Source organism: Arenimonas donghaensis DSM 18148 = HO3-R19 (assembly GCF_000743535.1).
GTDB lineage: Bacteria > Pseudomonadota > Gammaproteobacteria > Xanthomonadales > Xanthomonadaceae > Arenimonas > Arenimonas donghaensis.
The window spans coordinates 1-115343 of sequence record NZ_AVCJ01000023.1; the positions used below are offsets into that span (position 1 = coordinate 1).

99 protein-coding genes and 1 pseudogene (1 of these 100 running past the window's edge) are annotated in these 115343 nt (G+C 69.1%); 62 read left to right on the forward strand and 38 right to left on the reverse strand.

Annotated features, from left to right (window positions below; all coding sequences use genetic code 11):
• From N788_RS09105 to rpmH, 5 genes and pseudogenes are all read right to left on the reverse strand, one after another.
• Positions 1-674 (reverse strand): annotated as a pseudogene (locus N788_RS09105) (energy transducer TonB); the annotation flags it as partial.
• Positions 675-805: 131 nt separating this feature from the next.
• On the reverse strand, positions 806-2137 hold the full coding sequence (gene mnmE, locus N788_RS09110) for a tRNA uridine-5-carboxymethylaminomethyl(34) synthesis GTPase MnmE (RefSeq protein WP_034224072.1): 1332 nt from the start codon (positions 2135-2137) through the stop codon (positions 806-808).
• A gap of 62 nt (positions 2138-2199) precedes the next feature.
• Complete coding sequence (gene yidC, locus N788_RS09115; RefSeq protein WP_034224074.1) at positions 2200-3939, reverse strand: membrane protein insertase YidC; 1740 nt, start codon at positions 3937-3939, stop codon at positions 2200-2202.
• A gap of 52 nt (positions 3940-3991) precedes the next feature.
• Positions 3992-4378, reverse strand: a complete 387-nt coding sequence (rnpA, locus tag N788_RS09120; protein WP_244444115.1) for a ribonuclease P protein component — start codon at positions 4376-4378, stop codon at positions 3992-3994.
• Positions 4379-4468: 90 nt separating this feature from the next.
• Positions 4469-4609 carry a 50S ribosomal protein L34 gene (rpmH, locus tag N788_RS09125; protein WP_034224078.1) on the reverse strand — a complete coding sequence of 47 codons (141 nt, stop codon included), beginning with the start codon at positions 4607-4609 and terminating at the stop codon, positions 4469-4471.
• Between the two features lie 178 nt (positions 4610-4787).
• Between rpmH and dnaA the strand changes: the two genes are divergently transcribed.
• The 14 genes from dnaA to N788_RS09190 all read left to right on the forward strand — a co-directional run bounded on the left by dnaA (position 4788) and on the right by N788_RS09190 (position 19261).
• Positions 4788-6113, forward strand: a complete 1326-nt coding sequence (dnaA, locus tag N788_RS09130; RefSeq protein WP_034224081.1) for a chromosomal replication initiator protein DnaA — start codon at positions 4788-4790, stop codon at positions 6111-6113.
• Positions 6114-6130: 17 nt separating this feature from the next.
• Positions 6131-6319: a hypothetical protein gene (locus N788_RS14705; protein WP_152560442.1), complete on the forward strand. Its 189-nt coding sequence runs from the start codon at positions 6131-6133 to the stop codon at positions 6317-6319.
• Between the two features lie 31 nt (positions 6320-6350).
• Positions 6351-7451 carry a DNA polymerase III subunit beta gene (gene dnaN, locus N788_RS09135; RefSeq protein WP_034224084.1) on the forward strand — a complete coding sequence of 367 codons (1101 nt, stop codon included), beginning with the start codon at positions 6351-6353 and terminating at the stop codon, positions 7449-7451.
• A 103-nt stretch (positions 7452-7554) separates the two neighbouring features.
• The gene (gene recF / locus N788_RS09140; protein ID WP_034224086.1) at positions 7555-8637 is read left to right on the forward strand and encodes a DNA replication/repair protein RecF; all 1083 of its coding nucleotides are present in this window, start codon (positions 7555-7557) and stop codon (positions 8635-8637) included.
• Between the two features lie 249 nt (positions 8638-8886).
• Entirely contained in the window at positions 8887-11340 is a 2454-nt protein-coding gene (gene gyrB, locus N788_RS09145; protein WP_034224467.1) for a DNA topoisomerase (ATP-hydrolyzing) subunit B, read from the forward strand.
• Positions 11318-12127 carry a CPBP family intramembrane glutamic endopeptidase gene (locus N788_RS13970; protein ID WP_152560443.1) on the forward strand — a complete coding sequence of 270 codons (810 nt, stop codon included), beginning with the start codon at positions 11318-11320 and terminating at the stop codon, positions 12125-12127. Before gyrB ends, N788_RS13970 begins: the two co-directional genes overlap by 23 nt.
• Positions 12128-12200: 73 nt before the next feature.
• Complete coding sequence (locus tag N788_RS09155) at positions 12201-13799, forward strand: UUP1 family membrane protein (RefSeq protein WP_051924523.1); 1599 nt, start codon at positions 12201-12203, stop codon at positions 13797-13799.
• A 3-nt stretch (positions 13800-13802) separates the two neighbouring features.
• A complete protein-coding gene (locus N788_RS09160; RefSeq protein WP_034224089.1) occupies positions 13803-14774 on the forward strand; it encodes an alpha-L-glutamate ligase-like protein in 972 nt (323 codons plus the stop codon).
• A 189-nt stretch (positions 14775-14963) separates the two neighbouring features.
• The gene (locus tag N788_RS09165) at positions 14964-16232 is read left to right on the forward strand and encodes a tetratricopeptide repeat protein (RefSeq protein WP_051924524.1); all 1269 of its coding nucleotides are present in this window, start codon (positions 14964-14966) and stop codon (positions 16230-16232) included.
• Between the two features lie 108 nt (positions 16233-16340).
• A complete protein-coding gene (locus N788_RS09170) occupies positions 16341-17000 on the forward strand; it encodes an energy transducer TonB (RefSeq protein WP_034224091.1) in 660 nt (219 codons plus the stop codon).
• Positions 17001-17052: 52 nt separating this feature from the next.
• Complete coding sequence (locus tag N788_RS09175; protein ID WP_034224094.1) at positions 17053-17835, forward strand: MotA/TolQ/ExbB proton channel family protein; 783 nt, start codon at positions 17053-17055, stop codon at positions 17833-17835.
• A gap of 28 nt (positions 17836-17863) precedes the next feature.
• A complete protein-coding gene (locus N788_RS09180) occupies positions 17864-18277 on the forward strand; it encodes an ExbD/TolR family protein (protein WP_034224096.1) in 414 nt (137 codons plus the stop codon).
• A gap of 12 nt (positions 18278-18289) precedes the next feature.
• On the forward strand, positions 18290-18718 hold the full coding sequence (locus N788_RS09185; protein WP_034224098.1) for an ExbD/TolR family protein: 429 nt from the start codon (positions 18290-18292) through the stop codon (positions 18716-18718).
• A gap of 150 nt (positions 18719-18868) precedes the next feature.
• A complete protein-coding gene (locus N788_RS09190; RefSeq protein WP_034224101.1) occupies positions 18869-19261 on the forward strand; it encodes an ExbD/TolR family protein in 393 nt (130 codons plus the stop codon).
• A gap of 7 nt (positions 19262-19268) precedes the next feature.
• Here the strand turns inward: N788_RS09190 and N788_RS09195 are convergent, their stop codons facing one another.
• Positions 19269-20021 (reverse strand): pyridoxine 5'-phosphate synthase, encoded by a 753-nt coding sequence (locus N788_RS09195; protein WP_034224104.1) that lies wholly within the window; start codon positions 20019-20021, stop codon positions 19269-19271.
• A gap of 94 nt (positions 20022-20115) precedes the next feature.
• Here N788_RS09195 and N788_RS09200 point away from each other — a divergent pair, with 94 nt between their 5' ends.
• Complete coding sequence (locus N788_RS09200; protein ID WP_034224106.1) at positions 20116-22998, forward strand: ligand-binding sensor domain-containing diguanylate cyclase; 2883 nt, start codon at positions 20116-20118, stop codon at positions 22996-22998.
• Positions 22999-23014: 16 nt separating this feature from the next.
• Here N788_RS09200 and N788_RS09205 read toward each other — a convergent pair whose 3' ends face one another.
• The 5 genes from N788_RS09205 to N788_RS09225 all read right to left on the reverse strand — a co-directional run bounded on the left by N788_RS09205 (position 23015) and on the right by N788_RS09225 (position 26770).
• Positions 23015-23257 carry a GlsB/YeaQ/YmgE family stress response membrane protein gene (locus N788_RS09205; protein ID WP_034224108.1) on the reverse strand — a complete coding sequence of 81 codons (243 nt, stop codon included), beginning with the start codon at positions 23255-23257 and terminating at the stop codon, positions 23015-23017.
• A 14-nt stretch (positions 23258-23271) separates the two neighbouring features.
• Positions 23272-23535 (reverse strand): hypothetical protein, encoded by a 264-nt coding sequence (locus N788_RS09210; protein WP_034224110.1) that lies wholly within the window; start codon positions 23533-23535, stop codon positions 23272-23274.
• A 61-nt stretch (positions 23536-23596) separates the two neighbouring features.
• On the reverse strand, positions 23597-25012 hold the full coding sequence (gene cls / locus N788_RS09215) for a cardiolipin synthase (RefSeq protein ID WP_034224113.1): 1416 nt from the start codon (positions 25010-25012) through the stop codon (positions 23597-23599).
• 36 nt (positions 25013-25048) lie between these two features.
• Positions 25049-25750, reverse strand: coding sequence for a 2OG-Fe(II) oxygenase (locus tag N788_RS09220; protein ID WP_034224116.1), 702 nt, complete (start codon positions 25748-25750; stop codon positions 25049-25051).
• 6 nt (positions 25751-25756) lie between these two features.
• Complete coding sequence (locus tag N788_RS09225) at positions 25757-26770, reverse strand: class 1 fructose-bisphosphatase (RefSeq protein WP_034224118.1); 1014 nt, start codon at positions 26768-26770, stop codon at positions 25757-25759.
• A 90-nt stretch (positions 26771-26860) separates the two neighbouring features.
• Between N788_RS09225 and N788_RS09230 the strand changes: the two genes are divergently transcribed.
• A complete protein-coding gene (locus tag N788_RS09230; RefSeq protein ID WP_051924525.1) occupies positions 26861-28099 on the forward strand; it encodes an MgtC/SapB family protein in 1239 nt (412 codons plus the stop codon).
• Positions 28100-28103: 4 nt separating this feature from the next.
• On the opposite strand, the gene N788_RS09235 is transcribed toward N788_RS09230, so the two are convergent.
• Together N788_RS09235 and N788_RS09240 are read right to left on the reverse strand one after the other, a co-directional pair.
• Positions 28104-28745 carry a response regulator gene (locus N788_RS09235; RefSeq protein WP_034224120.1) on the reverse strand — a complete coding sequence of 214 codons (642 nt, stop codon included), beginning with the start codon at positions 28743-28745 and terminating at the stop codon, positions 28104-28106.
• Positions 28742-29881 (reverse strand): sensor histidine kinase, encoded by a 1140-nt coding sequence (locus N788_RS09240; protein ID WP_034224123.1) that lies wholly within the window; start codon positions 29879-29881, stop codon positions 28742-28744. The genes N788_RS09235 and N788_RS09240 overlap by 4 nt, the downstream gene beginning before the upstream one ends.
• A 142-nt stretch (positions 29882-30023) precedes the next feature.
• Between N788_RS09240 and N788_RS09245 the strand changes: the two genes are divergently transcribed.
• Positions 30024-30752: a hypothetical protein gene (locus N788_RS09245; protein ID WP_034224125.1), complete on the forward strand. Its 729-nt coding sequence runs from the start codon at positions 30024-30026 to the stop codon at positions 30750-30752.
• On the opposite strand, the gene phhA is transcribed toward N788_RS09245, so the two are convergent.
• Positions 30698-31585 carry a phenylalanine 4-monooxygenase gene (phhA, locus tag N788_RS09250; RefSeq protein WP_034224476.1) on the reverse strand — a complete coding sequence of 296 codons (888 nt, stop codon included), beginning with the start codon at positions 31583-31585 and terminating at the stop codon, positions 30698-30700. The genes N788_RS09245 and phhA overlap by 55 nt on opposite strands.
• Before the next feature lie 122 nt (positions 31586-31707).
• On the opposite strand from phhA, the gene N788_RS09255 reads away from it, so the two are divergent.
• Positions 31708-32187: an Lrp/AsnC family transcriptional regulator gene (locus N788_RS09255; protein WP_034224127.1), complete on the forward strand. Its 480-nt coding sequence runs from the start codon at positions 31708-31710 to the stop codon at positions 32185-32187.
• 3 nt (positions 32188-32190) lie between these two features.
• On the opposite strand, the gene N788_RS09260 is transcribed toward N788_RS09255, so the two are convergent.
• From N788_RS09260 to N788_RS09275, 4 genes are all read right to left on the reverse strand, one after another.
• Positions 32191-33840: a M28 family metallopeptidase gene (locus N788_RS09260; protein ID WP_051924526.1), complete on the reverse strand. Its 1650-nt coding sequence runs from the start codon at positions 33838-33840 to the stop codon at positions 32191-32193.
• A gap of 66 nt (positions 33841-33906) precedes the next feature.
• A complete protein-coding gene (locus N788_RS13975) occupies positions 33907-35103 on the reverse strand; it encodes a GGDEF domain-containing protein (protein ID WP_051924527.1) in 1197 nt (398 codons plus the stop codon).
• An 81-nt stretch (positions 35104-35184) separates the two neighbouring features.
• Positions 35185-35958: a rhomboid family intramembrane serine protease gene (locus N788_RS09270; protein ID WP_051924528.1), complete on the reverse strand. Its 774-nt coding sequence runs from the start codon at positions 35956-35958 to the stop codon at positions 35185-35187.
• 42 nt (positions 35959-36000) lie between these two features.
• Complete coding sequence (locus tag N788_RS09275; RefSeq protein ID WP_034224130.1) at positions 36001-36972, reverse strand: TerC family protein; 972 nt, start codon at positions 36970-36972, stop codon at positions 36001-36003.
• Positions 36973-37262: 290 nt separating this feature from the next.
• Between N788_RS09275 and N788_RS13980 the strand changes: the two genes are divergently transcribed.
• The 8 genes from N788_RS13980 (at position 37263) to N788_RS09315 (ending at position 45800) form a co-directional block, all read left to right on the forward strand.
• Positions 37263-38429 (forward strand): GGDEF domain-containing protein, encoded by a 1167-nt coding sequence (locus N788_RS13980; RefSeq protein WP_051924529.1) that lies wholly within the window; start codon positions 37263-37265, stop codon positions 38427-38429.
• Positions 38430-38468: 39 nt separating this feature from the next.
• Positions 38469-39641: a class I SAM-dependent rRNA methyltransferase gene (locus tag N788_RS09285; RefSeq protein ID WP_034224132.1), complete on the forward strand. Its 1173-nt coding sequence runs from the start codon at positions 38469-38471 to the stop codon at positions 39639-39641.
• 8 nt (positions 39642-39649) lie between these two features.
• The gene (locus N788_RS09290; protein ID WP_211250703.1) at positions 39650-40882 is read left to right on the forward strand and encodes a TCR/Tet family MFS transporter; all 1233 of its coding nucleotides are present in this window, start codon (positions 39650-39652) and stop codon (positions 40880-40882) included.
• A gap of 44 nt (positions 40883-40926) precedes the next feature.
• Positions 40927-41511: a GTP cyclohydrolase I FolE gene (gene folE, locus N788_RS09295; protein WP_034224134.1), complete on the forward strand. Its 585-nt coding sequence runs from the start codon at positions 40927-40929 to the stop codon at positions 41509-41511.
• 42 nt (positions 41512-41553) lie between these two features.
• On the forward strand, positions 41554-42117 hold the full coding sequence (locus N788_RS09300; RefSeq protein WP_034224137.1) for a hypothetical protein: 564 nt from the start codon (positions 41554-41556) through the stop codon (positions 42115-42117).
• Between the two features lie 95 nt (positions 42118-42212).
• The gene (locus N788_RS09305; protein WP_244444116.1) at positions 42213-42635 is read left to right on the forward strand and encodes a BlaI/MecI/CopY family transcriptional regulator; all 423 of its coding nucleotides are present in this window, start codon (positions 42213-42215) and stop codon (positions 42633-42635) included.
• Positions 42632-44986, forward strand: a complete 2355-nt coding sequence (locus N788_RS14970; protein ID WP_034224139.1) for a M56 family metallopeptidase — start codon at positions 42632-42634, stop codon at positions 44984-44986. The genes N788_RS09305 and N788_RS14970 overlap by 4 nt, the downstream gene beginning before the upstream one ends.
• A 97-nt stretch (positions 44987-45083) precedes the next feature.
• On the forward strand, positions 45084-45800 hold the full coding sequence (locus N788_RS09315; RefSeq protein ID WP_051924530.1) for a YiaD family glycine zipper/OmpA-like lipoprotein: 717 nt from the start codon (positions 45084-45086) through the stop codon (positions 45798-45800).
• 77 nt (positions 45801-45877) lie between these two features.
• Here N788_RS09315 and N788_RS09320 read toward each other — a convergent pair whose 3' ends face one another.
• The 3 genes from N788_RS09320 to N788_RS09330 form a co-directional block, all read right to left on the reverse strand.
• Positions 45878-51454 carry an alpha-2-macroglobulin family protein gene (locus N788_RS09320; protein ID WP_034224142.1) on the reverse strand — a complete coding sequence of 1859 codons (5577 nt, stop codon included), beginning with the start codon at positions 51452-51454 and terminating at the stop codon, positions 45878-45880.
• A 129-nt stretch (positions 51455-51583) separates the two neighbouring features.
• Positions 51584-55108 (reverse strand): indolepyruvate ferredoxin oxidoreductase family protein, encoded by a 3525-nt coding sequence (locus tag N788_RS09325; RefSeq protein WP_034224497.1) that lies wholly within the window; start codon positions 55106-55108, stop codon positions 51584-51586.
• A gap of 83 nt (positions 55109-55191) precedes the next feature.
• Entirely contained in the window at positions 55192-56313 is a 1122-nt protein-coding gene (locus N788_RS09330; RefSeq protein ID WP_051924531.1) for a GGDEF domain-containing protein, read from the reverse strand.
• 95 nt (positions 56314-56408) lie between these two features.
• Between N788_RS09330 and N788_RS09335 the strand changes: the two genes are divergently transcribed.
• From N788_RS09335 to N788_RS09350, 4 genes are all read left to right on the forward strand, one after another.
• Positions 56409-57605, forward strand: coding sequence for an EAL domain-containing response regulator (locus tag N788_RS09335; RefSeq protein WP_034224144.1), 1197 nt, complete (start codon positions 56409-56411; stop codon positions 57603-57605).
• A 7-nt stretch (positions 57606-57612) separates the two neighbouring features.
• Positions 57613-60462 (forward strand): ATP-binding protein, encoded by a 2850-nt coding sequence (locus N788_RS13985; protein WP_051924532.1) that lies wholly within the window; start codon positions 57613-57615, stop codon positions 60460-60462.
• A 142-nt stretch (positions 60463-60604) separates the two neighbouring features.
• On the forward strand, positions 60605-62458 hold the full coding sequence (locus tag N788_RS09345; protein ID WP_034224147.1) for a hypothetical protein: 1854 nt from the start codon (positions 60605-60607) through the stop codon (positions 62456-62458).
• Between the two features lie 239 nt (positions 62459-62697).
• Positions 62698-64671 carry a hypothetical protein gene (locus N788_RS09350; RefSeq protein ID WP_034224149.1) on the forward strand — a complete coding sequence of 658 codons (1974 nt, stop codon included), beginning with the start codon at positions 62698-62700 and terminating at the stop codon, positions 64669-64671.
• Positions 64672-64833: 162 nt separating this feature from the next.
• Here N788_RS09350 and ggt read toward each other — a convergent pair whose 3' ends face one another.
• Positions 64834-66564, reverse strand: coding sequence for a gamma-glutamyltransferase (gene ggt, locus N788_RS09355; protein ID WP_051924533.1), 1731 nt, complete (start codon positions 66562-66564; stop codon positions 64834-64836).
• Positions 66565-66684: 120 nt separating this feature from the next.
• On the opposite strand from ggt, the gene N788_RS09360 reads away from it, so the two are divergent.
• From N788_RS09360 to N788_RS09370, 3 genes are all read left to right on the forward strand, one after another.
• On the forward strand, positions 66685-67599 hold the full coding sequence (locus N788_RS09360) for an AEC family transporter (protein WP_034224152.1): 915 nt from the start codon (positions 66685-66687) through the stop codon (positions 67597-67599).
• An 81-nt stretch (positions 67600-67680) separates the two neighbouring features.
• A complete protein-coding gene (locus N788_RS09365; RefSeq protein WP_034224154.1) occupies positions 67681-68700 on the forward strand; it encodes a hypothetical protein in 1020 nt (339 codons plus the stop codon).
• A gap of 71 nt (positions 68701-68771) precedes the next feature.
• Positions 68772-69740 (forward strand): hypothetical protein, encoded by a 969-nt coding sequence (locus N788_RS09370; protein WP_152560445.1) that lies wholly within the window; start codon positions 68772-68774, stop codon positions 69738-69740.
• On the opposite strand, the gene N788_RS09375 is transcribed toward N788_RS09370, so the two are convergent.
• The 3 genes from N788_RS09375 to gltB all read right to left on the reverse strand — a co-directional run bounded on the left by N788_RS09375 (position 69741) and on the right by gltB (position 77204).
• Positions 69741-71228 carry an AAA family ATPase gene (locus N788_RS09375; protein WP_034224160.1) on the reverse strand — a complete coding sequence of 496 codons (1488 nt, stop codon included), beginning with the start codon at positions 71226-71228 and terminating at the stop codon, positions 69741-69743. It lies immediately after the preceding gene.
• A 127-nt stretch (positions 71229-71355) separates the two neighbouring features.
• Positions 71356-72741, reverse strand: a complete 1386-nt coding sequence (locus N788_RS09380) for a glutamate synthase subunit beta (protein WP_034224163.1) — start codon at positions 72739-72741, stop codon at positions 71356-71358.
• Positions 72738-77204, reverse strand: coding sequence for a glutamate synthase large subunit (gltB, locus tag N788_RS09385; protein ID WP_034224165.1), 4467 nt, complete (start codon positions 77202-77204; stop codon positions 72738-72740). Before gltB ends, N788_RS09380 begins: the two co-directional genes overlap by 4 nt.
• 125 nt (positions 77205-77329) lie before the next feature.
• Here gltB and N788_RS09390 point away from each other — a divergent pair, with 125 nt between their 5' ends.
• The 9 genes from N788_RS09390 to N788_RS09430 all read left to right on the forward strand — a co-directional run bounded on the left by N788_RS09390 (position 77330) and on the right by N788_RS09430 (position 85991).
• Positions 77330-77962, forward strand: coding sequence for a ParA family protein (locus tag N788_RS09390; RefSeq protein WP_034224167.1), 633 nt, complete (start codon positions 77330-77332; stop codon positions 77960-77962).
• Positions 77963-77977: 15 nt separating this feature from the next.
• Positions 77978-78454, forward strand: coding sequence for a SixA phosphatase family protein (locus tag N788_RS09395; RefSeq protein ID WP_034224169.1), 477 nt, complete (start codon positions 77978-77980; stop codon positions 78452-78454).
• A 4-nt stretch (positions 78455-78458) separates the two neighbouring features.
• A complete protein-coding gene (locus N788_RS09400; protein WP_051924534.1) occupies positions 78459-79037 on the forward strand; it encodes a YceI family protein in 579 nt (192 codons plus the stop codon).
• 5 nt (positions 79038-79042) lie between these two features.
• Positions 79043-80884, forward strand: a complete 1842-nt coding sequence (locus tag N788_RS09405; RefSeq protein ID WP_034224172.1) for a phospholipase D-like domain-containing protein — start codon at positions 79043-79045, stop codon at positions 80882-80884.
• A gap of 107 nt (positions 80885-80991) precedes the next feature.
• A complete protein-coding gene (locus N788_RS09410; RefSeq protein WP_034224175.1) occupies positions 80992-81600 on the forward strand; it encodes a YkvA family protein in 609 nt (202 codons plus the stop codon).
• Positions 81601-81607: 7 nt separating this feature from the next.
• Positions 81608-82036 carry a hotdog fold thioesterase gene (locus N788_RS09415; protein WP_034224178.1) on the forward strand — a complete coding sequence of 143 codons (429 nt, stop codon included), beginning with the start codon at positions 81608-81610 and terminating at the stop codon, positions 82034-82036.
• 102 nt (positions 82037-82138) lie between these two features.
• Positions 82139-82930, forward strand: coding sequence for a lysophospholipid acyltransferase family protein (locus tag N788_RS09420; protein WP_034224181.1), 792 nt, complete (start codon positions 82139-82141; stop codon positions 82928-82930).
• A 5-nt stretch (positions 82931-82935) separates the two neighbouring features.
• Positions 82936-83964: a YheT family hydrolase gene (locus N788_RS09425; RefSeq protein WP_051924535.1), complete on the forward strand. Its 1029-nt coding sequence runs from the start codon at positions 82936-82938 to the stop codon at positions 83962-83964.
• Positions 83965-83972: 8 nt separating this feature from the next.
• Entirely contained in the window at positions 83973-85991 is a 2019-nt protein-coding gene (locus tag N788_RS09430) for a tetratricopeptide repeat protein (RefSeq protein WP_034224184.1), read from the forward strand.
• Between the two features lie 23 nt (positions 85992-86014).
• Here the strand turns inward: N788_RS09430 and N788_RS09435 are convergent, their stop codons facing one another.
• Positions 86015-86809 carry an undecaprenyl-diphosphate phosphatase gene (locus N788_RS09435; RefSeq protein ID WP_034224187.1) on the reverse strand — a complete coding sequence of 265 codons (795 nt, stop codon included), beginning with the start codon at positions 86807-86809 and terminating at the stop codon, positions 86015-86017.
• Positions 86810-87135: 326 nt separating this feature from the next.
• On the opposite strand from N788_RS09435, the gene glnA reads away from it, so the two are divergent.
• The 9 genes from glnA to N788_RS09480 all read left to right on the forward strand — a co-directional run bounded on the left by glnA (position 87136) and on the right by N788_RS09480 (position 95147).
• On the forward strand, positions 87136-88545 hold the full coding sequence (gene glnA, locus N788_RS09440; RefSeq protein ID WP_034224190.1) for a type I glutamate--ammonia ligase: 1410 nt from the start codon (positions 87136-87138) through the stop codon (positions 88543-88545).
• Between the two features lie 74 nt (positions 88546-88619).
• Positions 88620-89078, forward strand: coding sequence for a GNAT family N-acetyltransferase (locus tag N788_RS09445; protein WP_338022633.1), 459 nt, complete (start codon positions 88620-88622; stop codon positions 89076-89078).
• Between the two features lie 57 nt (positions 89079-89135).
• On the forward strand, positions 89136-90341 hold the full coding sequence (locus N788_RS09450; protein WP_034224193.1) for a hypothetical protein: 1206 nt from the start codon (positions 89136-89138) through the stop codon (positions 90339-90341).
• A 78-nt stretch (positions 90342-90419) separates the two neighbouring features.
• Entirely contained in the window at positions 90420-90827 is a 408-nt protein-coding gene (locus N788_RS09455; RefSeq protein ID WP_034224196.1) for a GntR family transcriptional regulator, read from the forward strand.
• Entirely contained in the window at positions 90824-91708 is an 885-nt protein-coding gene (locus tag N788_RS09460; RefSeq protein WP_034224199.1) for an ATP-binding cassette domain-containing protein, read from the forward strand. The genes N788_RS09455 and N788_RS09460 overlap by 4 nt, the downstream gene beginning before the upstream one ends.
• Positions 91705-92382 carry an ABC-2 transporter permease gene (locus N788_RS09465; RefSeq protein ID WP_034224202.1) on the forward strand — a complete coding sequence of 226 codons (678 nt, stop codon included), beginning with the start codon at positions 91705-91707 and terminating at the stop codon, positions 92380-92382. Before N788_RS09460 ends, N788_RS09465 begins: the two co-directional genes overlap by 4 nt.
• A gap of 4 nt (positions 92383-92386) precedes the next feature.
• A complete protein-coding gene (locus N788_RS09470) occupies positions 92387-93511 on the forward strand; it encodes an acyltransferase family protein (RefSeq protein ID WP_034224205.1) in 1125 nt (374 codons plus the stop codon).
• Positions 93512-93552: 41 nt separating this feature from the next.
• Complete coding sequence (locus N788_RS09475; protein WP_034224207.1) at positions 93553-94593, forward strand: two-component system sensor histidine kinase NtrB; 1041 nt, start codon at positions 93553-93555, stop codon at positions 94591-94593.
• Positions 94590-95147, forward strand: a complete 558-nt coding sequence (locus N788_RS09480) for a hypothetical protein (protein WP_034224210.1) — start codon at positions 94590-94592, stop codon at positions 95145-95147. Before N788_RS09475 ends, N788_RS09480 begins: the two co-directional genes overlap by 4 nt.
• Before the next feature lie 64 nt (positions 95148-95211).
• Here the strand turns inward: N788_RS09480 and N788_RS09485 are convergent, their stop codons facing one another.
• Complete coding sequence (locus N788_RS09485; RefSeq protein ID WP_084695981.1) at positions 95212-96273, reverse strand: NosD domain-containing protein; 1062 nt, start codon at positions 96271-96273, stop codon at positions 95212-95214.
• 174 nt (positions 96274-96447) lie between these two features.
• On the opposite strand from N788_RS09485, the gene ntrC reads away from it, so the two are divergent.
• Genes ntrC through N788_RS09500 form a run of 3 tightly spaced genes read left to right on the forward strand, consistent with a single transcriptional unit; the run spans position 96448 to position 99035 of the window.
• Positions 96448-97863: a nitrogen regulation protein NR(I) gene (ntrC, locus tag N788_RS09490; protein ID WP_034224215.1), complete on the forward strand. Its 1416-nt coding sequence runs from the start codon at positions 96448-96450 to the stop codon at positions 97861-97863.
• 60 nt (positions 97864-97923) lie between these two features.
• On the forward strand, positions 97924-98574 hold the full coding sequence (locus tag N788_RS09495) for a superoxide dismutase family protein (protein ID WP_034224218.1): 651 nt from the start codon (positions 97924-97926) through the stop codon (positions 98572-98574).
• Positions 98571-99035: a GNAT family N-acetyltransferase gene (locus N788_RS09500; RefSeq protein WP_034224220.1), complete on the forward strand. Its 465-nt coding sequence runs from the start codon at positions 98571-98573 to the stop codon at positions 99033-99035. Before N788_RS09495 ends, N788_RS09500 begins: the two co-directional genes overlap by 4 nt.
• 7 nt (positions 99036-99042) lie before the next feature.
• Here the strand turns inward: N788_RS09500 and asnB are convergent, their stop codons facing one another.
• Both asnB and N788_RS09510 read right to left on the reverse strand, forming a co-directional pair.
• Entirely contained in the window at positions 99043-100947 is a 1905-nt protein-coding gene (gene asnB, locus N788_RS09505) for an asparagine synthase (glutamine-hydrolyzing) (RefSeq protein ID WP_034224223.1), read from the reverse strand.
• Positions 100948-100950: 3 nt separating this feature from the next.
• On the reverse strand, positions 100951-101739 hold the full coding sequence (locus N788_RS09510) for a glycosyltransferase family 2 protein (RefSeq protein ID WP_034224226.1): 789 nt from the start codon (positions 101737-101739) through the stop codon (positions 100951-100953).
• 13 nt (positions 101740-101752) lie between these two features.
• Between N788_RS09510 and N788_RS09515 the strand changes: the two genes are divergently transcribed.
• Positions 101753-102805 carry a CDP-glycerol glycerophosphotransferase family protein gene (locus N788_RS09515; protein ID WP_211250708.1) on the forward strand — a complete coding sequence of 351 codons (1053 nt, stop codon included), beginning with the start codon at positions 101753-101755 and terminating at the stop codon, positions 102803-102805.
• A gap of 6 nt (positions 102806-102811) precedes the next feature.
• Here the strand turns inward: N788_RS09515 and N788_RS09520 are convergent, their stop codons facing one another.
• Positions 102812-103687: a hypothetical protein gene (locus N788_RS09520; protein ID WP_034224228.1), complete on the reverse strand. Its 876-nt coding sequence runs from the start codon at positions 103685-103687 to the stop codon at positions 102812-102814.
• Between the two features lie 80 nt (positions 103688-103767).
• Here N788_RS09520 and N788_RS13990 point away from each other — a divergent pair, with 80 nt between their 5' ends.
• Both N788_RS13990 and N788_RS09530 read left to right on the forward strand, forming a co-directional pair.
• Positions 103768-104712 (forward strand): class I SAM-dependent methyltransferase, encoded by a 945-nt coding sequence (locus tag N788_RS13990; protein WP_051924536.1) that lies wholly within the window; start codon positions 103768-103770, stop codon positions 104710-104712.
• Positions 104713-104746: 34 nt separating this feature from the next.
• Positions 104747-106024, forward strand: a complete 1278-nt coding sequence (locus tag N788_RS09530; RefSeq protein WP_034224231.1) for an acetyl-CoA C-acetyltransferase — start codon at positions 104747-104749, stop codon at positions 106022-106024.
• Between the two features lie 68 nt (positions 106025-106092).
• On the opposite strand, the gene N788_RS09535 is transcribed toward N788_RS09530, so the two are convergent.
• From N788_RS09535 to N788_RS09545, 3 genes are read right to left on the reverse strand one after another with little or no spacing between them, the layout of a single operon-like run.
• The gene (locus tag N788_RS09535; protein ID WP_034224233.1) at positions 106093-107340 is read right to left on the reverse strand and encodes a heme biosynthesis HemY N-terminal domain-containing protein; all 1248 of its coding nucleotides are present in this window, start codon (positions 107338-107340) and stop codon (positions 106093-106095) included.
• On the reverse strand, positions 107337-108350 hold the full coding sequence (locus tag N788_RS09540) for a uroporphyrinogen-III C-methyltransferase (protein WP_034224236.1): 1014 nt from the start codon (positions 108348-108350) through the stop codon (positions 107337-107339). Before N788_RS09540 ends, N788_RS09535 begins: the two co-directional genes overlap by 4 nt.
• Positions 108351-108380: 30 nt before the next feature.
• A complete protein-coding gene (locus N788_RS09545; RefSeq protein ID WP_034224238.1) occupies positions 108381-109157 on the reverse strand; it encodes a uroporphyrinogen-III synthase in 777 nt (258 codons plus the stop codon).
• A gap of 39 nt (positions 109158-109196) precedes the next feature.
• On the opposite strand from N788_RS09545, the gene N788_RS09550 reads away from it, so the two are divergent.
• The 5 genes from N788_RS09550 to N788_RS09570 all read left to right on the forward strand — a co-directional run bounded on the left by N788_RS09550 (position 109197) and on the right by N788_RS09570 (position 112233).
• Positions 109197-109646, forward strand: a complete 450-nt coding sequence (locus N788_RS09550) for a YiiD C-terminal domain-containing protein (protein WP_034224240.1) — start codon at positions 109197-109199, stop codon at positions 109644-109646.
• 32 nt (positions 109647-109678) lie between these two features.
• Positions 109679-110104: a hypothetical protein gene (locus tag N788_RS09555; RefSeq protein WP_034224242.1), complete on the forward strand. Its 426-nt coding sequence runs from the start codon at positions 109679-109681 to the stop codon at positions 110102-110104.
• A 66-nt stretch (positions 110105-110170) separates the two neighbouring features.
• Positions 110171-110602: a rhodanese-like domain-containing protein gene (locus N788_RS09560; RefSeq protein WP_034224244.1), complete on the forward strand. Its 432-nt coding sequence runs from the start codon at positions 110171-110173 to the stop codon at positions 110600-110602.
• An 87-nt stretch (positions 110603-110689) separates the two neighbouring features.
• On the forward strand, positions 110690-111196 hold the full coding sequence (gene secB / locus N788_RS09565; protein ID WP_034224246.1) for a protein-export chaperone SecB: 507 nt from the start codon (positions 110690-110692) through the stop codon (positions 111194-111196).
• A gap of 14 nt (positions 111197-111210) precedes the next feature.
• On the forward strand, positions 111211-112233 hold the full coding sequence (locus tag N788_RS09570; protein ID WP_034224248.1) for an NAD(P)H-dependent glycerol-3-phosphate dehydrogenase: 1023 nt from the start codon (positions 111211-111213) through the stop codon (positions 112231-112233).
• 106 nt (positions 112234-112339) lie between these two features.
• Here N788_RS09570 and N788_RS13995 read toward each other — a convergent pair whose 3' ends face one another.
• The 5 genes from N788_RS13995 to N788_RS09595 form a co-directional block, all read right to left on the reverse strand.
• Positions 112340-112903, reverse strand: coding sequence for a hypothetical protein (locus tag N788_RS13995; RefSeq protein ID WP_051924537.1), 564 nt, complete (start codon positions 112901-112903; stop codon positions 112340-112342).
• Positions 112904-113132: 229 nt separating this feature from the next.
• A complete protein-coding gene (locus N788_RS09580) occupies positions 113133-113681 on the reverse strand; it encodes a diffusible signal factor-reguated Ax21 faimly protein (RefSeq protein WP_034224251.1) in 549 nt (182 codons plus the stop codon).
• Between the two features lie 146 nt (positions 113682-113827).
• Complete coding sequence (locus N788_RS09585) at positions 113828-114316, reverse strand: tRNA (cytidine(34)-2'-O)-methyltransferase (RefSeq protein WP_034224254.1); 489 nt, start codon at positions 114314-114316, stop codon at positions 113828-113830.
• A gap of 42 nt (positions 114317-114358) precedes the next feature.
• On the reverse strand, positions 114359-114586 hold the full coding sequence (locus tag N788_RS09590; protein WP_034224264.1) for a hypothetical protein: 228 nt from the start codon (positions 114584-114586) through the stop codon (positions 114359-114361).
• 113 nt (positions 114587-114699) lie between these two features.
• Positions 114700-115343 carry the 3' portion of a hypothetical protein gene (locus N788_RS09595; RefSeq protein ID WP_152560446.1) on the reverse strand. Its footprint extends 133 nt past the window's final position, so 644 of the gene's 777 nt are visible here — the last part of the coding sequence; its start codon lies off the right edge, out of view; it ends in the stop codon at positions 114700-114702.

Below are 115343 nucleotides of genomic sequence, written 5' to 3' on the forward strand. Positions count from 1 at the left end.
GGGGTGGCCGGCTCTGGTGCCGGCGTCGGCTGGGCGGCCGCAGCGGCAGCGGCAGCGGCGGCAGCGGCGGCTTCGTCAGCGGCCCGCTGGGCGGCCAGCTGGGCGTCGCGTTCGCGCTGGGCTTCGCGCTCGGCTTCCTGTTCGGCACGCTCGGCGACGCCGGCGCGACCCTTGGCGATGGAGTCCTTGATGCGCGGCAGCGCCGGGGTCTGGGCGTCGGTGCGCTCGATCAGGGCGCGCAGGCGCTCGGCTTCCACGAAGTCCTCGCGGCCGATGGCCTGCTCGGCGGCGATGATCGCGTAGGGCATCAGGTCGATCAGGGCGCTCTCCGCGGACGCGTCGGGCGTTCCGGTCTTCTCGCGCAGGGTCAGGTAGTACTCCATCGCGTTGTCGCCGGCCGGCGCGTAGAGGCGCTGTTCGCGAAGGGCCTGGGAGCCGCGGCTGCGCAGTTCTTCTTCGCTGAGGCTGGCCAGGGCGGCTTCGGCGGCCTGCTGGGCTTCCTGGGCGGCCACTTCCTCGGCGCTGGGGCCGGCGGGCTGGGCCGCGGCGGGCGCCTTGCCCTTGGCGGCATCCGGCTCGGCCTCGTCCTTGGAACAGGCGGCGAGGCTCAGGCCAAGGGCCAGGGCAATACCCCAGCGCAGGGCGCGGGAGGAGGTGAGCGTGGACGCGGTCATTAGGTTTTCCCCTGAAAAGTTAACAAACCATGACGTTCAGCACATAAGAGTTTGGCCGGTTTGTCAAGGCGAAATCGTTATGGGCTGGGATTCGCGTCACGGTTCGGGTTCCGGGGCGTGGCCCCGGCGTCTCATTTGCCGATGCAGAAGCTCGAGAATATCCGCCCCAGCAGGGCGTCCGCGTCCACCTGCCCGGTGATTTCACCCAGCGCCGCCTGGGCGCCGCGCAGTTCCTCGGCAGCCAGTTCGCCGGCGCCCCCTTGCAGCTGCCGGGCCGCCTGGGCCAGCAAGCCGGCGGCCCGGTCCATGGCCTCGAGGTGCCGGGCGCGGGCGCTGAAGGCGCCTTCGCTGCCCTCGCCCAGGCCGGCGGCCTCGCGCAGCCGCTCGCGCAGCGGCGCCAGCCCTTCCCCGGTGCGGGCCGACAGCCACAGGTGCTCGCCATCCGGGCGGGTCTCGGCGTGCACCGGGGCGCCGCTGAGGTCGGCCTTGTTGTGCAGCCACAGCACCGGCACCTGCCCGGGCAGCGCCAGCGGCGCCGGCGCGGCGACCTGGTCGTCGAGCACGGCCAGCACCAGGTCGGCGCGCTCGAGTTCGGCCCGGGCCCGGCGGATGCCTTCGCGCTCGATGCGGTCGGGCGCGTCGCGCAGGCCGGCGGTGTCGACCAGGGTCAGCTCGATGCCGTCGACCTGGATACGCTCGCGCAGCAGGTCGCGGGTGGTGCCGGCGATGTCGGTGACGATGGCGCGCTCTTCGCCGGCCAGGGCATTGAGCAGGGAGGACTTGCCGGCATTGGGCGCGCCGACGATCACCACGTGCAGGCCATCGAGCAGGCGCTTGCCGCGGCCGGCATCGGCACGCAGGCGTTCGAGGTCGCCGGCGACGCCGCGCAGGCGCTGCTGCAATTCCGGGGCGGCCAGGAAGTCGACCTCTTCCTCGGGGAAGTCCAGCGCGGCCTCGATCCATACGCGCAGCGCCACGAGGCCTTCGACGACGGCATCGACCCGGCGCGAGAACTCGCCGTCGAGGGAGCGGCGGGCGGCGCGCAGCGCGGCCTCGCTGCCGGCACTGATGAGGTCGGCCACCGCCTCGGCCTGGGCCAGGTCGAGCCGGCCTTCGAGGAAGGCGCGTTCGGTGAACTCACCCGGCCGGGCATGGCGCGCGCCCAGGTCCAGGCAGCGTCGCAGCAAGCGGGCCAGCAGCAGCGGACTGCCATGGCCCTGCAGTTCCAGGACGTCTTCGCCGGTGTAGGACTGCGGCCCGGGGAAATACAGCATCAGGCCGTCGTCGATCACTTCGCCCTGGTCGTCGCGAAAGCGCAGGTAAGCCGCATGCCGCGGCGCCGGCGGCCGCCCCAGCAGCGTCGCACCGATCGCCCGGCAGCCGGGTCCGCTGAGCCGCACGATGCCGACGCCGGCCGCGCCGGCCGCCGTCGCTATGGCTGCAATCGTGTCGCGCTGGGTCATGGAGTGGGGTGTTGTCGCCCTATCCGTGTCTTCCGGCGTTCATGGCTGGCGGGAACCGGCCCTTATTTGCCCACGGTGGCCGGCGCCGGCTTGGTGCCGTGGCGCTTGGTGATCACCCACTGCTGGGCCAGGCCCAGGATGCCGTTGGTGCACCAGTACAGCACCAGGCCCGACGGGAAGAAGGCCATCATGACGCCGAAGACCAGCGGCATCGCCGTCATCATCTTCTTCTGCATCGGGTCCATGCCCGGGGTCGGCGTCATCTTCTGGGTGAGGTACATCACCACCAGGTTGATCGCCGGCAGGATGAAGTACGGGTCGGGCGAGGTCAGGTTCTGGATCCAGCCCAGCCAGGGCGCCTGGCGCATTTCCACCGACTCGAGCAGCATCCAGTACAAGGCGATGAAGACGGGGATGGTCACCAGGATCGGCAGGCAGCCGCCGATCGGATTGATCTTCTCTTTCTTGTACAGCTCCATCATCGCCATCTGGAACTTCTGCTTGTCGTCGCCGTAGCGTTCCTTGAGCGACTCGATGCGCGGCTGGATCGCACGCATCTTGGCGAAGCTCTGGTACTGCTTGGCCGACAGCGGGTAAAGCACCAGCTTGATGATCAGCACCGTCAGGATGATCGCCCAGCCCCAGTTGCCGGTCAGGTCGTGCAGGGGTTCGAGCACGTAGTCGAACATCGGCTGGGCAAGGAAAGTGAAGATGCCGTAGTCCAGGGTCAGCTTCAGGCCCGGGGCGACGTCCTGCAGCTGTTCCTGCAGCTTCGGGCCGACCCACAGGGTGGCCTCGCGGGTGGTGGTGGTGCCCGGCGCGACCTCGAAGGGCGCGCCGACGCTGCGCACCAGGTAGCGCGGCTGGCCATTGCCCAGGGTCGCCAGCGAGAAGCGCTGCGGCTCGGCTTCGGACGGCACCCAGGCGACCAGGAAGTGGTGTTGCAGGAGCGCGATCCAGCCACCGGTGACGTCGAGGTTGAGCGGGCCGTCGTCGGCGAAATCGTCGTACTTGCGCTTCTCGAATTTCTCGGCCGGGCTATACCAGGCGGCGCCGGTGAAGCTGTAGGCCTCGGGGTTGGTGAGCGCGAAGCCCTTGGACTGCGCCACCGGCGGCACGCGCTGCAGCTGCTGGTAGCCGTAGCCACGCCAGGCGGCCGCGCCGTCGTTGCGGACGTCCTCGCGCTGGGTCACGGCATAACTGCCGCGCTCGAGCACCCAGGTCTTGCGCACGCTCAGCCCGGTCGCCGGATCCGTCCACAGCAACGGAACCTCGAGCCGGTCCTGGCCGTCGGCGAGCTGGAAATCGGTGCGGCCGCCTTCGGGACGGAACACGGCTTCGTGGTTGGGGGCGTTGCCCACGGTGGCGACCAGGCCCGACTGCGCCACCGAAAAGCGCGACGGGTCGCCGTCGAACAGCCGCACCTTGCGGGCGGGCTCGTCCTTGTCCACCGGGTACTGCAGCAGCTCGGCGCCGACCAGGTTGCCGCCGCGCAGGTCCACGCGCAGGTCCAGTACGTCGGTGCGGACGCGCACCAGGCCGGCGCTGGCAGCCGCCTGGCCGGTGGCCGCGGGCACGGCGTCGCCGCTGGCCGGGGTGCTGGGCAGGGCGGTCGTGGCCGGCACGGCGGCCGCGTCGGGGATCGCGCCCGCGTCCGGCACGGCGGCCGTCGGCTCGGGCAGCGCGGCGGCCGGCGCGTTTTCGGCGGGAGTCTGGGCGACCGGCCCCTTGTTCCATTCCAGGAACAAAAGGAAAGCGACGGCAAGCCAGGCGATCAGCAGGAAAGTACGGGTCTGGTTCATGGGCAGGCAGCGGGCGCCGGGCGCAAGGGCCGGGGCCGGCGGGAAGTCTCGGTCAGGAGTCGGTGGCGGGGCGCTCGCGCGCGTCCGGGGAGGCAGGCATTGTGCCGGCAGGGGCGGTGGGCTTCAACGACCGCGCCTTTTCCAGCAGCTGCAGCCACTGCGTCCTCAGCGCCGGATTGTCGAGCGCGGCCGCGCCAGGCTGGGCGATCAGCACGTAATCACCGGGCGGCAGGCGGTGGCGTTCGCGGCGAAAAACGTCGCGGGCGATGCGTTTGATGCGATTGCGGCCGACGGCCCGCTTGTCCACTTTCTTGGACACGGCAACGCCGAGCCGCGGCTCTTTGGCCTCGGCCCGGACGTGGGCGAACAAACGCAACTGTGGGCTGCTTAGCCGGCGACCCGCCTTGAACACCGCCTGGTACTGGGCGGAGACGCGCACGCGTGCGCTGGGGGGGAAATCACTCGGCGGAACGGGCGGCTGGGAATTCACGGCCCGTCAGGCGGCCGCCGGGAAACCGGCGGCGACGCGTCAGACTGCGAGGCGCGAACGACCCTTGGCACGACGACGGGCGAGGATCTTGCGACCATCGGCGGTCTTCATGCGGGCACGGAAACCGTGGTCGCGCTTGCGCTTGAGGTTGCTGGGCTGGTACGTGCGCTTGGTGGCCATGGGGCACCCCGGTTAAAGTTTTGGGCGGAAAAGACCGCGGACTATAGCGGTTTCCGGGACCCGCCGTCAACTGTTGCCTGCGTGGCGGATCAGGCGGTGCGGCGCTAGACTGCACGACCCCGAACACTTATCCACAGCCCCTCCCCGAGGGAGCTGTCGCCCGGAATTTCGCTTGAACATGGATGCTGCCTGGCCCCGCTGCCTGGAACGACTGGAAGCCGAACTGCCGGCCGAAGAGGTACACACCTGGCTTCGGCCCCTGCAGGTGGAAACCAACGCGGACGGCCTGACGCTGTACGCCCCCAATGAATTCGTGGTCGACCAGGTGCGCGAGCACTACCTGGCGCGCATCCGCGAGCTGGTGGCTCATTTCGCCGGTGCGCCGGCCGCCGTCGCCCTGGCCGTGGGCTCGCTCAAGCGGGCGGTCGCCAGCCCCGTGCCGGCCCCCCTGGCCTCGCCGGGTCGCGCCGCGGGCCCGGAGTTCGCCGGCAACGTCGACGCCCACTACACCTTCGAGAACTTCGTCGAGGGCCGCAGCAACCAGCTCGGTCGCGCCGCGGCCCTGCAGGTGGCCCAGAACCCGGGCAAGGCCTACAACCCGCTGCTGCTGTACGGGGGCTCGGGCCTGGGCAAAACCCACCTGATGTACGCCGCCGGCAACTTCATGCGCCGGAACAACCCGGGCATGCGGGTGCTGTACCTGCGCTCGGAGCAGTTCTTCAGCGCGATGATGAAGTCGCTGCAGGACAAGTCGATGGACCAGTTCAAGCGCCAGTTCCAGCAGGTGGACGCGCTGCTGATCGACGACATCCAGTTTTTCGCCGGCAAGAACACCACCCAGGAAGAGTTCTTCCACACCTTCAATGCGCTGTTCGACGGCAAGCAGCAGATCATCCTCACCTGCGACCGTTACCCGCGCGAGGTGGAGAACCTCGAAACCCGGCTCAAGACGCGCCTCACCTGGGGCCTGAGCGTGGCGATCGAACCGCCGGACTTCGAGACCCGCGCCGCCATCCTCACCGCCAAGGCCGCCGAACGTTCGGTGCCCCTGCCCGAGGACGTGGCCTACCTGATCGCCAAGCGCATGCGCTCGAACGTGCGCGACCTCGAGGGGGCACTGAACACCCTGGCGGCCCGCTCGAACTTCATGGCCAGGCCGATCACGGTGGAATTCGCCCAGGAAACCCTGCGCGACCTGCTGCGGGCCCAGCAGCAGGCGGTGTCGATAAGCAACATCCAGAAGACCGTGGCAGACTACTACCAGCTGCGCATGGCGGACCTGTTGTCGAAGCGGCGGACGCGCTCCCTGGCGCGACCGCGGCAGATGGCGATGGCGCTTAGCAAGGAACTGACCGAGCACAGCCTGCCGGAAATCGGCGATGCCTTCGGTGGCCGCGACCACACCACCGTGATGCACGCCTGCAAGGTCATGCGCGAACTGCGCGAGATCGACGGCAAGCTGCGCGAGGATTGGGACAAGCTGCTGCGGAAACTCAGCGAGTAAACGTGGAACTTCCGCCCGTGGAACTCACCCCCGGGCGGACTGTGGATAAGCTGGGGACTCTTCCAGGCCCCGAATTTAATCCACAGGTTTCCACAGGGGTTGCAGGTCGCGACGCACAGGGTTTGATTCAGATTTTTACGTTTAAAAACAAGCGGTTGGATGTGTTATCCGGCGTTTTTGGCGACACTACCACCACCAGTTTTTGATTTATCCACTCATTGGAGCTTGGGGAATCGCATGCGTTTCAGCCTGACGCGAGAAGTTCTGCTCAAACCCCTGCAGCAGGTCGTGAACGTGGTCGAGCGACGGCAGACCCTGCCGGTGCTGGCCAACCTGCTGGTGACGGTCGAGGGTAGCAAGCTGTCGATGACCGGTACCGACCTGGAAGTCGAGATGATCGCCCGGACCGACGTCGATGACGCCCAGTCCGGCGAGACCACGATCCCGGCGCGCAAACTTTTCGAGATCGTCCGGGCCCTGCCCGACGGCAGCAAGGTGACCATCAGCCAGTCGGCCGAGAAGGTCACCGTGCAGGCCGGGCGCAGCCGCTTCACCCTGGCCACCCTGCCCGCCAACGACTTCCCGGCGGTCGAGGACCTGGACCTGGTCGAACGCATCCGGGTGCCGGAAGCGGCGCTGAAGGAACTGATCGAACGCACGGCGTTCGCGATGGCCCAGCAGGACGTGCGTTATTACCTCAACGGCCTGCTGCTGGACCTGCGCGAAGACAGCCTGCGCTGCGTGGCCACCGACGGCCATCGCCTGGCGCTGTGCGAAGCACCGCTGCCGGCCGGTGCCCAGACCCGCAAGCAGATCATCCTGCCCCGCAAGGGCGTGCTGGAGCTGCAGCGCCTGCTGGAAGGCGGTGAGCGCGAGGTCGAGCTGGAAGTGGGCCGCAACCACCTGCGCATGCGCCGGGAGGATGTCACCTTCACCTCCAAGCTGATCGACGGCCGTTTCCCCGACTACGACGCGGTCATCCCGATCGGCGCCGACAAGGAAGTGAAGCTCGACCGCGAGCTGCTGCGGGCTGCCCTGCAGCGTGCCGCCATCCTGTCGAACGAGAAGTACCGCGGCGTGAAGCTGGAGATCAGCCCGGGCCAGGTGCGCATCGTCGCCCACAACCCCGAGCAGGAAGAGGCCCAGGAAGAAATCGAGGCCGAAACCAAGATCGACGGCCTGGGCATCGGCTTCAACGTGACCTACCTGCTGGACGCCCTGAGCGCCCTGCGCGAGGACATGGTCATCCTGAACCTGCGTGATGCCAACTCGTCGGCCCTGGTCCGCGAGGCCAGCCACGATCGCAGTCGCCACGTGGTGATGCCGCTTCGGCTGTGACACACCGGTTGTCCGCTCCTGATCGCCGCCCGGCCCGTGCCGGGCGGTGTCGTTTCCAGCCCCCGGCCAGCGTGCCGGATGGCCCCGTTCCCGGAACCCCCCGATGCGCCTGAGCCGCCTGGATGTGCAGAACCTGCGCTGCCTGGTGGACGTGCGCTTCGAACCGTCCCCGGGCCTGAACCTGGTGACCGGCGGCAATGGCGCCGGCAAGACCAGCCTGGTCGAGGCAGTGCACCTGCTGGGGTATGGCCGCTCCTTCCGCGGCCGGGTCCGGGATGGCCTGGTGCGCAGCGGCCAGCCTGCACTGTCGGTCTATGCCGAGTGGATGGATGGCCAGGGCCGTTCCCGCCGCGCCGGGCTGCGCCATACCGGCAGCGAGTGGGAAGCCCGGCTCGACGGCAGCCAGGCGCCCAGCCTGACCGAACTCTGTGCGGAGCTGGCGGTCGTGAGCTTCGAGCCCGGCAGCCACGAACTCATTGCCGGAGGCGCCGAGCACCGCCGCCGCTTCCTGGATTGGGCCTTGTTCCACGTGGAACCGGGTTTCCTGCCGGTCTGGCGCCGCTACGCCCGGGCCCTGAAGCAGCGCAATGCCCTGCTCAAGCGGGGGCCGGCCGCGAATGCACTGGATCCCTGGGACCAGGAGCTGGTGGACTCGGGCCAGCGCCTGAGCAGCCTGCGCGCGGACTACCTGGCCCGGCTTGAGCCCGTGCTGGCCACCACGGCCGGCGAGTTCCTGCCAGAACTTGGCCAGGCCGGCCTGGGTTTCCTGCCCGGGTGGCGCCAATCGGACTACCCGCTCGCCGACGCCCTGCTGCTGGCCAGGGATCGCGACCTCGCCCTGGGCTACACCAGTGTCGGCCCCCACCGGGCGGACTGGCGGGTCGACTACCCGGCCCTCCCCGGCAAGGAAGCCCTGTCCCGGGGCCAGGAAAAGCTGACGGCCCTGGCCTGCATCCTCGCCCAGGCCCGGGCCTTTGCCGCTGATCGCGGCGAATGGCCCCTGGTCTGCCTGGACGACCTGGCGTCCGAGCTGGACCAGACCCATTTGCGCCACGCCCTGGCGGCCGTGCTCGATTCAGGCGCCCAGGTCATCCTGACGGCGACCGAGGCGCCCGCGGTGCTGACCGGAGACCTGGCGCCCGTTGCCAGGTTCCACGTGGAACGCGGGGTATTGCGCCAAGCCTGACCCATCCCCGCCGGGGAATGGCGGCCAGCGCTGGGGTTGATTGGCGGTGGGAACCACCAGTTTGGCCTGGGCGGGCGCTGGCGGCGCGATCGATCCAACCCGCTCCCTGACAGCGCCTTCCGCCGCAATGCCCATCCGTGCCATGCGAGGCCGCCACGCGCTATACTCGGACACCTTATTTATAGGCGCGCTGTGCCGCCCCGCGTGGGCCGCCGGCGGGCCGCCGTGGACCCCGAGAACACGCCTCCGATGACCGACACCCCGAATCCGCCGTCCCCCGCCAACAGCAACTACGACTCCAGCAAGATCACCGTCCTGCGCGGCCTCGAGGCCGTCCGCAAGCGGCCCGGCATGTACATCGGCGATGTGCACGACGGCACCGGCCTGCACCACATGGTCTTCGAGGTGGTCGACAACGCCATCGACGAAGCCCTGGCCGGCCACTGCGACCAGGTACGGGTGACCCTGCACACGGACGGCTCCTGCTCGGTGTCAGACAACGGTCGCGGCATTCCCGTGGACATCCACAAGGAAGAGGGCGTTTCCGCCGCCGAAGTCATCATGACCGTGCTGCATGCCGGCGGTAAGTTCGATGACAACAGCTACAAGGTTTCCGGCGGCCTGCACGGCGTCGGCGTCTCGGTCGTCAACGCCCTGTCGTCCAGCCTGTGGCTGAACATCTGGCGCGACGGCCAGCACTACCAGCAGGAATACGCACTGGGCGAACCGGTCTACCCGCTCAGGGAAGTGGGTCCCTCCGGCAACAAGAAGGGCACCGAGCTGCGCTTCCTGCCCAGCGCCGAGATCTTCACCGACGTCGAGTTCCACTACGACATCCTGGCCAAGCGGCTGCGCGAACTGAGCTTCCTCAACTCCGGCGTGCGCATCGAACTGATCGACGAGCGTGGCGACGGCAAGCACGACGTTTTCGAATACGAAGGCGGCATCCGCAGCTTCGTGGAGCACCTGGCGGCCCTAAAAACCCCGCTACATCAATCAGTTATCTCTGCTTCGGGCGAAAAGGACGGCATCGTCGTCGACATCGCCGTGCAGTGGACCGATTCCTACCAGGAAACGATGTTCTGCTTCACCAACAACATCCCGCAGAAGGATGGCGGCACCCACCTGATCGGTTTCCGCGCCGCGCTCACCCGCACCCTGAGCAACTACATCGAGCAGAACGGCATCGCCAAGCAGGCCAAGATTTCCCTGTCCGGCGACGACATGCGCGAAGGCATGATCGCGGTGCTGTCGGTGAAGGTGCCCGACCCGAGCTTCAGTTCGCAGACCAAGGAAAAGCTGGTCAGCTCCGAAGTGCGCCCGGCGGTGGAATCGGTGATCGGCCAGAAGCTCGAGGAGTTCCTGCAGGAACGTCCGAACGAAGCCAAGGCCATCGCCGGCAAGATCGTCGACGCCGCGCGTGCCCGCGAAGCGGCGCGAAAAGCCCGCGACCTCACACGGCGCAAGGGCGCGCTCGACATCGCCGGCCTGCCCGGCAAGCTTGCCGACTGCCAGGAAAAAGACCCGGCCCTGTCCGAGCTCTTCATCGTCGAGGGCGACTCCGCCGGCGGCTCGGCCAAGCAGGGCCGCAACCGCAAGAACCAGGCGGTGCTGCCGCTGCGCGGCAAGATCCTCAACGTCGAGCGCGCGCGTTTCGACCGCATGCTCGCGTCGGCCGAGGTCGGCACGCTGATCACCGCGCTGGGCACCGGCATCGGCAAGGACGAGTACAACCCGGACAAGCTGCGCTACCACCGCATCATCATCATGACCGACGCCGACGTCGACGGCTCGCATATCCGTACGCTGCTGCTTACGTTCTTCTACCGCCAGATGCCGGAGCTGATCGAGCGCGGCCACATCTACATCGGCCTGCCGCCGCTCTACAAGCTCAAGCAGGGCAAGAACGAGCTCTACCTCAAGGACGACGCCGCGCTCAACGCCTACCTGGCCAACAACGCCGTCGAAGGCGCGGAGCTGCGTCCCGCCAACGGCACGCCGCCGGTGTCGGGCACGGGCCTGGAAAAACTGCTGCTCGAGTTCACCGCCGCGCGTGATTCACTGCCGCGTTTCGCGCATCGCGTGGACACGCCGGTGCTCGAAGCCATGCTCGAAATGCCGCCGCTCTCGGCGGAGAAATTCGCAACGCCTGGCGCGCTCGACGGCTGGTGCACCGAACTCGAACGCCGCCTCAACGCCACCGGCCTGGGTCGTCCGCGTTACACCGTCACCGTCCAGACCGGCAGCGAAGAAGACGGCACGGTTGCCGGCCTGGTCATCAGCAAGCTGCACCATGGCTTGGCGTCGACGCAGACCCTGCCGGCCAGCCAGCTGCTGGGCGGCGAGCTGCGCCAGGTCACCGAAGTCGCGGCCGCGCTCGATGGCCTGCTGCACCCCGGGGCAAGCATCGCCCGCGGCAACCGCGAACAGCCGGTCAGCCGCTTCGCGCAGGTGCAGGAATGGCTGCTCGAGGAAGCCAAGAAGGGCCGCATGATCCAGCGCTTCAAGGGCCTGGGCGAAATGAACCCCGAACAGCTCTGGGAAACCACGGTCAACCCGGAAACCCGACGCCTGCTCAAGGTGCGCATCGAGGACGCCGTCGCCGCCGACCAGATCTTCTCGACCCTGATGGGCGACGTGGTGGAACCGCGCCGCGAGTTCATCGAAGACAACGCCCTGCGTGTCGCCAACCTCGACGTCTGAGGCCGGTCCGCCCGTCGGCGGATCGTCCGACAACCCGGGCAGCGCGAAACCGGCGAGGGTCGCCGGGCCCTGGCTTGGTTTCGGCATCGATGCCGTGCTCGGCATCGTGCTGCTGCTGGTTGCTTCGACGCTGCTGATCACGCCACTGGTGGTCAGTGCCACCCTGTCGCAGCCACCCGGCACGCCGGCCGACGACGTGATGCAGGCGATCCTGCCCGAGCTCACCGTCGCCGCGATCTTCGCCATGCTGGTGGCGGCCGCCGCCACCTGGGCCTTGCGCGGGCGCACGATGCGCGGCGAGTTGCCGCGCATGGCCCTGCGCCCGGCGATGACCTGGGCGGTGCTCGCCGCCGTTGGCATCCAGGCCTTTGCCCAGCTCATCGACGCCTTGCTGCGCAGCATCGATGCGCCCCTGGCGCCGAGCAACGTCGAACCCATCGTCGCCCTGATCCGGCAATGGCCGTTGCTGGCCTGGCTGATGATCGTCGTCGTCGGGCCCTTCGCGGAAGAACTGCTGTTCCGGCACGTGCTGCTGCGTCGCTTCGCCGTGGCGGGTCGGGCGTTCGCCGGCCTGGTTGCCACCTCGGCGCTGTTTGCCCTCGTGCACGAGTTGGGGCAGGGCGCCGAGCGCGGCCTGGCGGGCTGGCTGGCCATCCTGGCCGTTTACCTGGTGATGGGCATGGGTTTTGGCCTGGTGTACGTGCGCACGGGACGTTTCTGGGCGGCCTTCGTCGCCCACGCCGTCTGCAATGCCGTCGCCCTGAGCCTGATGGCATTCTCGACCTGACTGGCCCGGGGTTACACTGGCCCGCCGCGTGGCTGGGGATTGGTCGCCACGCTGGACTCGAACCGGGAACCCTATGAGCAAGCGACACCTTTACCTGCTGGCCCTGGCCATCGTCGTCGCCGCTTCCGCGGCGATCTACTACAAGTGGAAGGTGCTCGAATTCCCCTTGCAGCCCGATGCCCAGGTGCAGGTCTGGACACTGCAGGCGCACGTTGAATACCAGCCTCGCAAGCAGGCCAACACCGTGACCTTGCAGCTGCCGGAGACCACCCCGGGCTTCACGGTCATCGACGAACGCTTCGTCGCGCGCAACTACACCAACCTGGGCGAAACCTCCGACGGCGGTCGCGAAGTGCAGTGGGCGATCCGCCGCGCCGTCGGCGAGCAGGACCTCTACTACCGGGCGACCGTGGTGCGCGCCGACGAAGGCGCCGCCGTGGAACTGGATTTCGACCCGGAGCTGGCGCCACCGCCCGAACTCGAAGAACCCTACGCCTCCGCCGCCAACACCCTGCTCGACCAGGTCCGCGAACGGTCGTCGAACACCGTCACCTATGCCCGTGAACTACTGCGCCGGCTCAACGAGGCCAAGGCCAGCGAGGAAGTCGCGCTGATCTCGGAGCTCTATGGCAACGAAGATGCTGCCCGCAGCAAGTTCGTCGTGCAGCTGCTCGCCATCCGCAACATCCCCGCCCGCGTCGTGCACGGCCTGAAGCTGTCCCCCGCCGGCGACGGCATCGACCCGGGCGTCGAGGCCCGGATGCAGACCTGGCTGCTGGTGCACGACGGCCTGCGCTGGACCATGCTCGACCCCCGCACCACCGCCGAGGGGCGACCGTCGGACCTGTTCCTCTGGAACGCCACCGGCAAACCCCTGCTCACCATCGAAGGCGACCCGCCCTCGACGCTGGCCTTCACCGTGAAGGCCAACCTGGCCGACGCCATGGCCACCGCCGAGCGCCGGCTGGAAGTGCGCGACGCCAACCTGGTGCGCTATTCCCTGCTCAGCCTGCCCCTGCAGGCCCAGGAAACCTACCGGATCCTGCTGATGGTGCCGATCGGCGCCTTCATCATGCTGCTGCTGCGCAACCTGGTCGGCGTGAAGACCTACGGCACCTTCATGCCGGTGCTCATCGCGCTGGCCTTCCGGGAAACCGCGCTGGTCGCCGGCATCTCGCTGTTCGTGGTGGTCGTCGGCTTCGGCCTGCTGGTGCGCTTCTACCTAGAACGCCTGCGCCTGCTGCTGGTGCCACGCCTGACCGCCATCCTGATCCTGGTCGTGCTGCTCATGGCCGCCGTGAGCGTGCTTTCCAACCGCCTGGGCCTGGAAGTCGGCCTCAGCGTCGCGCTGTTCCCGATGGTCATCATGGCGATGACCATCGAGCGCATGTCGGTGGCCTGGGACGAACGCGGGGCCGGCACCGCCATCCGCGAAGGCATCGGCACCCTGGTCGTCGCCGCGCTGGCCTACGTGGTGATGAGCTGGAAGCCGCTCGAGCACCTGGTCTTCGTGTATCCCGAGGTGCTGCTGGTGCTGTTCGCGCTGGCCCTGGTGCTGGGGCGCTACTCCGGCTACCGGCTCAACGAACTGCTGCGCTTCCGGGCGCTGGTGCGCGACCCCGATCCGATCGCGCCGCCCCCGGCCAAGCCCGAACCGGAAACCAGGGCCTGAGCCGTGGCTTTCTTCAATCCCTTCAAGATCGCCAGGCGGCTGCGTGAAATCGGCCTGGTCGGCATCGGCCAGCGCAACGCCCACTACGTGCTGATGCACAACCCACGCAAGTTCTATCCGCGCGTGGACGACAAGCTGTTGACCAAGAAGCTGGCGATCAAGGCCGGCCTGCCCGTGCCCGACCTGTACGCGGTGGTGCGCGAGGAACACGAGATTGGCGAGCTGCACAAGAAGCTCGAAGGCCGCGACAGCTTCGTGGTCAAACCCGCACACGGTTCCGGTGGCGACGGCATATTGGTCATCAGCGGCCGGCGCGGCAACAAGTACCGTCGCGCCAGCGGCAGCCTGATGACCCGCGAGGAGTTCGAGCACCACCTGTCCAACGGCCTCTCGGGCCTGTTTTCCCTGGGCGGCCAGCCCGACCACCTGATCGTCGAATACTGCGTGCAGTTCGACCCGGTGTTCGACAACGTCAGCTTCAAGGGCGTGCCCGACATCCGCATCATCGTTTTCCTGGGCTACCCGGTGATGGCGATGATCCGCCTGCCCACGCGCATGTCCGACGGCAAGGCCAACCTGCACCAGGGCGCCATCGGCGTCGGCATCGACCTGCCCACTGGCCGGACCAAGCGTGGCGTCTGGGGCACCGAGATCATCCGCGAGCATCCCGACACCGAACACAGCATCGTCAACCTCGCCATCCCGCACTGGCGCCAGCTGCTGGAGATGGCCTCGCGGTGCTACGAGCTGTCCGGGCTGGGTTACGTCGGCGTCGACTTCGTGCTCGACCGCGACCTCGGCCCGCTGATCCTCGAGCTCAATGCCCGGCCCGGCCTGGCCATCCAGATGGCCAACGGCAACGGCCTGGAGTCGCGGCTGCGCAAGGTCGAGGCCCTGCGCGAACGCGGCGAACTTTCGCGCGATCCGGCCGAACGGGTGGATTTCACCCTCGCGAACTTTCCCACCACCGGCTGAACGTCATCGGCCGTTTAACAATGTTTTAAGCCCATGCCCCATGGACGCGGGCATGCTTGGGGCCAAAGGGGACTCTATACGGAGGCGAACGGTGAAACCGGACAGCCTGCCGCTTGAGTGATTACTCGGTTCCCCGTTACCCTTACTGGCCCACAGCCGCGGTAGACCGTGGCGGCAAGGAGTTCCCACATGACGTTTGCCAACACCCTCAAGCTCAAGGTCCTGGCCGCTGCGATCATCGCCGCGTCGCTCTCGATCGGTGACGCCCACGCGAAGCGTGGCAAGGAAAAGGCCGAGGAAGCCTATCCGGACGCCACCCGCGAATCGCCTGAAGCCAAGAACACGCCGCGCCTTGCCAAGGACATCCAGAAGATGTTCGACCTCTACAACGAGGGCGAGGACATGGAGGGTGCGATCACGATCGCCGAGAAGCTGCTGGCCAACGACAAGGCCAAGGCCTACGACCGCGGCATCGCCCTGATGATCGCCGGCAACGCCGCCCTGGGCCTGGACGACTACCCGCGCGCGATTCCCTACCTCGAGCGTGCGCTCGAAGAGAACGCGCTGCCCAACAACAACCACTTCGCCACCATGCACACCCTGGCCTCGGTCTACGCCCAGGAAGACATGCCGGAGAAGGCGGTCGCGATGATCGACCGCATGATCGCCGAAACCAAGTCCACCGACCCCGAGGTCTACGCGCTCAAGGCCGGCGTGCACTACAACGCGGGCCAGTTCGAGCAGACCATCGCGGCGGTCAACAAGGCGATCGAGCTCAACGACGGCAACGCCGAGAACAACTGGCAGCAGATGCTGATGTCGTCCTACAACGAACTGGGCCGCGACGGCGACGCCGTGACCCTGGCCGAACAGCTGCAGGCCAAGAACCCGGACGACAAGCGCACGTTGCTCAACCTCGCCTCGCTGTACGCCCAGACCGGCAATTCGGACAAGGCCGCGACCCTGCTCGACAGCGCGCGCCAGAAGGGCATGCTTACCGAACAGCGCGACTACGAGAACCTCTACGCCATCTACCTGAACATGGATGGCAAGGAAGCCGAGGCCGCCAAGGTCATCCAGGAAGGCCTGGACAAGTCGATCCTGCCGGCCGACGCCCGTACCTACACCTTCCTGGCGCAGTCGCTGTACTTCAGCGACCAGGTCGACGGCGCCATCGAGGCCTACAAGAAGGCCGCACCGCTGGACGAGCGCGGCGAAACCGCCCTGGCCCTGTCGCAGATCCTCACCAACGAAGACCGCAACGCCGAAGCCAAGGCGGCGGCGCGACAGGCCCTGGACAAGGGGCTCAAGAAGCCCGGCGAGGCCTGGATGGTCATTGCCCGCTCCGAGTACTACATGGACAATTTCGCGGCGGCCCGCCAGGCTTACGCGGAGGCCGCCAAGGACCCGGCGACCCGTGACCAGGCCCAAAAGGCCCTGGCCCAGATTTCCCGTTGAACGGTTGGTAAACCGATTCCCCGTGGTATAAGCTAACAAGTTCCCGCCAAACACCCGGCGGGCCACGGCATCACGCCGACCGAACGAAGAGCTCGAGCCGCCGAACGCATGACGGACCAGAACTACAAGTACAGCACCCCGCCCCAGCCTTTCAGCTGGGCTCGTATTGGCGGCAATGCCTTCGCCATCGCGCTGCATGCGATCGCGTTCATGCTGTTGATGGCGCCGGTCAACCCGCCCGGGGTCTCCAAGGCCGCGGAAGAAGTGACCGCCGTGTCCTTCATCGAGCCGCCGCCGCCGCCCCCGCCGCCGCCGCCGCCGCCGCCGGAGCCGCCCAAGGTGGTCCAGAAGATCATCCAGCAGCCCAAGCCGACGCCGGTTCCGCCGCCGCCGGAAGAGCCGCCGGTGGTGTTCGACGACCCGAGCCCGATCGATATCGAAGCCCCGCCGCCGGCCCCGCCTGCGCCGCCGGCTCCGCCCGCCGATTACGCCCCGTCCGAGGACATCTCGGGCCGTTCGCTCTACCAGCCGCGTTATCCGGCCAAGGAAGCGCGTGACGGCGTCGGTGGCACCGTCGTCCTGCGCGTCACCATCGACGCCGCCGGCAACGTGCTTGATGTCGCCATCGAGCGCTCCAGCCGCAATCGCAACCTCGACCGCTCGGCCATGGATGCCGCGCGTCGCTGGAAGTTCAACCCGGGTATGCGCAACGGCCAGAAGGTCGGCGGCGCAGTTCTCGTCCCGGTCAAGTTCACGCCACCGCGGTAACGCCAGCAATACCTTCGTAAACGGTCAAACCACTTAAAGAAAGGCACTCCTTATGCTGCAGGAAATCCTCCTCACGGTCGCAACCGCCGCTGGCGGCGCCGCCGACAACGCCTCCGCCCTGTCGAAGATGGGCTTCGGTCACATGATGGCGGAGCTGTTCCGCGATCCGGCCGAGTTCTTCGTCCAGTGGGTCGTCCTCATCATGCTGGTCGTGATGTCGTTTGGCTCGTGGTGGTACACCATCGTCAACGCCATCAAGAACGCGGTCATCTCCAAGCGCGCCGACACCGTCGTGCGTGCGTTCTGGGAGAACCCGAACGCGCAGGACGCGATCCGCTTCATGGAAGAGCAGCCGGCCAACGAGCCGTTCTCCAAGATCGCCCTCGACTGCGCCCAGGCCGCCGCCCACCACCAGCGCCATGAAGGCAGCCGCCTGGTCGACGCCCTGAACCGCTCGGAGTTCATCGACCGCGCCCTGCGCCAGGCCGTCACCCGCGAGAGCGCCAAGCTCGAAAACGGCATGACCTGGCTGGCCACCGTCGGCGCCACCGCGCCGTTCGTGGGTCTGCTCGGTACGGTCTGGGGCATCTACGGCGCCCTGATCCGCATCGGTGCCACCGGCCAGGCGTCCATCGACGCGGTCGCGGGCCCGGTCGGCGAGGCGCTGATCATGACCGCCATCGGTCTGTTCGTCGCGATCCCGGCGGTGCTGGCGTACAACGCCTTCAACCGCGCCAATCGCAACACCTACGCCAAGTTCGACACCTTCGCGCATGACCTGCACGACTTCTTCGCCACGGGCTCGCGCGTCGGCGAAGTCCCGGCCAAGCGCTAAGTCGAACGAATAACCAGGAGTCGCAGGCATGGCCTTTTCTTCCAACTCCGGCGGTGGCGGCCCGATGGCCGACATCAACGTCACGCCCCTGGTGGACGTGATGCTGGTGCTGCTGATCATCTTCATGATCACGGCCCCGCTGATGTCCCACAAAGTGAAGGTGGAGTTGCCCCAGGCCACCCTGGAAGAGAAGCCGGAAATCGACCAGCCGCCGATCACCCTCGCGGTGACGGCGGACGGCCAGGTCTACTGGAACGACGAGGCGGTTACCCGGGATCTTCTTGATGCCCGTCTCGCCGTGCTGGCCCAGCGGACCCCGCAGCCGCAGGTCGACATCCGGTCGGACAACATCACCCGCTATTCCGTCATCCACGAAGTGGTCACCAACGTTCGCCGTGCGGGTATCCGCAAGGTGGGCTTTGTTTCCACCCCCGAGCGCTGAGGGCAACCGATCATGGCTTTTACCTCGAGTTCCGGCGCTGGCCCGATGGCCGACATCAACGTCACGCCCCTGGTGGACGTGATGCTGGTGCTGCTGATCATCTTCATGGTGACGGCCCCGGCGCTGTCCTACCAGATCCAGGTCGACCTGCCGCAGCGTACGTCGAACCCGCCGCCGCCGCCGAAGGATCCGCCTGAGCCGATCCGCCTGCGCATCGAGGCGGGTGGCACGGTGACCTGGAACAACACGCCGATCCCGCTGTCCACGCTCCAGGCGGCCCTTGAGGTCGAGGCCGAGCGCGCCGGTGAAGACGTCACCCGTCAGCCCACCGTCGAGATCCAGACCGACATGGACGCCCAGTACGAAACCCTGGCCAAGGTGCTTTCGCGCACCAAGAACGCCGGGATGGCAAAGATTGCATTCGTGGAACCCGGCGCCTGACCGTCGCCGCGCTTCCCGCACCCTGCAGCAACGCCGCCTTCGGGCGGCGTTTTTTTTGCCTGAATGTTTCCCCACCCGGCGCCCGCCCCGGGATTGCGCAGCCGACCGGCCGAGCGTATCCAGTAAGTCAGTCCACCCGGGGAGAACACCATGGCCTTCGTCGCCAATCGTTCCGATCAGGGCACCATGGCTGACATCAACATCACGCCGCTGGTGGACGTGATGCTGGTACTGCTGGTCATTTTCATGGTCACTGCGCCGCTGCTCGACAACCGCATGGCGCTGACCCTTCCCGGCCACTCCCCGATCACCAGCAAGCCAGTTCCCAGGCTGACCCTGGAGGTCGCACCCGGTGACCTGTTCCGCCTGGCGGGGACTTCCGTGGCACCGTCCCAACTCCAGGGACTGCTGGAACGCCAACTGCGTGAGCAGCCCGGCTTCGTGCTCGAGGTCAGCGTCCACCCGGAGGCCGACTACCAGTCGGCCACCACGGCCCTGGCCGCCGCCGAACGCGCCGGCGTGAGCAACATCAGGTTGGATTGAGCCCGGCTCAGCGGGCGCTGGCGATGATCGCGAGGTAGGCGCGGACGGTCGGCTCTAGGCCCGCGTAGAGGGCCTCGCCGACCAGGGCGTGGCCGATGGAAACCTCCAGTACGCCGGGCACGCCGCGCAGGAAATCCGCCAGGTTGGCCTGGCTCAGGTCGTGGCCCGCATTGACGCCCAGGCCGGCGGCCTGGGCTTCGGTGGCCGTCTCTCGGCACAGCGCAACCGCAGCGGCCGAATCGCCGGCCGCGTGGGCCTGGGCGTAAGGCCCGGTGTAGAGCTCGATACGGTCGGCCCCTAATTCCGCGGCCCGGGCGATGCCTGGCGCCCCGGCATCCATGAACAGCGACACCCGGGTCCCGGTCGCCTTCAGCGCCGCCACCAGGGGCGCCAGGCGCCCGGCGTCCCGGTCCAGGTCGAAACCATGGTCGGACGTGATCTGGCCGTCGCCGTCCGGCACCAGCGTCACCTGCTGCGGCCGCGTCTCCCGCACCAGCGCCAGCAGGCCCGGGTAATCCCCGCGTGCCGGCGCGAACGGATTGCCTTCGATGTTGAACTCGGCCCGGCCCGCGACCAGGGCCGCCAGGTCCCTGACGTCCTGCGGCCGGATGTGGCGCTGGTCCGGGCGCGGATGCACGGTGATGCCGCCGGCGCCGGCCCGCAGGGCGGCCTCGGCCGCGGCCGTGACCCGGGGCTCGTCGCCGCCGCGGGAATTGCGCAGCACGGCAATCTTGTTGACGTTGACACTGAGGGTGGCCATGGCCGCAAGCCTACCCTGAGGCCACCGGCCCGGAAAGCCGGCGAACCCCACCTCAACGCGCTTTCCCGGGCGGTGTTTCGGCCATAATCGCCCCATGCGCCCGCTGCTGCCGCTGCTGATCGTGCTGACCCTGCTCGCCTGTCCGGCGTCGTCGCCGGCTGAAACGGTGCCGGGCACGCCGCTGTCGAACAGCTATGGCTCCGAACAGACACGGGCCAAGCCCGGCCACCTCACGCTGGCCACGACGCCCGATGGCCAACTCTTCGCCGGCAACCACGACGGCGTGCTGCGCTTTAATGGCATCGACTGGCGACTGACCGCCCTGCCAGCGCGTTCGGCAGCGCACTCCATCGCCACCGGCAACGATGGCCTGGTGTACGTCGGTGGTTACGACACGTTCGGCCGGCTCGCCCCCGACGGCGAAGGCGGCCTGGCCTACGAAGAATTGCTCGATGCCGCCGGCCTGGTCGGCGACCAGCGCCACCTGGGCTTCGTGTACCAGGTGATGGTCGCCCCAGGAGGCGTTTACTTCCGAAGCGAGAATCGACTCATCCTGCTCCCTGCCGACGGCGGCAAGGCCAGCAGCTGGCCGCTGCCCGAGGCGACACGAAGTTTCTTCCAGGCAAAAGGCGGACTGCTGGCACGCATCCAGGGCCAGGGCCTGGTCCGGTTTGAGGACGGCGAGTTTGTCCTGGTGCCAGGCGGGGAAGCCCTGGCGGACGTGGCGTTGGCCGGCGTCGTCGAACGTGAAGACGGACTGCTGCTGGTCAGCCACGACGGGCTGATGCTCGCCGACGACAACGGCATCAGAAAGCTCGACGGCGCCGCCAGCGAAATGCTGTCGGGCATGCGCAGCTACGCCGTCCGCGGACTGGCGGATGGATCGGTGGTCGTCGGCACGCTCGAGGGTCAGCTGCTGCGGTTCGACGAGCAGCTGCGGGTCCGCCAGAAACTGGACCTGGGCAACTACGGCGTGCTCGCGCTCGACGTCGACCGCGAAGGTGGCCTCTGGGTCGCCACCGAGAGCGAGCTTCGCCGCCTGAAGCTGCCCTCGCCCTGGTCGCACCTGGGCGCCAGCCAGGGCATCGCCGGCAACCCCAACGATTTCGAATGGCATGACGGTGCGCTCTGGCTTGCCACCAGCCAGGGCGTGCAGCGCCTGCGACCCACCGAAGCCGGTCCGCCGCTGGCCGAACGCCTGCCCTGGACCAACTACGAGGCCTATGCCCTGCTTTCGGCCAAGGGCGACTTGCTGGTGGGCGTGCGAGAAGGCTTGCTGGTGGTCGAACCGGGGTCGCAGGAGCCGCGACGGCTCTACGAACATCCGCACCACGGCGTGTTCGCGCTGATGCCTTCGCGTCACGACGAATCACTGGCCTACGGACTGGCGGGCCCCGACCTGCTGCTGCTGCACCGGCGCCAGGGCAAGTGGCAGGCCGGCCCCCTGGTCTCCCTGGACGGCATCAGCGTCTACGGCGTCGAAGAAGGCGAGCGTGCCGGCGAGCTCTGGTTTGGCGATACCCGCGGACCCTTGCAGCGCTGGAGCATCGACCCGCAAAGCGGTGAAGTCAGTTCGCGCCAGACCTACGACGACAGCCAGGGTTTGCCGGTCAATCCGCAGTTCGGCACCAGTGTCTACCGCTTCGATGACGCGATCCACGCCGCCAGCGGCGACGCCAGTTTCCGGTTCGACGGCCAGCGCTTCGTGGCCGACAAGGCGCCCCCGGCGACGCTGGTCGACAGGCCGCATGAACTGTCGGTCGAACAGACGCCCCTGGGCGACTATGCCTACACCACGCGCGAACTTTGGCATCGCCCCCCGGGCCAGGACGAATGGCGGCCCCTGTATCCCGGCGGCCGCGGCCTGGCGGGGTATTCCTACGTGCGCTACGGCCAGGACGGCGTGCTGCGCATCGCGACCTGGACCGGCCTGCTGCAGTTCAACCCCGAAGAATCCATGCCCGACACCGCGCCGCTGCAGCTGGGCATGGAGTCGGTGCTGGCCCGGAACGAAGCCGGCGAAACCCGGGTCATGCCCACCCGCACCGACAGCACCGAGCCGGTGCGACTGCCGCCGGGCTACAGCCTCACGCTTCGTTTCGCCATGGTCAGCATGGAAAGCGGCGCGGAATTCCGCTACCTGCTCCACGGCGTCACCCCCGAGTGGAGTGAATGGGCCGACCGCGACCTGTTCATCCGTGCCCTGCCCGCTGGCGACTATGCGCTCGAAGTGCAGGCACGCACCGGCACCGGCCGGCAGCCCGCGGGCATGACGTATCGGTTCCGTGTCCTGCCCTACTGGTATGAAACCTGGTGGGTGCAGGCTCTGCTCGGCCTGGCCCTGCTCGGCGCCGGGCTGGCCGTGGCGATGTGGCTGGTGCGCCTGCGCACCGAGCGTTTCATGCAGGCCAACCGTCGACTCGAAGCCCGTATCGCCGAGCGCACCCATGAACTCGAAGACGCCAACCGCAAGCTGGCCGAACTGGCCACTGAGGATGCGCTCACCGGCGTGGCCAACCGCCGGGCGCTGGAAAACGGCCTGCGTCGTGAATGGTTCCGCTGCCTCGACCAGCGCCGGCCGCTGAGCGTGCTGATGATCGACGTGGATCACTTCAAGGCCTACAACGACGCCCATGGCCATCTCGAAGGCGACGTGCAGCTGCGCGGCATCGCCCAGCGGCTGGCGCAGCAGCACGACCCGCAGCGCGAACTGCTGTCACGCTACGGTGGTGAGGAATTCGCGCTGTTGCTGCCGGGCGTGCACGTGCAGGAAGCAAGCCGCCGGGCCGAGGTCATCCGCGCTGCCATCGCCGCGAGCGACGCCGGGATGACGGTCAGCATCGGCGTCGCCGGCATGGTCCCGGACGTGCAATCCGAGCCCGATGGCTTGCTGCGCCGTGCCGATGCGGCCCTCTATGAAGCAAAACGCGCCGGCCGCAACAAGGTCGCGACCGACGCGGGTAGCCCTGCCGGCTGATGCCGGCGCCGGCGGATCAGGCTTTCTTGATCAGGCCGATGATCGCCAGCAGCAGCACCGCACCGATGAAAGCGGTGATGAAGACGCCGATGTCGCCGCCGAAGCTGACGCCCAGCTTGGGCAGCAGCCAGCCGCCGAAGAATGCGCCCAGCACGCCCACGACCATGTTGATGAGGACGCCGAAACCGCGGCCCTTCATCACCAGGCCGGCAAGCCAGCCGGCGAGCGCGCCGATGATCAGGAAAATTAGAAGATTCATGTCAGTACCTCGGTTCAGGAACGGTGGGTGGAGTCTTCGCTACGTGCCGCCTTGCGGGCTTCCGCCTGCTCCCTGAGCATGCGCAGTTCTTCGGCGGTCATGATGTGGCTGGCGTCGCGGGAACTGCTGGAGATGCGTGCATTGAGCCAGCCCAGGAGGAACATCACCAACAGTGCCAGCGAGCCGGCCAGCAGCACCAGCACGCCGAACGTGGGCATCGAACGCATCATGGCCAGGCCCAGGCAGGCCAGCGAACCGAGTAGATAGAGCCAATGCATGGGTCACCTCGCACTTTGCCGGAAGTGTAGCCCAAGCTGGCCGCGAGTCCAGCCGGAGCGTTCAGAGCAGGGGAGAAAGCAGCCGGGTGGCGTTGTCGGCCAGGCGTCGCGGGAAGGGCAGCGGCGGGTCGTCGGCCCTGATTTCGCGACAGTGTGACAAGGTCGATTCGATTTCGGCCTCGAGTTCCGACGCCAGGTCACGGTCGTGCAGCAACAGGCTCAGCTCGAAGTTCAGGCGGAAGCTGCGGTGGTCGAAATTGGCGCTGCCGATCACGCAGGTGTCGTCGTCCACCAGCAGCGCCTTGGTGTGGATCATGCGGGGCTGGTATTCGAAGACCCGGATGCCCGAAGCCAGCAGTTCGTCGTAATAGGATCGCGCGGCGGCGCTGACCAGGATCGAGTCGCTCTTGGCCGGCACGATGATGCGCACGTCCAGCCCGCGCATCGCCGCCGAGGTGAGCGCCATGCGTGCCGCCTCGCCCGGGACGAAGTAGGGGGTCACCATCCAGATGCGGCGGTCGGCCTGGTGGATCGCCTCGACCTTGACCCGGTGGATCGACTCCCACACCGAATCGGGTCCCGAGGGCAGCGCGTGGACGAGCATCTTGCCTTCCCGCGGCTCGGGCCAGAGCCGGTCGTCGCGCAGCGCGGTGCCGGTGCCGTAGTGCCAGTCCTCGAGGAACGCCAGCTGCAGCCAACGCACGATCGAGCCCTCCAGCCGCAGGTGCAGGTCGTGGAAGGCCTTGGGATTGACGGCTTCGTTCTCGTCGTCGGTGACGTTGATGCCGCCGGTGAAGGCGATGCAGCCATCGACGATGACGATCTTGCGGTGGTTGCGCAGGTTCATCCGCGGGCGCCAAAGCCAGCGCAGGCGCACCGGGTGGAACCAGCAGACCTCGGCCCCGGCCTCGCGGAGCGGGGCCAGGAAGGCCGCGCCGAGCTTCACCGAGCCAAAGGCGTCGAGCAGCAGCCGCACCCGCACGCCTTCGCGCGCCTTCGCCACCAACGCGTCGCGCAGGCGGGTACCGGTGTGGCCTTCCTCGAAGATGTAGTACTCCAGGTGCAGGTGGTGCCTGGCCCCGGCGATGGCCTCGTGCAGGGCATCGAACGTGGCCTCGCCGCCGATCAGCAGCTTTACGTCGGTGGCGCTGCTGGGTGCGAAGTGGGTGATCGCCTGGGCCAGCCGCGACACCGTGGCGCAGTCGTCGCTGGTGACCAGGTCGCTGGGAAGGCTTGGTTCAAGGCTGCGCCGCGACATGCTGCGCCGGCGGCGCTGGCGCACGATGCGCTGCGGGCCGAGGAAGTGGTAGATCAGCAGGCCAACCACCGGCAGCGCCGCCAGCGACAGCACCCAGGTGAGGGTGGCGATCGGCTCGCGCTTTTGCATCACGATCCAGCCTGCCAGGACCAGGACGTAGAGCGTCCAGAGCGTGATCAGCAGCGGTTTGAAGTCGGAAATCCAATCGGCAAGCTGCATGGGGATTCCTTCAGGCCTGGACCGATTGTAGCCAGTTCAGCCCGGCGGCTTGCCGAAGATCTGCTCGGCGCGGTTGAACAACACCCAGCTGGTGGCGATGTACTTGTCCCCGCCGGCGGGCCGGTTGCCGCGATGGGTGTGGGTGAAGGCGGCCGGTGCGATCAGCAGGCTGCCGGTGCGCGGCGGCACCTTGCGCTGCTGGTGGAAGAACTCCGTCTCGCCGGCCTGGAAGTCGTCGTTGAGGTAAACCGTCCACAGCAGGTGCCGGTGCAGGGTTTCGCACTGCGGGTCGCGCGGGTAGAGCTCGCAGTGCCAGTACGGATAACCACCTTCGCCGGCGCGGTAGCGCTGCAGGTTGATGCGTCCGGGACGGAAGATCGAACGGATGATCTCGCCCAGGGCGACGTCGGGCAGCGTGGCGAAATCCTCCGCCGACAATCGCCGCACTTCATCGGGGTTGGCGCCGTGCTGGACCATCAGCGGCGCGATCAGGGTGTAGGGATAGCGGCGCAGGTAGCGGGCCAGGCCGTTCATGATCGCCTGCACGAAAACCACCTCGGTCTCGCGCCACTCCTGCTTGCCGGTGATGCTGATGTCGCGGCTGTTCTTGAGGTCGGGGAACAGGCCACCGCCGACCAGGCCGGGCTGGTCCTGGCCGCTGGCTTCGAACTGCTCGATGATCCGCGCGCAGGTCGCCGCGGGCACGGCGTCCGGGTAAACCTCGATGAAGTCGTCCATGTCCGTTCAGGCCCCCGCGTCGTCTTCGAGGTGGTAGCGAACCGCCTGCGCCACTTCGTCGCGTGAACCCAGGAAGACCGGCACGCGCTGGTGCAGGCCGGTCGGCTGGACGTCCATCATGCGTTGCCGGCCGGTGCTGGCGGCGCCGCCGGCCTGTTCGATGATGAAGGCCATCGGGTTGGCCTCGTACATGAGCCGCAGCTTGCCGCCCTTGTCGCGGCACTTGCTGTCGAGCGGGTAACTGAAGATGCCGCCGCGGGTGATGATGCGGTGCACGTCGGCGACCATCGAGGCGACCCAGCGCATGTTGAAGTCCTTGCCGCGCGGACCTTCCTTGCCCTTGAGAAGGTCTCCCACGTAGCGCTGCATCGGTGCCTCCCAGAAGCGCTGGTTGGACATGTTGACCGCGAACTCCTTCGTTTCCGCCGGCACCTGCACGTCGCGCCGGGTCATGATGAAGCTGCCGATCTCGCGGTCGAGCGTGAACACGTGGGTGCCGTGGCCCACGGTCAGCACCAGCATGGTGCTGGGCCCGTAGGTCGTGTAGCCGGCGCAGACCTGGGTGTTGCCCGGCTGCAGGAAGTGTTCGTCGCCCGGGGCGGTGACATCGTCCGGACAGCGCAGCACCGAGAAGATGGTGCCGACCGAGATGTTCACGTCGATGTTGGAGCTGCCGTCGAGCGGATCGAACAGCAGCAGGTAGTTGCCGCGCTGGAAGGCGTCGGGGATCGGCTGGCTGTGGTCCATTTCCTCCGACGCCAGGCCGGCCAGGTGGCCGCCCCAGGCATTGGCCTCGAGCAGGATGTCGTTGCTGAGCACGTCCAGCTTCTTCTGCGCCTCGCCCTGGATGTTGCCCGTGCCGGCATCACCCAGGACACCGCCCAGCGCACCCTTGCCGATGGCGATCGAGATGGTCTTGCAGGCGCGGGCCACCACTTCGATCAGCAGGCGCAGGTCGGCGTTGATGCGGCCGGCATGCTGCTCCTGGATCAGGTAGCGGGTCAGGGAAATATGTTTCATGGGGCTCCAGCGGGGCGGCGACGGACCCGGGCATTGTCCGCGCCCGCGCCGGGCTTGCAAGCGCGGGCCGGCTTGCAGGCACAATCGGGCATGACCGGGACCACCTTCGACGCCTTGCCCCTGCTGCCCCTGGGCACCGCCCTGGGCGTGGGCCTGCTGGTCGGCGCCGTGCGCGAGCGCCGGCATCCGGACCGGACCACGTCGGCCGGACTGCGCACGCACGCCCTGGCGGCGCTGTGCGGCGCGGTGTCGCTGTGGCTGGGCCTGGCGGTGTTCGTGGTGGTGGTGGCGCTGGCGGGCCTGTTCGCGGCGATGAGCTACCGGCTCAGCCACGCCGAAGACCCGGGGCTGACCGGCGAAATCACCCTGGTGCTGACGACCCTGCTCGGTGGCCTCGCCGTGGGCCTGCCGGCGCTGGCCGGCGGCCTGGGCGTGGTGGTGGCCGCGCTTGTCTACCTGAAGGCGCCGCTGCACCGCCTGGCGCGCGAACGCGTGAGCGAAGCCGAGGTCCGCGATGGACTGGTGCTGCTCGCATCCGCCCTGGTGGTGCTGCCGCTGGTCCCGGACCGCAGCATGGGACCGTTCGAGGTCTTCAACCCGGCGATGCTGTGGCGCCTGGTGGTGCTGGTGATGGCGATCAGCGCCCTGGGCCACGTCGCCCTGCGCCTGGTCGGCAACCGCTGGGGGCTGGCGGTGGCGGGATTTTTCGCCGGCTATGTTTCGTCCACCGCGGCGGTGGCGGGATTCGGCCAGCGCGTGCGCGAAACCCCCGGCCTGCGGTCGCCGGCGGTGGGCGCGGCGATGCTGGCCAACCTGGCCTCGCTGAGCCTGTTCGTGCCGATCCTGCTGGCGGTGTCGCCGGCGCTGTTGCCGCAGGTGGCCTGGGAATTGCTCGCCGGTGGCGCCGTGCTGCTGGCCGGCGGCCTGCTCGGCCTGCGCGCGGACGGCCAGGGGGAGCCACCGCCGACCGCGCAGTCGCGCATGTTCCGGTTCCGGCATGCGCTGGTGTTCGCCGTGGTCATCACCGGCGTGCTTTTTGTTTCGGCTGCGCTCAATGCCTGGCTGGGACCGCGCGGCGCGATGGCCGGCGCCACCGTGGCGGCCCTGGCCGAGGTCCACGCGGCGGCGGTCTCGGTGGCGAGGCTGTCGGCCGCCGGCAGTTTCGACACCGAACAGGCGCGCTGGGCGATCGTGCTGCTGCTGGCGGCCAGCTCGCTGGCGAAGTCCGGCGTGGCCTTCGCCAGCGGGGGCCTGGGTTATGGCCTGCGGGTGGCGGCCGGCCTGGTGGCCATGGTGGCTGCGGTGGCGGCGGTGGCGTGGCTGGCCTGAGCTTTCAGATGATGCGCAGGGTGATGGCCTTGAGCACCGCGCGGGTGCGGTCGCGCGTGCCCAGCTTGTCCAGGATCTCGGAAACGTAGTTCTTCACCGTGCCTTCGGACAGGAACACGGCCTTGGCGATTTCACGGTTCGAATAACCGCCGGCAATCAGGCGCAGGATCGACACCTCGCGCTCGTTGAAGGTGTCGGTGGGTTCGGACTGGTCGCGGTACGCATAGCGGGCCCGCACCGGATCGGTGGATACCGGCGCCAGCAGGGTTTCGCCGCGCGCGACCCGGGTGATCGCCTCGAACAGGTCCTCGGGCGAGGCATCCTTGAGCAGGAAACCCTGGGCGCCGGCCTCGGCCGCGGCCAGGGCCAGGCTGTCCTCGTCGAAGGTGGTCAGCAGCACTACCGGGGTGGCGTCGCCGCGCTCCCGCAGCGCACGCACCAGGCCAAAACCGTCCAGGCCCGGCATGCGGATGTCCGACAGGATGACGTCGGCGGGCGTTTCGGCGACCGCCGCGAGCAAGGCCTCGCCGTCCTGCGCCTCGGCTACGAGTTCGAGCTCGGCGAAACCGGCGAGCAGGGCGGTCAGCCCGCTGCGGACCAGGGCCTGGTCGTCGGCCAGCGCAACCTTGATCGGCCTTGCCGTCATGCCGACACCGGCAGCCAGGCTTGCAGGTGCACGCCGCCGGTGTCGGTGCGGCCCAGTTCGAGCCCCCCGCCCACGGCCACCAGGCGTTCGCGCATGCCACGCAGGCCGTTGCCCGGTTCGAGCCTGCCGCGGCCGCGGCCGTCGTCGCGGATGTCCAGGTGCAGGCCGTCGGCTTCGCGCCGCAGCACCACCCACAGGTTGTTGGCTTGCGAATGCCGGGCGCTGTTGGTCAGGCCTTCCTGCACGGCGCGCAGCAGGGCCTCGGCCTGCGCCACCGACCCGACGCGGGCGTCGCCGTCTATCTGCAGGTGCATGCGTGGTCGCGGGAACGGCGTGGCCAGGGATTCGAGTGCCGGGCCCAGGTCCATGCCGTCGGAATGGCGCATCTGCTGCACCACGTCGCGGATGTCGGTCAGCAGTTCGTCGGCCAGGCGCGAGCAAAGCTGGACCTGGGCGTCGCCGGCCAGGCGGGGATCGCGCGCCAGCGCCGCCATGTTCAATTTCAGCGCCGTCAGTTTGTGGCCGGCGACGTCGTGAAGCTCGCGGGACAGTCGCAGGCGCTCGCCGTCGCGCGCGGTTTCGGCCAGCAGCGATCGGGTCGCGAGCAGGTCGGCGTTGGCCACGGCCAGCGCATCGCGCGCGCGCTCGGCGCTCAAGCCGAACCAAGCAGCGCTGGCGGCGAACACTTGGAAACAGCCGACCATCAGCGTCGCGGGCAAGGCCGAACGCGTGCCCCAGAGACCGTCGTAGACCGCGTACAGGCCGATGTTCGCAAGCACGATGACAATGGCGGCGCCGCGCGGCGCCCACGCGTGTGCCACCTGCACCGCGCAAAGGATCAGCAGGATGGGCAGCGAGCTGTTGCGCGCCATCGCCATCAGCGCGAACACCAGCAGGTACTGGGCGACGATCAGGACGCGCAGGCGCGGCGATTCGTGGTCCTGCGACCCAACCACGGCCAGGAACAGCCCGAACCAGGCCAGGTGGAGCGCGCCCAGCAGCCAGTCCGGCGGCGCGCTGGACATCCAGTCGGGCACGCCGGAGCCACCGTAGACCAGCTCCCAGCCGATCGCCGCCCAGGTGATGTAGCCGGCCAGGTTGAGCGGGGTGAGGAGCTGTTTCAGGTGTTCACGCATGGCGCCAGCTTGGGCCGCCAGGGACGGGGGCTCAAGACCCGGGGCGAACAAAGTGACTTCCGGCACCCGGATCCGGTGACCGGCGGCACCTGAGTTGAGGTGGCCCGGCATCGAGACTGGCGGCACGCAAAAGGAGAACCCCATGGACCTCGCCACGCTTCCCGTCATCGTGCATGTCGCCGCCGGCACGCTGGCGCTGGTGACCTTCTGGACCGCCGGTTTGGTGAGGAAGGGCTCGCCCCTGCACCGCCGCGTCGGCCAGGTTTACCTGCTGGCGATGACGGTGATCATCTTCACCGGCATTCCCCTGGTGCTGCAGATGGTCGCGCGCGGACAGTCGATTGGCGCGCTGTTCCTGACCTACCTGCTGGTGCTGGTGGGCAACGCCACCTGGTTCGCCTGGCGCGCCATCCGCGATCGTCGCGACCGCGCGGCCTTCTACGGGCCGATGTACTGGTTCGTGGTGGCGCTGACGGCCGGCTGCGGCCTGGCGATCATCGCGCTGGGCACGCAGGTCGGCGCCTTGCTGCTGCAGGTGTTCGGGAGCGTCGGCGTCCTGGGCGGCATCGGCGCCTGGATGGGCTGGCGGCGTTCGGCCACCGACCCCAAGTGGTGGCTCAAGGAGCACTACGGCGCCATGATCGGCAACGGCGTGGCCACGCACATCGCCTTCTTCTCGATCGGCCTGCGTGGCCTGCTGCCTGGCGTGGACCCGCAGCTGCTGCAGAACCTGGCCTGGTTCACGCCGCTGGCCGGGGCCCTCGTCGCCGGCGCGTGGCTGGGGCGCAAGTATGGCCGGCCAGCGCCGGCCAGGCCTCAGACGTCGCCGTCGTCCAGCCAGCCCTCGCCGGTGCCGCGGTTGAACACCTGATCCCCGTCCTGGACGCTGCCGGCCGGGAAGCTCGGCAAGGCGGCGAGCTTCTCGTAGATCGGGCTGAAGTCCGGGCCCGTCGCTTCCATCAGCTGCTCGTAGCTGTCGATGACGAAGTAGGTCTTCTGGAAGGTGTCGATGCGGTAGCGCGTGCGCATGATGCGTTCGAGGTCGAAGCCGATGCGGTTGGGCGCCTTCGATTCCAGGCAGTGGATCGACTCGCCCTTGGAGCTGACGATGCCGCTGCCGTAGATTCGCAGGCCCTGCTTTTCCCGGATCAGGCCGAATTCCACCGTGTACCAGTACAGCCGCGTCAGGTTCACCAGCGCGTCCTGGCCGATGCCGTGGGCCTTGACCCCGCCGCGGCCGTAGGCGGCCATGTAGTCGGCGAAGACCGGGTTCATCAGCAGCGGCACGTGGCCGAACAGGTCGTGGAACAGGTCGGGCTCGCTCAGGTAGTCGAGCTGGTCGGGTTTGCGGATCCACCAGGTCACCGGGAAACGCCGGTTGGCCAGGTGTTCGAAGAAGGTCAGCTCCGGCAGCAGGCCTTCGACGCCGATCAGCTCCCAGCCAGTGGCCTTGCGCAGCACGGGATTGAGGTCGTCGAACTTCGGGATCTGGTCCGACGCCATGCCCATGGCTTCCTGCTGGGCGAGGAATTCGCTGCTGGCGCGGCCGGGCAGGATCTCGCGCTGGCGCTTGAACAGCGTCGCCCAGACCTCGTGGTCGGACGCGGTGTATTCACCCCAGGGCTGCTCGACCACGGCCGTGGTGTAGACGGGCACGTAGCCCTTGTCGGTGAGCTGGTGTTCGACGCGGCGCGGCGTGTCCATGGCAACCTCCATACGCTTTGCACCAGTCTAGCGCCGGGTGGCCGCAATCGGCTTGCGTAGTTGCACAGCAAGGCCCGGACGGCGCAACATTGTTGCGCCGTTGGCTCCCTGGGCAGAATTAAATGGACCAGATCAAGTTCGATCGCACCGACCTGGCCATCCTGGCCGAATTGCAGGGCGACGGTCGCCTGAGCAATGCCGACCTGGCCGAGCGCGTGAAGCTGTCGCCGTCCGCCTGCCTGCGCCGGGTGCAGCGGCTGGAACAGGCCGGCGTGCTGGCCGGCTACGCCGCCCGCATCGACCCCGAAAGCGTCGGGCTGGGCCTGCAGGCCTTCGTGCGCGTGCAGCTGGCACGCCACGACGCCGAGGCCGTGCAGGTCTTCACCGAGCGCGTGAACCGCTGGGACGAAGTCGTTGCCTGCCACGCCCTGACCGGCGAAATGGACTATCTGCTGCAGGTGGTCGTGCAGGACCTGGCGCATTTCTCGCGCTTCCTGCTCGACCACCTGCTCAATGCCAGCGGCGTCGCCGACATCAATTCCAGCTTCGTGCTGCGCACGGTGAAGCAGGCGCGCGGCCTGCCGCTGGACCACCTGGGCTAGCGCTTACTGCCCGGCGAAGGTGCGACCGAAGAAGTCGCCGTCCTTCCAGCGCGGACGCTCGGCGGCATCACCCACCCGGCGCCCGATGGCGGCGTTGAGCATTGCCAGCCGGGCGGCGCTCGGATAGTGGATGGGCAGCGAGGTGTCGTCGCTGGGCTGGTGGTAGTGGCCGGTCAGGAAGTCCTCGTACAGCGCCAGCGCGTCCACGTCCGGCGAACGCGCCTTGATGCCCGCGTCCAGGTACACGGCCGGGATGCCCTTGCGCACGAAGGCGTACTGGTCCGAACGCACGAACACCACTTCCTCCGGCTTGGGGTCGGGCGTCAGGCCGATGTCCAGCGCATCGGCGGCGGCCTGCACGTCGGCCTCCAGGCTGCTGTGTTCGATGCCGATCGGCACCACGTCGGTGACGTCGGCCAGGAAGACCGGCATGTCCATGTTGATGTTCGCCACCAGTTCGCCTTCGACCGAAGGCTGGTTGGCGAAGTGTTCGGCCCCCAGCAGCCCGCGTTCTTCGGCGGTCAGCGCCACGAACACCAGCGACCGCTTCGGCGCCGGCCCGGCGACCAGTTCGGTGGCGGCCTCGAGCATCACTGCCGTGCCCAGGGCATTGTCGAAGGCACCGTTGTAGATGCCGTCGCCGTCCACTTCGGCGCCGCGGCCCACGTGGTCGAGATGGGCGGTGTAGACGATGTGTTCGGACGCCAGCGACGGGTCGCTGCCGGCCAGCTTGCCCACGACGTTGTGGCTGGTCACCCGTTCCAGGGTGGTCCGGCCCGCCAGGCTGGCCTGGCCGGGCAGGTCGAAGGCTTCCAGGGTGCCGGCCTCGCGGCGCGCGAACACCTCCTCGGCGTCCATCGGCGCACCCTCGAACAGGCGGCGCGCGGCGTGCACGCCCAGGCTTGCGGAGGCGCGGATCTCCGGGAAGGCGTCGATCGGCTGGCCGTCGGCGTCGAGCAGGCGCATGCCGGCCATCTCCCAGTTGCGGGCCATCCGCGCCCAGGGGTATTTGGCTTCGTCCACCGGATTGCCGATCTGGATGACGCCGACCGCGCCGCGCTCGGCCAGGGCCACCATCTTCTGCCGGCCCGACGCGTGGAAGGCACGCTGGGTGTTGGGGAAATCCGCCGGCGCGCCGGAGAAATACACGGCGATCTTGCCGCGCACGTCGACACCGGCGAAGTCGTCGTGGTCGAGCTCCGGGGCGTGCACCGCCTGGCCGACGAACACCAGCGGCGCGGTCACCGCGTGGCTGGTGGCGTTGTAGTTCACGCCGGGCAGGAAGTCGTCCTGGAAGGCAAAGTCGATGCGCCCGTCGTCGCGGCTCAGGCTGAAGCTGGCGCCCTGGCGTTCGCGCCGCGCTTCGAGCAGCGGCACCGCCTGCAGGTAGTCGCCGTCGTCGCCGGCAGGCGCCAGGCCGATGGCGCGATAGCGGTTGGCCACGTAAAGCGCCGCCAGGTCGTAACCGCGGGTGCCGGCGGCGCGGCCCTCGAGCAGGTCGTCGGCCAGGAAGGCGACATCGGCATGGATGCGGCGGGCGCCGTCGTCGACGCGCGTGGCGGCTTCGGCCGGCGCAGCGGGCGCACCAGGGGCCGGTTCGCGGCCACAGGCCACCAGCAGGGTCAGGGCGATCGGTACCAGCAGCTGCTTCATGGGTCACTCCCGGGAACAAGCTCTGGAAGCTACCACCAGCCCGGTTGGCTGGGAATGAAGCCGGCGTCAATCGGCGGCGGTCGTGTCCCAGCCGCTCATCGCGTCGGCCATCACCAGGTCGCGGCCGGCGTGCTTGGCGGCGTACATGGCCCGGTCACCGCGCAGGAGCAGCTGCGAGAACAGCCGGTCTGCCGGGGCCAGCACCGCCACGCCGATCGACAGGGTCACTTTGCGCCGTTCGCCCTGAAGGTCCAGCGGCCGGTCCGAGAAGGCCTGGCGGATACGCTCGGCGGCAGCCACCGCGCTGGCGCCGTCGGTGTCGGGCATCAGCACGATGAATTCCTCGCCACCTAGCCGGCCCATCACGTCCTCGGCGCGCAGGCACTCGCGAATGCGCGCGACCGCCTGCACCAGGGCCAGGTCGCCAGCGGCGTGGCCCAGCTCGTCGTTGATGCGCTTGAAGTGGTCGATGTCCACCACCTGCACCGCCAGCGACACCCCGTGGCGCCGGGCGCCGGCGATGGCGCGCGTGCCCAGTTCCTCGATGGCGCGTCGGTTGTAGACATCGGTGAGGTAGTCCACGCGCGCCGCCCGTGCGAGCTCGCGCTGGCTGCGATCGGTGCACAGCAGCAGGAAGCCGACCGTCGCCACCACCGGCAGCACGCTGCCGACGCCATAGCTCAGCAGCTGCACGTGGTTGAGCTGGAATATGCCGGTGATCAGGCCGGGGTCCCACAGCAGCGCCATGGCCCGGTAGGCCATGATCGCCGTCGCCGCGACGAAGGCGCCGCCGGCGACATGGCGGACCAGGCCGCGTGATTCGGGACCCCGGTAGATGGTCCATGCGCTGTAGCCGAGCATCCCGGCCAGCACGGCCGAGATCGTGATCAGGCGCCAGGTGAGGTCGTCAACGACCAGGCCGAACCAGACCGATGCCGCCAGCGCCAGCGCCAGCGCCGCGCCCAAGCCGAGCACCGGCACCCGCAGCCGGTGGAAGCGCCGCAGCGCCACGGCATACGCGGCGAAGGCGCCGGCCACGAAGGCATTGGCCAGCACGATCGTCACCCAGGCCGGCAGCTGGTCGCGCTGGCTGAGCAACACCAGGCCGGTGGGCTGCAGCAAGGTGGCGGCGACCCACCAGTTCATCGCCGGGCGGAAGGCCGGGGACATGGCGCGGGCCACGACGGCCAGCAGGAGGCCGATCAGTACGGTGAGCAGGGCACCGACCAGCAGGCCGGAGCGGATGTCAAAGGACCATTGCAATGGCGGTGCTGCCCCCTGCGGCGACCGGCGCCAGGCAGGCCAAGGGTTCCATCCCGTTGCCGGGGGCGCAAGTTGCCGTCCTCAGTCCGGGCCGTCCTCACCTGGTCGCCGGGGCCGGAAAGGCAGCACCACGCCCGCCGGGGGCGGCGGCGGCCGCTCCCACAGCACCGGCACGTCGTCGGGACGGGGAGGCTCGAACTGCGTCGATTCCGCCTCGGCCTGGGCCCGCGCCTGTTCTTCCTCGATCTCCCAGCTATAGCGCTTGCGCGGCGGTTCCGGGTCCAGGCGCCGCCAGCGCCAGGCCGCGACGATGCCGGCCAGGGCGCCACCGAGGTGGTATTCCCAGGACACACCCGGCTCGCGCGGCAGGATGGTCAGCACCATGCCGCCGTAGAGGAAGAAGGCGATCAGCGCTGCCGCGATGGCGGCCTTGTCGCGCCTGAACAAGCCCAGGAACAGCAGCAGGAACATCAGGCCGTGGGCGAGGCCGCTGGCGCCGATGTGGAAGGACGGCCGCCCGATCAGCCAGGTGACCAGCCCCGAGCCCAGCCAAAGCACCGGCAGTGCACGCAGGGCCGCCCGCGGATAGACCGTGCCGACCAGGGTGCCCAACACCAGCAGCGCGCTGGCGTTGGCCAGCCAGTGCCCGGCCGAGCCATGCAGCAGCGGTGCGGTGAGGATGCCCACCAGGCCGCTGGCCTCCAGCGGTACCAGGGCGAACCCGCGCAGCCCGCCCAGCAGGGGCGTGGCGAAGAAGATCGCGCCGATGAGCGCCACGAACGCCATCGATGCCAGCAGCGCGCGGCGGAAATGCTGGCGCACGGCATCGGCGTGGTGCTGGCGTTGGGTATCCATCTTCAGCAGGTGGGGGCCGGGCGGCGCGGGCGCAAGCCCCGGTCAATCGCCGGGCAGCACGACCTTGGGCGGCCGCGGCTTGATCCACAGGCTCATCACCATCGAAGTAGCGATGACGGCGGCCACCACGCCCAGCGATATCGCCACGGGGATCTTGTAGATGTCCACCAGCAGCATCTTGGCACCGATGAAGATCAGCACCATCGCCAGGCCATAGGCCAGCAGGTGGAACTTCTCGGCCGCGCCCGCCAGCAGGAAGTACAGCGCGCGCAGGCCCAGCACCGCGAACACGTTCGAGGTCAGCACGATGAACGGGTCGGTCGTGATGGCGAAGATCGCCGGGATCGAGTCGACGGCGAAGATGACGTCGGTGACCGCGATCATCACCAGCACGATGAACAGCGGCGTGTACTTGCGACGCTTGCCCTGGCCCAGCCACAGCGCCTCGCCGTGGTAGCGCCGCACCATCGGGAAACGGCCGGTCAGCCAGCGCAACACCGGGTTCTTGTCCATGTCCGGCTCCTGGCCCGCCGCCCAGAGCATCTTCGCGCCGGTCGCCAGCAGGAACACGCCGAAGACGTAGAGGATCCAGTGGAACTTCGCAATCAGCGCCGCCCCGATGAAGATCAGGATGCCGCGCAGCACGATCGCACCGAGCACGCCGAAGATCAGCACGCGTTGCTGCGACTGCGGCGGCACCGCGAAGTAGGTGAACAGCATCAGGAAAACGAAGATGTTGTCGACCGCCAGCGCCTTCTCGACCAGGTAGCCGGTCAGGAACTCGAGTGCGATGCGTTCGGCGTCCTCGGCGGGCAGCTGTCCCTGCAGGTACCACCAGAGCCCGATGTTGAAGACCATCGCCAGGGCGATCCAGGCCACCGACCAGATCACCGCTTCGCGGGTGCTGACCTTGTGCGGGCCGTTCTGGCGCAGGACCAGCAGGTCGACCGCGAGCGCGGCCAGGACCAGGACCGCGAACACGGTCCACATGAGCGGGGTGCCGATGGTTTCCAAGAAAAATTCTCCGGTGCGTGGCCTGTCGTCCGGACCAGGGCGTCTCGTTCCGGGACGGAACGACGTTCACCGTGGGCGGGCGAAGGTCTCGCTCGCAGGCCTGGGCCTGCCTGCCGGACCGGGGCTTTGGACAAGGTCCGGGCCCGTGATGACGATCTCGACAGCGGGAGCTACTCCCCTTCTGGGCGCAGAGTCTGCCATGCCAGGTTAACTTGATGTCAATCACACCCACGCCGGCCACCTTGGCGCTAATCTGGCGCCTGGGCCGACGGCTCGCAAACAGGCAAACCATGACGCTGGACGTGCTCTCGGTGATGAAGGTCGGCGTGCTGCTCAGCGCCCTGACCGTGCTGCTGCTCGCCCAGGCCGGCCAGGCGTTCCCTTCCGAACGCCGGCGCCACCTGCGCATCTGGACCGTTGGCCTGCTGCTGCAGCCCATTGCCTGGGCCCTGCTGGCGGCCCGTGGCCATGTCCCGGACGCGATCTCCATCGCCCTGGGCAATGGGTTACTGCTGTTGGGTTTCGCCGAAATGGCGCGCGCGGTGCGGGGTTTCCAGGAGCTGCCCGAACGACGCCTGCAGCTATGGGGGATCGTGCTGGCCGCCGTCGCCGGGCTGGTGTGGTTCTCCCAGTACCGCCCTGATTACAGCGCCCGGGTGTTGATCAATTCGGCCGCGGCCGGCGCCCTGCTGGGCGCGATCGCCCTGGCCATGCAGGCGGCCTACCGGCGCGGCGGCTTCACCGCGGCGCGCCTGACCGGGGCGTTCGCCGGCCTGGGGCTCATGGTGGCGGCCTGGCGCTTCATCGAGCACCTGCGCTTCCCGCGGCCCGAAGGCAGTCTGCTCGACGCCGGTCCGAGCGACATCGTGGTTTTCACGTATGCCTGCGTCGGGGTGATGTTCCTGAGCCTGGGTTTCATCCTGATGCACACCGAACGGGCCTACGAATCCTTGCGCAGGCTGGCCACGGTGGATCCCCTGACCGGCGTGCTGGCCCGGAGCGGCCTGGTGGAACAGGGCGAGCGCCTCGTGTCGGAGGCGCGCCGGCATGGCCGACCGCTGGCGGTGCTGCTGATGGACATGGACCAGTTCAAGGCGGTCAACGACAGCCTCGGCCACGCCGCCGGCGACGGGGTGCTCAAGCACCTGGCGTCGCGGGCGCGGCTGGTGCTGCGCGGCGAGGATGTCCTGGGCCGGTTGGGGGGCGACGAATTCGTGGCCCTGCTGCCCAGCACCGATGTCGCCGGTGCCCAGGTCGTGGCCGAGCGCTTGCGTGACGCCGTCAACCAGGCCCACATGCTTTACCGGGGCGAGGAAGTGCCGGTGCCGGTGTCGATCGGCGTCGCCCAGGCCGACGACCAGGAGCCCCTGGAAGCCGTGCTCCAGCGTGCCGACCAGGCGATGTACCAGGCCAAGCGCGCCGGCGGCGACCGGGTGGCGGTGTCCCCGGCCCACTGACGCGGCGCGGACGCGGGCCGGCCCCGGTACAATCGGCCGATGAACACGCCTGCCCTGCCCGTCATTTCGCTCAAGATCGAGCGTCGCTCCAACCATCCGTGGATCTTCCAGAAGATGGTGGTCAAGCCGACCGCCAAGCCCAAGCCGGGCAGCCTGGTCGACATCGTCGACAACACCGGCGTCTGGGTGGGGCGGGGTTTCTACAACGGGCATTCCCGCATCGCCCTGCGCGTGCTCACCGAAGATCCGGACGAAGCGGTCGACGAGGCCTTCTTCGCCCGCAAGATCGCCGATGCCGTGGCCCTGCGTCGCGATTGCCTGCACCTGGATGAAACCACCGACGCCTGGCGCGTGGTGCACTCGGAAGGCGATGGCCTGTCGGGCCTGGTGGTCGACCGCTACGGCGACCTGCTGGTGGTGGAATTTTTCTCCGCGGGCGCGTTCCGGCACCGTGAGTGGGTCTATGCCGCGCTGCGCGAACAATTCCCGGGCTGCCGTTTCTACAGCTTCGCCGAAGAACATGTGCAAAAGCAGGAAAGCTTCGACTTCCGGGCACCGCCCGCGCCCGAACCCAGCGTGATCACCGAGAACGGCCTGAAGTTCCGCGCCAGCCCGGGCAGCGGACACAAGACCGGTTTCTTCGCCGACCAGCGCGACAACCGCGAATTCCTGGCGCGCTTCACCGCCGGCAAGCGGGTGCTCGACATCTGCTGCAACTCCGGCGGCTTCGCGATCTATGCCAAGGCCCGCGGCGGTGCCGAGGAAGTGACCGGCATCGACCTGGACGAGGAAATCCTGCAGATCGCCGGCAAGAACGCCCGTCTCAACGACGCCAAGGTCAAGTTCGTGCAGGCCGACCTGTTCCCCTACCTGCGTGAAGCCCAGCAGCGCGGCGAACAGTGGGACGTGGTGGTGCTGGACCCGGCCAAGCTCACGCGCGACCGCGACCAGGTCATCTCCGCGCTCAAGAAGTACAACGACATGAACAAGCTGGCCATGCAGGTGGTCAGCCCCGGCGGCATCCTGCTCACCTGTTCCTGCACCGGCCTGGTGGCCGAGGATGAATTCCTGGACATGATCCGCCGCGCCGCGTTTTATGCCGGCCGCACCGTGCAGGTGCTCAAGGTGACGGGCGCCGGCGGCGACCATCCGTTCATGGCCCACGTCAAGGAAAGCCGCTACCTCAAGGCGGTGTTCTGCCGCGTGCTCTAGGCCGGACCATGGACGCGCCCCTGCCGGCCGTGCCGCGCGTGCGTCGCGCCGCACTGGTCTTCATCTTCGTCACCGTGCTGGTGGACGTGATGGCGTTCGGCCTGATCATCCCGGTGCTGCCGCACCTGCTGAAGAAGGTCACCGGCGGCGAAATCGCCGACGCCACCCTCTGGCACGGCCTGTTCGCCACCGGCTACATGGTGATGCAGTTCGTCGCCCAGCCGGTGCAGGGTGCGCTGTCGGACCGCTTCGGGCGGCGGCCGGTGATCCTGGTCTCCAACGCCGGCCTGGCCATCGACTTCCTGATCATGGCGGTGGCCGAAACCCTGCCGCTGCTGTTCATCGCGCGCCTGCTGTCGGGCGTGACCTCGGCCAGCTTCAGCACCGCCAACGCCTACATCGCCGACGTCACGCCGCCGGAAAACCGTTCGGCGGCCTTCGGCCGGCTGGGCATGGCTTTCGGCATCGGCTTCACGGTGGCGCCGGTGATGGGCGCCTGGCTCGGCGCGGTGGACCTGCACCTGCCGTTCTGGGTCGCCGCGGGTTTGTGCACGGCGAACTTCTGCTACGGTTTCTTCGTGTTGCCCGAGTCGCTGGCGCCGGATCGCCGCGCCGCGTTCGAATGGCGCCGCGCCAACCCGCTCGCCTCCCTGAAGCTGCTGCGCGCCCATCCGGAGCTGTTCGGCCTGGCCGGCGTCAGCTTCCTGATGGCGCTGGCACACCTGGTGTACCCGACCACCTTCGTGCTCTACGCCGACTACCGCTTTGGCTGGGGGCTGGAGATGGTCGGCTGGACCCTGCTGCTGGTCGGCGTGCTGACCATCATCGTGCAGGGCGGCCTGGTGGGACGCATCGCGCGACGTTACGGCGACCGCCGCACCGTGATGATCGGCGCCACCGCCGGGGCGATCGGTTTCGCGATGTACGCGCTGGCGCCCAACGGCTACTGGTTCTGGGCGGCGATGCCGGTGGCGGCGCTGTGGGCGGTGGCCGGCCCGGCGGCGCAGTCCTTGATGACCGCCCGTGTTTCGCCGCAGGAACAAGGCCGGCTGCAGGGCGCCATTGGCAGCCTGAACTCCATTGCCGGCATCCTGGGGCCGACCCTGTTCACCCAGACCCTGGCTTTCGTGGCCGCCAACGAAATCGGCGGGCCGCTGGCCGGCGCCAGTTTCTGGCTCGCTTCCGTGCTCGTGGGCCTGGGCGGCCTGCTGGCCTGGCGCGCCACCACCACGCGGCACTGACACGGGCCGGGGTTAGGATAGGCGCCTGATCCAAGGAGCCCCCCATGTCCGATCCCGTCACCCAGGACCAGGCCGAAGAGGCCGTCCGCACCCTGCTGCGTTGGGCCGGCGAAGACCCGGCACGCGAAGGCCTGATCGACACCCCGCGTCGCGTCGCCAAGGCCTATGGCGACTGGTTCAGCGGCTACCGCGTGGATCCGCGGGAATACCTGGCCCGCACTTTCGAGGAAGTCGAGGGGTACGACGAGCTGATCGTGCTGCGCGACATCGAGTTCGAATCGCACTGCGAACACCACATGGCACCGATCATCGGCAAGGCGCACATCGGCTACCTGCCGGCCGGCAAGGTGGTCGGCATCAGCAAGCTGGCGCGCGTGGTCGAGGCCTACGCCCGTCGCTTCCAGGTGCAGGAAAAGATGACCGCCCAGATCGCCAACTGCATCCAGGACGTGCTGCAGCCGCGCGGCGTCGGCGTGGTGGTGGAAGGCGCGCATGAATGCATGACCACCCGGGGCATCCACAAGCGCGGCGTCAGCATGATCACCTCCAAGATGCTGGGCGGCTTCCGGGAAGATGCCCGCACCCGGGCCGAGTTCCTGCGTTTCATCGACGTCGGACCGGGCCGCTGACCGGGACTGGCCGCGCAACGCCATCAGCCTATAATCGACGCGATGAGCGACCCCCGCGCCCACCTTGAATCCCTTCGCGAAGCCATCGTCGCCGCGTCGCCGGCGCAAGCCGCGCAGTGGCTGCTGCTGCTCGACAAGCTCGAGAAGGACCTGGGCACGCTGTCGGCCCAGCGCGACCGGCTGCGCCAGGACGTCGAAGACGCCGAACACGCCCGCGATGCCGCCAACCTGGCGCGCATGAAGGTGATGGGCCAGCTCAACACCCTGCAAAAAACCCTGGCCGCCGCCGTGCCCGAAGTGGCCTCGAGCAAGGACGCCCAGAGCGACGCCCAGCGTCGCGTCGAATGGCTGCTCAAGAGCGACGGCACCGACCCGGCCGCGGCCGAAGCCGCCAAGACCGCCGAGATGGAAGCCCCCATGCCCGGCCGTGCCGTGCTGGAAGCGGTGATCGCCGGCGACCGCAAGTTCACCAAGGCCCAGCTCGAGTTCACCATCGCCGAAGCCATGGTGCTCACCGGCTGGCAGATGACCCCGCTCGAGCTCACCCAGAAGGGCGAGCCCTGGCTGGCCGACCTGATCCTGCAGAACCAGTCCGCCGCCGTCTGATCCCCCCGCGTACCCCGCCGGCCATGACTTCCGGCCCGTAGACACGGCCCGCGGCACTACTACACTAGTAGAACGACAGGTGTAGAGGACAAGCCGTGGCCCGGACCTCCAAGGACAGCCCCGAAGACGCTGGCGACGATGTCGCGCTGAGCGAACTGCAGCTCGACGTCATGCGCGTGCTCTGGCGCGGCGAGGCCAGCGTCGCCGAAGTCGCCTCGGCCCTGGCCGACAGCCGCGGCCTGGCCCACACCACCGTCGCGACCGTCCTGACCCGCCTGGGTCGTCGCGGCGTCGTCGCGGCGCGCCGCGAGGCCCGCCAATTGATCTACCGGGCCACGGTCAGCGAATCCCAGGTCCGCCGCAGCATGGTCGGCGACCTGGTCCAGACCCTGTTCAAGGGCGACCCCCGGGCCCTGCTCGCCCACCTCGTTCGCGAAAGCGACGTCGCCTCCGACGACCTCGCCCGGGTGCGGGCGCTGCTGGCCGAAGACCCCGACAAGGGAGGCACCCAGGCATGAGCGCGCCGGACCTGCTGCTTTCCTGGCTGCTGACCCTGGCCCTGCACGCGACGGGGCTGCTGGCCCTGGCCTGGCTGCTTGAACGCCTCGGGGCCCTGCGCCATCCCGGTTGGCGCGAACTGGCCTGGCGCGGCGCGCTGTTCGGCGCCCTGCTGTCTTCGCTGGGAGCGACGGCCAACCAGCGCATGGCGGTCACCGCGACACCGGAGCCGTCGGTGCCAGCCGCCACCGAGGTCGCACCGCGCGACGAGGGCGGGCAACCGGTGCCCGCCAACCCGGCGCGGGCGCTACGCGCCACCCTCCCCGGCGAGTCCGGACTGCCCCAGGCGCTGGCGCGCAGGCAATCGGATACGCAGCGAAACCTCGCGAGCGCAGGAGAACGCGATGCCCTCCCCGCCGACGCCGCGCCGGTGACCTTGTCATTGCCCCTGGCCCTTGCTTCCGCCCTGCTGCTGGCCTGGGCCCTGGGCGGGCTGCCGGTAGCGCTGCGCCTGGCCGGCCAGGCCCGGGCGCTTGTGCGTTGGACCCGGAGCCCTCCGGGTCGGCCCGCCAGCGCTGCGACGGGTCTTGCGCAGATCGTCGAAGGCCTCGGTCGCGCCATGGGCCTGGACCACCTGCCGGGCCTGCGGCTTGTCGACGGGCTTTCGAGCCCGATGTTGCTGCCGGGGCGACGCTTGCTGCTTCCTTCCTGGGTTTGCGACCTCGACCCGGTGCAGCAGCGCGCCCTGCTGGCCCACGAACTGACCCACCTGCAGCGGCACGACCCGGCCTGGCGCCTGGCCCAGCGCCTGGCGGTGCTGCCGCTGTATTTCCACCCGCTGGCCTGGCTGGCGCTGCGCCGGCTCGAAGCCCTGTCCGAGGACGCCTGCGACGAGCGGGCCGCCACCCTGTGCGGTAGCGGCCGCCCCCTGGCCGAATGCCTGGCCGCCTGCCTGGCCCACGGCACCCGACCCACCACCGTCACGCCCACCCTTGCGGTCGCCATGGCCGCCGAACCCGGCCCCGTGGTCCGCCGGGTCCGCAACCTGCTGGAGCCAACGCCCATGAACCGTCCGATACCTCGCACCCTGCGCCGCACCGCCCTGGTGGTCGGCCTCGCCGCCGCCCTGGCCCTGCCCGGCCTGGCCATCACCAGCGTCGCCAACCCGGCCTACGCGGAAGGCTTCCTCAGCGGTCTCTTCCAGGGCACCTCGGTCACCGAAACGGACACGAAGTCCCACTATGTGCACCGCAACGGCAGGACCGGCGAACGCATCGAGATGACCCTGCGCGGTGACGTCGTGTTCACCGAAGCCGAGGATGACATCGCTGCCATATCAGGGCCTGGCGAGTTCGAACTCTCGATCAAGCGCGGCGGCGTCGAACGCAGTCTCCAGGTCTTGCCCGGCAAGGACGGGCTGGAGCGCGAGTACCGCGTGGACGGCAAGAAGCAGGCCTTCGATGCCGATGCCCGCGCCTGGCTGGCGAAGTCGTTGCCCCACCTGCTGCGCGAGACCGCGTTCCAGGCCGAAACGCGCGGCAAACGTTTCCTCGCACGCGGCGGCGCCGGCGCGCTGATGGATGAAATCGACAAGATCCAGGGCGACCACGCCCGCGGCAAATACCTGGCCGTGCTGTTCGGCAACGCCCGCCTGGACGACAGCCAGCTGCAGCGCGCCATGGCCCTGGCGGCCGGCATCGGCTCGGACTACGAACTGCGCCAGGCGCTGTCGGCGGGCCTGGACAACCAGGCGATGACGCCCTCGGGCCAGGTGCGACTGCTGGAGACGGCCACGAAGATCGGCTCCGACTACGAACTCGCGCAACTGCTGGTGCAGCTGGCGAAGGCGCAGCCGCTGCAGGGTCCGGCGCTGCAGGCGTGGCGCACGGCACTGGCCAGCATCGGCAGCGATTACGAACAGCGTCGCGTGCTTTCCGTCCTGCTCGACAAGCAAGACCCCGCGGCCGCCCGGCTTGCCCTGGAAAGCGCCGCGGCTATCGGCAGCGACTACGAGGCGCGCCAGGTGCTGGAAAAATCCGTGGCGATGGCGCGTGCGGACGCCGACGTGCGCGTGGCCTGGTTCCGGATCCTCGATGGCATCGGTTCGGACTACGAACAGCGCCAGGCCTTGCAGGCCCTGATCGACGCGGGTCCGGTGGACGCCGGGCTGGCAGGTGACGTCCTCGACGCGCTTGCAGACATCGGCTCGGGTTACGAGGTATCGCAGGTGCTGCGAGAACTGGCCGCAGTGATGCCGGGCGATGCAGCACTGATCGAACGCTACCGGGCGGTCGCGCGCCGTCTTTCGGACCACGAACGCGGCCAGGCTGAACGCGCGCTGGATCGTTTCAGCATGGCGTTGGTGGACTAGTCACCTTCCTGAACGTTCCCATCGGGGTTTCACCCATTCGCGTCCGGAGGAGCGCATGCTGGCGGAGCATCTCCACAACAAGAACAGGAGTTCTGCCATGAAAACAAGAAACCACGTGCTCATCGCCACCGCCGTTTCCGCTGCGCTGCTTGCCGGCTGCGCGACGACGGGAGGCGGCTACTACGGTTCCAACCCGCCGCCGCAGCAGCAGACCGACCCCAATGACCGGGAAGGCATGAACCGCACCCAGCGCGGCGCCCTGATCGGCGCGGCCATCGGTGCCGTCGCCGGCCTCGTGAGTGGCGACGATGCGACTGAACGTCGCCAGCATGCGCTGATCGGCGCCGGCGTCGGCGGCCTGGCCGGTGGCGCCATCGGCCGCTACCAGGACAACCAGGAGCGAGCACTTCGCGAACGCATGCAGGGCACCGGCGTGGACGTGGTCCGCGACGGCGACCACATCACCCTGGACATGCCCGAGGCGATCACCTTCGCCTTCAACTCGAGCACGCTCAACCAGCGCGCCTACGGCGTGCTCGACCGCGTCGCCGACACGCTGCGCGAATACGACCAGACCATGATCGAGATCGCCGGCCACACCGACAGCATCGGCAGCGATGCCTACAACGACAAGCTGTCCAGGGAGCGCGCCCAGGCCGTGGCGAACTACCTGGTCAGCCGCGGCATCAGCGGCCAGCGCCTGATCATCACCGGCGCCGGCGAACGTTATCCGATCGCCAGCAACGACACCGAAGCCGGCCGCGCCGAGAACCGTCGCGTCGAGATGACCATCGTGCCGATCCGCAACGACTGACGCGTATCGCCCGCACAAAAAAGAAGCCCCGGCAATGCCGGGGCTTTTTTTTGTGGGAAGACTTCAGCCGCCAAGGCTCAAGGCTGGATCTCCACCCAGTCGCCCGCCGTGTTGGCGCGACTTGCCCGCCCGTACATCAGCTCCGCCACGGCCGGTGGCGCGAAATAGCGCCCCGGGTGCTGCGCCTGCGCGAAGTAGTGCACTTCGTGGGTGCCGGGCGGCAGGCTTTCGGCGTACAGCCTGACTTCCGTGGCACCGGTCTGCCGGGTATCGAACCACCAGCTGCCTGGGTCGGCGACTTCGCGGACGTTTGCCCCTGCCACACCGGCCAGTCCGACGTCGCGGGTGGCCCAGCCGCCCGGCACGGTGTCGGTGATCGCCACGAAGTGGCGAAGCGCCGGCACCTGTAGCTGCAGGGTGACGCGGATCCACTCGCCGCGGCGTGCGCTGGTGCCGGAGAGCGCCTGCCAGCGGCCGTCGCGCAGCACCGAATAGCGTCGTTCGATGTTCAGTCCGACGCCACGGGCTTCCACCCTGGCCTGGTCCTGCCGGTAGCTCAGCTGCGCGACATAGTTGAGCGTCGCGCTATCGCCGCCAAGGGGCTTGAGCGCCAACTCGCTGGCTTCCGCCACGCCCTGCCAGCCAGCCCCGGCACCTTGTCCGTCCAGCACCAGGGTCGAGGACGTGGGTCCGTGCTCGAGCGCGACCGTGGCGGCCGTGGCCACGGAGCCGCGCGCGGCATCCACTGCACGCAGAGCCAGCAGACAATGCAGGCTGGCCTGCGTGTCGAGGCTGGAGGTGCCGCCGGCGTAAAGGTACTGAAGCCCCCGCAGGAAGGCCTGGCGCTCAGGCAGGCGGTCCGCGCTGGCATCGAGTGACCACAGCGCGGCGGTCACCGCGCATTGGTCGCGCAGGTCCGAGCCCATGGCCCAGCCAAAGCTCCGTGGGTCGCGGATGGTCCGACGCAGGCCACGCGACTCGCCGGCGGCGTACAGCCGTTGCAGTCCGGCGCGGAAGGATTCGGCGAAGTCCGGTGCGACCGACATGGCCTGGACCAGTTCGCTGCGTGCATGCCAGCTGAGGTGGTTCCAGTCCTGCCAGAGCCGCTGCAACGCCGCTGCCGGCGGATCGCCGTCTTCCGCGGCGAGCGCCGCCACACCTACGGCCAGGGCCTCAAGGCCGGTTCGGTCTTTTGCCTCGGCGACCCTGGTCGCCTGCGCGGCGACGTCGTCGCGCAAGTCGTCGTGGAGCCCGTCCGGCACGGCCTGGCCGAGGCGGCGCAGCCAGCCGAACTGGCGCAGGGTGTGCGCGTCGAGCAGCAGGTCGCCGGTCACGTCCCAGGGCCTGGCGGGCGGGAAGAAATGGAAGTGACCCTGCTCGTCCATGAAACCCGGCGCAGCGCCGAGTGCTTCGTCGATCACCGCCTGCGCATCCGGCCAGTCTGCGCGGTCGGCGGCGTCCTGGAGGGCAAGCGCGGCCCCCAGGGCGCGGCTGAGCGTCTGTTCCCAGCAACGATGCGGATAGTCGCGCAGCTCCCGCAGCCAGCCGGCGCGCCAGGCAGCCGTGCCAGCCGAGACCCGCACCTGCAGATGCGGCGTATGGGCGTCGTCGGGCAGCGCCGGCAAGGGCAGCGATACCGGTGAAACCAACCAGCCCACCTGCGGCACCATGACCTCGGACCAGCGCGATTGCACCGGCACGCGTGAAGACAGCGCATCGTTGCCGCGCTCGGTTTCAGCGCGGGCCAACACGTCGAGCGAGTCGGGCTCGGTGGGCGCCAGGGGAACGGGCCGGCTCAGCGCGGCGAACGGCGACAGCATCGCCGACGCCTCGTCAATTCGGGCAATGCCGGCGCCGTCGACAGCCACCTGCAGCGCCACGCGCTGCGGCGTGTCGCTGGCATTGCGTGCCGATACGCTGGCCTCTGCGCGGTCGCCGTCGAACAAGCGTGCCGGCAGGCCAAAGCGCAGCTCCACCGGCAGCGTGGTCGTGGCCGTCGCCTGCGACAGGTCGAAGCCGTCCGCCTGATCACCACTCCAGGCCAGCACGCGCCAGCGCGTCAGGTTGTCCGGCAGGCTGATCGACAGCTCGCGGCGTTCGCCCGGGGCCAGTTCGATGCCGGGGCTCCAGTACGCCGCGTCCGGGAACTGGCTGCGCACGCGGGGCCCATCGCGACCGGGTGCGGTGGCCGGTGCGCGTTCGAGCACTTCGTAGGCAGGCTCTTCGTTGAAGATGTCGGACCGCTTGAGCCGGCTACCCGTGACTTCGATCGTGTCCAGGCTATCGCTGGCGGCGTCGGCCGGTGCCGGACGAGCAAAAGCGACCGGCTCCTGCCGGAGACTCGACCGGCTGCGGAACGGATTGGCAATGCGCTGCCAAGCCTCCAGGCCGTGCCAGCCGCCTTCGCCCCAGGTCGACAGGCTTCCCAGGAAATCCGGACCACCAGGGTCCAGGGAAGGATGCAGTGCCGCCATCTGCTGGTGCACGGCGTCGTCGACGACCGACAGCACGACCAGGCGGGCCTGGTCCGAACGGTTGTGCAGGGCCAGCCTGAGCGAATCGCTTGGCGCCAGCGAGTCATCGGCGACGGAAAGTGCAAGTCCGTCGGACCCGGCGCGCGGGATGGCGAGGCGCATCGCGGCATCGATCGTTTTCGCGTCCAGGCCCTGCCCGGCAGACGCCAGGGCGGGGCGCAGCATGACGCGCAGGGTGACGCCGGGGGCCAGTTCGGACGAAACCGGCACGTCGATCTCCGTCTCCGTGCCGACCGACTGCGTCCAGTGGCGAATGACGCGGTCGTACTCAAGCACGAACAGGGCGCTCGCCCTGGCGTGCGGCTGGCGCAGTCGGACGCGTGCCGGCGAGTGGCCGTCGCTGGCCTGCACCAGGGAAAGCTCCGCCAGCGCTTCGTCTTCGTCGTCAGGTGCGTACCGGCCGAACCAGCGGCCCAGTCGCGTCGGCGCGGCGCCTTCGGACTCCGCCACGAAAACGTAGTAACCCGGCCTGGGCACGGCGATGTCGCAGGGCGAGGCCGTGCCCGCCACCAGCGTGCAGCGACCGAGCAACTCTGCGTCTTGTTCGTCCCCGTCCTCGAGCCTGACCTCCACCCGGCGACCAGGCTGCGACTTGCCATCGAAACCGACGACGACGGCCTCCAGCACCGGCGTTTCACCCAGGGCGTGCCAGTCACCTTCGCTGCGCAGGCCAACATAGCGATCGAAGGCTGCGATGCGCAGGTTGGCCGTGGGGCTGAAGGCGCCCGACTCACCGCCGACCATCAGGGCCGCGTTCACCCTGATCTGCGCGAAGGCCAGCGGGGTGAGGCTGTCGTCTTCGCCGCCATCGTCGTGTTCCAGGCGCGTGGGCAGCGTCAGTTCCACTTCGGCACGGCCTTTTCCGTCCACGGTGCGCGGGACTTCCAGGTCCTTGAACGGGTCGGCTTCGGACGCTTCGTGCGCCGCGGGCTCGATGAAGGTGAACCCCGCGAAGTCCGGGTAGGCCTCCTCGAACGCCATGGGCACCAGCAGCCCGGACACATGCAGCGGGGCATCCGCCGCGGGGCCGCCGGAGTAGTAGCCACCTTCGATCGCCATCGACACCTGCTCGCCTGGCCGGTGCACGCGCGTCGGCAGCGCCAGTGTTGCCCACATCGCCTGGGTTTCGAACCGGCGGACTTCGAAGCAGGCACCGGTGGGGGACCAGGCGTGGGCGAGCGAGTCCGCTTCGCCGATGCAGTAGCCTCCGTCGCGCAGGTTGGCCGGTAGCGCGACCTCGCCCGCGATGCTGCCCCAGGCGTCCGTCACCGCGGTCCAAGTGCGGACCGGCCTGTCCGAGGGAACCGACAGCGCCAGCTCCGTCTCGGTGCCGGGCGCGATCCTGCGCAAGGTGTTGAGCTGCCGTTCGCGCTGCCACAGCCTGAAATTCACGGTGTCGCCAGGCCGGTAAAGCAAGCGATCGGTCACACCAAACGCAGGCGAGGTGTCTGGCCGCGGCGGTCGGTACCAGTCCGGTGCATCCTCCCCGTCCGAGCGTCGCAGCTTCATTCCCGTCGTGGCGTGCAGCGGCAACACCGTGACCCGACGGCCCTGGGTGGCGCGCAGCAAGTGGAGGACGTCCTGTTGAAGGACATCCTGTCCGGCCACGGGCTCGGGAAGCGAAAGCAGGGCGACGCCGTCGGCATCCGTTTGCGCTGATGCCACGACCTTGAGCTTGCCCTGCGGGCTCAGCGCCAGCACGTCCAGGCGTGCGCCGGGCACGGGCCCGGCATCCGCCCACTCCGTTGCCCACGCGAGCAGGTCCGGGCCGTGGCGGTTCACCAGCAGCTGGAACGCCGGCAGTGCCGTGGCGCGCGCTTCGGCGCCATCGACGACACCGCCCAGCGAGAGCCCGCCGTGGCGCAACACGCCCCATGCGGGATCGGGTGACCGGGCATCGCCGTAGGTCTCCCGCGCCGCGGGAACCACCAGGCGGTCCAGGACGAGGCGGGTCCGGCGGCCGATGGACAGTTCCTTCCAGTGGTCGCGTCCTTCTGGATTCCGGGATTCGACCCGGGTGGCCTCGTTTGAACCGGGCAAGGCAAGGTGGACTGAAGGCTCGATGCGATAGCCCGGTGGATGCGACGCCACGTCGAGCCGCACTTCGGTTTTACCGGTCAGCCGCGAACCATCGTTGGCGTCGAGGCCGGCGGGGAGCTCGAAGGCAAGGGTCGTGCCGGCGAGCGTGCTGGCCAGTCGGATGGCGTGTGCGGGGGCGTCGTTGCGCGAGCGCTGGCCGTAGCAGCGGTAGTCGCAGTCACGTGGTTCCTCGGCCAGGACCAAACCCTTCGGCAGGGCGGCGGCGACCCGTTCTAGGCTGGCGTCCGACGGCGCCCGCGAGAACAGCAGCAACACATCGCTTTGCGCGCTGCATAGCGCACCGTCCGTGGAGTCGGCATGCGGCCCATGGCTGGCGCAGGACGTCGCCAGCAGCCGGAACGGCATGTTGATGGCGACGTCCAGCAGGCTTTCGTCGGCGTCGCCGAGGGCCGGACCCAGCGGTGAGCGCAGGCCCTGGCGCAGGGAAAGGCGCAGGCGACCCGGGCGGGCGGGCCAGGCCGTCGGCATCCAGCGGTAGGTGACACTGTCGGGTGGATCGTACTGGCCCGGCTCAACGCGCTCGAGGGAATAGTCGATCGTTTCGTTTTCGAAGCGGGCGTCCACTACGGCACGGATGTCGGCGGCCGCCAATGGCTGCGAAGAACGAAGCAGGACCGCGGGCAATCCAGCGCGCCAGTCGGTCGTGGTGGCGTCAAGGGACGGTGGCGAAGAAACCAGCGTGACCGTCGTGGGCTCGAACGCCTGGCCCGCTTGTGACCAAAGCCGTTCGCCGATCTGAACCTGGTAGGGCGTGGCCTTGCGCAGCGGCTCGGTGCCCATGCCACCGGTGTCGCAGGCCAGCGTGGTGTCGTCCACCCAATACCAGCCGCATGCGGCTTCGGGTGTGGTCCTGAGTGCATCGCCGTGATTGGGCGTTGCCCAGGTCAGCATCGGCTGGTCGAAGACCAGTTCGAAGTTGCCGCCCACGATCCCGGCGGACGTGAGTTCGGGCGGGGTCTCGGCGACCGCCAGCATCGGCCAGGCCAGGAGCAGGGTGGCAAGACAGGATCGCAACTGCATCGGGGCAGAGTCCGCGTTCAGGGAGGCAAACCGAGCAGAGCACTGCCTCCTTGTTTCGTCAATCCACGGGCGAAAAAACCCCGGCCGGAGCCGGGGTTTCGTCGTGGTCGTCCCTGCCTGCGGTCGGACTCAGGCGGCGTCGCGGGCCTCGGCCTTCGGTGCGCGCCAGGCTGCCAGCAGTTCCTTCTCCATGCCCCGGGCCTTGGCCAGGTGCGCTTCCTTGACGTGGCCGTAGCCGCGGATCTGTTCGGGCACCGAGGCGATCTTCGTGGCCAGTTCGACGTTGTCGTCGTCCAGGCCAGTCAGCAGCTCGTCGATCTGCTTGGCGTAGTCGACGATCAGCTGGCGCTCCATGCGGCGTTCCTCGGTCTTGCCGAAGATGTCGAACGCCGTGCCGCGCAGGCCCTTGAACTTCGCCAGCAGCTTGAAGGCCGTGAACATCCACGGGCCGAATTCCTGCTTCACAAGGTGGCCGTCGGCGTCGCGCTTGGCCAGCAGCGGCGGGGCCAGGTTGAAGTGGATCTTGTAGTCCCCCTCGAACTGCTGCTCGATGCGCTTGCGGAAGTCGCTGGCGGTGTAAAGGCGCGCCACTTCGTACTCGTCCTTGTAGGCCATGAGCTTGAAGTAATAGCGGGCCACGGCCTCGGTGAGCGCCGTGGAACCGGGCGCCTTGCGGGCCTCGGCCTGGCGCACCTTGTCGACCAGGGCGACGTAGCGGCCGGCGTAGGCCTTGTTCTGGTAGTTGGTGAGGAAGCTGACGCGGCGGTCGATGATTTCGTCCAGCGACTGGCTGAGGGTTTCGTCGTCGAGGGCATTCGCGCCTGAAGGCGCTCCTACAGGGGCGGACTCCAGCAGGCCGGCCGCTTCGAGTACGGCTTCGGGGTTGATCGCGGCCAGGCGACCCCAGGCGAAGGCGGTCTTGTTCATTTCGATGGCGGCGCCGTTGAGCTCGACCGCGCGCATGATCGCCTCGAAGCCGACCGGGACCAGGCCACGCTGCCAGGCCACGCCCAGCATGAACAGGTTGCTGCCGATGGCATCACCCAGCAGCGAGGTGGCGATTTCCGTCGCTGGCACCTGCAGCGGCTCGCGGCCGCCCAGGGCGGTGCGGATCGCTTCCACGATGCCCGCGGCCGGGAACTGCATGTCCGGGTTGCGGGTGAACGGGCCGGGCATCGCCTGGTAGTCGTTGATGACGACCTCGGTGCGGTCGGCGCGGATCTTCGACAGCGCCCAGTAGTCGTTGACCACCACCATGTCGCAGCCCAGCACCAGGTCGGCTTCGCCGGCGGCGATGCGCACGGCGTGGATGTCGGCCGGGGCGCGCGCAACGCGCACGTGCGTGGTGACGGCACCGCCCTTCTGGGCCAGGCCGGTCTGGTCGAGCACGCTGGCGCCCTTGTGTTCCAGGTGCGCGGCCATGCCCAGCAGGGCACCGATGGTCACCACGCCGGTGCCGCCGACGCCGGTGATCAGGATGTTCCAGGGCTGGTCCAGGTTGCTGCGGAACTGCGGCTCGGGCAGGTTCGCCAGCAGGTCCTTGTTGCCGGTGCCCTTGCGCTTGCGCAGGCCGCCACCCTTGATGGTGACGAAGCTCGGGCAGAAGCCCTTCACGCAGCTGAAGTCCTTGTTGCAGTTGGACTGGTCGATCTCGCGCTTGCGGCCGTACTCGGTTTCCTTGGGCAGCACCGACACGCAGTTCGACTTCACGCCGCAGTCGCCGCAGCCTTCGCAGACCAGCGAGTTGATGGCGGTGCGCTTGGCCGGGTCGACGATCTTGCCGCGCTTGCGGCGGCGGCGCTTTTCAGCGGCGCAGGTCTGGTCGAAGATCAGCACGGTGGTGCCGGGCACGTCGCGCAGGCGCTTTTGCTGGGCGTCGAGTTCACTGCGGTCGTAGAACTCCACGTCCGCGGGGAAGATCGACTTGTCGCTCCACTTCTCGATGTCGTCCGACAGCACCACGATGGTCTTGACGCCTTCGCTGCGCACCTGGTGCGCGATGTCGGGCACGGTGAGCGTGCCGTCCACCGGCTGGCCGCCGGTCATGGCGACGGCGTCGTTGTAGAGGATCTTGTAGGTGATGTTCACCTTGGCGGCGATCGACTGGCGGATGGCCAGCGAACCGGAATGGAAGTAGGTGCCGTCGCCCAGGTTCTGGAAGACGTGCTTTTCATCGGTGAACGGCGCCTGGCCGCTCCAGGTGACGCCTTCGCCGCCCATGTGGGTGAAGGTGTCGGTCTTGCGGTCCATCCAGGTGACCATGTAATGGCAGCCGATGCCGCCCAGTGCGCGCGAGCCTTCCGGCACCACGGTCGAGCTGTTGTGCGGGCAGCCCGAGCAGTAGTGCGGCACGCGTGGGAAGTTGGCGCGCGGCGCGGCCAGCTCCTTTTCCTTGGCGGCGATCCACTTGAGGCGGTTGTCCATCGCCTCGGACTGGAAGAAGCGCTGCACGCGGCCGGCGATGACCCGGGCGATGCGGGCCGGCGTGAGTTCGTTGGTGCTCGGCAGCACCCAGTCGCCGGCTTCGTCGTACTTGCCGACGATGCTGGGGCGGTGTTCCCAGTTGTACATGTATTCCTTCATCTGCCGCTCGACGAAGCTGCGCTTCTCCTCGACGACGATGATGTCCTCCAGGCCGCGGGCGAACTCGCGGATGCCCTGCGGTTCCAGCGGCCAGGTCATGCCGACCTTGTAGACGCGGATGCCGATGTCCTCGGCCACCTTGCGGTCGATGCCCAGGTATTCGAGCGCCTGCAGCACGTCCAGGTAGCTCTTGCCGGTGGTGACGATGCCCAGGCGCGCCTTGGGCGAATCGATGACCACCTTGTCGATGTGGTTGACCCGGGCGAAGGCCTGCGCGGCGTTCACGGCGTACTGGTGCAGGCGCATTTCCTGGTCCAGCGGCGGATCCGGCCAGCGGATGTTGAGCCCGCCCGGCGGCAGTTCGAAATCACCCGGCAGCAGGATGTCGAGCTGGTGCGGATTGACGTTGACCGAGGCCGAGGACTCCACCGTTTCCGCGATCGTCTTGAAGCCGATCCAGCGGCCGGTGTAGCGGCTCATCGCCCAGCCCAGCAGGCCCATGTCCAGGATGTCCTGTACGCCGGCCGGGTTGAGCACCGGCATCATGGCGCTCTCGAATTCGCCTTCCGAGCCGTGCGGCAGCGTCGACGAGCGGCAGGCATGGTCGTCGGCCGCCAGCGCCAGCACGCCGCCCAGCTTCGAGGTGCCGGCGGCGTTGCCGTGCTTGAACACGTCGCCGCAGCGGTCCACGCCCGGGCCCTTGCCGTACCACATGGAAAACACGCCGTCGTACTTCGCGCCCTGGAACAGGTTGGTCTGCTGGCTGCCCCAGACCATGGTCGCGCCCAGGTCCTCGTTCAGGCCCGGGGTGAACTCGATGCCGCTGGCCTGCAGGTGCTTGCGGGCCCGCCACAGCTCCAGGTCGAAGCCGCCCAGGGGCGAGCCGCGGTAGCCGGAAATGAAGCCGGCGGTGTTGACGCCGGCGGCGCGGTCGCGCATCTGCTGCATCAGCGGCAGGCGCACCAGCGCCTGCACGCCGGACAGGTAGATCCGGCCCTCCTCGCGGGTGTACTTGGACTCGAGGTCGTACTCGCGGTCGAGCGGGATCAGGGTGTGGGGGATGGCGGACATGGCGGCGGCTTTCCGGGGCTGGAGCAAAGACTCGGAATTATAGCAGCCGGACCCCCTGAGGCCGCTTCGGACGGTGCCCGGGCCTAGCTTTCCAGCCGGTCCCGCCCGGCTTGCTTGGCCCGGTACAGGGCTTCGTCGGCCCGCTGCAACAGCGCCTGGGAGGGCTCGTCTTCACGCTGCTCGGCCAGTCCCGCCGAAAAGGTGGCCACCAGCGGTCCGGCGCTGGTTTCAAACGGTGTCCGTGCCACCGCCGCGCGCATGCGCTCGAGGCACACCCGGGCGCCGGCCAGCGGCGTGCCCGGCAGGATGATCATGAACTCCTCGCCGCCGAACCGCCCCAGCGTGCGTTCCGGGGCCTGGCCGACGTGGTCGACGAAGCGGGCCTGCAGTCGCAGGATGGCGGCGAACTGCACCAGCACCTCGTCCCCGACCGCGTGGCCGTGGGTGTCGTTGATCGCCTTGAAATGATCGATGTCGATCAGCGCGACGCTGAAACCCTGGCCGTAACGGCGGCTGCGTTCGCTTTCCTGTTCCAGCCGCTCGGTCAGGTGGCGGCGGTTGTACAGGCCGGTCAGTTCGTCCCGGATGGAGAGCTCGCGCAGCCTGGCGTTCGCCGCTTCCAGTTCCTTGCGTTGGGTCGCGACGCGGCGCCGGATGGAGGCGAAGTAGCCGCCGATGAAGCTCATCCAGATCGTGACGACCACCAGCGCCGAGAAGCGCAGCGCCTCCATCAGCCAGGCGTCCTGCGAGGCCCCGGCGCTGGCCAGTTCCCAGGTGCTGAGCCCGGCGTAGCCGACGGCGGTGCCGATGGTGAGCAGGAGGTAACGCCGGGTGTCGAGCCCGAACAGGCCGAAGAAGAACACCGCCACGAACAGCAGCAACAGGACGCTGCGCGCTTCGCCTTCGAAAAAGTGGATCATGCCCAGCGCCAGCAGCATTGCCGCCACCAGCTGCGGCACCAGCAGGCTGGGGTCGGCGAAACGTTTGCTCCAGCCGCTCGCGATCGCCGCCAGCGCCACCCCGTTGATCGACACCGCCAGGCCGGTGAATACCGCGACCCCGGACCAGCCCATGGTCGAGCTGCCCGCGTGCACCGCGATGCTCATCGGCACCAGAAACATCAGGTAGGACAACAGGCCCAGGCAAACACGGCGCAGGCGCAGGCGGGTTTCCCGATCGAACTGGCGGGCGGGCCGTCCGGACATGCCGCCAGCTTACGTCAGCCTTTAGGCCAGACACCTACTTCCTTCCTGAACAGGCGGCGGGTAGAGTCGAAAAACCCACGGGGGCGGGACCAGCAATGAGTCTGTCGGAATTACGCGTACTGCTGGTCGAGGACCACGGGTTCCAGCGCCGGCTCGGCCTGCGCCTGCTGGGTGACCTGGGCCTGGAGCACCTGCACGAGGCGGCCGACGGTTTCCAGGCCCTGGACCTGCTGCGCGGCTTGCCCGACAGCCCCGACGTGGTGCTGGTGGACCTGGACATGCCCGGCATGGACGGCGTCGAGTTCATCGGCATCGTCGCCCAGGAACGACTGGCCCAATCCATCGCCGTGGTCAGCGCCATGGAGCCGGCCCTGCTGCATACCGTGCAGGTGATGGCCAAGGCGTCCGGCCTGCGTGTGCTGGGCTGCATTGAAAAGCCGCTAACACCGGGCAAACTTACTACCGTCCTGTCGCTTTATGAAAAGTCACCGGGGCCCTCGGCGGCAGTCAACGACATCGAGGTGTCGCTCGACCAGGCCCGCGAAGCGCTCTCGCGCGGCGAGATCACCGCCCACTTCCAGCCCCAGGTCGAGTTCGGCAACGGCAAGGTCTTCGGCGTCGAGGCCCTGGCCCGCTGGCGACTTTCCGATGACGTGCACGTGCCGCCGGCGCTGTTCGTACCGCTCATGGAGGCCGGCGGGCTGATCGATGAACTCACCGGCCTGATGCTGGTGCAGGCCTGCGCCTGGTCCAAGCGCTGGCAGGCGCGTGGCCTCGACCTGAAGGTGTCGGTGAACGTGTCGGCACAAAACCTGACCGGCCCGGAAGTGGCCGATCGCTACGAGGCGGTGCTGCGCGAACACGGCGTCAGCCCGGAGCAGATCGTGCTCGAGATCACCGAAAGTTCGGTCATGTCCGACACCGCGCGCGGCCTGGGCATGCTGGCGCGCTTGCGGCTCAAAGGCTTCGGCCTGAGCGTGGACGACTTCGGCACCGGCTATTCGTCGCTGTCGCAGCTCTCGCAGATCCCCTTCACCGAACTCAAGATCGACCGCGGCTTCGTTTCCGGCGCGCCGACCCAGCCGCGCAAGCGCGCGATGATCGAAACCAGCCTGGACCTGGCACGCAAGCTGGGGCTGTCGGTGGTCGCCGAAGGCGTCGAAACCATCGACGAGTGGCAGCTGCTGGCCGGGCTGGGCTGCGACTTCGCCCAGGGCTACCTGATCTCCGCGCCGGTGCCGGGAGACCAGCTGCCCGACGCCATCCAGCGCTGGCGACAGACCCACCACTAGGCAAGCCATGGCAGCCACCGGACGGCCCCGTTTCGGCATCCGGCTGCAGCTGTTGGGGCTGTTCGGCCTGCTGCTGCTCACCGGCGCCGCGGTCCTGGTCCTGGACGAATACGAGCGGCGGCAGAACCAGCAGGCGCTGCTTGCGCTCAAGGACGAATCCCTGGCCGGCCTGCGCCGCATCAAGGCGGTGTCGGACGCCTACGGCATGGAGTTCGTCGACACGACCTTCCGCGTCCGCAACGGGCTGATCAGCTGGGAAGAAGGCCTGCAGGTGGTGGACCACGCGCGCGCGCGCATCCGCGACCACTGGCAGGCGCTTGAATCGATGCCGCTGACCGGCGAGCAGGCGCAGATATTCGCCCAGGTCCAGCGCTCGAAGCTGCGCGCCGATACCGCCGCCGAAACCCTGCGCCAGACCCTGGCGCAGAAGGACATGGCCGGCCTGGCGCGGTTCGCCGACACCGAGCTCTACCCGGCCATCGACCCCGTGACCACGCGCATGAAGCACCTCAGCGACCTGGAGATGATCCAGGCCGAACAGCTCGTGCGCGCGCAGGACACGCGCTCGCGGCGCACGGCCTGGCTGCGCTTCCTGATGAGCTTCGCGACCCTGCTGGTGGTGGCCGCCGTGGGTCGCAAGCTGCTGCGCAACATCTACAAGGGCGTCGAATCCCTGACCGCGCTGGCCCAGCAGATGCGACGGCACGACTACCAGGGCGTGCCGCGATACACGCCGCAGGGCGAACTCGGCGACGTGATGGACGCTTTCCTGAACATGCGCGACGACGTGCGCAAGTTCGAGGCCGAACTCAACGAACAACTCGCGCGCAATGAACAGGTCCGCACGGCGCTGATCGAACGCGACCTGTTCCAGCGCTCGCTGTTCGCCGCCGCGCGCGTGGGCATCATGTCCATGGACGCGCAGGGCCTGTTCACCAGCTTCAACCCCCAGGCCGAGCGACTGACCGGTCACCGCTCCCAGGACGTGGTCGGCCGCATCGGGCTCGACAGGCTCGTGCATGGCGACGAGCTGCAGAAGCTGGCCTCCGGACTCACCGCCGCGCATGACCACGCCGTGCCAGCGGATGCTCGCCTGTTCCCGCGGCTCATCGACCAGCGCCCCGAACCCCTGGAACTCACCTTCGTCCGCAAGGACGGCGAAACGGTGCCGGTGCTGCTGGCCAGCTCGTCGATCCGCGATGCGACCGGCAAGACGGTGGGTTACCTGGCCGTGGCGACCGACCTCACCCAGATCAAGCAGCTCGAACAGCGCCTGCGCGCCAGCGAGACCCGGGCACTGGAAGCGAGCGAAGCCAAGTCCAACTTCGTCGCCGCGATGAGCCACGAGATACGCACGCCAATGATCGGCGTCACCGGCATGCTCGAAGTGCTTTCCCACAGCAAACTCGACCCGGACCAGCGCCGCACCATCGAAGTCATCCAGCAATCGGCGCGCACGTTGCTGCAGATCATCGGCGACATCCTGGACTTCTCGAAGGTCGAGGCCGGCCGCCTGGAGCTCTCGCCCACCACGCTGTCGCTAACGCGCCTGGTTCAGTCCACCGTCGCCAATTTCAGTGGTTCCGCGTCCAGCAAGGGCCTGGTGCTGCTATGCAGCGTGGATGACCGCATCGGCCCCGCCCACTGCGCCGACGGACTGCGCCTGCGCCAGATACTTTCGAATTTCCTTTCCAATGCCATCAAGTTCACCGACAAGGGCATGGTCGAAACCGCGCTGGAATGGAAAGGCCGCGACGGCGACGGCGACCGCCTGCGTTTCCGGGTCACCGACACCGGCATCGGCGTGACCGAGGAGCAGCAGGCGCGGCTGTTCCAGCCGTTTTCCCAGGCCGAGGGCAGCACCACCCGGCGCTACGGCGGCACCGGTCTGGGTTTGGTGATCGCCCGGCACCTTGCCGCGGCCATGCAAGGTGACATCCACATGGAAAGCACGCCCGGGGCGGGCACCACCCTGTGCCTGGACCTGGTGCTGCCGCGAGGCAACGAGGCCGATATCGAGGCCGAGGCGCCGCCCGACCCCAGCCAGGGTTTCCTGGCCCGGCCCCTGCCGGACGTGGAAACGGCCCGGGCCGAGGGCAGCCTGGTGCTGATCGTGGACGACCACCCGACCAACCGGCTGGTGGTGGCGCGACAGCTGGCCCTGGCCGGTTATGCCAGCGAAAGCGCCGGGGATGGCCGCCAGGGCCTGGACGCCTGGCGCACGGGACGTTACGGCCTGGTGCTGTCGGACGTGCACATGCCGGTGATGGACGGCTACGAATTCGCCCGCGCCCTGCGCGCCGAGGAGGCCGCCAAGGGCCTCAGGCACACGCCGGTGGTCGCCCTGACCGCCGCCGCCCTCAAGGGCGAGGCCGAACGTTGCCTGGCCGCCGGCATGGACGCCTACCTGGCCAAGCCGGTGTCCATTCCCGAACTGGTGGCCACCCTGCAGCGCTGGCTTCCGCATACCCTGCCGCTGGCGGCGGACGTGCACCCCGGGGCGCCGCTGCCGCAGGCGTCCGGGGACCCGCTGCCGCTGGACCCGGCGGTACTGGCGCCGCTGACCGGCGGCGACCCGGAGGAGACCCGGACGATCCTGGAGGACTTCCTGGCCGCCACGGTGCAGGACCTGCAGGGGCTTGATGCCGCCCGGGCGTCCGGCGACCTGGTCGCGCTGGCCCGCCAGGCCCACAAGATCAAGGGTGCCGCCCGCCTGGTCGGCGCCCAGCCCCTGTCCGAGGCTGCCCTGGCCGCAGAGTCGGCCGCCAAGGAGGGCGATTGGGCCCAGGTGCTGCCGGCCTGCGTTGACGTCGCGACGGCGGTGGAACGGCTGCGGCGGCACCTGGGGTCCGGTTGACCCGGGGACGAGGGCCGGGCTCCTTGGCCGGTGAGGTCCCCGCGTTCCGTTACAGGCGCTGTACGGAACGAATTCATGGCTGGGCGAACGGTTCAGACACCTGCCCGGCAAGCCCAGGCTTCAACCCACGGGGACCTCACAAGTGAACAAGATCAAGACCGTTGTCGTCGCAGTCGCGCTTGCGCTGCCGGCGTTCGCCATCGCGCAGTCGCCCAGCAATGATGCCGGCGTCCCGGAACCGGCCGCCAAGCCGGCCAAGCCGGCTTTCTCCGGCATCGAGAAGGCCACTATCTCCGGCAGCTTGAGCTTCGATGGCAGCGAGGCGCTCATGTCGCCGCGCTTCTTCCGACCCGGAACGCCTGGCGATCCCTGTGCCGAGTTCTCGGCCGGCAACTTCCAGTACCGCACCGTGCCGTTCACCACCGACGGCAGCGGCTCGCTGACGGCCAGCCTGGACACCGGCAGCTGCGGCGTCGACGTTTATGTCACCTTCCACGAGGCGAGCTTCAATCCGTCGAGCATCTGCGACAACTTCGTCTGGTCCGAGGGCTCTTCCACGAATATCTGGAGCAATACTTTCCCCGTGCCGGCGAACGCGCCGATGGTGATGGTGCTCAGTGGCGTCCCCGCCGCCCCCGGCGTCAGTTGCGGACCGATCAACTACACGCTCGACGGCACCGCCAGCGTGACGCTGGACAATCCCTTCACCAACGTGCCGGTGTACGTGGCCGAGGAACTGATCATCCCGCCGGCTCGCACGCTGGCCAATGCCTCGGGCAACCTCGATATCGTCACCGACATCGACTACGCGTTCTCCCCAGGTGAAGTCCGCTACGCGCGGTTCCATTGCCCGGGCATCGAGTTCGAGCCGGGAACCACCGTCACCTTCACCGGCGATCCGTCGAACCTGATCGGTGCCGTCAATGGCGTCGGCACCGACGCCCTCTACTTCTCGATAACTGCCGGCGCCACCCCCGTGGTCGCGACCGACCAACTGGTGCTCGATGGCGACCGCACGCTGGCCGACAAGGATCCGGTGGACTGTACCTACGGCCTGTACGACTTCCCGTCCCAGGCCCAGGCCGGAGGTCCGACCGGCCGCGTCGTCGAAACCGGTGGTGCCTACATCCGCTTCGCGCCGAGCTACGGCCTCGTGATCGACACGCAGGGCAATCCGGTGGCCGACGTCGAGTCCAACGACCCGGCCTACAGCGAATTCGAAGTGGCGGCGCCGACTTTCAGCGAATTCCAGGGCAATGTCGGCGGATTCAGCTATGGCACCGTGCAGCAGCTGGGCCTGAGCGCGCAGCCGGTGACGCTGGACGGCGAAGCCATCGAGCTGGTCGACCTGATGGATGCCGACACCGCGCTGGTGTTCACGGGTGACTTCGAGGCCGCTGCGGACGTGTACTTCAGCCCCGGCGTCGATTGCTCGATCAATATCCAGTCTGCCGACAGCTTCGATGACACGGGTGCCGTCTTCACCATCGGCAGCAACCCGGCGATGAACCACTACCTTTGCTACCAGACCGGTGGCGTAGCGATCCGCGCCAGCGAAGTCACGGTCGCCCTGGCCCCGGTTTCGGCCGCGCCGGCCGTCTACGCCGTGGGCTCCCGCGGTCCGCTGGACCTGGGCGAGATCACCCGCAACGGCACCGAGCTGCAGGCCCCGCTGGCCCAGATCCCGGGCGGCTGGCTGAGCCGCCTGGTGCTGACCAACCGCGGCACGCAGGATCGTGAGTACGAGATCACCGTGTTCGGCGAGACCGGCACCACCATCTCGACCAACAACCTGACCGGCACCGTTGACGCCGAGTCGACCCTGGTGATCGACCTGGACACCGTGCTCACCGGCTTCACGGGCGGCCTGCCGCGCGCGACGCTGAACGTGACGGTGGCGGCCCCGAACAACACGATCCAGGGCCTGTACCAGATCGTGAACCCGGATTCGGGCTCGATCTCCAACCACGTGATGGTGCGTCCGGGCAGCAACTAGCCTCCAGCTCCCCTCTCGCTGTTACCGGAAAGGGGCCGGGGGAGTGGTCAAACGGGGCCTTCGGGCCCCGTTTTCTTGACCCCTGGGCAGTGGCGGAAACCGATTCGTGACAGCCATCCCGGGCTGTGACATATTTCACGGGCCGAAATAGCGGGTTCGTGCTAGGTGAGGCCTTTGCGCCGTGCCTCCCAACGATCCCGGGCAGCTGGGGAACCAATCCACTTTGGGGGAATTACGCAATGAAGCTTGAAAAGATAGGACTGTCGGTCCTGATCGCCTTCGCGTTCACCGCGACGGCATCGGCGAACACGGCCAGTGTCGAATCCGAAATGGCTGCCAAGCGCGCCGCGCTGGCGGCGAACGCCGGCGTCCGCACCAAGCAGGCCGAGCGCCCGGGGATTCCCGTGGCCGGCCGCAGCGTCGAGGAGCTCCGCCAGGAAGCCTCCCTGCTCCGGAGCACGCAGAAGGCAGCGCGTGCGCCCGACCGTCTGAAGAACATCGTGCTCTACAGCGGCGACACCACGGGTGCGCCGACCTGGAACCGTCCCAACAGCCTCGTAAGTCTTTCCGGCGTCGGCACCGCGACGCCCTACGTCGTTAACACGGTGACGGTTTCGGCCAACGACAGCTGCGACGTCCTGAGTATCCAGCCCGGCTGGGACGGCTACCTTCATGTCTACGAGAACGGCTTTGATCCCCTGGACCAGCTGACCAACCTCATCGACCTGAACGACGACTTCCCCTTCGTCGGCCAATCGGGTTTCACGGGCCTGGCGCTCAACGCCGGCTCGACCTACTACTTCATCACCAGCGGCTTCAGCAACGGTGACTTCGGCGCCTTCGACACCACCATCGACTGCCCCGTGGCTACGGTCACGGTCACCGGTGGTTCCTTGATCGGTGTCACGCTGGACAATCCGGCCAGCAACGACCCGGTCCTGGTGGCCAACGAGCTGATCATCCCGCCGGGCCGCACCATTCCCAATACCGGTGCGCTCAACATCAACACCCAGATCGACTATTCGTTCTCGCCGGGCGAGGTGCGCTACGCGCGCTTCCACTGCCCGGGCCTGGAATTCGAGCCGGGCGCGACGGTCACCTATTCCGGTGATCCGTCCAATACGATCGGCGCGGTCAACGGCATCGGCACGGACGCGATTTACTTCTCGATCACCGCCGGTGCGACCCCGGTGGTCGCGGACGACTCGCTTACCGTTGATGGCGACCGCACGCTCACCAGCAAGGCCCCGATCGACTGCAGCTACGGCCTGTACGACTTCCCGTCGCAGGCGCAGGCGGGCGGCGCGACCGGCCGCGTGGCCACGACCTCGGGTGCCTACGTGCGCTTCGGGGAAAGCACCGCGCTGCGGGTGGACAACTTCAACGAAGCCATCGCCGACGTGGAATCGCCGGATCCGGCCTACCACTTGTTCGTGACCGCGCCGGGCACGACCGCCTTCGGGGGTGAAACCAGCCAGATCGGCGAGTTCAGCGTCGGCACGGTGAACACCATCAACGGTACGCCGCAGCCGATCACGGTGACCGGCCTGCCGGTGACCACGCCGGAACTGTGGTCCACGGACTCCACGCTGGTCGTCTTCGGTGACTTCGGCACCTCTGGCCTGGCCTACCTGAGCTTCAGTCCGGATTGCTCCACCCTGGCGGCAGCGTTCGACGGCTGGAACGACTCGTTCGCGTCCTTCACCGGCTGGAACTTCGAGATCGAAAACCTGTTCGTGTGCTACTACACGAATTTCGAGCCGATCCGCGCCAGCGTCTTCGACGTCGCGCTGGTCACCGACTCGGCCGATCCGTCGCTCTACGACGTGCCTGCCCTGGGCCCGCTGGCCCTGGGTGAAATCGTCCGCAACGGTACCGAGCTGCAGGCCCCGCTCGCCCAGATCCCGGGCGGCTGGCTGAGCCGTCTGGTGCTGACCAACACCGGCTCGATGGACCGCGTCTACCAGATCGAAGTGTTTGGTGAGACCGGAAACACCATCACCACCGACAACCTCAGCGGCACCGTCGCGGCCAACTCCACCCTGGTGGTGGACCTGGACACGATCCTGACCGGCTTCACCGGCCTGCCGCGCGCCACGCTGAACGTGACGGTGGCGGCCCCGAACAACACGATCCAGGGCCTGTACCAGATCGTGAACCCGGATTCGGGCTCGATCTCCAACCACGTGATGGTGCGCCCGGGCAGCAACTAAGCCCGGCACCACCAGGCAACACGGAAACGGGGCCCTCGCGGGCCCCGTTTTTTTTGCCCCTTTGTAGGAGCGGCTTCAGCCGCGAAGCATTTGACCTTGCCTTGGGCAAGGAAGGACTTCGCGGCTGAAGCCGCTCCTACAGATTTGTTAGTAGCCGTTTCGTCAGTAACCCGCCGCCTGGCCGTCCTTGCGGCTTTCCGAGGCCCCGGCGTACACGCCGGTCCCGGGGTCGCGGGCGATGGCCTGGTAGCCGCCGTAGGGACCATCCGCGAACTCGATAGTGTGACCCTTGCGCATCAGCGCGCGGATGGTTTCGTAGGCGAAGCCGGTCTCGAGATTGAGCACGCCGCCATCGCTCATCTCGACCATCTGGCCGGCCGGGTCGGTGCTGCCGTCGTGCTGGATGCGCGGGGCGTCACCGGCTTCCTGCAGGTTCATGCCGAAGTCGACCAGGTTCATCACGATCTGGGCGTGGCCCTGGGGCTGCATCGCGCCACCCATCAGGCCGAAGCTGACCCAGGGCTTGCCGTCCCGGGTGATGAAAGCCGGAATGATCGTGTGGAAAGGCCGCTTGCCCGGCGCGAACGTGTTCGGGTGGCCGGCCTTGAGCACGAACTGCTCGCCGCGGTCCTGGAAGATGAAGCCCAGGCCGGGCGCCGCCATGCCGCTGCCCATGCCGCGGTAGTTGGACTGGATCAGCGACACCATCATGCCGTCCTGGTCGGCGGTGGTCAGGTAGATCGTATCGCCGTGCTGCAGGATGCCGGCATCGACGGACCGGGCGGCCCGGTCGGGATTGATCAGCTTGCGGCGTTGCGCGGCGTAATCCTCCGAGATCAGCTCGCGCACCAGTTTCGCGGCCTGTTCCCGGTTCCCGTCGCGCGCCGGGAAGAAATCCGGGTCGGCATACCAGCGCGCGCGGTCGGCGAAAGCCAGCTTCTTGGCTTCGACGAACAAGTGCACATGCTCGGCGCTGCCGAATTCGATCTTCGAAAAGTCGTAACCCTCGAGGATTTCGAGGATCTGCAGGGCAGCGATGCCCTGGCCGTTGGGCGGCAGTTCCCAGACGTCGACGCCGCGGTAGTTGGCGCTGGCCGGCTCGACCCACTCGCCCTGGTGGGCGGCGAGGTCTTCGTAGCGAAGGAAGCCGTCGTTCTCCCGGAAGTAGGCGTCGATGGTGCGGGCGATGTCACCCTTGTAAAAGGCATCGCGGCCCTCGCGGCCGATGGTCTCGAGGGTGTTGGCCAGGTTGGGGTTCTTCCACAGCTCGCCGGTGCGTGGCGCCCGGCCGTCGACGGTGAACTGCGCGCTGAAGCCTGGCCATTTCGATAGCACGGGCACGCTGCGGTCCCAGTAGTAGGCGATGGTGTCGTGCACGGGATGGCCTTCGCGGGCGTAGCGTACCGTCGGCGCCAGTACGTCGGCCATCGGCAGCTTGCCGAAGCGGCCGTGCAGCGCAAACCAGCCATCCACCGCGCCCGGCACCGTCACCGGCAGCGGGCCATGCGGCGGGATGTCGGTGTACCCGTTTTCCTGGAACCACTTCAGCGACAGACCCTGCGGCGAACGGCCCGAGCCGTTGTAGCCGTGCAGTTTCTGCGTCCTTGGATCCCAGACCATGGCGAACAGGTCACCGCCGATGCCGTTGCCGGTCGGCTCCATCAGGCCCAGCGCGGCATTGGCCGCAATGGCCGCGTCCACGGCGCTGCCGCCCTGCTTCATGACGTCCAGCGCGACCTGGGTGGCCAGGGGGTGCGAGGTGGCGGCCATCGCATGGGGCGCGTAGACCACCGAGCGGGTGGCGAAGTCGCGGCCGGTGATGCGGTCGGCGGCAGGTGCGCTGCCGGCCGCCGCGGTGGCGGCCAGGGTGAGGGCTATCAACGAAAGTCGCATGGCGCAATTCCCCAGGTTCGGAATGGACAGGGTCGAGATGGGCGAAGATAACGCAGCCCGGCCTTCGCATTCGGTGAATGCCGCGGCAATGCCCCTCCCTCGCAAGGAATCCACCGCCCGATGGCTTTCGACGCCTTCGCCCTGATCCTGACCATGCTGGCCCTGGGCCTGCTGTTCCAGCGCCTGCGCGTGTTTCCCGACAGCGCGCCGGAAGTCCTGAACAAGGTCGTGCTTTACGTCTGCCTGCCCGCGGCGGTGCTGCGTTATGCGCCGCGCCTGGAACTGGGCCCGGAGGTGCTTGCCGTGGCCGCCGTGCCCTGGGCGCTCTTGGCGGCGACCGTGCTGGCGGTCACCGGCATGACCCGCTTGCTGCGCCTGCGCCGCGACCAGCATGCGGTACTGCTGCTGTGCGTGGCACTGGGCAACACCAGTTTCCTGGGCTACCCGCTGGTGCGCGCGCTGCTGGGCGAAGCCGCGCTGCCGTACGCCGTCATCTACGACCAGTTCGGCGCCTTCCTCATCCTGTCCACGTTCGGCCTGTACGTACTGGCGCGCTACGGCGGCGACGCCGAACCGACCGCGCGCGACACCGTGCGACGCGTCGCCACGTTTCCGCCCTTCCTGGCCCTGGTCTTCGGTCTGACGCTGATGCCCGCCGAGCCGCCGGCCTGGATCGCCGGTGCCTTGCAGCGCCTCGCCGACGCACTGCTGCCCCTGGTCGTGCTGGCGATCGGCCTGGGCCTGAAACTGAAGCTGCCGGGTGACGAACTCAAGCCGCTGGCGGCCGGCCTCGCGCTGAAACTGCTGGTGATGCCCGCGCTCGCGCTCGGCCTGGTGGCGTGGTTGCCGATGGATGCCATAGCCGCTGACACCGCGGTGCTCGAATCCGCGATGCCACCGATGATCACCGCCGCGGCGTTAGCGATATCGCACCGATTGGCCCCGTCGCTGGCTTCGGCTTTGGTCGGCTATGGCATCCTGTTCTCACTCGCCACGCTGCCCGCCTGGGCCTGGCTGCTGACGAACTACCTGTAGGAGGGGCTTGAGCCCCGAAGTGCCTCGACTCTCCTGCAGGAACGGCCCTGGCCCCGAAGCTCTGTTTCGACAGGAGTCCAAATGCACAAGTACATCCTGCCAACCCTGCTCATGCTGGCCGCCGCCGCGTCGGCCCACGTCGAGCCCACCCCGGCCGAAACAGCCGAGCACCGCAACGATTACGCGCGTCTCCTGCTGGCGGCCGCCAACGCACCGGGCGACCTGGTGTCGGACGCCTACCTCGTGGAGATGATGGCCGTCGTTGGCCTGGCCCAGGCCGACGACGCTGCGATGGATCCGGCGCTTCACGATGAGCTCGGCGTGGCCCGGGACCGCCTGCAGCAGCGCGTGGCGGCCGGTCTGATGGACGAACCAGCCCTGCTGGCGACGATCGCCCACTGCCAGGGGCGCTACCTGCAGGGACGTGATTGCACCGCGCACTGGGCGCGCGTCGCGGAGTCTGCGCGCGGCAACGGCTACCTGCACCTCCAGCTGATGAACCACGCGGCCGCCCAGGACGATGCAGTGTCCTTCGCGCGGCATGCCCAGATGGCCGCGCAGGCGGGAACGTTCGAGTCGACCCTTCCGGACATCTTCGCGAGCCTGTATGCCCGTTACCTGCAGGTCCCGGACGCGCTGTGGCCGACCGGCCAGGACCTCGGTGGACCCCGCAAGCAAGCCGGCGTGCTGGCCATGGCCAGCGGCACCGCGTTCGGGCTTCCTGCCTACCAGCAAACGTTTCGCCACTGCGAGGCCGCGCAGGACGAGGTCCGGCAATGGTGCGTGGCCGTGGCCCGGCGACTGGCTGGCGACTCCAGCACGCTCATCGATCGAATGGTCGGCTCCGCGATCCTGCGCAAGCTTGGCTCGGAACAGGACAAGGCCTGGGCCGAGTCGCAGCGACGCCAGGACCAGTGGCTGTCCCGGGTCGGGTGGACCCTGGAGGATGAGTTCGACGATGCCCTGTGGGACAAGTATTTCGAGGTCTTCGCCAGGCAAGGCGAGATGGCGGCGATCCACTACGCCAACCAGGCACTTGGCCGCGCCCTCGAGCCGCCGGCCGATTGGCAGCCTTCCGCGTACGGCGCCGAAGTCAAGTGAAACCACCCGATTGCAGCAACCTGGAGAACACGATGCGAACGGCAGCAACCCTTGGACTCCTTGGCGCAATGATGGCGGCGGTACCGGCGTCGGCCAACGAGGGCGCACAGGCCGTGGCCAGCCTGAACGTCCAGCTCGCCGCGGCCGAGGCGCCGGGCGACCTGGTCTCGGATGCGGCCTTGTTCAAGCTGTTCCCCGTGGTGCTCGGGTTCCAGCCGGATCCTGATTCGCTCGACCCGGCGTTGCGTTCCCGTGTGATGGCCGCGCAGATGGCGCTTGGCGAGCGGGTCGCCGGCGGGCTGGCCACCGACCCGACCGTGCTGGCCCTGGAGCTGCGTTGCCCGCCGGCGGCCAAGGCGTCGCAGGCCTGTGAGGCCCGCATGGATCGCCTGTCCGGACTGGCGGGTGACAACGCCTACCACCACGTCGTGCTGATGGGCACGGCTACGGCGCTGGGCGACCACGGCGCCGTGCTCGAACACGCCCGCCGTGCCGCCCGGGCACCGGACTACCACCACGACATAGCTACCGTTTTCTCGTCCCTGTACGCGCGTTATTCACAGGTGCCCGAATCGATGTGGCAGGCGCTGCGCGCGCCCGAAGGCCAGCGGCGCTCTCCGGGCGTCGAAGCCATGGCTTATGCCGCCGCCGTCGCGCTTCCGCACTACAAGTACATCTTCGACGCCTGCCGCGACCCCGCGGGCGAACTGCGCAGGCATTGCCTGGATATCGGCCGAAAGATGACGCACGGCTCCGGCGTGCTGCTCGACATCGAGGTCGGTGCGAAAATCGTTGCGAAGCTCGGTGGCGAGGACGACCAGGCGAAGGCACGACAGAAGCTGCGCGAGGCGCGCTGGCTGGGCCGGGCCGTCGCCACGCCAGAAGACTCGCTCGATGCCGCGCAGTGGGACGAATTTTTCGCCATCTATGCCCGTGAGGGCGAGCTCGCGGCCATGCGCTACGCCGCCACGGCCCAGGGCATCGCGCTCGTGCCGCCCACGGGCTGGACCGGCGAACCGGAAGTCCGGCCCACGTCCTGATCAGTCAGCTGGCACGGTGCGGCTGCGCGCCCATTCGCGCAGCGCGTTGACCTGTTCGGCCATCAGCACGCTCAGCGGGCGGGTGGCGCCGACTTCGGACACCACGCGGGCTTCGTCCACCGGCACGCCGTCGGCGTGGGCGGCGTAGAGCGCGCTGACCACGGCCTGTTCGATCTCGGCGCCTGAAAAACCATCGGCTGCGTTGGCCAGGGCATCGAGCGAAAACCCTTCCCAGTCCACTTCGCGTTTTTCCAGGTGCAGGCGGAAGATCTCCGCGCGGGCGCCGTGGTCGGGCAGATCGACGAAGAAGATTTCGTCGAAGCGGCCCTTGCGAAGAAGCTCCGGCGGCAAGTCGTTCACGGCGTTGGCCGTGGCGACCAGGAAGACCTTGGACTTGCGCTCTGCCATCCAGGTCAGGAAATAACCCAGCACCCGCCGCGACACGCCGCCGTCCTCGCTGCTGGCCGAGGCGGCCAGGCCCTTTTCGAGCTCGTCGATCCACAGCACGCAGGGCGAAAGCTGCTCGGCCGAGGTGAGCGCGTCGCGCAGGTTCTTTTCGGTTTCGCCGTGGTACTTGTTGTACAGGGTGCCGAAATCCAGCCGTACCAGCGGCACGCCGAAACCGCCGGCCACGGCCTTGGCCGCCAGCGATTTTCCGCAGCCCTGCACGCCCAGCAGCAGCATGCCCTTGGGCGGGTCCAGCCCCGGGGGCAGGGCGTCGGCGGTGAAGGCGGCGCGGCGCTGGTTCACCCAGGCCTTCAGGCGTGCCAGCCCGGCCACGTCGGCGAACTGAGCGGTGTCGTATTCGAAATGCAGGTGGCCGGACTTGTTGAGCAGCTCGAACTTGAGCTTCGCCAGCTCGGGCAGGTCGCCGGCCTGGATCGCGCCATCGGCGAAGATCAGGTGCCGTGCCAGGCGCCGGGCCTCGGTCAGCGACAGGCCGCGCAGGTTGCGCACGATCGCCCTGAGCGCCTCGGGGTCGACTTCGACGCGCTTGCCGCCGTGCTCGCGCATGTACAGCGCGGCTTCGTCCTTGACGGTCTTGAGCAGCGCGTTTTCATCCGGGAGGCGCAGCGAGAATCGCACTGCGTGGTGTTCCAGGTCCGGCGGCAGCTCGATCTTCGCGCCCACCAGCACCAGGCTGTGGTCCAGGCTGCCGCGGCGCTCGAGCGTTTCACGCAGCAGGCGCTGGGTGGTGGCGTAGCCCAGGTAGGGGTGGAAATCGAGCAGCAGGCAGACACTGCGCTGGTCCAGGCCGCGGATCGTGCGCAGGGTGGTGGTGGCGTCGGGCGGGGCGATCGGCGGGTCCTCGGTATCGAGGTCCACGCGGCGCATGCCTTCGGTGATCGACCAGCGGTACAGCGGCCGCCACACGTTCATCAGCAGGTGCCGGAACAGGTCCACCACCCGCGCTTCGTCCGGTGTCTCGATCACGATCAAGGCCGTGTTGGCACGCACCAGCGCGGTCAGGTCTTGCAGCTCGCTCATCCGGATTCCTCGTGAAGAGCTACAAGATTAGCCAATTCTCCCGGTCCTGGCCGCAACCCTGTGGGAGGGACTTCAGTCCCGAAGCTCCTGCGGCAAAGCTTCGGGACTGAAGTCCCTCCCACAGGGATCAGAGAAGCTGCCGGGCGATGGCGGTGCCTGCTTCGCGGCCGTCGAAGACGGCGGTGACCACCAGGTCGGCGCCGCGGACGTTGTCGCCGCCGGCGAAGATCTTCGGGTGCGAGGTGGCGCCCGCAGGGCCACGGGTGGCGACGCGCCCGCGGGCATCAAGCTCGATGCCCAGGTCCGACCACCACGGCGCCGGGCTGGCGCGGAACCCGAAGGACTGGATGACCACGTCGGCGGCCACGGAGGCTTCGCTGCCGGGCACCGGCTCGAGCGAACCCGCCCGGCCGCCGCTGGCACGCGTGGCGACCAGCCGAACGCCGCTGACCGCCTGCTCGCCTTCGATGGCCAGCGGCTGGCGATGGAACATGAAATGCACGCCCTCGGCCCGGGCGTGTTTCACCTCGCGCGCCGAGCCGGGCATGTCGGCTTCGCCGCGGCGGTAGGCGCAGGTGACCTGGGCCGCGCCCAGGCGCACCGCCGAGCGCACGCAGTCCATCGCGGTGTCGCCGCCACCGAGCACCAGCACCCGGCGCCCGGCCAGCGCGAACGGGGCATCGTCGGCGTGTTTTTCGCCGCGCTGGCGGCGCGCGTTCGCCACCAGGAAGGGCAGGGCCGACAGCACGCCCGGCAGCTCCCGGCCGGGCAGGCCGGCGTCCACCGGGGTCGTGGCGCCGGTGCCCAGGAACAGCGCGTCGTAGTCGCGCAGCAGTCCGCGCGCCATCGTGTCGCCCACGTCCACGCCCAGATGGAACACCACGCCCATGCCCTCGAGCACGTCGCGACGCACGTCCATCACCGACTTCTCGAGCTTGAAGGCCGGGATGCCGTAGCTGAGCAGGCCGCCGATCTGCTGGTAGCGGTCGAACACGTGCGCCTCGATGCCCGCACGCGCCAGCCGGTCGGCGCAGGCCAGGCCCGCGGGCCCGGCGCCGATGATCGCCACGCGCCGGCCGCTGGCGCGCACGGCGGAAAGATCCGGTCGCCAGCCCTGCCGGAAGGCCTCGTCGACGATGTATTTCTCGATCGAACCGATCGTCACCGCCTCGAAGCCGGTATGCAGGGTGCAGTCGCCCTCGCACAGGCGGTCCTGCGGGCAGACCCGGCCGCAGACTTCCGGCAGCGGGTTGGTCGAATGCGCCAGCTCGGCGGCTTCGAACAGGCGGCCTTCGCGCACCAGCGCCAGCCAGTCCGGGATCGGGTTGTGCACCGGGCACTTCCACTCGCAGTACGGATTGCCGCAGTCCAGGCAGCGTGCGCTCTGCTCGGCGGCGCCCTCGGCTTCGAAGCCGGCGTGGATTTCCTGCCAGCCCAGCACGCGCAGCTTGGCCGGTACCTCGCGCGGCAGGCGCCGGGGTACGTCCAGGAACTGGAAGGGCCGGACCTTCATGCCGCCCGCCGCAGGTCGTCGGCCAGCTGTTCGAGCGACGCCGCCTTGGGTTTGACCAGCCAGAACTTGCCGGCGACGTCGCGGAAATCCTCCAGCAGGCGCGTCGCCCAGACGCTGCCGGTGTGCGCGGCGTGCTCGCGCAGCAGGGTGCGCAGGTGGTGGCGGTGGTGTTCCATGCCTTCGGGCGTGATCCGGTTCACGTCCACCAGCTCGTGGTTGTAGCGGTCGACGAAATCACGGTCGAGGTCGAGCACGTAGGCCAGGCCGCCGGTGAAGCCGGCGCCGAAGTTCAGGCCGGTGCGTCCGAGCACGGCCACGACGCCGCCGGTCATGTACTCGCAGCCGTGGTCGCCGACGCCTTCGACCACCGCCAGCGCCCCGGAGTTGCGCACGGCGAAGCGTTCGCCGGCGCGTCCGGCCGCGAACAATTCGCCACCGGTGGCGCCGTACAGGCAGGTGTTGCCCATGATCGGCGCCTCGCGCGCGACGAAGCCCGCGCCCGGCGCCGGTCGCAGCACGATGCGGCCGCCGGCCATGCCCTTGCCGACGTAGTCGTTGGCGTCACCGCTCAGGTCCAGGTGCAAACCACCGGCGTTCCAGGCGCCGAGGCTCTGGCCCGCGTGGCCACTGAGCGTGAGCAGGATCGGCGTGTCGGCCATGCCCTGGTTGCCGTGCAGGCGTGCAATCTCGCCCGACAGCCGCGCACCGATGCTGCGGTCGCGGTTGCGCACCTTGAAGGCGAACTCGCCGCCGGCGCTGGCCTGCAGCGCGGCCGCGGTCTCCTCGAGCATGCGCGCGGCCAGTTCGCCGGTGTCGCGGGGCGGATTGCGCGCCTGCTGGCAGTGGCGCGCGGCGTCGCCTTCGCCGCGGGCAGCCTGCAGGATGGGCGTGAGGTCGAGCCGGCGCTGTCGCGGCGTGTCGCCCGGCAGGCGTTCGAGCAGATCGGTGCGGCCGATCAGGTCTTCGAGCCTGGCCACGCCCAGGCGCGCCAGCCATTGGCGGACGTCGTCGGCGACGAAGCGGAAGAAGTTCATCGCCATTTCCGGCAGCCCGGTGAAATGGTTGGCGCGCAGGCGCGGGTCCTGGGTGGCGACGCCGGTGGCGCAGTTGTTCAGGTGGCAGATGCGCAGGTAGCGGCAGCCCAGGGCCACCATCGGCGTGGTGCCGAAACCGAAGCTCTCGGCGCCCAGGATGGCGGCCTTCACCACGTCGCGCCCGGTCTTGAGTCCGCCGTCCACCTGCAGCCGCACCCGGCCGCGCAGACCGTTCAGGCGCAGGGTTTGCTGCACCTCGGCCAGGCCCAGCTCCCAGGGCGTGCCGGCATGGTGGATCGACGACAGCGGCGATGCGCCGGTGCCGCCGTCATGGCCCGAGACCGTGATCAGGTCGGCGTAGGCCTTGGCGACGCCGGCGGCAATGGTGCCGATGCCGGCGTGCGAGACCAGCTTCACCGACACCAGCGCCGACGGGTTGACCTCCTTGAGGTCGAAGATCAGCTGCGCCAGGTCCTCGATCGAATAGATGTCGTGGTGCGGCGGCGGCGATATCAGGCCGATGCCCGGCCGGGCATGGCGCAGCGCCGCGATGGTGGCGTTGACCTTGTGGCCCGGCAATTGGCCGCCCTCGCCGGGTTTCGCACCCTGGGCGATCTTGATCTGCAGCACCTCGGCATTGACCAGGTATTCGGGCGTCACGCCGAAGCGGCCGGAAGCGACCTGCTTGATCTTGCTGCGTTTCTCGGTGCCGTGGCGCGCCGGGTCTTCGCCGCCTTCGCCGGAGTTCGAACGCCCGCCGAGGCGATTCATCGCGATCGCCAGCGCCTCGTGCGCCTCGGGGGACAGGGCGCCGAGCGACATGCCGGCCGAATCGAATCGCGACAGGATCGCGGTCGCCGGCTCGACCGCGTCCATCGGCAGCGGCGCCGCCGCCTCGCGCAGCTGCAGCAGGTCGCGCAGCGCGGCCGGCGCGCGGCTGTCGACGTGGTCGGCATAGATTCGGTAATCGGCTTCGTCGCCGCTGCGCACCGCGTGCTGCAGGCTGTTGATCACGTCCGGGTTGAACATGTGGCTTTCGCCGCCGACCACCAGTTTGTGCCGGCCGCCGACCGCCAGCTCCGCCAGCGGCGACCAGGCTTCCTTCGCCAGCGCCCGGGCCTCGGCTTCGAGTTCGGCGAATCCGGCGCCCTGGATCCGGCTGGGCACGCCCGGGAAGCACAGCGCCACGACCTCGTCGGCCAGGCCGACGATCTCGAACAGCTGGGCACCGCGGTAGCTGGCGATGGTGCTGATGCCCATCTTCGAAAGGATCTTCAGCAGGCCCTTCTTGATGCCGCGTCGGTAGCTGCGGCCCAGTTCGGCCGGGGCGTTGCCGATCTTGCCGGCGACCACGCCCGAGCGCCCCAGTGCGGCGATGGTCTGGTAGGCCAGGTAGGGATAGACGGCCGTCGCGCCGACGCCCACCAGGCAGGCGATGGCGTGGGCGCCGCGGGCCGCGCCGGTTTCCACCACCACGTTGGCGCGGCAGCGCAGGCCGGTGGCGACCAGGTGGTGGTGCACCGCGCCGGTGGCCAGCAGGGCCGGCACGACGGCCTGGCCGGGCTCGGGGTAGCGGTCGGTGAGCACCAGCATGGCCGCGCCGCCGCGCACGGCTGCCTCGGCCTCGCTGCGCAGCCGGTGCAGGGCCTGTTCCAGCGGTTCGTCGGCGCCCAGGTTGAGCCGCAGCAGCGCGTGCGCGTCGGCGAAACGCGGCATCGCCAGCAGCTGTCGCAGCTTGCGCTGGCTCAGCACGGGGGAGTTGAGCAATACCTGCACGGCGTTGCCGGGCGTGTCCTCGAACAGGTTGCCCTCCGGCCCCATCTGGGTCGCCAGCGACATCACCACTTCCTCGCGCAGCGGGTCGATGGGCGGGTTGGTGACCTGGGCGAAGGCCTGGCGGAAGTAGTCGTGCACCGGCCGGATGAAATGCGACATCACCGCCAGCGGGGTGTCGTCGCCCATCGAACCGGTGGCTTCCTGCTCGGTTTCCGCCAGCACGCGCAGTTCGGCCTCGCGTTCCTCGCGGGTCAGCTGGAACAGCACCTGGAAACGCTTGAGCGTGGCCGCGTCGAAGGGCTCGGCGGCCAGGGACGGGTCCACCAGGCTGGTCGAGAGGTATTCCACGCCCTGCTTGAGCCAGGCCTTGTAAGGCGCGCGGGCCTTGTTGATGGCGTCGATGTCCTCGCTGCCCAGCAGCCGGCCGCGTCCGAAGTCCACCGCCAGCATCTCGCCCGGCCCCAGGCGGCCACGGGCCACCACCGCGGCATCGTCGACGTCCAGCACGCCGGTTTCCGAGGCCACCACCAGCACCTTGTCGTCGGTGAGCAGCCAGCGCGCCGGCCGCAGGCCATTGCGGTCGAGCGAACAGGCGGCGTAGCGCGCGTCGCACATGACGATGCCGGCCGGCCCGTCCCAGGGGTCGGAAGACAGCCCGTGGTACTGGTAGAACGCCGCCAGGTCCGGGTCCTTGTATTCAAGCGAAGCGGTCGCCGGCGGCACCAGGATGCGCATGGCCTGCAGCAGGTCCATGCCGCCCATCAGCAGCAGCTCGAGCATGTTGTCCAGGCTCTGCGAATCCGAGCCCTGCAGCGACACCAGCGGCTGCAGTTCGTCGAGGTCGAAGTGCGGGGTCCGCCAGTGCGCCGCGCGCGCCAGGGCCCAGCAGCGGTTGCCCGCGATGGTGTTGATTTCGCCGTTGTGCGCCAGCACCCGGAACGGCTGCGCCAGCGCCCAGGCCGGCGCGGTGTTGGTCGAAAAGCGCTGGTGGAAGACCACCGCCGAACTGGCCAACTCGGGCCGGGCCAGGTCCGGGAACAGGGCCGGCAGCGCCGAGGGCAGCACCATCGCCTTGTAGGCCAGCGTCGCCGCCGACAGGCTGGCGACATAAAACCCGGATTCGGCGGCCAGGGCCTGCTCGGCGGCCCGCCGGGCCAGGAACAGCCGCCGCTCGAACGCCGCCGGGTCGCCGTCTCCGGGCGCGTGCACGAACACCTGCGCCAGCCGCGGCATGCCCCGGCGGGCCACCTCACCGCAGGCGTCCAGGTCCACCGGCACGTCGCGCCAGCCCGCCACCGCCAGGCCGCGGCCCTGCAGGGCCTCCGCCAGGGCCTGGCGACAGCGCGCCTGGCCGCCATCGTTGTCGGGCAGGAAGACCAGGCCGCAGGCATCGCCGGCCCGCCAGGCAATGCCTGCCTCGCCGGCCACGGCCGCCAGGAAGGCCTCCGGGCGGCGCAGCAGCAGGCCGCAGCCATCGCCGCTGCGGCCGTCGGCGGCGACCGCGCCGCGATGGGTCAGGCGGTCCAGCGCCCGCAACGCGGCGTCGACGACCGCCCGCTGGGGACGGTCATCGAGCCGCGCCACCAGGCCGAAGCCGCAGCTGTCGTGCTCGAACGCCGGGGAATACAGCCCCGGGGCTGGCGATGTGTTCATGCGCCCCCCGCGGAAACCGATGCTTTCCCCACGCTCACACACTCATCTAGAGTATCTGCTCGGCTGCCTTCCTCGGCCGCGCCGGCCGGGGTAGAGTGGCCCTTCGTCCCGCAGCGGAGTGTGTGATGCGCACGATCCTGGTCGCGAGTTCGAAAGGTGGCGCCGGCAAGTCCACCCTGGCCACCAACCTGGCCGCGTTTTTCGCGCTGGAAGGCAAGCCCACCGCCATCCTCGACGCCGACAGGCAAAAGTCATCCACCCACTGGTGCGAAAAGCGCGCCCACCTCGATTCCGCCGTGCTGCCGCTCGATGGCTGCCGGCGCAACTGGGACAAACACCTGCCCGAGGGCATCGACCGCCTGGTCGTGGACGCCGCCGCCGGGGCCATGGGCGACGACCTCAAGGACTTCCTGGACCGCGCCGACGCCGTGGTGGTGCCGGTGCTGCCCTCGGCGATCGACATCGAGGCCACCGTGCCCTTCCTCGACAGCCTGGTCACCCACCCGCGGGTGAAGAAGGGCAAGCTGCCCGTGGGCCTGGTCGGCAATCGGCTCAAACCCTGGACCAGCGCCTCCCAGCAGGCCATGGCCCAGCTCCAGGCCTGGCCCTACCCGCTGGTGGCCCAGCTGCGCGACACCCAGGCCTACGTCCTGCTCGCCGGCCTGGGCAAGTCGGTGTTCGACTACCACTCCGAGCAGATCCGCAGCCACCAGGATGACTGGACGCCGCTGCTGCGCTGGCTCAAGAAAGCCCTCTGACCGACAAGGAACGTCATGCGCGAACTGATCCTGCTGCGCCACGCCCACGCCGAACCGCCCGCCCCGGGCCAGGACGACCTCGATCGCCCGCTGTCGCTGCAGGGGCAGGCCGAAGCCGACGCCGCCGGGCGCTGGCTCAAGGAACACGGGTACCTGCCCGACCGCGTGCTGGTCTCGCCGGCCCGCCGCACCCGCGAGACCTGCGAGGCGGTCATGGCCGCGCTGGGCTACGTCGAATGCCGGCAAGAACCGCGCATCTACGACGCCACCCCCGGCCGGCTGATCCAGATTGCCGACGAAAACCGCGACCAGGGCCGGCTGCTGATGATCGGGCACAACCCGGGCTTCGAACAGCTGGCCGCGCTGCTGGCCTCGGGCCAGTCCGGCGATTTCCGCGGCATGCCCGCCGGCGGCGTCGCGGTGCTGTCCCTGCCCGACGAGGCCGCGCTCGAGCCCGGCATCGCCACGATCAACGCGTTCTGGTGGCCCTGAGCGGATGAAATCCAGCCTGGCCGGCGCCGTCCTGGCCCTGGCCACCAGCGGCTGGCTGCCATCGCAGGCCTGGGCCATAGGCCCCGGCGACGCCCCGGAAATCGACGATGCCGCCTCGCGCGCCGGCATCGTCGTGGACCTTCGCATCGGCGGCCGGGTCGAGGGCGATTTCAAGACCCTGGAGGGCCGGATCGAACGCCTGGACGACGGCCGCCTGCAGGTGTGGGTCCGCCTCGATGCCCGCAGCCTGGTCCTCAACGGTCCCGCCTGGATGGGCCGTTCGATGCGTTCGTCCAAGTTCCTCGACGTCGAGGCCCACCCATGGATCCAGTTCCGCTCCGAGCCCTTCGACCCGGACCTGGTGCGCGAGGGCGGGGTCATGGCCGGCTCCCTGACCCTGCGCGAACAGGTCCGGCCCGTGCGTTTCCAGGTACAGGCTTCCGGCTGCGAATCACCCGGTTACGACTGCGAAATCCCGGTGTCGGGCGAGGTCAGCCGCCGCGAATTCGGTATGGAGGCCTACCGCGTCTGGCTGCATGACAGGGTAGGCTTCGATTTCCACGTCCGCCTCCGGCAACCCTGAACACCATGTCCCCCCGCCTGGTCCTGCCGCTGCTGCTCGTCCTGTTCGCTTCCGGCTGCAGCACGCTCAGCCGCAACGAACTGATCGCCGCCACCGACATCGTCGTCGCCGGCCACGCCGCGGCGCCCGACTGCACCGACGAGGCCGATCCGGCCTGCCGCGCGGTCGCCTCGCCCCTGCTCGGGCTGGGCCACCAGGCCATGTCCGCCTCGACCCCGGACGACCCGCACCACCACGTCACCCTGCTCGACCGGGGCCAGGACGGGCTGATCGCCCGGGTCCACCTCATCCGCGCCGCGCGCCGCAGCATCGACCTGCAGACCTTCATCTATGACGCCGACGACGCCGGCCTGCTGGTGCTCGAAGAGCTGCTGGCCGCCGCACGCCGCGGCGTGAAGGTGCGCCTGCTGCTCGACCAGCTCTATGGCCTGCCCGACCCGGGCCTGCAGGCGGCGCTGGCCGGCGCCCATCCGAACTTCGAACTGCGCCTGTACAACCCCACCTTCGGTGAGGCCAAGACCCAGCCGCTGCAGTACGCCGCCGGCATCCTGTGCTGTTTCGGCAAGTTCAACCGGCGCATGCACACCAAGCTGCTGCTGGTGGACGAGGTCGCCGGCATCACCGGCGGGCGCAATATCCAGGACCGCTACTTCGACTGGGCCGAGGGTTACAACTACCGCGACCGCGACATCATCGTCTTCGGGCCCATCGCCAAGGCCATGAAGGAGAACTTCGAGGCCTTCTGGAGCTTCGAGCGCAGCCACAGCGCCTACGCCCTGCGCGACGTGGCCGAACGCCTGCTGCGCGAGGGGACGATACCCACGCACCGCCTGCTCGACCCCCGGCGCGAACGTTCACCGCGCGTGCTGGCGATGCAGCAGGCCGCGGCCGACGGCACCGCCGTCTACGACCGCCTGGCCCCGCTCACCCTGCCGGCCGGGCGGGTGGAGTTTTTCGCCGACCTGCCGCAAAAGCACGTCGACGAGCAGCCCGCCTACGAAGACGCCTCGCTGGCCATGCGCGAACTGGTGGACTCGACCCGCGACGAGCTGGTCGTGCAGACGCCCTACCTGGTGCTGTCGCGGCCGGCCCGGGCCCTGTTCCGGGAGATCCACGACCGGCCCGATCCGCCCGACGTGGTCATTTCGACCAATTCGCTGGCCGCCACCGACGCGTTCCCGGTGTACGCGATGAGCCACAAGTACAAGCGCCTGTACCTGCGCGAGCTGGGCTTCCAGATCTTCGAGTACAAGCCCTATCCGGAAGACGCCCCCATCGACGTCGAGGCCACCGGCGCCCTGGGCGAGGAAACCGCGATGCTGCCGATCTTCGGCTCGGGCTCGTCCGGCTCGGCGACCGGGCCGGTGCCGCTCAAGCGGGCGGGGGTGCGGGTTGGCCTGCACGCCAAGTCCATCGTCATCGACGACCGCATCGGGGTGGTGGGAAGCCACAACTTCGACCCCCGTTCGGACAACCTCAACACCGAGTCCATGGTGGTGGTGCACGACGCCCAGTTCGCCGCGGCCCTGCGCGCCAGCATCCAGCGCGACATGATGCCGGCCAATGCCTGGACGATCGCCCGGCAGGAGAAGCCGCCCGTGTTCTCGGGGCTCAACTACAGCCTGGGCAAGATTTCGGAAAAGTTGCCGATTTTCGACATCTGGCCCTTCCCCTACGCCAGCAGCTTCGAACTGCGGGAGGGCTGCAACCCGCTGCCGCCCGGCGACCCGGGCTTCTACGACTGTTACCGGGACGTGGGCGCCTTCCCGGAAGTCGACCTGCCCCTGAAATCGGTCTATACCCGCATCCTGACGGCCTTTGGTGCCGGCCTGGTGCCCATTCTCTAGGTCGATCGCCGTTTGGCCGGTCCTGGGCCGGCCTGCGTTCGATTGACGCTGCACGCGGCCCGGCCTAGGCTGCGCGTTCCAGAAATCGTCCGCCGGAAATCGCCCGCATGCCCCTTTCGATCAGCTTTGAACTCTCCGACCGCGACCTCGCCCACTTCACCAAGGCCATGGAAACGGCGCGCGCCTCCGCCGGCAACAAGTCCGCCGACGAGATCATCAACGCCGCCGCCGGCCTGCTCAAGGGCGCCAACATCGCCGACCTGCCGGACTTCATCGCCCAGCGGCTCGACCGCCTGGACGCCATGATCGCCATGCTGCGCGACGAAGGCTGGCACCTGCCGGAAGAAGACAAGCAGCGCGTGCTCTCGGCCCTGGTCTACTTCGCCGACCCCGCCGACGTCATCCCGGACAGCGTGCCGGTGCTGGGCTATTTCGACGACGCCATCGCCATCGAGATGTGCGTGAAGGACCTCAAGCACGAGCTCGACGCCTACGACGAATTCTGCGAATTCCGCCAGGGCGAGGCCGAGCGCCGCGGCATCGACCCGGCCAAGGCCGGTCGCGCCGACTGGCTCGAAGCCCGTCGCGACGAGCTGGTGGACCGCATGCACCGCCGTCGCAACCGCGAACTGGGCGGTGGCTACGGCGACAGCTCGGGTTATGCCCGTCGCGGCTACACCCAGGCCTACCGCCCGGGCATGCTGCGCGTCCGCTGAAGCCTGCGTGGACGACCCGTTCCGCCAGCGGCCCGGCGTCGAATCACTCAATGCCCTGCTGCCCGGCACCTCGCCGGGCACGCTGGGCATTCGCCTGATCGAGCACGGCCCCGACTTCCTTCGCGGCACCATGCCGGTGGACGAACGCACCCGGCAGCCTTTTGGCCTGCTCCATGGCGGCGCTTCGGTGCTCCTGGCCGAGACCCTGGCCAGCCTGGGCGGCTACCTGTGCCTGGACCCGGCGTCGGGCCAGCAGCTGGCCGGCCTGGAAATCAACGCCAACCACCTCCGGGGCGTCCGGGACGGTGAAGTCACCGGCACCGCACGGCCGATCCACCTGGGCCGCACGACCCAGGTCTGGGAGGTGCGCATCGAGGATTCAGCGGGCCGCCTGGTCTGCATCTCCCGCATGACCGGCGCCGTCATCGGTCGCTGAACCGTATCCTGTGGGAGGGACTTCAGTCCCGAAGCCTTTGGGCGAAGGGCTTCGGGACTGAAGTCCCTCCCACAGGGCCCGGGTTGCGGCACAATGTGGCCAATGTCCGCATCAACTCACGCGGCCCGCTCGTCCCGCGACTGGCGGCGACCGCTGCGCTATCTCTGGCGATTGCCCTTCCTGGTGCTGCACCTGCTGGTGGGGCTGCCGGTCACGCTGCTGCTGATCAATCCACTCAGCGCCCGCATCGAGCTGCGCGGGGAGCGCCTGGACCACCGGGTCATCCGGCTGTGGTCGGGCACGCTGATGCGCATCTTCGGCTTCCGCCTGCGCCGCTATGGCACGCCGCTGCCGGGCGCGGTGATGTTCGTGGCCAACCACGTCAGCTGGATCGACATCGAGCTGATGCACAGCCAGCGCATGATGGGCTTCGTGGCCAAGGCCGAGATCGCGCGCTGGCCGCTGGTGGGCTGGGTCGCCAGCCGTGGCGGCACGATCTACCACCACCGGGGCAACAACGACTCCCTGCACGGCGTCATGCACCAGATGGTGCAGCGGCTCGAGCAGGGCCTGGCGGTGGGCGTGTTCCCGGAAGGACGCACCACCCGGGGCGACGCCATCGGCACCTTCCATGCCCGCATCTTCCAGCCAGCGGTGCTGGCCGGGGTGCCGGCCCAGCCGGTGGCGCTCAAGTACGGCCTGCGCGGCAATGCCCAGACCATCGTCGCCTTCGGCGAACGCGAGAACTTCGTGCAGAACTTCCTGCGCCTGCTCGGCGAGCCGGGCCGGGTGGCGGAAGTGCACTTCCTCGAGCCGGTGCCCGCCACCGACGACGGCCGGCGGCGCATGGCCGGCACCTGTCGCGACCGCATCATCGCGGCCATGGCCGGCTGAAACCGATGACCGGGCCCGTCGACTATCGCCCGCCACGCTGGCTGCGCAACCCGCACCTGCAATCGCTGCTCGGTTCCACCACGCTGCGCCGCGCCGCCGGCCGCCGTGCCCTGCGCCGCCTCGGTGCGGTCACCACCGAGCACCTGGTGGAGGTCGAGGACGGCGTGCGCCTGCAGGGTTTCCACAGCGCCGTGCCCGGCACCACGCCGCGCGGCCTGGTGCTGCTGTTGCACGGCTGGGAAGGCAGCGCCGAATCGAGCTACATGTCCCATACCGCGGCTACGCTGCTCAAGCGCGGTTTCGAGGTCTTCCGGCTCAACTTCCGCGACCACGGCGACACCCACCACCTCAATCCCGACCTGTTCCACTCCTGCCGCCTGGCGGAAGTGGTGCAGGCGGCGGCGGAAGTCTCGCGCCGCTTCCCGGCGCGGCCGATGGCGGCGGCCGGGTATTCACTGGGTGGCAACTTCGCGCTGCGCCTGGCCCTGGCCGCACCCGGCGCCGGCATCGAACTGGTGCACGCCGCGGCGGTCTGCCCGGCCATCGACCCGGCAGCGGTGCTGCGCACGCTCGAGGGCGGGCCCCGTTTCTACCACTGGTACTTCATGAAGAAGTGGCGGCGTTCGCTGCAGCGCAAGCGCGAACTCTTCCCGGAACTGCACGATTTCGGCGACGACGTGCTCGCCATGGACATGCGAGCCCTGACCGGCTGGATGGTGCGCAGGCACACTGAACTGGCCGGCATCGACGACTATTTCGAAGGTTATTCGGTGTCCGGCGGCCGCCTGGCCGCCCTGCAGGTGCCGGTGAGCGTACTGGCCGCGGCCGATGACCCGGTGATCCCGGTGGACGGCTTCCCGGGGCTGGACCTGCCGACGCATTCGCGGCTGGAAATCGCCGAATTCGGCGGCCACTGCGGCTTCCTCGAAGGCCTGCACCTGGGCAGTTACGGCGAACGCTGGGTGGCCGACCGGCTGCAAGCCGCGGTCGAAGGGGCCGGGGCGGCTACAATGGACGTTTCCGCGCCCGCCTGAAGAATCCCATGATCGTCGACATCATCGAAGCCATGCGCCGTGGCGACCTCGCCGCTGCGCTCTCCGCCGCCCGCGACACCCTGGCCGCCGAGCCCGACAACGGCTCCGCGCACCACCTGCTGGGCGTCTGCCTGCAGCAGAAGGGCGACCTCGCCGGGGCTCGCAAGGCCTTCGACAAGGCGCTGGAGCTGGCCCCGGACGTGGCCGCCCACCACTTCAGCCTGGCCACCCTGAAGCTGGCCGAAGGCGACGCCGCCGGCGGCGCCCGCAGCCTGCAGGACGCGCTGGGCCTGGACCCGAACCAGCTGGGCGCCTACGTGCTGCTCGGGCACATGGCCCTGGGCCGGGGCGATACGGCCGAAGCGGCGCGGAACCTGCGCCTGGCCCAGCGCGTGAACGCCGACCACCCGCAGGTGCGGGTCATCGAAGGCTACGTGGCGCAGGCCGAAGGCGATCGCGACAAGGCGCTCAAGTGCTTCACCGCCGCCGCCGAAGGCGACCCCAACCTGGCCGCCGCCCAGCTGGCCCTGGGCCAGGCCTACCTGCAGCGCGGCATGTGGCCCTTCGCCGAACAGGCCCTGGCCAATGCCCTGCGCCTGGACAACTCGCGGGCCCCGTCCACGCTGCGTGCGCTGGTCGAGGCCCGCCGTCGCCAGGGCAAGGCCGAAGAAACCCTGGCTACCCTGGACGAACTGATCGCGGTGGCGCCGGCCGACCCGCTGGCGCGCGTGCTGCGCGCCGAACTGAAGATCGACCTGGGCCGCGAAACCGAAGCCGTCGACGACCTGTGCGCCGTGCTCGACGCCCACCCGACCCAGGCGCCGGTGCTGGGCCAGGCCGTGGCGCTGCTGGTGCGCAGCGGCCGCCCGGACGAGGCCAAGACCCGCGCCGAGGCCGCGCTGGAGAAAGCCCCGGACCAGGACGAACTCTGGAAAGTCCGGCTCAACGTCACCGGCATGCTGGGCGAAGAAGCCAAGCCGGTGCTCGACCGCTGGCAAAAGGCGATGCCGCAGTCGGCGGCCTGCCTGGAAATGCTGTGCGGCTACCACGATGCCCTGAAGCAGCCTGAGCAGGCCGGCCAGTACGCCGACCAGGCGCTGGACATCAATCCGGACCTCTACGCCGCCAACCTCTACAAGCTGCGGGCCGACTTCGACCAGGACCCGGCGCTGACCCTGGCGCGCGCCGACCGGCTGCTGCCGCAGGCCAAGGACGGTCCGGCCCGGCGCACCCTGCTCGGCTGGCGTGGCCTGGCGCTTGATGCCCTGGGCCGTCACGCCGAGGCGGCCGATGCCTGGCGCGAGATGGTCCGCCATCCGGCGCCCGGCCAGGTCCCGCCGCCGCCGGCGGTGCCGGCCGGCGAGGCGCCCGCGGGCAGCATCCCGGGCCGCCTGATCTACTCGCCGCCGGGCGTGCGCGCGGAGTTCCTGCTGCGCCAGGCGAAATCGCAGCTGGGCCCGAAGCTGCGCCTGGACCGCATTGGCGATGAAAACGTCGGCGACGGGTTTGGCCTGCGCCGGTTCGCGCCGGGGCATCCGGAGGCCGGCACCGCCGAGCGTTGGGAAGCGTCGCTGCGTGGCGCCGGCCTGGACCCGGCCGAGGCCTGCGACTGGCTGCCACACGTCGACCCGTACACCCTCACCGCCCTGGGCGAAGCCCGCGTGCTGGTGCTGCTGACCGACCCGCGCGATGCCCTGCTCAACTGGATGCTGCACGGCAGCCTGCAGAACTACCTGTTCCTTCCCGACATCCGCGGTGCCGCGCAGTGGCTGGCCTCGGTGCTCGAGGCGGTGGCCGACGAGGCCGAAACCTCCGGTCGCGTCGACCTGGTGCGCCTGGACACCGATGCCGGCGCCGCCGCCCAGCAGATCGAGAAGGCCCTGGGCCTGGAAGCGCCGCTGCCGGGCCTGTTCGGCACCGGCAGGCGCCTGCCCGCCGGGCACTGGCGCAAATACCGTGAAACCCTGGCCGACGAATTCGCCGCGCTGGCGCCGGTGGTCGCACGCCTGGGTTACCCGGCCGAATAAGCCGCGAACGCGGGCGGCGGGGTTCAGCCGCCCGCAGGCAGCCCGAGCAGCAGCAGCGCGCCCAGGCCGATGCGGTACCAGGCGAAGGGCGTGAAGCGGTGGCTGGAAATGTAGGTCAGCAGCCAGCGCACGGTGGCGAAGCCGGTGATCGTCGCGGCCACGAAGGCCACCGCCAGGCCGGCCCAGTCTTCGGTGCCGGCCTCGCCTTCGAGCACGGTTTCCAGCAGCGCGTAGCCGCTGGCGGCGAACATGGTCGGGATGCCCACCAGGAACACGAACTCCGCCGCCGCCGGCTTGCGGTTCAGGCCCAGCAGCATGGCCATGAAGATCGCCGCCGCCGAGCGCGACGTGCCGGGGAACACGCCGGCCAGCACCTGGGCCAGGCCCACGGCCACCACGATCGCCCAGGTCACCTGGCTGCTGGGCGGACCGCGCTCGGACAGCCGTTCGGCCACCAGCATCCAGACGCCACCGATCACCAGTGCCCAGGCAATGGGCGTCACCGTTTCAGGCAGCTCCCAGCCCAGCAGGCGCACCGGCAAGCCGACGGCGGCCGTCACCGCGAATGCGCCGAGGATCTTGAGCAGGTAGTCGCGCTCGGCCGGCTGCCGCCAGCCGGTGGCCAGCGACCAGATCCGTTCGCGGTAGACCAGGGTGATCGCCAGGATCGCGCCGGCCTGGATGCAGATATTGAACAGGTCCGACCGGGCCCCCAGCCAGTGCTGGGCGATGAGCAGGTGGCCGGTGCTGGAGATCGGCAGGAACTCGGTCAGGCCCTCGATGATGCCAAGCAGCAGGGCGGTCAGCAGGTCGGTCACGAACGGTCCGGGGTCGGTCGGCGAAGCGCTCAAGCATACCCGCCCACCGCCACAGGCTGCCTCCGGACCCCGGTGTAGGAGCGCCTTCAGGCGCGAATATTTTGCCTTTGCCCCTGGCAAAGAAGCGCTTCGCGCCTGAAGGCGCTCCTACAGGAATGCCGGCACCACAACCGTGCAAAAGCTCAAATGAGAGCACCATGATGGTGCGTGGTGTTCGCCGGTCTGATTGCTCGGCACAGCATAATCAACAACTTAGCAGCGCCTACCCCCTTGGCACGCCGCTTGCAACTTCCCTGCCAGACCCCAACCCGCCAGGAAAGCCTCCCATGCCCTACAGCCATATCGAAAAGCTCATCAAGGACCACGACATCGAGTTCGTGGACCTGCGCTTCACCGATCCGCGCGGTGTGCAGCACCACGTGACCTACCCGGTTTCGATCGTCGAGCCGGCGCTGTTCGAGGACGGCAAGATGTTCGACGGCAGCTCGATCTCGGGCTGGAAGGGCATCAACGAGTCCGACATGGTGCTGTTGCCGGATCCGGAGACCGCGCTGGTGGATCCGTTCACCGCCGACCCGACCATCATCCTGGTCTGCGACGTACTCGACCCGGCCACCATGCAGGGCTACTCGCGCTGCCCGCGCGGCGTCGCCAAGCGCGCCGAGGCCTACCTCAAGGCCAGCGGCGTCGCCGACCAGGCTTTCTTCGGCCCCGAGCCCGAGTTCTTCATCTTCGACTCGGTGCGCTACGCCAATGAAATGGGCCACACCTTCTTCGAAATCGATTCCGAGGAAGCGCACTGGAACAGCAAGAAGAAGTACGAAGGCGGCAACACCGGTTACCGCCCGGGCATCAAGGGCGGCTACTTCCCGGTCGCGCCCACCGACACCCTGCACGACATCCGCGCCGAGATGTGCAAGCTGCTCACCGAGGCCGGCATCGAGGTCGAGGTGCATCACCATGAAGTCGCCAACGCCGGCCAGTGCGAGATCGGCACCAAGTTCAATTCGCTGGTGAAGAAGGCCGACGAGCTGCTGACGATGAAGTACATCATCAAGAACGTCGCCCACCGCAACGGCAAGACCGCCACCTTCATGCCCAAGCCGATCGTCGGCGACAACGGCAGCGGCATGCACGTGCACCAGTCGCTGGCCAAGGGCGGTACCAACCTGTTCACCGGCGACGGCTACGGCGGCCTGAGCCAGATGGCGCTGTGGTACATCGGTGGCGTGTTCAAGCACGCGCGGGCCATCAACGCCTTCGCCAATGCCTCCACCAACAGCTACAAGCGGCTGGTGCCGGGCTTCGAAGCGCCGGTGATGCTGGCCTACTCGGCCCGCAACCGCTCGGCCAGCTGCCGCATCCCGTACGTGTCCAACCCGAAGGCGCGCCGCATCGAGATGCGTTTCCCGGACCCGATCCAGTCGGGTTACCTGACCTTCACCGCGCTGATGATGGCCGGCCTGGACGGCATCAAGAACAAGATCGACCCGGGCGAGCCGAGCGACAAGGACCTGTACGACCTGCCGCCGGAAGAAGAGAAGAACATCCCGACCGTCTGCCACAGCCTCGACCAGGCGCTGGAAGCCCTGGACAAGGACCGCGAGTTCCTCAAGGCCGGCGGCGTGATGACCGACGACTTCATCGACGGCTACATCGCGCTGAAGATGCAGGAAGTGACCAAGTTCCGCGCGGCCACGCACCCGCTGGAATACCAGATGTACTACGGCATCTGAGTCCTGGCGCGACAGCAACGGCAAGCAGGCGGCCCGGGATTTCCCCGGGCCGCTTCATTTCCAGGCCACGTCCCATGATGCACATCGAACCCGACGACCTCACCCGGCCCCAGGTGCACGCCCTGCTGGCCGAACACCTCGCGCAGATGCATGCGCAGTCGCCCGCGTGCTCCGTGCACGCCCTGGACATCGAGCGCCTGCGCGCGCCGGGCATCACCGTCTGGACCGCGTGGGACGGCGAGGACCTGCTGGGCTGCGGCGCGCTCAAGGCGCTGGGCCCGCGGCACGGCGAAATCAAATCCATGCGCACCGCGTCGCGGCACCGGGGCAAGGGCATTGGCCGGGCGATGCTGGCGCACCTGCTGGCCGTCGCACGCGAGCGCGGCTATGAACGACTGAGCCTGGAAACCGGCGCCACCGGACATTTCCTGCCGGCATTGCAGCTCTACGCGTCGGCCGGCTTCCAGCGCTGCGGGCCCTTCGGCAGCTACGGCGAAGACCCGCACAGCGTGTTCATGACCCGGGAGCTTTGAAGCAGTCATCCGGCACGCCGGATATCATCAGGGCATCGGTCAGACAGGGAGTCACACGTGGCCCGTTGGTCCAAGTATCTGTTCTTTACCCTGCTCTTCCTGGTCGTCGGTTACCTGCTGGCGGTGCAAGTGCTGCGCTGGATGGCTTACGGAGACGAGGAGCAGGCGGCCGTCGCCCTGATGCGCGACCTGCCGCCGCCACCCGCCGGCGACAGTGGCTTCAAGTACCTGGCCTACGCCGACAAGGACGCGCCGGACGAGGCGCTTGATGCCGCCCTGGCCGCCGACGTCGCGGCCTTCGCGGATTACCACGCGCGCTATGCCGAACGCCTTGCCGGCGGCACCGATGCTGCGCTCGAACCTGCGGCCACCCCGGGTGCCGACAGCCTGCCGAACCTGCCCGCCGTGCCGGCGCCCGACTTTGCCTGCAGCTTCAGCCAGGAAGACTGCCTGGCCAGGCTGCGCGGTCACGAAGCCGCCGCCCGCGCCTGGTTGGACGCGGCCGCGCCGCGCACCCGCCGTGTCGAACAGGCCCTGGCCTCGAGCCATCTGGCCAACCCCTACGCCCTGAATGCCGCGATGCCGTTCCCGGGCTACCAGCAACTGCGTCTTCCGATCAACGAGATCGCAATGCAGGCGCTGGAAGGCAACGTGGCCGGCGCCTTGCCGCGGGCCTGTTATTTGCTGGCCGATGCGCGCAAGCACCTGCGCAACGACGGACTGCTGATCGACAAGGTGGTGTTCGCGGCCTTGACCCAGGGGGCATCGGACCTGCTGCTGCGCGTGCGCCGTCTCGATCCCGCGCTGCCGCTGCCCGATGACTGCGCCGCAGCCATCGCGCCGGTGGACGTCGATGATTTCCAGGTTTGCAATGCGCTGCGCGGCGAATTCGCGATGATGTCCGAGCTCTCGCGGCAGATGGATGAAGCCAACCACGGCTGGCGCACACCCACGCGCTGGGTGCTCACCAGTCACCGCCTGCAGGACGGATGGATGGCTACCGGGCTGGCGCCTTTTTGCACCGCCGAGGGGCAGGCCGCCATTGCCCGGGGCGATATCCCCAAGGCCCGGGCACGGGACTACGATCGGGCGTCCCTCGATTTCTGGGCTGCGCCGATCAGTCACACCCTGGCGTCCATTAGCTCTCCGGCTTACGGCGGTTACCAGCAGCGCCTGCTCGACCACGCGCAGGCGCTTCGGACCAACCTGGAGGCAATCACCCGGGTCGAGCCTCCGGCCCAGGAGCCGTCTGCCGCCGAATAGACTTGCCCGGGGCCGCTTGCGGCGTCCTCCCTGGCTGTGCATACTGTGCATATTACGACAGCACAGTTAGCACCGTCCATGGAACTTTTCCTGTCGGCCAGCGACCCGCGGCCGATGTACCAGCAGATCGTCGACCAGGTCACCGCCAAGGTGATGGCAGGCGACTGGGCGCCCGGGCAGTCGCTGCCGTCCATCCGTGAACTCGCTGCTGGCAGCCATGTCAGCGTCATCACCGTGCGGCGTGCCTACGAGGAACTCGAACGCGCCGGCGTCATCGCCACCCGGCAGGGCAAGGGCTCGGTGGTGGCCGAACGCGCCGACCTGCCCACGGCCCTGATGCACGACGAGCTGCAGCGCCAGGCCGACGCCCTGCTGGCGATCGCCACCCGCCTGGGCCTGTCCCGCGCCGACCTGCACCGCTTCCTCGACGCGGCCGCCGATGCGGCCGACGGCCACCCCGACACCCCGAAAGGATCCACGCCATGACCCCGGCTTTCTCCCTGTCCGGCATCAGCAAGCGCTACCCGGATTTCACGCTGCAGGACATCCACCTGCAGCTTCCCGAAGGCCAGGTGATGGGCCTGGTCGGTGCCAACGGTGCCGGCAAGACCACCCTGCTGCGTCTGTTGACCGGCCTGGCCGCCGCCGACGCGGGCAGCGTCGAAGTGTTGGGGCACCGCCTGCCCGAAGCCCAGGTCGCCGCCAAGTGCGACATCGGCTTCGCGTCCGAAGACATGCGCCTGTACAAGGGACAGAGCCTGCGCTGGCACATGGACCTGGTCAGCCGCATCTACCCGGGCTGGGACGCGACCTACGCAGAACAACTGCTCAAGCGCTTCGACGTGCGCGCCGACCAGAAGGTCGGCGGCTTCTCCCACGGCCAACGGGTCAAGGCACTGCTGCTGCTGTGCCTGGCGCGCCGGCCGCGCCTGTTGCTGCTCGACGAACCGACCACCGGACTCGACCCGGTGGCCCGCATGGAAGTGCTTGAAGCCCTGGCCGACGTCCTGCGCGATGAACAGCGCAGCGTGCTGTTCTCCTCGCACAACACCCACGACATCGAACAGCTGGCCGATTCGATCACCTTCCTGCACCAGGGCCGCCTGGTCGCTTCCGCCGACAAGGACCGTTTCCTCGAAAGCTGGCGCCGCGTCGTTTGCCAGGGCTCGATGCCCGATGGCCTGGCCGCCTGGCCGGAAGTCGCCAGCGCCCGCGCCAACGGCAGCGTGGTCGAGATCAAGGTGCGTGCCTGGAACGACGACCTGCCCGGTCGCTTGGCGGCGCAGGGCCTGCAGGTACAGCGCAGCGATGCGATGAACCTCGAAGACATCTTCATTACCTCCGTGCGTTCGGGAGCCCCGGCATGAGCCTCAACATCCCCGTCATCCGCCTGCTGGTCGTCAAGGACTGGCAGCTGTTCCAGAAGCAGCTGGCGCTCTACGTGCTGGCCGGCCTGGTGGCGCTGTGTTTCCTTGGCCTGGCCAAACCCTGGGCCTTCTACGTCGGCTCGCTGATGCTGATCATCGTGATGGTCTCGATCGCCTGCTTCTCGATCGCGACCTCGCTGATGAACGAGCGCAAGGAAAAAACCCTCGCCTTCGTGATGAGCCTGCCGGTGTCGCCCCTGGACTTCACGGTGGCCAAGCTGGTCGGCAACCTCGTCACCTTCGCCGCGCCCTTCCTGGTCATCCTGGGCGGCACCGTGGCCGTGGTGCTGTTCACGCCCTTGCCCGACGGGCTCGTGGTGTATTCGCTGCTGATCTTCGCCTACATCCTGTTCGCGTTCTGCGTATCGCTGGCGGTGGCGATGTCGGTGGAATCGGAAGGCTGGGCGACCTTCGCCATGATCGGCTCGATGGTGATGATCAACCCCTTCATCATGGGCATGTCGCAGATTACGGAAATCAACGACCGCGTCAGCGTCGACGCCATCGTGTGGACGCCGGAAGCGCTGGCCGTGCTGGCCACGCTGCTGGGGCTGGGCGCTGCCATCCTCGGCATCACCACCTGGGTGCAAGCCCGCAAACCGGCGTTCTACTGAGTCCATGCACGCCAGCGCCGTGCCGGACCGCCTGCACTACATGGACCATCTGCGCGCGCTGGCGATGCTGGCCGGCGTGTTCTTCCACGCGGCCCTGGCCTACAGCCCCCTGATGCAACCGATCTGGCCGATGGCCGACCGCGACACCTCGATAGCGGTGGACGCTATGGTCTGGGGCTTGCACCTGGTGCGCATGCCGCTGTTCTTCCTGGTGGCGGGATTCTTCGCGGCGTGGATCCTGGCGCGGCGCGGGGGAGGGGCGCTGGCGCGCCAGCGGGTGCGCCGCATCCTGGTGCCTTTCCTGCTCGCCTGGCCCCTGGTCCTGTGGTCGCTGTCGGCCAGCACCGGCTGGGCGGCGGCCAACGTGCAGCACCCATCGCCACTGCTGCAGATGATTCGCGAATGGATGTCGGAGCCCGACCGGCCGCGACTGCCGCCGGGCACGGCCCACCTGTGGTTCCTCTATTACCTGCTTGTTTTTGCGGTGCTGCACTGGGCGCTGCGCACGCTCGATCTGGGGCAGCTGGGCCATCGCTTGCTGCGGCGGCACCCGGCGTGGCTGCTGCTCGGCCTGCCCCTGCTGCTGCTGCCGGCGCTTGCCTCAGTGAGCGCACCGCACCCGGCCCCGGAAGGCCTGGTGCCGCAGTTCTGGGCCATCGTCTACTACGGTACGTTCTTCGCCCTGGGCGCGCTGGTGCACGCGCAGCCCGACTGGATCGAGCGTGCGCGACCGCTGGGCAGGTGGTTGTTGCCCGCCATCGTCCTGGCCTACCTGCTTTTCCTGTGGCGCCTGGCCGTGGATCCGCCGGGTGCCGGGCAGGCCACCGCGCCCTGGCCCACCGCTGCACTGGAGGCCAGCCTCAGCGTCTGGCTTACCGTCGGCTGCCTGCTTGCCGGCAAGCGCCTGCTCAACCGGGCCAATCCGGTCATGCGCTACCTGGCGCAAAGCGCTTACTGGACCTACCTGCTGCACCTGCCGCTGTTGTTCGCGATCCAGTACCTGCTGATGGATCTGGCCTGGCCCTGGCCGCTCAAGTTCGTGGTGGCCAGTGCCGGCACCCTGGCGGTCTGCTTGCTGAGCTACCAGCTGCTGGTGCGGCACACGCCGCTGCATCGCTTCGTCGGCTAGGGGGCAGCACCGGCGACGCCGGCTCCACTATGCTTGCGGCCATGTCGTCCTTCCTGCCGCCATCGCTCGATCACCTGGCCACGCCCCTGGCCTGGCTCGACGACGAGGGCCGGCTGGCCGGCTGCACCCCGGCCTTCGCCAGCTGGCTGGGCGTCAGCGCACGACGCCTGGTCGGACTCGGGCTTTCCGAGCTGGATGCCGAAGGCGAACGCCTGGTCGAACTGCTGCCGCGCCTGCCCGACACCGGCGGGGCCCTGCGCGTGCGCCGTGCCCGCCTGGCCAGCCCGGGCGGCGGCGAACGCTTCGCCGACCTGTGGCTGGTCCGCGGCGAGGAGGGTGGCCGTTGGCTTGAAGTCCATCCGGCCGACGAATTCCCCGGCGAAGATCCGGCCACTGCCTTGCCGGCCGCCCTGTCGGCGGCGTTGAAGGGGCTCGCCCACGAGATCCGCAACCCCCTGGCCGGCATGAAGGGCGCCGCCCAGCTGCTGTCGCGGCGCGTGGACAGCGACGAGTCGCAGGAGCTGGTGCAGCTGATCGGCGCCGAGGTCGACCGCCTCGCCAGCCTGGTCGAGCGCCTGATGAACCCGGCGCCGCCGCGCGCGTTCGAACCGACCAACATCCACGCCGTGCTCGAACGCGTGCGCCAGCTGGCCGAGGTCGAAGCCGGTTGGGCGGTGAAGCTGGTGCGCGACTTCGACCCGTCGCTGCCCGAGTTCGCCGGCGACGCCGACCGCCTGGTGCAGGCGCTGTGGAACCTGGTGCGCAACGCGCTTGAATCCGGCGCCTCCAACGTCTGGCTGCGCACCCGCGCCGAACACCACGTGCTGATCGGCGACACCGGCCACCGCCTAGCACTGCGCGTCGAGATCGCCGACGACGGCCGTGGCGTGCCCGACGACCTGGCCGAACGCATCTTCCTGCCCCTGGTCAGCGGCCGCGCCGAAGGCACCGGCCTGGGCCTGCCATTGGCGCAGCAGGTCGCGCGCGAACACGGCGGCTCGCTGGGCTACCGCTCTCGGGCGGGCCACACCGTGTTCACGCTGCTGCTTCCCGTATCCGACCATCCTGAGGACGCCGAATGAACCAGACCCCCGGGGCCGCACCCCGCTCGACGTTCGTCACCGCCGTGGGCTGGATATTCCTCGCCATCTCGGCGTTCGGGCTACTGATGGGGATCCTGCAGAACATCATGCTGCACACGATGTTCCCGCAGGACGCCTTCGCGCAGATCGCCAGCGATCCCGGGCATCCGCAACTGCCCGGCATCAGCCTGTGGATGATCCAGAACATGAGGCTGGTGGCCGCGCTGGTCCTGGTGACGACCGTGCTGCACGTGGTCGCCTCGATCGGCCTGCTGCGGCGCTGGAACTGGGGGCGGCTGCTGTTCATCGGCCTGATGGCCTTCGGCATCCTTTCCAACCTCGGTGGACTGGTGTTCCAGGGCCAGATGATGATGCAGATGCACGAGTCATTCTCCGACGTGCAGGCGACCCAGGCGGACATGCCGGAACTGGGGTGGTTCATGGTCGCCATCTGGGTGTTTTCACTGGGCATCGCGCTTGCGTTCGCGGCCTTGTATGCCTGGATCATCAAGCGGCTGGTCGCGCCCGAGGTGGTGGCCGAGTTCCGCCGCTGACCCGCGATCGCCCCCGGCCAGGGCCGCCAGGCCACGCAGCTGCCAGGCGGCTATGGCCTGGCGCTCAGCAGGCCCCGGAATCGCAGTAGTTCGGACTGGTGGTGTTTGCGGTGCCGGAATCCTGGATGGGCAGCACGGTGCCGAACAGGGCATTGCCGGTCGCGGTGTTCTCACGGCTGTCGGTTGCAAAGACAAGGCCGCGTTCGTTGTTGTAGACCTTGCTGTCGAGGAACTGGTTCCGGCGCACCGAGCCAGGCACGCCGTCGGCACCGAACTGCACGGCGGTCTGGAGTTCGAACAGGCTCATGCCATTGAAGCGGTTGCCGTTGACGCGACGCAGGCCGGTGTTCAGGCAGCTGCCGGGTGGCTGGCTGTACATCCAGACGCCGAGCGTTCCCGAGGTGTAGCGCTCGCTGACGATGCGGTTGCGCTGCGCATTGAACAGGGCGAGGCCGCCGTAACTGTTGTCGACGTCATTGCCGGCGATGCGATTGCGATGGGTTTCGTCGGAGAGGACGATGCCGAAGTGGGACTGGTTCTGGATCCGATTGCGGCTGATGTTGTGGCCATAGGTTTGCATGCCGCAAAGTTCGATCGCGGTGCCGCCGCCGTCGAAGCTATTGCCCCGCACCAGGCCACCGGTGCTGTCGGGTTGGCCGGCAGCGACGGTGGCGAACTGGATGCCGTGGAAATCCATGCCGAAGAACTCGTTTTCAAGGATCACCGCGTCCTGGCCGTGGTTGTCGGAAATGCCCATGCCCAGGTCATCGAAACGCACGCCCTCCACCGTCAGGCCCCGGCCGTTCCCCGCGCGCACGCCGAGCCAGAAACCGCGGATCACGCCCGGCCCCCGGATGGTCACGTTGTTGTAGCTCGAGACGTCGACGCCGATCAGGTCCCGGCCGCCGGACAAGGTGTGGCCATTGAGTTCGATGACCGTGTCGTCGGCGCCGATGCCGATCGCGGTGTAGCCACCGGCGGCGGAGCAGTCCAGGTTGGCCGTAAGCACGACGGTGCCGCCGACGAAGTCGCCGCAGGCGACCGCGGCCTCCGATTTCGCGACAGGAACCATGGCCAGGGCCAGGACAAGCATCGTGCCATGCGCAAGCGCGGGAAGACGATTCATTTGTGGACGCTCCGGTGCGGGGGACACTCGATCAAACGCGGTCTTCCGATCCGTCGGGACAGGCCGCCGGCTGACGCCGTGCTTTCGGCATCGCCCGGGGGCCTGCTTCGGATCCGGCCGCCGGGGCACCTCGCTTTGCACTATGCTGGTGCAGTTGCAGCCCTGGTACCGACCATGTCCGCCCGAACCGCCCAGCTCTGGGTCGTAGACGACGACCGCACCGTCCGCATCGTGCTGGCCCAGGCCCTGCGCGACGCCGGCTACCGGGTCGGGGCCTTCGAAGGTGCCTCCGAGGCGCTGGCGGCGCTGGCCGACGGCGAACGGCCGGACCTGGTGTTCACCGACGTGCGCATGCCCGGGCTCGATGGCCTGGCTTTCCTGGACCAGTTGAAGGAAGGGCATCCGGACCTGCCGGTGGTGGTGATGTCGGCCTACACCGACGTCGCCAGCACCGCGGGTGCCTTCCGCGGTGGCGCCCACGAATTCCTGTCCAAGCCTTTCGACCTGGACGAAGCGGTGGCGCTGGTGGAGCGTGCGCTGCCGCCCGAAGAGGCCGGCGAACCGGCCATCGAAACGACCAGCGGCGGCGACGAGCTCATCGGCGACACCCCGGCCATGCGCGAACTTTTCCGCGCCATCGGCCGCCTGGCGCAGGCGCCGCTGTCGGTGCTGGTCACCGGCGAAACCGGCACCGGCAAGGAGCTGGTGGCACGCGCCCTGCACCGCGAATCGCCGCGCGCGAAGGGGCCTTTCCTGGCGCTCAATACCGCCGCCATCCCGGCCGAACTGCTGGAGAGCGAACTGTTTGGCCACGAGGCCGGCGCCTTCACCGGCGCCAACAAGCGCCACGTCGGCCGCTTCGAGCAGGCCGATGGCGGCAGCCTGTTCCTGGACGAAATCGGCGACATGCCGGCCAACCTGCAGACCCGCCTGCTGCGCGTGCTGGCCGAAGGCGAGTTCTTCCGCGTCGGCGGCCGCGAACTGATCAAGGTGGACGTGCGCGTCATCGCCGCCACCCACCAGGACCTGGAAGCGAAGGTCCGCGACGGCGGCTTCCGCGCCGACCTGCTGCACCGGCTCGACGTGGTGCGCCTGCGCCTGCCGCCGCTGCGCGAACGCAAGGCCGACGTGCCGGCCCTGGCCGCACGTTTCCTGGCCCAGGCTGGCGACGAACTCGACGCCACGGCCAAACGTTTCGACGCCGCCGCCCTGGAGCGCCTGCAAAAACACGACTGGCCCGGCAACGTGCGCGAACTGGAAAACCTGTGCTGGCGACTGGCCGTGCTGGCCCCGGGCGACACCATCACGCCGCGCGACCTGGCCAAGGCCCTGGCCCGCGATCAATCTCCCGGCGCCCCGGCCTGGCAGCTGGCGCTGGCCAGCGAGGTGCGTGCCCGCCTCGATCGTGGCGACACCGGGCTGCACGCGCCGCTGCGCGAAGCCTTCGACCAGGTGTTGCTGGAAACCGCGCTCGAACACAGCGGTGGCCACCGCCAGAATGCCGCCGAACGGCTGGGCCTGGGCCGTAATACGATCACCCGCAAACTCGGCGCCCGGCCCCGGCGTGGCAAGCGCAAACCCGCGCCTTGACCCGGGGTTAAGCCGGCTGCTGTCACCCTCCCCGTTCGCATGCACGACCAAGGAGTCCCGATGAAGACGACCACGACCCTGCTTGCCGCCGCCCTGTCACTGGCCCTTGCGGGCTGCAGCACCGAATCCGCGCCCGACGTGCCGACGCCGGCACCGAACGCCGCGCCAGAAGCGCTGGCACCGGCCGACGACGCATCGGGCGCCGCCGGTGGCATCGCGCTCGCGGCGCAGGCCCGCGTCACCCTGGACCCGGTGCAGGAAAGCGGCGTGGGCGGCGAACTCACCTTCGACCCAGGCGAGGGCGGCCTGCGCCTGCACGGCCAGGTCACCGGCCTCGCGCCCGGCTCCGCGCACGGCTTCCACCTGCACGAAACCGGTGACTGCAGCGCCCCGGACGCCACCAGCGCCGGCGGCCACTTCAATCCCGACGACATGCAGCACGGCGACCGCCGGACCCCCGGTCCGCACCACGCCGGCGACATGCCCAACCTGGTCGCCGGCGACGACGGCGTCGCCCCGGTGGACGTGATCCTCGAGGGCCTGCAGATCGACGGCGAACCGATGCTCGACGTGGTCGGTCGCGCGGTCATCGTGCACGCCCAGGCCGACGACTACGCCAGCCAGCCCACCGGCAACGCCGGTGCCCGCATCGCCTGCGGCGTGGTCGAACTGAGCCAGCCGGCCCCGGTTTACGACGGCCCGGCCTCGTGACCGACGGCGACTGGCGAATCCGCGCGGCGGACGACGGCGACGTCGCCCGCCTGCGCGACTGGGCCGTGGCCATGGCCTGGGAAACCGAACACAAGGCACTCGACCCGGCCACGGTCGACGCCGGAATCCGCGCCGTGCTGGCCGAGCCGCGTCGCGGCGCCTACCTGGTGGCCGAACACCACGGTGAGCCGGCCGGTACGCTCATGCTCACCTACGAGTGGAGCGACTGGCGCAACGGCGACTGGTGGTGGATCCAGAGTGTCTACGTGGACCCGGCCTTCCGGCGCTGCGGCTGCTACGCCGCGCTGTACCGCCACGTCCTGGCACGCGCCCAGGCCAGTCCGGAGGTTTGCGGCATCCGCCTGTACGTCGAACGCGACAACGCCGTCGCGCAAAAGACCTACGAAACCCTGGGCATGGCCGACGCCGGCTACCGGATGTACGAAGCGCCGACCCGCTGAGCCGGCGCTAGAGCCGTTCGCGCCAGGCCTGGAACATCAGCACGCCCCACAGGTGGGTGTGCCATTTGCGTTCGCCGTCGAGGAAAGCTTTCCAGGTGCGGCGGATCGGCGCCGGGTCGAAATGGCCTTCCTCGCGCAGCCGCGTCTCGCTCAGCTGCGCTTCGGCCCAGTCGCGCAGCGGACCCTGCAGCCAGTCACCCACCGGCGCCCCGAACCCCGTCTTCGGATGCTGGACCAGCGCTTTGGGCAGGTAGCGCAGCAGCAGCTGCCGGGGCAGCCACTTGAGCTCGCCGCGGCGATATTTCATCCGCAGCGGCAGGGTCCAGGCGAAGCTGGCCACGCGCCAGTCCAGCAGCGGCGCGCGGGCCTCCAGCGACGCCGCCATGCTCGCCCGGTCCACCTTGGCCAGGATGTCCTCGGGCAGGTAGCAGGCGATGTCCATCGCCATCAGCGCGTCGCCGGGCGTGCCGACGCCGGGCAGGGCGGCGGGATCGTCGTAGGCGGTCTTGCGCCGGTGCGCGCCGATCACCACCGCTTCGGGCAGGCGCCAGCGTGTCATGCGGTTGCGTGCGTGGCCCTGCAGGTCGCCCGCACGCAGCTCCGCGCGCAGCGCCGCCAGGCCGCCCATGCGCGCGGGTTCGCCGGGTTCGCCGATGCGGTTGGCCAGCATCGAGCGTGGCAGCTTGCGCAGCCAGGCGTCGTTGCGCAGGGTGCGGGCATAGCGCGAATAGCCGAAGAACAGCTCATCGCCGCCATCGCCCGACAGGGCAACGGTGACGTGCTTGCGGGTCAGCGCGCACAGCAGGGCGGTGGGCACCTGCGACGAGTCGGCGAAAGGCTCGTCGAAGATGTCCGGCAGCGACGGCACGAGATCCAGCGCCGCCTGGCCGTCCACGCGCAGTTCGGTGTGGTCGGTGCCCAGGTGCGCCGCGACGCGGGCGGCGTGGGCACTTTCGTCGTGGCGCAGGTTGTCGAAGCCGATGGAAAAACTGCGCACCGGCCGCGCCGACTGCACCTGCATCATCGCCGTCACCAGGGAGGAATCGGTGCCGCCGGACAGGAAGGTGCCCAGCGGGACGTCGGCCTCCATGCGCATCGCGGTCGCCTCGCGCAGCAGCACGTCCAGCGTGTCCAGGGCCTCCTGGTCGCCGCCGGCGAACCCGTGGGCGATGGCTTCGCGCTGGGCGGCGAGGGCGTCGAACCAGCGCTGCGGCGAATGCACCGGGTCCAGGGAACCGGGCCCGGCCTGCAGCGCCGCGGTATCGAGGCTGAGCAGCGAACCGGACGGCAGCTTGTACACGCCGCGCAGGATCGACCACGGCGCCGGGATGTAGTCGAGCCGCAGCAGCAGCGCCAGCGAATCGGGGTCGACGCGCGCCTCCAGCGCCGGATGGGCGCGCAGCGCCGACAGCTCGCTGCCGAACACCAGCGCGCCGTCGCCGCTGAAGCCGTAGTACAGCGGTTTCTTGCCCATGCGGTCGCGCGCCAGCCAGAGCCGGCGCTGCTTGCGGTCCCAGGCGGCCAGGGCCAGCATGCCGTTGGCTTTTTGCAGGCTCTCGGCCACGCCCCATTCGGCGATGGCGGAGAGCAGCACTTCGGTATCGGAGTGGCCGCGGAAGCCATGGCCCAGGGTCGCCAGCTCCGCCCGCAGCGCGCCGTGGTTGTAGATCTCGCCGTTGAAGATAATCGCCCAGCGGCCGTCGCGCGACAGCATCGGCTGGTGGCCTTCGGCGCTCAGGTCCAGGATGGAAAGTCGCCGGTGCGACAGCACCAGGCCAGCGCCGGGATCGGCCCAGGTGCCGGCATCGTCCGGGCCGCGATGGGCGATGGCCTCGCCCTGGCGTGCGCCCAGGGCATGCAGCGACGCGTCGTCGCGCGCCTCCGGGAACCAGCTGCCGGCGATTCCACACATGGTTCAGCGCGCCTGTCCCGGCGGGTCCACCACCGGCTGTTTGTTCTGCAGCATCCACAGCATGATGGTCTTCTGGCGCACGTAGTTGGCGCGCACGTAGGCGTAGACCAGGCCATGCCAGCCGTCCAGGAAGCCGGCACGCAGCACGTAGCCGCGCCAGAAGCGCCAGGCCGGCGACAGCACCAGGCGCGCCAGGCTGGCGCGCTTGCCGCGCTTGAAGTCGTGTTCGGCCATCATCCGGGCGTAGCGCTGGGTTTTTGCCAGCTGCTGTTCCAGCGACCGGTAGGGGAAGTGAAGCAGGTCGCCGGCCAGCGTGCGCACCGGCCCGTCGACGCTCGCGGCCTCGTGGATCTCGCGCGCGCCACGCCAGCCGCCGCGGCGACGGTCGAACAGGCGCAGCACCCGGTCGGGATAGGCGTTGCCGTGCCGCAGGAAGCGGCCGAAATAATTGGTAAGCCGTGCAAAGCGGTAGCCGGCGGCGTGTTCGAAGCCCAGCACCTGTTCGGCCCGGATGCTCGCGCGCAGGACCTCGTCGACGCGCTCGTCGGCGTCCAGGCACAGCACCCAATCGTGCGCGGCCTGCTCGATGGCGAATTGCTTCTGGCTGCGAAAACCCTCGAACGGCCGTTCGAACACCCGCGCACCGGCCTGGCGCGCCATGGCCGCGGTGGCGTCGGTCGAACCCGAGTCCACCACCACGATCTCGTCGCAGAACGCCAGCGACGCGAGGCAGTCGGCCAGGCGCGCTGCTTCGTTGAAGGTGATAATGCAGGCCGATAGGCGAGGCGACATGGCCGGAGGGCTGTTGATGGCGGATTACCTGTTGTTCGCGACCGAGCGCTACGCTCTCCCCATTCTGTGCCCGCTGGCGGAAACGCTGCAAGCACGGGGGCACGGGGTACATACGCTGTTCATCCGCGGTGCCGCGGGCGCGACCCTGCCGGCGCCTGCGCGGCCGGTGGACGTACGTGAAGCCGTGGCCTTGCGGCCGCGCGCGGTCTTGAGCGCCGCCAACGACGTGCCCGGCTTCATCGCCGGTGCCAAGGTGCAGCTCTTCCACGGTTTCAACGTCGAAAAGCGCAGCGACAGCCGCGGCCACTTCCGCGTGCGCGGTCAGTTCGACCTCTACTGCACGCAGGGCCCGGCGACCACCGCGCCGTTCCAGGCGCTGGCCGCGAAGGCCGGGCACTTCGCGGTGGTCGAAACCGGCTGGCCCAAGCTCGATCCGCTGTTCCGCGCCGAGGATGCGCTGGCGACCACGCTGCGCGCGGGCGCGTCGGGCCGGCCGGTGGTCTTGTTCGCCTCCACCTTCACCGAACGTCTGAGCGCGGCGCCGCACCTGTTCGACGCGATCGCCGCCGAGGTGGCGCGCGGCGAACGCTTCTGGCTGCTGACCCTGCATCCCAAGTGCGCGCCGGCGCTGTTCGAACGCTACCGTTCACTGGCGGGCGCCAACGCGGCCTTCGTCGAAACCGAACAGCTGGTCAGCGCCCAGCGCGCGGCCGACGTGCTGCTGGCCGACACCACGTCGGTGGTCTCGGAGTTCGTGGTGCAACGCAAGCCCGTGGTCACTTTCCGCAACCGTGCGCCCAAACCGCACATGCTCGATTTCGACGATCCGGCGCGCTTGGGCGAACAGCTGGCGGCCGCCTTCGCGCCGGACCCGGCGCGCGATGCCGCCATTGCCGCCTATGCCGACAGCATCCACCCCTGGCGCGATGGCCGCTCCAGCGAACGCGTGCTCGCCGCCACCGACGCCCTGTTGGCCGGCGAGTTCGGCAGGCTTCGGCGCAAGCCCCTGGCCGGCGCCTGGCGCAGCCTCAAGCTGCGCCGCGAACTGGGCTACTGGGGCCGCTGAGAGGTTTCATTCCGCCAGGATTTCGCGCGGGTCGCGCCCGGCCGGGCAGTGGTCGAAGGTGACGCGGATGCCGTGGGCCTCGAGCAGCGCGGCGAACTGGCGCTGGCGCATCTGGAAGCGTTCGAAGCCCCGGGCCAGCCGCGCGGCGTCGGTATCGGCCGGTGCGAAGCCGCCCTCGGCCCAGGCGTCGATATCCAGCAACGCCATGCGCACGGCGCCGTCGGCATAACGCGCCAGGGGTTCGGGCGGGGCATCGAGCCACTGCTCGCTCTGCGGCGCCAGCAGGGCGGCCTCGAGCAGCGGCCACAGTGCGGCGACCCCGGCGTGTTCGTACTGCAGCGCCATCATCGCCACCAGGTCATTGAGGGTCAGCAGGCGCGCGTGTTCCACCGGGACTTCGAAGGCCGACTGCGCCAGCAGCGCGGTTTCGGCGCCGGCCATGCCGGTGTCGAGCAGGACTTGTTCGAGCTGTTCGCCCACCGGGGCAACGGCCTGCGGCTCGCCGCGCAGCAGGATCGGCAGCAGCTTGAGCGGACCGCCGGCGAAAGCCGGGTCCGGCGCCAGCGCGGCGGGCAAGCCGTCGCTGCCGGCACCGAAGCCGATCACCTGGCCGCCGCCGGCGCCCGGCGCGCGTGCGGCCAACCGGCCCAGCTCGGCGTGCAGCGGATAACCCGGGCGCAGCAATTCCACCGGATCGAACAGGCCGGCCACCAGCACCAGGTCCAGGTCTTCGGCGCCGGGCGCCAGCCGGGCCAGGTCCTGCGCGACGCGTCCGGCTAGCTCGCCGGCGGCCTGCACGCCGATCGCCACGCGGCCCGGTTCGGCGCCGGGCGTGAGTTCAAGGGCAAGGGCCGCCAGGACGCTCAGGTCGGGTTTGGACATACGGGTGCGTGCGGTGTCGGGGTATGATTCCCATCATACCCATCGAAACGTGGACGGCTGGTCCCCCGACCGCCGCAGGCATGGATTTCCAAGACTACAAATCCTTCTGGAACGACAAGGCCAGCACGCCGCGCGGCGCGCTGGTGGCGGTGGACGGCAGCCACGACGAGCGCACGGTCCGGCTCACCGGCGCCTTCTCGGCGGCCCAGGCGCGGGCCGCGCTCGACCTGCAGGCGGCCGACCGGGTCTTCGAACTCGGCTGCGGCGTTGGCCGCATCGGCCGCGAACTGGCGGGCGAAGTCGCCCACTGGCATGGCCTGGACATCAGCGAAAACATGCTCGGCGTCGCCCGCGAGCGCCTGGCCGGCACCGGCGACTGCGCGTTCAGCCCGCTGCAGGGTCCGCGCCTGGACGCGCTGGGCGACGCGTCGATGGACAAGGGTTATTGCGTCGCCGTGTTCATCCACATGGACAAGGAAGACTTCGTGCTCTACCTGCGCGACGTCGCCCGCGTGCTGCGTCCCGGCGGCCTGTTCTACTTCGACCACTGGAACCTGGCCCACCCGGTCGGCTGGCGTCGCTTCGCGCTCGAGTTCGAGCAGGCCGCGCGGCTGCCGGCGGGGCAGCGCAAGGACGTCGCCCGCAACCAGTTCGTGGTGCCGCAGGAAGTCGAGGCCTACGTGCGCGGCGTCGGCCTGGAGCCGGTGCTGGTGCTCGACGACTCGCCCTGCGTGCAGGTCGTGGCGCGCAAGCCCGACGGCGATGCGCTGGCCGGCGCGCGCGAGGCCGAACGCCTGCGCAACGCCGCGCCGCGCATCAGCTACGGCGAGCAGTGGACGACCTATTTCGATGCCATCGTGGCCGACGAAGCCGAGGCCCGGGGCCCGCGCCGCCTGGTGGCGCTGCTGGCCGCGCGTCCCGCCGACGACCCGGTGGCCCGCATGTTCCGCGCCTGGATCCACGGGGCCTGGCAGTCCCGTCCCGACTGGGGCCCGCTGCCCGCCGACCTCGACCCCGCCGCATGACCCCCCGAACAAGTTCGAGCAAGGAGTGAACCGCATGTCGCCTTCCCGCCGTGTCGCCATCCTGGGCGGTGTCCGCATCCCCTTCGTCCGCAACAACACCGCCTACCACGACGTCGGCAACCTGGGCATGTCGATCAAGGCCCTGGGCGCGCTGGTGGAGAAGTTCGGCCTGCACGGCGAGCAGCTGGGCGAAGTGGCCATGGGCGCGGTGCTCAAGCACAGCAGCGACTGGAACATCGGCCGCGAAGCCGCGCTCAGCTCCGGCCTGTCGCCGGCCACGCCCGGCATCACCCTGCAGCGCGCCTGCGGCACTTCGCTCGACACCGTCATCACGGTGGGCAACAAGATCGCCCTGGGCCAGATCGAAGCCGGCATCGGCGGCGGTTCCGACACCACGTCCGACGTGCCCATCGCGGTGAACAAGCGCCTGCGCCGCCGCCTGCTCGACGCCAACATGGCGCGCAGCTTCGGCGCGCGCCTGAAAGCCTTCAAGGGCTTCAGATTCAAGGAGTTCACCCCGGAGTTCCCGGGCGTCGGCGAGCCGCGCACCGGCAAGTCCATGGGCGAACACTGCGAAATGATGGCCAAGGAATGGGGCATCACCCGCGAGGCCCAGGACCAGCTGGCCTACGAATCGCACACCAAGGCGGCGATGGCCTACGAGCGCGGTTTCTTCAAGGACCTGGTGGTGCCCTTCCGCGGCGTCGAGCGCGACAACATCCTGCGCCCGGACACCACCGTCGAAAAACTCGCCACGCTCAAGCCCGCCTTCGACAAGACCTCGGGCCAGGGCACGCTGACCGCCGGCAACTCCACCCCGCTCACCGACGGCGCCTCGGCGGCCCTGCTGGCCAGCGAAGAGTGGGCCGCCGCGCACAATCTCGAAGTGCAGGCCTACCTGGTGGATGCGCAGGTGGCGGCGGTCGATTTCGTGCACGGCGAAGGCCTGCTGATGGCGCCGTGCTGGGCCGTGGCGCAGCTGCTCCAGCGCAACAAGCTGTCGCTGCAGGACTTTGATTTCTACGAAATCCACGAAGCCTTCGCCGCCCAGGTGCTGTGCACGCTCAAGGCCTGGGAAGACCCGGTGTTCTGCAAGGAAAAACTGGGCCTGGACGCGCCGCTGGGCAGCATCGACCGCGGGAAGCTCAACGTCGTCGGCAGCTCGCTGGCCGTTGGCCATCCGTTCGCCGCGACCGGTGCGCGCATCGTCGCCACCGCCGCCAAGCTGCTCAAGGAAAAGGGCAGCGGCCGCGCGCTGATCTCGGTCTGCACCGCCGGCGGCATGGGCGTCGCCGCCATCGTCGAGCGCTAATCCACTTGTGTGGGAGGGACTTCAGTCCCGAAGCTTTTCGGGACTGAAGTCCCTCCCACAAAAAGCGGTTATGGCGGCAGCAGGGGAATGCCGTGGGCGTTGCGCACTTCGGCAACCGCCGCGTCGGCGATCTGTTCGCGCAGGCTGCGGCCACCCAGCGCCAGCGGCGGCTCTTCGCGGCCAAGGCGAAGGGCGTTGGCGTAGGCGATCTGGGCCCGGCCGGCGTCGCCCTGGGCCGTGAAGACATGGCCCAGGCTTTCCCAGGCATCGGCGCCGGCGCCCTGCGCGAGCGCGCGATGCAGGTAGTCCTCGGCCTTGCCCCATAGATCCTGCGCGCGGCACAGGCTGCCCAGCGCAGTCAGCAGGCCGGGGCTGGACGGGTGCTGGGCCAGCCAGGCTTCCGCGCGCGACAGGCGTTTGCCTTCGCGCCCGGGCGGCAGCCGGCCATAAAGCGCCGCCAGCGATTCATCCCAGTTGGCTTCCAGTGCATCGGCGATTGCGTGCGCGCCGGCGTCTTCCATGCCGAGCGCGGCGGCGCGCTGGGCGAAGGCGCTGGCCACGGGTGCCGCCAGCCGCAGCCGCTGCGGCAGCGCATGCCAGCGTTGCTGGAGTTCATCGGCCTGCGGAGCCTGGTCGAGCGTGGCCGCGCTGATGCGGACTTCCAGCGCCGCCAGCGCATCGGCGTCGGCCACCTGGTCGCGGCGCAGCGCGTTGAGCGAGGCATGGGCGTCCATGGCACGTCCGCTGGCGACCTGCGCTTCGGCGCGTTGCCAGGCGGCGCGCGGCGGCAGCGAGCCGGCGAGGCTGGCCAGGGCTTCCAGGGTTTCTTCGGGCCTGCCCTGGTCCAGCAGCCGCTGCGCCTGTTCAAGCACGGCGGCGGTGGTGTCGTGCGCGAGCAGCGCGGCGTGGTGGCGGGCGGCGGCTTCCGCATCGCCGCGGGCATCGGCGGCCCGGCGTGCCCCCAGGAGCGCCGGCGTGCGCAGCGGGGCTTCGTTGGCGGCCTTGGCCAGCAGCTGTTCGGCGCGCTGCCAGCGGCCCTGGTGCAGGGCTTCCAGGCCACTCACCAGGCGGTTGCGCGCCAGCTGGTGGGCATGCCGGCGCCAGGCCTTGAACGGCAGCCTCAGGACCCACCACAGCGCCCAGAGCCCGAACCAAAGCAGGCCCCAGGCCAGCACGAAGTACGCCAGGGTGGTCGTGTAGGTGAGGCCGCGGAAACGCACGACCACGTCGCCCAGGTCCTGGGAGAACCAGTGCCAGGCCAGTGCGCCCAACACCGCCAGCGCCAGCCACCAGAGCAGGCTGCGGTAGAGGTTCACGGGCTGGCGTCCCGGCCGCGGCGCAGGTCGCGCAGCTGCTGCAGGGCGGCGCCGGCATCGGGCAGGGCCGGCGCCAGCGGCTGGTCGGCCAGCGCCTGCAGGCGTTCGCGGCGTTCGCGCAGCAGCGCGTCGTCGGCGTACAGGCGCTGCAGCCATTGGTCGATGCGCTGCAGGCTGGCGCGGAACGCGGCCTGGTCGCGGCGCTCGAGCGCGGTGCGCGCCAGTGCCAGTTCCAGCGCCAGCGTGGCTTCGCCAGTGGCGCGGTCCGCGGGGGAAATCAGGTCCTGGCTGCTGCTGGGCCGCACCTGCACGATGGCGTCCAGGATGCGCTGCCAGCGCGAGTCGCCAGCACCGGCGGCAGGCGGCGCGCCCGGAGCGCGGCTCGACAGCCGCGGCAGCGTGCTCTCGAGGGCGTCGAGTTCACCGGCGGCCAGGTCGCGCGGGTCGGCCGGCAAGGCGCGCAGCGCGGCGATTTCCTGGGCCAGGGTCTGGCGCAGGCTGATGAACTGCGGGTCGGTCATGGCCGCCAGTGCCTGCTGCGCAAGCACCAGTGAGCGCACGGCACCGTCGATGTCGCCGGATACGGACAGGCGCGCCTGGGCCAGGCCCAGCAACAGCTCGACTTCGTCCAGGCGCAGGGCCTCGGCACCTTCGGCGGCCTGCGAGCTGACTTCGCGCAGGTTGTCTTCCAGGATGGCCGCGCGCTGGCCCAGGCCCAGGACTTCTTCACGCAGCAGGCTGGTGCGGGCCTGGGTATCGCCCAGGCGCTGCTCGAGCGACTGCTGGTTGCGACGCAGCGAAGCGGCGCCCTGTTCGGCTTCGAGCAGGCGGGCGTCGAGCGCCTCGGGGCTCAGGTCGGGGCCGGCATCATCCGGTGTCGCCTGGTGTGCCCACCACCACCAGCCGCCGGCGACGGCCAGTGCAAGCAGGGCCAGGGCCAGCAGCCAGGCAAAGGGACCGGCGCCACGGCGCCGTTGGGTTTCGGGAAGATCGTCGTGCTCGGTGTCCACGGGGGCATCAACTCGGGTATCGGCGCCATGCTACCGGAAGCGCCCGCGGGCAACATCGGCCGCCAGGGCCTCGACCAGGGTCGCCGGCGCGGCGCCCGACGCCAGGACGATGGCCTGGAAGCCCAGCCCGGCCAGGTGGGCGGCGAGCCTGGCGCTGCTGGCCACCGCCGGCCGCACCCGCACCGCTTCGCGGCAGGCCTCGTCCAGTCGCCGCCACAGGCCGTCGAAGGCCTCCTGGCTGCTCACCAGCAGCGCACTTTGTCGCGGCAGCTTGCGCAGCATGCGCAGGCGGCCGGCGCGGGGGTGCAGCGGTTCGCGTCGGTAGACGTTGGCGCGGTGGATCTCGCTGCCGCGCTGGGCCAGGGTTTCGGCGATCAGCCCGCGTCCTCCGGGAGCCGTGACCAGGCCCACCGACGACGGCGGTGGCTGCAGTTCCGGCAGGGCCAGCAGCGCCTCGGAGTCGGTACCGTCATCGGGCACCCGGACCTCGTCGATGCCCGCACGCTGCAGGGCCCGCGCAGTGGCTTCCCCCAGCGCCAGCCAGGGCTGGCCCGGCCGCGCGACCAGTGGCAGCTGCCGGCGCGCGAACTGCACCGCCGCCGGACTGGTGACGATGACCAGCGGACAGGCCAGCGCCGCCTGCAGCGCCGCGCCGGCCGGCAAGGGCCGCAGGGCCAGCGTCGAAATCGAAAGCGTGCGTGCGCCCAGCGTCGTGGCCGCGTGCCGGACCGGCGCATGGCTGCCAGAGGGGCGCAGCGAGATGACGTACCATCCCGCCAGCGTTGGCGCGGACCGTTGGCTGTCCATGCCGCAAGCTTGGCACAGCCCCGGGGGAAACGGCACGGCATGACCGAACTCGACCACATCAACGCGCACTACGACGCCATGCCGCCCGTGCGGGCGATGCAGGTCAGGGCGGTGCGCTACGACGGCCAGTCGCTGGAACTGCACGCGCCGCTCTCGCACAACCTCAACGACAAGGCCTGCGCCTTCGGCGGCAGCCTGGTCAGCCTGATGACCCTGGCCGGCTGGGGCCTGATGACCCTGAAGCTTCGCGAGGCCGGCATCCGCGCCGATGTCTACGTGGCCGACAGCCAGGTCCGCTACCTGGCGCCCCTGTATGCCGACCTCGCCGCCCGGGCGACGCTGGCGCCCGACGTCGACTGGTCGTCGGTGCTGCAGGCCTGGAACGCGCGTGGCCGGACCCGCGCCGGCATCACGGCGTCGGTGTCGGCCCCGGATGGCAGCGTCGTGGCCGATCTGCAGGGCCGCTACGCCGCGCTCCGGCCGACCTGAGACGACGGCGCCGGGGTGTGCATAATGGCGGCATGAAGACCCTGCCCCGCTTCCTGCATGCCGGCCTCGTCCTCGCCCTGGCCCTGCTTCTGGCCGCCTGCGCCACCAGCGGCCAGCGCAGCCCGCGCGAGGAGACGCTCTACAACTACGTCAGCGCCGTGCGCTGGAGCGACTTCGACGTCGCGGCGAAATTCCTGGATCCGCAGCTGCGCGAGGCCCGGCCCCTGACCGACCTCGAACTCGAACGCTACCGCCAGTTCCAGGTCTCGGGCTACGAAGTGAAGTCGGCCAGCGAACCGGCCGAAGGCGAATACCTGCAGGTGGTCGAGATCCGGGTGGTGAACCGCCACACCCAGGTCGAGAAGGTGCTGACCGACCGCCAGCGCTGGCGCTGGGACCCCGAGGCCAGGCGCTGGTGGCTGGCCAGCGGCCTGCCCGACCTCGACGCCGCCCGCTGACCGGTTTGGCCCGCGACGCCGCGGGCCGCATAATGCCGGCCCCCACGCCGAGCAAACGCGCCGTCCATGGATCAGCTGATCGTTTTCTTCCAAGCCAACCTGCTGCTGTCCCTGGCCTTGCTGGGCCTGACGGTGGCCCTGGTGTTCACTGAAGTCTCCCGCCTGTTCCGTGGCTTCAAGGGTGTCAGCCCGTCCCAGCTGACCGCCCTGATCAACCACGAAGACGCGCTGGTGCTCGACATCCGGGGCCAGGCGGACTTCGAGAAGGGCCACATCATCGGCTCGCGCCACCTGCTGCCGAGCCAGGTCGACCCCGAGGGCAAGCTGCTCGCGAAGGCGAAGGAAAAGCCGGTCGTGGTGGTCTGCGCCGCGGGCATGACCGCCACCGGCGTCGCCGCGCGCCTGGTCAAGGCCGGCTTCAAGCGCGTGAGCGTGCTCGACGGCGGCATCGGCGCCTGGCAGCAGGCTGGCCTGCCGCTGGCCAAGGGCAAGGCCTGATCCCCCTTCCCCGGCGGTTTCGCCCGGCCCCGGCCGGCATGCGATAATCCCGGGTCTTTCATCGTCTTCATATTCCGGAGTTCCACCATGGCCGAGCAGAACAACGGCACCGCCGCCGCCGCAACGAACGACCAGCAGGCGCAGTTCACCATCCAGAAGATCTACGTCAAGGACGTGTCCTTCGAAGTCCCGAACGCGCCGCAGGTGTTCAACGAGCCGGGCCAGCCGCAGCTCGAGCTCAACCTCAACCAGAAGGTCGGTCGCGTTTCCGACGGCCTGTTCGAAGTCGTGCTGCACGTCACCCTGACCTGCAAGCTGGCCGAAAAGACCGTCTACCTGGCTGAAGTGCAGCAGGCCGGCCTGTTCTCGCTGGCCAACTTCGACGAGCGCACCCTGGACATGATGCTCGGCACCTACTGCCCGAACGTGCTGTTCCCGTACGTGCGCCAGACCCTGGGCGAACTGGTGTCCAACGGTGGCTTCCCGCCGTTCTACCTGCAGCCGATCAACTTCGAGGCGCTGTACGCCGAAGGCCTGCGTCGCCGCGCCGAGCAGGCGCAGGGCGCCCAGGCCCCCGAGGCCGGCAACGCCTGAAGCCGGGTGCGCCGATGACCTCGGCCAAGCCGTCGTTCGCCGTGCTCGGGAGTGGTTCCTGGGGCACGGCGCTCGCTTCGCTGATCGCCCGCAACGGGCATCCGACCACGATCTGGGGGCGCGACGCCGCCCAGGTCGAGGCGATCGCCCGTACCCACGAGAACCCGCGCTACCTGCCGGGCATCGCCCTGCCCGAAGCACTGCAGGGCAGCGCCGACCTCGCGGCCACCGTAGCCGCGGCCGACTACGTGCTGGTGGTGACGCCCAGCCACGCTTTCACCGAAACCCTGCGCGCGCTGGCGCCGCATCGTCGCGCCAACGCCGGCGTCGCCTGGGCCACCAAGGGCTTCGAGCCCGGTTCCGGGCGCTTCCTGCATGAAGTCGCCGCCGAGGCCCTGGGCCCCGGCGTGCCGGTGGCGGTGGTCACCGGCCCGTCCTTCGCCAAGGAAGTGGCGCAGGGCCTGCCGACGGCGGTCACCGTGCATTCGGACGACGAAAGCTTCGCCCAGGACATCGCCGGCTCGCTGCACGGCGCCGCGTTCCGGGCCTACACCGGCAACGACATGCTGGGCGCCGAACTGGGCGGTGCGATGAAGAACGTGCTGGCCGTGGCCACCGGCGTCGCCGACGGCATGGCCCTGGGGCTCAACGCCCGCGCGGGACTGATCACCCGCGGCCTCAATGAGATGCTGCGGCTCAACGTCGCCATCGGTGGCAAGGCCGAAACCCTGATGGGCCTGGCGGGCCTGGGCGACCTGGTGCTGACCTGCACCGGCGACCTGTCGCGCAACCGCCGCCTGGGCCTGGCCCTGGGGCGTGGCCAGTCCATCGCCGAGGCGGTGGCCGCCATCGGCCAGGTGGTCGAATCGGTGCAGACCGCCGATGAAGTGATGCGCCTGGCCGAACGCCATGGCATCGAGCTGCCCATTTCCGCGCTCGTGCGCGAAGTGCTGCACGGCCATATCACGCCGGTCGAAGGCCTGAAGATGCTGCTCGCGCGCGAGCAGAAGCCGGAATTCCCCGAAGGCCTGTTCTAAGGCCAGGAACCCCGTAGGAGCGGCTTCACAGCCGCGAATCTTCCGGCTTTGCCTTTGGCAAAGAACAACTTCGCGGCTGAAGCCGCTCCTACGGGGCGTTGCTGGCTTAGAAGCTGGCGCGCAGGCCCACCTGGTAGGTTTCGGCGTCATCGTCGAAGGTGACGTCGCCGGTGATGCCCCAGGTCGGGGTCAGCTTGACCAGGCCGCCGACGGTGCCGCTGAAGTTGCCGTCGAAGTCGTCGCCGTCCACGTAGTTGGCCTTCACCAGGCCTTCGAGGCGATCGGTGAGGCCACTGCGCAGGCCGATCGAGGTGCGGTAGCCGTTGCCGTCGATGGCGCCGCCGGGCACCGCGACTTCGGTGTCGAGGTAGGCGGCTTCGGCGAACAGGTCGCTGCGGTCGCTCAGCGGCAGGGCGTAACCGAGGCCCAGTTCGCGGCCATCGAGCTTGACCGGCGAGTTGTCGAGCTCAAGCCGGGTGACGCCAGCCAGGCCGTACACGTTGGACTCGCCGAACTCGAACGAGCCGCGCACCGCGTGGCCTTCGGCATCCCCGTCGGCGTTGACGTAGCTGCCCTGCACCCAGGTGTTGCTCGGGGATTCCTGCGCCTGGACGGCGAACGGCAGGGTGGCGGCGAAAGCGAGGGCGATTGCGAGCTTGGTGCGTTTCATCGGGGGGATTCCTTTCGTTTGGGGGGAGGCCCGGTCCATGCCGGGCAGGCACGAGTATTCAAAACCTGCCCGAACTCCCGGTTAACGACGGCGCGAACCTGAAGGAACCTGCGGCTGAACAGGTTCAGCTATCGCGCCCGGCGATGAATGCGCAAGAAAAAGCCCGGCTTGCGCCGGGCCTCTTCTGTTGCCTGCAGGAGCGGCTGAAGCTCCTACAAGCGGTGCGTCGTCAGAAGCTGGCGCGCAGGCCGACCAGGTAGGTCTCGCCGCCGTCGCCGACTTCGACTTCGCCGACCATGCCCCAGGTCTTGGTGAACTTGTACTGGGCGCCGATGGTGGCGGTGAAGTCACCGTCGAAGTTGTCGCCGTCGACGTAGTTCGCCTTCAGCGTGCCCTCGAAGTTGGGCGAGAACGAACCACGCACGCCCACCGAGGCGCGGTAGCCGTCGAGGTCGCCGAAACCGTCGACGTCGGCGTTGAGGTAGGAGATCTCGGACAGCAGGTCGACGTTCTTGGACAGGCCATGGGCGTAACCCAGGCCGATGTCGAAGGAATCGACGTCGATGTTCGTGTTGTCGATCTCGACGACGTTGTAGCCGCCGAAGCCGTAGAAGCCGGACTGGCCGAACTCGAAGGAGCCGCGGACGCCGAAGCCGTCGGCATCGCCGTCGACGTTGATGTAGTCGCCTTCGATCCAGGTGTAGCTGAGCTTGTCGTCGGCCTGCGCGGACAGCGGCAGCAGGGCCGCCAGGGACAGGGCAATCAGGGAACGCTTCATGGTGTTCTTTCCAATGTTGTGGGGCCCCGCGATGCGGGGTGAGCGGAGTATCCGCATGGCGCCACAACGGTTGATTAACGAAAGCCGTTTTTCGCCCGCACCCTGTCGTCAGTCATGGGTCGCAAATGGGCGCTGTGGGAGGGGCGTCAGTCGCGGAGGCCTTCGGGACTGACGTCGCTCCCGCAGTAGTCAAGCTGCCGCCAGGCTTCGAACACGGCGACGGCAACGGCGTTGGAAAGATTCAGGCTGCGCTGGCCGGCGCGCATCGGCAGCGTGAGTCGGTGATGGTCGGGAATACGCGCCATCACCTCGGCGGGGAGTCCCCGGGTCTCCGGGCCAAACAGCAGCGCGTCGCCGACGTGGTATTGCACGCGATCGAAACGCTGCGTCGCGCGCGCGCTGAACGCGAACACGCGGGTATCGCCCAGCGTCGCCAGGCAATCATCGAGGCTCGCGTGTTTACGCACCTGCGCCCACTCGTGGTAGTCGAGGCCGGCGCGCCGAAGTTTCGCATCGTCGAGATCGAATCCCAGCGGTTCGACCAGGTGCAGGTGGGCGCCGGTGTTCGCGCACAGCCGGATCACGTTGCCGGTGTTGGGCGGGATCTCGGGTTGGTAGAGGATGACGTGCAGCATCGCGGCATTATCGCCGCGGCGGGGCGCCGGGTGGGCGCGACCTCAGGCGTTGCAGTTGAGCCGGCGCGTCAGCAGACCCAGGTCCCCGGGCACGCGTGCCAGGCCCAGCGGGCCGGCATCCCGGTTGGCCGGCTCGCAGGCCAGGCCGGTGGCGACGACGGTTTCCACCACGGCGCCGGGTTTCGGCGGCGGCGTTTGCGTAGCCAGTAGTGCCACGCCCAGCAGGGGCAGGGCGAACAGGGCGCGGTGGAGTTGTTTGCTCAGCGACATGGCGGCATTCCGAAACGGTCTTGCGAAGTCTTGCAGGGACTTCAGCAGGAACCGTGCCAAGCCTCGGAGGCCTTATGAATCAGGGGCTTGGAGTGAGTGTCCGGCGTCCGGACTCAGCCCCGGACACGGCAGGCGGACAGGGGTTCGGACGCCAGCGCCTGCCAGCGGGCCTCTCCGGCCGGGCGTGCGGGCGCCGGGAAGTCGATGCGGGCCTGCAGGGGTTCGCCGGCCTCGTCGCGCAGGTTGCTCAGGCCCTCGAAGCGCAGCAGCCGCCGGCTCTCGCGCGCATAGGCGACGTCGATGTGCGGTGCCAGCAGGCCCCACAGCCCGCCCAGGCGCAGCCGGAAAACCTCGGCGTCCTCGCCGCCGACGCGGTCGCTGCCCCGGCGCCGGACCGTGAATCCGTAGCTGTCGAGCCGCGAGGGCACGGCGAACTGCAGCTTTACCGCATCACCCGCCAGCAAAGGCTGCCATTGCCGGCGGATGAACTCGTCGAAGCCGGCGTCGGCGACGACGCCCGCGCCGGCCTCCAGCTTCGCGCTGCGCTCGGCCTCGGCCGGTGACGGCTGCACCCAGAGCTCCTGCCCGCCGGCTTCCCGGCGCAGGCCCTCGCGGTAGCCCAGGCGGGCGTCTTCGAAGTGGAAGGCGGGCGCCAGCGCCGAGTCCGCGTAGTCGATGCGCTTGCGTGCGAAGGCGGTGCCGTTGGCGCAGCGGTACACCACCAGCCGCTGGCGAAGCTGCTGGTCCTGGTGTCGCA

Bases quoted from the DNA above. Each gene is read 5' to 3' on its own strand.
- mnmE (WP_034224072.1), bottom strand. From the start codon at position 2,137: ATGACCCAGCGCGACACGATTGCAGCCATAGCGACGGCGGCCGGCGCG.
- yidC (WP_034224074.1), bottom strand. From the start codon at position 3,939: ATGAACCAGACCCGTACTTTCCTGCTGATCGCCTGGCTTGCCGTCGCT.
- rpmH (WP_034224078.1), bottom strand. From the start codon at position 4,609: ATGGCCACCAAGCGCACGTACCAGCCCAGCAACCTCAAGCGCAAGCGC.
- dnaA (WP_034224081.1), top strand. From the start codon at position 4,788: ATGGATGCTGCCTGGCCCCGCTGCCTGGAACGACTGGAAGCCGAACTG.
- dnaN (WP_034224084.1), top strand. From the start codon at position 6,351: ATGCGTTTCAGCCTGACGCGAGAAGTTCTGCTCAAACCCCTGCAGCAG.
- recF (WP_034224086.1), top strand. From the start codon at position 7,555: ATGCGCCTGAGCCGCCTGGATGTGCAGAACCTGCGCTGCCTGGTGGAC.
- gyrB (WP_034224467.1), top strand. From the start codon at position 8,887: ATGACCGACACCCCGAATCCGCCGTCCCCCGCCAACAGCAACTACGAC.
- N788_RS09155 (WP_051924523.1), top strand. From the start codon at position 12,201: ATGAGCAAGCGACACCTTTACCTGCTGGCCCTGGCCATCGTCGTCGCC.
- N788_RS09165 (WP_051924524.1), top strand. From the start codon at position 14,964: ATGACGTTTGCCAACACCCTCAAGCTCAAGGTCCTGGCCGCTGCGATC.
- N788_RS09170 (WP_034224091.1), top strand. From the start codon at position 16,341: ATGACGGACCAGAACTACAAGTACAGCACCCCGCCCCAGCCTTTCAGC.
- N788_RS09175 (WP_034224094.1), top strand. From the start codon at position 17,053: ATGCTGCAGGAAATCCTCCTCACGGTCGCAACCGCCGCTGGCGGCGCC.
- N788_RS09180 (WP_034224096.1), top strand. From the start codon at position 17,864: ATGGCCTTTTCTTCCAACTCCGGCGGTGGCGGCCCGATGGCCGACATC.
- N788_RS09185 (WP_034224098.1), top strand. From the start codon at position 18,290: ATGGCTTTTACCTCGAGTTCCGGCGCTGGCCCGATGGCCGACATCAAC.
- N788_RS09190 (WP_034224101.1), top strand. From the start codon at position 18,869: ATGGCCTTCGTCGCCAATCGTTCCGATCAGGGCACCATGGCTGACATC.
- N788_RS09195 (WP_034224104.1), bottom strand. From the start codon at position 20,021: ATGGCCACCCTCAGTGTCAACGTCAACAAGATTGCCGTGCTGCGCAAT.
- N788_RS09200 (WP_034224106.1), top strand. From the start codon at position 20,116: ATGCGCCCGCTGCTGCCGCTGCTGATCGTGCTGACCCTGCTCGCCTGT.
- N788_RS09205 (WP_034224108.1), bottom strand. From the start codon at position 23,257: ATGAATCTTCTAATTTTCCTGATCATCGGCGCGCTCGCCGGCTGGCTT.
- N788_RS09210 (WP_034224110.1), bottom strand. From the start codon at position 23,535: ATGCATTGGCTCTATCTACTCGGTTCGCTGGCCTGCCTGGGCCTGGCC.
- cls (WP_034224113.1), bottom strand. From the start codon at position 25,012: ATGCAGCTTGCCGATTGGATTTCCGACTTCAAACCGCTGCTGATCACG.
- N788_RS09220 (WP_034224116.1), bottom strand. From the start codon at position 25,750: ATGGACGACTTCATCGAGGTTTACCCGGACGCCGTGCCCGCGGCGACC.
- N788_RS09225 (WP_034224118.1), bottom strand. From the start codon at position 26,770: ATGAAACATATTTCCCTGACCCGCTACCTGATCCAGGAGCAGCATGCC.
- N788_RS09230 (WP_051924525.1), top strand. From the start codon at position 26,861: ATGACCGGGACCACCTTCGACGCCTTGCCCCTGCTGCCCCTGGGCACC.
- N788_RS09235 (WP_034224120.1), bottom strand. From the start codon at position 28,745: ATGACGGCAAGGCCGATCAAGGTTGCGCTGGCCGACGACCAGGCCCTG.
- N788_RS09240 (WP_034224123.1), bottom strand. From the start codon at position 29,881: ATGCGTGAACACCTGAAACAGCTCCTCACCCCGCTCAACCTGGCCGGC.
- N788_RS09245 (WP_034224125.1), top strand. From the start codon at position 30,024: ATGGACCTCGCCACGCTTCCCGTCATCGTGCATGTCGCCGCCGGCACG.
- phhA (WP_034224476.1), bottom strand. From the start codon at position 31,585: ATGGACACGCCGCGCCGCGTCGAACACCAGCTCACCGACAAGGGCTAC.
- N788_RS09255 (WP_034224127.1), top strand. From the start codon at position 31,708: ATGGACCAGATCAAGTTCGATCGCACCGACCTGGCCATCCTGGCCGAA.
- N788_RS09260 (WP_051924526.1), bottom strand. From the start codon at position 33,840: ATGAAGCAGCTGCTGGTACCGATCGCCCTGACCCTGCTGGTGGCCTGT.
- N788_RS09270 (WP_051924528.1), bottom strand. From the start codon at position 35,958: ATGGATACCCAACGCCAGCACCACGCCGATGCCGTGCGCCAGCATTTC.
- N788_RS13980 (WP_051924529.1), top strand. From the start codon at position 37,263: ATGACGCTGGACGTGCTCTCGGTGATGAAGGTCGGCGTGCTGCTCAGC.
- N788_RS09285 (WP_034224132.1), top strand. From the start codon at position 38,469: ATGAACACGCCTGCCCTGCCCGTCATTTCGCTCAAGATCGAGCGTCGC.
- N788_RS09290 (WP_211250703.1), top strand. From the start codon at position 39,650: ATGGACGCGCCCCTGCCGGCCGTGCCGCGCGTGCGTCGCGCCGCACTG.
- folE (WP_034224134.1), top strand. From the start codon at position 40,927: ATGTCCGATCCCGTCACCCAGGACCAGGCCGAAGAGGCCGTCCGCACC.
- N788_RS09300 (WP_034224137.1), top strand. From the start codon at position 41,554: ATGAGCGACCCCCGCGCCCACCTTGAATCCCTTCGCGAAGCCATCGTC.
- N788_RS14970 (WP_034224139.1), top strand. From the start codon at position 42,632: ATGAGCGCGCCGGACCTGCTGCTTTCCTGGCTGCTGACCCTGGCCCTG.
- N788_RS09315 (WP_051924530.1), top strand. From the start codon at position 45,084: ATGAAAACAAGAAACCACGTGCTCATCGCCACCGCCGTTTCCGCTGCG.
- N788_RS09320 (WP_034224142.1), bottom strand. From the start codon at position 51,454: ATGCAGTTGCGATCCTGTCTTGCCACCCTGCTCCTGGCCTGGCCGATG.
- N788_RS09325 (WP_034224497.1), bottom strand. From the start codon at position 55,108: ATGTCCGCCATCCCCCACACCCTGATCCCGCTCGACCGCGAGTACGAC.
- N788_RS09330 (WP_051924531.1), bottom strand. From the start codon at position 56,313: ATGTCCGGACGGCCCGCCCGCCAGTTCGATCGGGAAACCCGCCTGCGC.
- N788_RS09335 (WP_034224144.1), top strand. From the start codon at position 56,409: ATGAGTCTGTCGGAATTACGCGTACTGCTGGTCGAGGACCACGGGTTC.
- N788_RS13985 (WP_051924532.1), top strand. From the start codon at position 57,613: ATGGCAGCCACCGGACGGCCCCGTTTCGGCATCCGGCTGCAGCTGTTG.
- N788_RS09350 (WP_034224149.1), top strand. From the start codon at position 62,698: ATGAAGCTTGAAAAGATAGGACTGTCGGTCCTGATCGCCTTCGCGTTC.
- ggt (WP_051924533.1), bottom strand. From the start codon at position 66,564: ATGCGACTTTCGTTGATAGCCCTCACCCTGGCCGCCACCGCGGCGGCC.
- N788_RS09360 (WP_034224152.1), top strand. From the start codon at position 66,685: ATGGCTTTCGACGCCTTCGCCCTGATCCTGACCATGCTGGCCCTGGGC.
- N788_RS09365 (WP_034224154.1), top strand. From the start codon at position 67,681: ATGCACAAGTACATCCTGCCAACCCTGCTCATGCTGGCCGCCGCCGCG.
- N788_RS09370 (WP_152560445.1), top strand. From the start codon at position 68,772: ATGGCGGCGGTACCGGCGTCGGCCAACGAGGGCGCACAGGCCGTGGCC.
- N788_RS09375 (WP_034224160.1), bottom strand. From the start codon at position 71,228: ATGAGCGAGCTGCAAGACCTGACCGCGCTGGTGCGTGCCAACACGGCC.
- N788_RS09380 (WP_034224163.1), bottom strand. From the start codon at position 72,741: ATGAAGGTCCGGCCCTTCCAGTTCCTGGACGTACCCCGGCGCCTGCCG.
- gltB (WP_034224165.1), bottom strand. From the start codon at position 77,204: ATGAACACATCGCCAGCCCCGGGGCTGTATTCCCCGGCGTTCGAGCAC.
- N788_RS09390 (WP_034224167.1), top strand. From the start codon at position 77,330: ATGCGCACGATCCTGGTCGCGAGTTCGAAAGGTGGCGCCGGCAAGTCC.
- N788_RS09395 (WP_034224169.1), top strand. From the start codon at position 77,978: ATGCGCGAACTGATCCTGCTGCGCCACGCCCACGCCGAACCGCCCGCC.
- N788_RS09400 (WP_051924534.1), top strand. From the start codon at position 78,459: ATGAAATCCAGCCTGGCCGGCGCCGTCCTGGCCCTGGCCACCAGCGGC.
- N788_RS09405 (WP_034224172.1), top strand. From the start codon at position 79,043: ATGTCCCCCCGCCTGGTCCTGCCGCTGCTGCTCGTCCTGTTCGCTTCC.
- N788_RS09410 (WP_034224175.1), top strand. From the start codon at position 80,992: ATGCCCCTTTCGATCAGCTTTGAACTCTCCGACCGCGACCTCGCCCAC.
- N788_RS09420 (WP_034224181.1), top strand. From the start codon at position 82,139: ATGTCCGCATCAACTCACGCGGCCCGCTCGTCCCGCGACTGGCGGCGA.
- N788_RS09425 (WP_051924535.1), top strand. From the start codon at position 82,936: ATGACCGGGCCCGTCGACTATCGCCCGCCACGCTGGCTGCGCAACCCG.
- N788_RS09430 (WP_034224184.1), top strand. From the start codon at position 83,973: ATGATCGTCGACATCATCGAAGCCATGCGCCGTGGCGACCTCGCCGCT.
- glnA (WP_034224190.1), top strand. From the start codon at position 87,136: ATGCCCTACAGCCATATCGAAAAGCTCATCAAGGACCACGACATCGAG.
- N788_RS09445 (WP_338022633.1), top strand. From the start codon at position 88,620: ATGATGCACATCGAACCCGACGACCTCACCCGGCCCCAGGTGCACGCC.
- N788_RS09455 (WP_034224196.1), top strand. From the start codon at position 90,420: ATGGAACTTTTCCTGTCGGCCAGCGACCCGCGGCCGATGTACCAGCAG.
- N788_RS09460 (WP_034224199.1), top strand. From the start codon at position 90,824: ATGACCCCGGCTTTCTCCCTGTCCGGCATCAGCAAGCGCTACCCGGAT.
- N788_RS09465 (WP_034224202.1), top strand. From the start codon at position 91,705: ATGAGCCTCAACATCCCCGTCATCCGCCTGCTGGTCGTCAAGGACTGG.
- N788_RS09470 (WP_034224205.1), top strand. From the start codon at position 92,387: ATGCACGCCAGCGCCGTGCCGGACCGCCTGCACTACATGGACCATCTG.
- N788_RS09475 (WP_034224207.1), top strand. From the start codon at position 93,553: ATGTCGTCCTTCCTGCCGCCATCGCTCGATCACCTGGCCACGCCCCTG.
- N788_RS09480 (WP_034224210.1), top strand. From the start codon at position 94,590: ATGAACCAGACCCCCGGGGCCGCACCCCGCTCGACGTTCGTCACCGCC.
- N788_RS09485 (WP_084695981.1), bottom strand. From the start codon at position 96,273: ATGAATCGTCTTCCCGCGCTTGCGCATGGCACGATGCTTGTCCTGGCC.
- ntrC (WP_034224215.1), top strand. From the start codon at position 96,448: ATGTCCGCCCGAACCGCCCAGCTCTGGGTCGTAGACGACGACCGCACC.
- N788_RS09495 (WP_034224218.1), top strand. From the start codon at position 97,924: ATGAAGACGACCACGACCCTGCTTGCCGCCGCCCTGTCACTGGCCCTT.
- asnB (WP_034224223.1), bottom strand. From the start codon at position 100,947: ATGTGTGGAATCGCCGGCAGCTGGTTCCCGGAGGCGCGCGACGACGCG.
- N788_RS09510 (WP_034224226.1), bottom strand. From the start codon at position 101,739: ATGTCGCCTCGCCTATCGGCCTGCATTATCACCTTCAACGAAGCAGCG.
- N788_RS09520 (WP_034224228.1), bottom strand. From the start codon at position 103,687: ATGTCCAAACCCGACCTGAGCGTCCTGGCGGCCCTTGCCCTTGAACTC.
- N788_RS13990 (WP_051924536.1), top strand. From the start codon at position 103,768: ATGGATTTCCAAGACTACAAATCCTTCTGGAACGACAAGGCCAGCACG.
- N788_RS09530 (WP_034224231.1), top strand. From the start codon at position 104,747: ATGTCGCCTTCCCGCCGTGTCGCCATCCTGGGCGGTGTCCGCATCCCC.
- N788_RS09545 (WP_034224238.1), bottom strand. From the start codon at position 109,157: ATGGACAGCCAACGGTCCGCGCCAACGCTGGCGGGATGGTACGTCATC.
- N788_RS09550 (WP_034224240.1), top strand. From the start codon at position 109,197: ATGACCGAACTCGACCACATCAACGCGCACTACGACGCCATGCCGCCC.
- N788_RS09555 (WP_034224242.1), top strand. From the start codon at position 109,679: ATGAAGACCCTGCCCCGCTTCCTGCATGCCGGCCTCGTCCTCGCCCTG.
- N788_RS09560 (WP_034224244.1), top strand. From the start codon at position 110,171: ATGGATCAGCTGATCGTTTTCTTCCAAGCCAACCTGCTGCTGTCCCTG.
- secB (WP_034224246.1), top strand. From the start codon at position 110,690: ATGGCCGAGCAGAACAACGGCACCGCCGCCGCCGCAACGAACGACCAG.
- N788_RS09570 (WP_034224248.1), top strand. From the start codon at position 111,211: ATGACCTCGGCCAAGCCGTCGTTCGCCGTGCTCGGGAGTGGTTCCTGG.
- N788_RS13995 (WP_051924537.1), bottom strand. From the start codon at position 112,903: ATGAAACGCACCAAGCTCGCAATCGCCCTCGCTTTCGCCGCCACCCTG.
- N788_RS09580 (WP_034224251.1), bottom strand. From the start codon at position 113,681: ATGAAGCGTTCCCTGATTGCCCTGTCCCTGGCGGCCCTGCTGCCGCTG.
- N788_RS09585 (WP_034224254.1), bottom strand. From the start codon at position 114,316: ATGCTGCACGTCATCCTCTACCAACCCGAGATCCCGCCCAACACCGGC.
- N788_RS09590 (WP_034224264.1), bottom strand. From the start codon at position 114,586: ATGTCGCTGAGCAAACAACTCCACCGCGCCCTGTTCGCCCTGCCCCTG.